The 115343-nt window shown below is 71.9% G+C and carries 94 protein-coding genes, 2 pseudogenes and 1 riboswitch; of the genes and pseudogenes, 74 read left to right on the top strand and 22 right to left on the bottom strand.

The window, feature by feature from the left end; genetic code table 11:
- The first annotated feature begins 378 nt into the window (after positions 1–378).
- From miaA to hflX, 6 genes are all read left to right on the top strand, one after another.
- A complete protein-coding gene (gene miaA / locus ABZU99_RS25855) occupies positions 379–1317 on the top strand; it encodes a tRNA (adenosine(37)-N6)-dimethylallyltransferase MiaA (RefSeq protein WP_356049713.1) in 939 nt (312 codons plus the stop codon).
- A 108-nt stretch (positions 1318–1425) separates the two neighbouring features.
- Positions 1426–1905, top strand: a complete 480-nt coding sequence (locus ABZU99_RS25850; RefSeq protein WP_355952800.1) for a hypothetical protein — start codon at positions 1426–1428, stop codon at positions 1903–1905.
- An 87-nt stretch (positions 1906–1992) separates the two neighbouring features.
- Complete coding sequence (gene dapF / locus ABZU99_RS25845; RefSeq protein ID WP_356049715.1) at positions 1993–2922, top strand: diaminopimelate epimerase; 930 nt, start codon at positions 1993–1995, stop codon at positions 2920–2922.
- 136 nt (positions 2923–3058) lie between these two features.
- Positions 3059–5266, top strand: a complete 2208-nt coding sequence (locus tag ABZU99_RS25840; RefSeq protein ID WP_355952766.1) for an HD domain-containing protein — start codon at positions 3059–3061, stop codon at positions 5264–5266.
- Between the two features lie 104 nt (positions 5267–5370).
- Positions 5371–6966 (top strand): M1 family metallopeptidase, encoded by a 1596-nt coding sequence (locus ABZU99_RS25835; protein ID WP_355952769.1) that lies wholly within the window; start codon positions 5371–5373, stop codon positions 6964–6966.
- A gap of 118 nt (positions 6967–7084) precedes the next feature.
- Complete coding sequence (hflX, locus tag ABZU99_RS25830; RefSeq protein WP_356049718.1) at positions 7085–8584, top strand: GTPase HflX; 1500 nt, start codon at positions 7085–7087, stop codon at positions 8582–8584.
- A gap of 208 nt (positions 8585–8792) precedes the next feature.
- Here hflX and ABZU99_RS25825 read toward each other — a convergent pair whose 3' ends face one another.
- Positions 8793–9968, bottom strand: coding sequence for a hypothetical protein (locus tag ABZU99_RS25825; RefSeq protein WP_355952774.1), 1176 nt, complete (start codon positions 9966–9968; stop codon positions 8793–8795).
- A 261-nt stretch (positions 9969–10229) separates the two neighbouring features.
- On the opposite strand from ABZU99_RS25825, the gene ABZU99_RS25820 reads away from it, so the two are divergent.
- The 4 genes from ABZU99_RS25820 to ABZU99_RS25805 all read left to right on the top strand — a co-directional run bounded on the left by ABZU99_RS25820 (position 10230) and on the right by ABZU99_RS25805 (position 17181).
- Complete coding sequence (locus tag ABZU99_RS25820; RefSeq protein WP_355952802.1) at positions 10230–11813, top strand: diaminobutyrate--2-oxoglutarate transaminase family protein; 1584 nt, start codon at positions 10230–10232, stop codon at positions 11811–11813.
- A gap of 505 nt (positions 11814–12318) precedes the next feature.
- Positions 12319–14193 (top strand): IucA/IucC family protein, encoded by a 1875-nt coding sequence (locus ABZU99_RS25815; protein ID WP_355952804.1) that lies wholly within the window; start codon positions 12319–12321, stop codon positions 14191–14193.
- 107 nt (positions 14194–14300) lie between these two features.
- On the top strand, positions 14301–14999 hold the full coding sequence (locus ABZU99_RS25810; RefSeq protein ID WP_355952777.1) for a GNAT family N-acetyltransferase: 699 nt from the start codon (positions 14301–14303) through the stop codon (positions 14997–14999).
- Between the two features lie 181 nt (positions 15000–15180).
- Entirely contained in the window at positions 15181–17181 is a 2001-nt protein-coding gene (locus tag ABZU99_RS25805; RefSeq protein ID WP_355952780.1) for an ATP-dependent DNA helicase, read from the top strand.
- Positions 17182–17280: 99 nt separating this feature from the next.
- Here the strand turns inward: ABZU99_RS25805 and lexA are convergent, their stop codons facing one another.
- A complete protein-coding gene (lexA, locus tag ABZU99_RS25800) occupies positions 17281–18084 on the bottom strand; it encodes a transcriptional repressor LexA (RefSeq protein ID WP_355952783.1) in 804 nt (267 codons plus the stop codon).
- 440 nt (positions 18085–18524) lie between these two features.
- On the opposite strand from lexA, the gene nrdR reads away from it, so the two are divergent.
- The 4 genes and pseudogenes from nrdR to ABZU99_RS25780 all read left to right on the top strand — a co-directional run bounded on the left by nrdR (position 18525) and on the right by ABZU99_RS25780 (position 24185).
- Positions 18525–19046, top strand: coding sequence for a transcriptional regulator NrdR (gene nrdR / locus ABZU99_RS25795; protein ID WP_355952786.1), 522 nt, complete (start codon positions 18525–18527; stop codon positions 19044–19046).
- Between the two features lie 115 nt (positions 19047–19161).
- Complete coding sequence (locus tag ABZU99_RS25790; RefSeq protein ID WP_356228010.1) at positions 19162–22029, top strand: vitamin B12-dependent ribonucleotide reductase; 2868 nt, start codon at positions 19162–19164, stop codon at positions 22027–22029.
- Positions 22030–22431: 402 nt separating this feature from the next.
- A pseudogene (locus tag ABZU99_RS25785) lies at positions 22432–23496 on the top strand (histidinol-phosphate transaminase); the annotation flags it as partial.
- Positions 23497–23579: 83 nt separating this feature from the next.
- The gene (locus ABZU99_RS25780) at positions 23580–24185 is read left to right on the top strand and encodes a YdbC family protein (RefSeq protein ID WP_355949213.1); all 606 of its coding nucleotides are present in this window, start codon (positions 23580–23582) and stop codon (positions 24183–24185) included.
- Between the two features lie 39 nt (positions 24186–24224).
- Here the strand turns inward: ABZU99_RS25780 and ABZU99_RS25775 are convergent, their stop codons facing one another.
- Positions 24225–24875: a TetR/AcrR family transcriptional regulator gene (locus tag ABZU99_RS25775; protein WP_356048862.1), complete on the bottom strand. Its 651-nt coding sequence runs from the start codon at positions 24873–24875 to the stop codon at positions 24225–24227.
- Between the two features lie 135 nt (positions 24876–25010).
- Between ABZU99_RS25775 and abc-f the strand changes: the two genes are divergently transcribed.
- The 5 genes from abc-f to ABZU99_RS25750 all read left to right on the top strand — a co-directional run bounded on the left by abc-f (position 25011) and on the right by ABZU99_RS25750 (position 29853).
- Entirely contained in the window at positions 25011–26657 is a 1647-nt protein-coding gene (gene abc-f, locus ABZU99_RS25770) for a ribosomal protection-like ABC-F family protein (RefSeq protein ID WP_355949209.1), read from the top strand.
- Positions 26658–26666: 9 nt separating this feature from the next.
- Complete coding sequence (locus ABZU99_RS25765) at positions 26667–27326, top strand: histidine phosphatase family protein (RefSeq protein ID WP_355949206.1); 660 nt, start codon at positions 26667–26669, stop codon at positions 27324–27326.
- 11 nt (positions 27327–27337) lie between these two features.
- A complete protein-coding gene (locus ABZU99_RS25760) occupies positions 27338–28231 on the top strand; it encodes an ADP-ribosylglycohydrolase family protein (RefSeq protein ID WP_355949204.1) in 894 nt (297 codons plus the stop codon).
- Between the two features lie 180 nt (positions 28232–28411).
- Entirely contained in the window at positions 28412–29113 is a 702-nt protein-coding gene (locus ABZU99_RS25755) for a ribonuclease HII (RefSeq protein WP_355949202.1), read from the top strand.
- A gap of 68 nt (positions 29114–29181) precedes the next feature.
- The gene (locus tag ABZU99_RS25750; protein ID WP_355949200.1) at positions 29182–29853 is read left to right on the top strand and encodes a hypothetical protein; all 672 of its coding nucleotides are present in this window, start codon (positions 29182–29184) and stop codon (positions 29851–29853) included.
- A gap of 91 nt (positions 29854–29944) precedes the next feature.
- Here the strand turns inward: ABZU99_RS25750 and ABZU99_RS25745 are convergent, their stop codons facing one another.
- Positions 29945–30565 (bottom strand): hypothetical protein, encoded by a 621-nt coding sequence (locus tag ABZU99_RS25745; protein ID WP_355949197.1) that lies wholly within the window; start codon positions 30563–30565, stop codon positions 29945–29947.
- 227 nt (positions 30566–30792) lie between these two features.
- Positions 30793–32955, bottom strand: a complete 2163-nt coding sequence (locus ABZU99_RS25740; protein WP_356048858.1) for a RecQ family ATP-dependent DNA helicase — start codon at positions 32953–32955, stop codon at positions 30793–30795.
- Positions 32956–33066: 111 nt separating this feature from the next.
- Between ABZU99_RS25740 and ABZU99_RS25735 the strand changes: the two genes are divergently transcribed.
- From ABZU99_RS25735 to ABZU99_RS25710, 6 genes are all read left to right on the top strand, one after another.
- Positions 33067–34521, top strand: a complete 1455-nt coding sequence (locus ABZU99_RS25735) for a DUF4192 domain-containing protein (RefSeq protein ID WP_356048856.1) — start codon at positions 33067–33069, stop codon at positions 34519–34521.
- A gap of 187 nt (positions 34522–34708) precedes the next feature.
- On the top strand, positions 34709–35470 hold the full coding sequence (locus ABZU99_RS25730) for an NUDIX domain-containing protein (protein ID WP_355949188.1): 762 nt from the start codon (positions 34709–34711) through the stop codon (positions 35468–35470).
- A gap of 130 nt (positions 35471–35600) precedes the next feature.
- The gene (locus tag ABZU99_RS25725) at positions 35601–37673 is read left to right on the top strand and encodes an ABC transporter ATP-binding protein (RefSeq protein ID WP_356048854.1); all 2073 of its coding nucleotides are present in this window, start codon (positions 35601–35603) and stop codon (positions 37671–37673) included.
- A 188-nt stretch (positions 37674–37861) separates the two neighbouring features.
- A complete protein-coding gene (locus ABZU99_RS25720; protein ID WP_355949182.1) occupies positions 37862–38812 on the top strand; it encodes an FCD domain-containing protein in 951 nt (316 codons plus the stop codon).
- Positions 38813–39279: 467 nt separating this feature from the next.
- Entirely contained in the window at positions 39280–40845 is a 1566-nt protein-coding gene (locus tag ABZU99_RS25715; protein ID WP_355949179.1) for an RNA polymerase sigma factor, read from the top strand.
- A gap of 280 nt (positions 40846–41125) precedes the next feature.
- Positions 41126–41956, top strand: a complete 831-nt coding sequence (locus tag ABZU99_RS25710; protein WP_356048851.1) for a serine protease — start codon at positions 41126–41128, stop codon at positions 41954–41956.
- 141 nt (positions 41957–42097) lie between these two features.
- On the opposite strand, the gene ABZU99_RS25705 is transcribed toward ABZU99_RS25710, so the two are convergent.
- A complete protein-coding gene (locus ABZU99_RS25705) occupies positions 42098–42328 on the bottom strand; it encodes a hypothetical protein (RefSeq protein ID WP_060948171.1) in 231 nt (76 codons plus the stop codon).
- Between the two features lie 442 nt (positions 42329–42770).
- Between ABZU99_RS25705 and ABZU99_RS25700 the strand changes: the two genes are divergently transcribed.
- The 5 genes from ABZU99_RS25700 to ABZU99_RS25680 all read left to right on the top strand — a co-directional run bounded on the left by ABZU99_RS25700 (position 42771) and on the right by ABZU99_RS25680 (position 49111).
- A complete protein-coding gene (locus ABZU99_RS25700) occupies positions 42771–44888 on the top strand; it encodes a DNA topoisomerase IV subunit B (RefSeq protein WP_355949173.1) in 2118 nt (705 codons plus the stop codon).
- A 168-nt stretch (positions 44889–45056) separates the two neighbouring features.
- The gene (locus ABZU99_RS25695; RefSeq protein ID WP_356048848.1) at positions 45057–46211 is read left to right on the top strand and encodes a histidine kinase; all 1155 of its coding nucleotides are present in this window, start codon (positions 45057–45059) and stop codon (positions 46209–46211) included.
- 31 nt (positions 46212–46242) lie between these two features.
- Entirely contained in the window at positions 46243–46950 is a 708-nt protein-coding gene (locus ABZU99_RS25690; protein WP_355949167.1) for a response regulator transcription factor, read from the top strand.
- Positions 46951–47060: 110 nt separating this feature from the next.
- Positions 47061–47507 (top strand): DUF485 domain-containing protein, encoded by a 447-nt coding sequence (locus tag ABZU99_RS25685; protein ID WP_355949228.1) that lies wholly within the window; start codon positions 47061–47063, stop codon positions 47505–47507.
- On the top strand, positions 47504–49111 hold the full coding sequence (locus ABZU99_RS25680) for a cation acetate symporter (RefSeq protein WP_356048846.1): 1608 nt from the start codon (positions 47504–47506) through the stop codon (positions 49109–49111). Before ABZU99_RS25685 ends, ABZU99_RS25680 begins: the two co-directional genes overlap by 4 nt.
- A 118-nt stretch (positions 49112–49229) precedes the next feature.
- Here the strand turns inward: ABZU99_RS25680 and ABZU99_RS25675 are convergent, their stop codons facing one another.
- Genes ABZU99_RS25675 through ABZU99_RS25665 form a run of 3 tightly spaced genes read right to left on the bottom strand, consistent with a single transcriptional unit; the run spans position 49230 to position 52645 of the window.
- A complete protein-coding gene (locus ABZU99_RS25675) occupies positions 49230–49931 on the bottom strand; it encodes a response regulator (RefSeq protein ID WP_355949162.1) in 702 nt (233 codons plus the stop codon).
- Complete coding sequence (locus ABZU99_RS25670; protein WP_356048844.1) at positions 49928–51610, bottom strand: sensor histidine kinase; 1683 nt, start codon at positions 51608–51610, stop codon at positions 49928–49930. The genes ABZU99_RS25675 and ABZU99_RS25670 overlap by 4 nt, the downstream gene beginning before the upstream one ends.
- A gap of 57 nt (positions 51611–51667) precedes the next feature.
- A complete protein-coding gene (locus ABZU99_RS25665) occupies positions 51668–52645 on the bottom strand; it encodes a sucrase ferredoxin (protein WP_356048842.1) in 978 nt (325 codons plus the stop codon).
- A gap of 266 nt (positions 52646–52911) precedes the next feature.
- Between ABZU99_RS25665 and ABZU99_RS25660 the strand changes: the two genes are divergently transcribed.
- A complete protein-coding gene (locus tag ABZU99_RS25660; protein ID WP_356048840.1) occupies positions 52912–53238 on the top strand; it encodes a tetratricopeptide repeat protein in 327 nt (108 codons plus the stop codon).
- A 101-nt stretch (positions 53239–53339) separates the two neighbouring features.
- On the opposite strand, the gene ABZU99_RS25655 is transcribed toward ABZU99_RS25660, so the two are convergent.
- Complete coding sequence (locus tag ABZU99_RS25655; RefSeq protein ID WP_356048838.1) at positions 53340–55790, bottom strand: DNA topoisomerase IV subunit A; 2451 nt, start codon at positions 55788–55790, stop codon at positions 53340–53342.
- 264 nt (positions 55791–56054) lie between these two features.
- Between ABZU99_RS25655 and ABZU99_RS25650 the strand changes: the two genes are divergently transcribed.
- From ABZU99_RS25650 to ABZU99_RS25635, 4 genes are all read left to right on the top strand, one after another.
- The gene (locus ABZU99_RS25650) at positions 56055–57419 is read left to right on the top strand and encodes a pitrilysin family protein (protein WP_356048836.1); all 1365 of its coding nucleotides are present in this window, start codon (positions 56055–56057) and stop codon (positions 57417–57419) included.
- Positions 57420–57439: 20 nt separating this feature from the next.
- Positions 57440–58822: a pitrilysin family protein gene (locus ABZU99_RS25645; RefSeq protein WP_355949223.1), complete on the top strand. Its 1383-nt coding sequence runs from the start codon at positions 57440–57442 to the stop codon at positions 58820–58822.
- Between the two features lie 219 nt (positions 58823–59041).
- Positions 59042–59237, top strand: a riboswitch (cyclic di-AMP (ydaO/yuaA leader).
- A 14-nt stretch (positions 59238–59251) separates the two neighbouring features.
- Positions 59252–60046, top strand: a complete 795-nt coding sequence (locus tag ABZU99_RS25640; RefSeq protein WP_355949149.1) for a M23 family metallopeptidase — start codon at positions 59252–59254, stop codon at positions 60044–60046.
- A gap of 197 nt (positions 60047–60243) precedes the next feature.
- Complete coding sequence (locus tag ABZU99_RS25635) at positions 60244–61005, top strand: GntR family transcriptional regulator (RefSeq protein WP_356048834.1); 762 nt, start codon at positions 60244–60246, stop codon at positions 61003–61005.
- Positions 61006–61161: 156 nt separating this feature from the next.
- Here ABZU99_RS25635 and ABZU99_RS25630 read toward each other — a convergent pair whose 3' ends face one another.
- Positions 61162–61443 (bottom strand): HPr family phosphocarrier protein, encoded by a 282-nt coding sequence (locus ABZU99_RS25630; protein WP_356048832.1) that lies wholly within the window; start codon positions 61441–61443, stop codon positions 61162–61164.
- A gap of 195 nt (positions 61444–61638) precedes the next feature.
- Between ABZU99_RS25630 and ABZU99_RS25625 the strand changes: the two genes are divergently transcribed.
- The 4 genes from ABZU99_RS25625 to ABZU99_RS25610 all read left to right on the top strand — a co-directional run bounded on the left by ABZU99_RS25625 (position 61639) and on the right by ABZU99_RS25610 (position 67180).
- Positions 61639–64467: a GNAT family N-acetyltransferase gene (locus ABZU99_RS25625; RefSeq protein WP_356048830.1), complete on the top strand. Its 2829-nt coding sequence runs from the start codon at positions 61639–61641 to the stop codon at positions 64465–64467.
- A gap of 160 nt (positions 64468–64627) precedes the next feature.
- Positions 64628–65224, top strand: coding sequence for a DUF5998 family protein (locus tag ABZU99_RS25620; protein ID WP_355949141.1), 597 nt, complete (start codon positions 64628–64630; stop codon positions 65222–65224).
- Positions 65224–66465: a nucleotide pyrophosphatase/phosphodiesterase family protein gene (locus ABZU99_RS25615; RefSeq protein WP_356048827.1), complete on the top strand. Its 1242-nt coding sequence runs from the start codon at positions 65224–65226 to the stop codon at positions 66463–66465. The genes ABZU99_RS25620 and ABZU99_RS25615 overlap by 1 nt, the downstream gene beginning before the upstream one ends.
- A 46-nt stretch (positions 66466–66511) precedes the next feature.
- Positions 66512–67180, top strand: coding sequence for a thymidine kinase (locus ABZU99_RS25610; RefSeq protein ID WP_355949136.1), 669 nt, complete (start codon positions 66512–66514; stop codon positions 67178–67180).
- A gap of 19 nt (positions 67181–67199) precedes the next feature.
- Here ABZU99_RS25610 and ABZU99_RS25605 read toward each other — a convergent pair whose 3' ends face one another.
- The gene (locus ABZU99_RS25605) at positions 67200–67976 is read right to left on the bottom strand and encodes a VOC family protein (protein WP_355949134.1); all 777 of its coding nucleotides are present in this window, start codon (positions 67974–67976) and stop codon (positions 67200–67202) included.
- Positions 67977–68265: 289 nt separating this feature from the next.
- Here ABZU99_RS25605 and ABZU99_RS25600 point away from each other — a divergent pair, with 289 nt between their 5' ends.
- On the top strand, positions 68266–69102 hold the full coding sequence (locus ABZU99_RS25600) for a sulfurtransferase (RefSeq protein ID WP_356048825.1): 837 nt from the start codon (positions 68266–68268) through the stop codon (positions 69100–69102).
- Positions 69103–69182: 80 nt separating this feature from the next.
- Here the strand turns inward: ABZU99_RS25600 and sepH are convergent, their stop codons facing one another.
- A complete protein-coding gene (gene sepH, locus ABZU99_RS25595; protein ID WP_355949128.1) occupies positions 69183–70250 on the bottom strand; it encodes a septation protein SepH in 1068 nt (355 codons plus the stop codon).
- 393 nt (positions 70251–70643) lie between these two features.
- Between sepH and ABZU99_RS25590 the strand changes: the two genes are divergently transcribed.
- Positions 70644–71480 carry a hypothetical protein gene (locus ABZU99_RS25590; RefSeq protein ID WP_355949125.1) on the top strand — a complete coding sequence of 279 codons (837 nt, stop codon included), beginning with the start codon at positions 70644–70646 and terminating at the stop codon, positions 71478–71480.
- A gap of 6 nt (positions 71481–71486) precedes the next feature.
- Here the strand turns inward: ABZU99_RS25590 and ABZU99_RS25585 are convergent, their stop codons facing one another.
- Entirely contained in the window at positions 71487–72812 is a 1326-nt protein-coding gene (locus ABZU99_RS25585; protein ID WP_356048822.1) for a D-arabinono-1,4-lactone oxidase, read from the bottom strand.
- On the bottom strand, positions 72766–74022 hold the full coding sequence (locus ABZU99_RS25580; RefSeq protein ID WP_356048820.1) for an MFS transporter: 1257 nt from the start codon (positions 74020–74022) through the stop codon (positions 72766–72768). Before ABZU99_RS25580 ends, ABZU99_RS25585 begins: the two co-directional genes overlap by 47 nt.
- 119 nt (positions 74023–74141) lie before the next feature.
- Here ABZU99_RS25580 and ABZU99_RS25575 point away from each other — a divergent pair, with 119 nt between their 5' ends.
- Together ABZU99_RS25575 and ABZU99_RS25570 are read left to right on the top strand one after the other, a co-directional pair.
- Complete coding sequence (locus ABZU99_RS25575; RefSeq protein WP_356048818.1) at positions 74142–75284, top strand: ferrochelatase; 1143 nt, start codon at positions 74142–74144, stop codon at positions 75282–75284.
- A 78-nt stretch (positions 75285–75362) separates the two neighbouring features.
- Positions 75363–76163, top strand: coding sequence for an inositol monophosphatase family protein (locus ABZU99_RS25570; protein ID WP_355949115.1), 801 nt, complete (start codon positions 75363–75365; stop codon positions 76161–76163).
- Between the two features lie 207 nt (positions 76164–76370).
- On the opposite strand, the gene ABZU99_RS25565 is transcribed toward ABZU99_RS25570, so the two are convergent.
- Positions 76371–76538 carry a hypothetical protein gene (locus tag ABZU99_RS25565; RefSeq protein WP_167542486.1) on the bottom strand — a complete coding sequence of 56 codons (168 nt, stop codon included), beginning with the start codon at positions 76536–76538 and terminating at the stop codon, positions 76371–76373.
- Positions 76539–76877: 339 nt separating this feature from the next.
- Between ABZU99_RS25565 and ABZU99_RS25560 the strand changes: the two genes are divergently transcribed.
- The 4 genes from ABZU99_RS25560 to ABZU99_RS25545 all read left to right on the top strand — a co-directional run bounded on the left by ABZU99_RS25560 (position 76878) and on the right by ABZU99_RS25545 (position 80248).
- Positions 76878–77531: a response regulator transcription factor gene (locus ABZU99_RS25560; RefSeq protein WP_355949112.1), complete on the top strand. Its 654-nt coding sequence runs from the start codon at positions 76878–76880 to the stop codon at positions 77529–77531.
- Between the two features lie 6 nt (positions 77532–77537).
- A complete protein-coding gene (locus ABZU99_RS25555; RefSeq protein WP_355949109.1) occupies positions 77538–78773 on the top strand; it encodes a HAMP domain-containing sensor histidine kinase in 1236 nt (411 codons plus the stop codon).
- Between the two features lie 441 nt (positions 78774–79214).
- Positions 79215–79517, top strand: coding sequence for a DUF4193 domain-containing protein (locus ABZU99_RS25550; protein WP_009714537.1), 303 nt, complete (start codon positions 79215–79217; stop codon positions 79515–79517).
- On the top strand, positions 79427–80248 hold the full coding sequence (locus tag ABZU99_RS25545) for a hypothetical protein (RefSeq protein ID WP_355949220.1): 822 nt from the start codon (positions 79427–79429) through the stop codon (positions 80246–80248). Before ABZU99_RS25550 ends, ABZU99_RS25545 begins: the two co-directional genes overlap by 91 nt.
- A gap of 19 nt (positions 80249–80267) precedes the next feature.
- Here the strand turns inward: ABZU99_RS25545 and ABZU99_RS25540 are convergent, their stop codons facing one another.
- Positions 80268–80711 (bottom strand): DUF3093 domain-containing protein, encoded by a 444-nt coding sequence (locus ABZU99_RS25540; protein WP_355949106.1) that lies wholly within the window; start codon positions 80709–80711, stop codon positions 80268–80270.
- 59 nt (positions 80712–80770) lie between these two features.
- On the opposite strand from ABZU99_RS25540, the gene ABZU99_RS25535 reads away from it, so the two are divergent.
- The 6 genes and pseudogenes from ABZU99_RS25535 (at position 80771) to ABZU99_RS25510 (ending at position 84856) form a co-directional block, all read left to right on the top strand.
- The gene (locus tag ABZU99_RS25535) at positions 80771–81355 is read left to right on the top strand and encodes a PaaI family thioesterase (RefSeq protein ID WP_355949103.1); all 585 of its coding nucleotides are present in this window, start codon (positions 80771–80773) and stop codon (positions 81353–81355) included.
- A complete protein-coding gene (gene dut, locus ABZU99_RS25530) occupies positions 81352–81867 on the top strand; it encodes a dUTP diphosphatase (protein WP_355949100.1) in 516 nt (171 codons plus the stop codon). Before ABZU99_RS25535 ends, dut begins: the two co-directional genes overlap by 4 nt.
- A gap of 1 nt (position 81868) precedes the next feature.
- Complete coding sequence (locus tag ABZU99_RS25525) at positions 81869–82642, top strand: DUF3710 domain-containing protein (RefSeq protein ID WP_356048814.1); 774 nt, start codon at positions 81869–81871, stop codon at positions 82640–82642.
- Between the two features lie 620 nt (positions 82643–83262).
- A pseudogene (locus ABZU99_RS25520) lies at positions 83263–83540 on the top strand (winged helix-turn-helix domain-containing protein); the annotation flags it as partial.
- Positions 83541–83587: 47 nt separating this feature from the next.
- On the top strand, positions 83588–83998 hold the full coding sequence (locus ABZU99_RS25515; protein WP_355949094.1) for an OB-fold nucleic acid binding domain-containing protein: 411 nt from the start codon (positions 83588–83590) through the stop codon (positions 83996–83998).
- 3 nt (positions 83999–84001) lie between these two features.
- On the top strand, positions 84002–84856 hold the full coding sequence (locus ABZU99_RS25510; protein ID WP_356048812.1) for a DUF3159 domain-containing protein: 855 nt from the start codon (positions 84002–84004) through the stop codon (positions 84854–84856).
- Between the two features lie 103 nt (positions 84857–84959).
- On the opposite strand, the gene ABZU99_RS25505 is transcribed toward ABZU99_RS25510, so the two are convergent.
- Entirely contained in the window at positions 84960–85637 is a 678-nt protein-coding gene (locus ABZU99_RS25505) for a TrkA family potassium uptake protein (protein WP_355949088.1), read from the bottom strand.
- Positions 85634–86299, bottom strand: a complete 666-nt coding sequence (locus ABZU99_RS25500; protein WP_355949085.1) for a TrkA family potassium uptake protein — start codon at positions 86297–86299, stop codon at positions 85634–85636. Before ABZU99_RS25500 ends, ABZU99_RS25505 begins: the two co-directional genes overlap by 4 nt.
- A 581-nt stretch (positions 86300–86880) precedes the next feature.
- On the opposite strand from ABZU99_RS25500, the gene ABZU99_RS25495 reads away from it, so the two are divergent.
- The 7 genes from ABZU99_RS25495 to ABZU99_RS25465 all read left to right on the top strand — a co-directional run bounded on the left by ABZU99_RS25495 (position 86881) and on the right by ABZU99_RS25465 (position 94993).
- Positions 86881–88467 carry an ATP-binding protein gene (locus tag ABZU99_RS25495; protein ID WP_355949082.1) on the top strand — a complete coding sequence of 529 codons (1587 nt, stop codon included), beginning with the start codon at positions 86881–86883 and terminating at the stop codon, positions 88465–88467.
- Positions 88464–88904 carry a roadblock/LC7 domain-containing protein gene (locus tag ABZU99_RS25490; protein WP_355949080.1) on the top strand — a complete coding sequence of 147 codons (441 nt, stop codon included), beginning with the start codon at positions 88464–88466 and terminating at the stop codon, positions 88902–88904. Before ABZU99_RS25495 ends, ABZU99_RS25490 begins: the two co-directional genes overlap by 4 nt.
- Positions 88901–89257 carry a DUF742 domain-containing protein gene (locus tag ABZU99_RS25485; protein WP_355949077.1) on the top strand — a complete coding sequence of 119 codons (357 nt, stop codon included), beginning with the start codon at positions 88901–88903 and terminating at the stop codon, positions 89255–89257. Before ABZU99_RS25490 ends, ABZU99_RS25485 begins: the two co-directional genes overlap by 4 nt.
- A complete protein-coding gene (locus ABZU99_RS25480) occupies positions 89235–89846 on the top strand; it encodes an ATP/GTP-binding protein (RefSeq protein ID WP_355949075.1) in 612 nt (203 codons plus the stop codon). Before ABZU99_RS25485 ends, ABZU99_RS25480 begins: the two co-directional genes overlap by 23 nt.
- The gene (locus ABZU99_RS25475; RefSeq protein ID WP_356048808.1) at positions 89843–91321 is read left to right on the top strand and encodes a cytochrome P450; all 1479 of its coding nucleotides are present in this window, start codon (positions 89843–89845) and stop codon (positions 91319–91321) included. The genes ABZU99_RS25480 and ABZU99_RS25475 overlap by 4 nt, the downstream gene beginning before the upstream one ends.
- Positions 91322–91423: 102 nt before the next feature.
- Positions 91424–93493 carry an APC family permease gene (locus ABZU99_RS25470; RefSeq protein ID WP_355949069.1) on the top strand — a complete coding sequence of 690 codons (2070 nt, stop codon included), beginning with the start codon at positions 91424–91426 and terminating at the stop codon, positions 93491–93493.
- Between the two features lie 156 nt (positions 93494–93649).
- Positions 93650–94993, top strand: a complete 1344-nt coding sequence (locus ABZU99_RS25465) for a TRAM domain-containing protein (RefSeq protein ID WP_356048806.1) — start codon at positions 93650–93652, stop codon at positions 94991–94993.
- Between the two features lie 303 nt (positions 94994–95296).
- On the opposite strand, the gene ABZU99_RS25460 is transcribed toward ABZU99_RS25465, so the two are convergent.
- Together ABZU99_RS25460 and ABZU99_RS25455 are read right to left on the bottom strand one after the other, a co-directional pair.
- Positions 95297–95821: a hypothetical protein gene (locus tag ABZU99_RS25460; RefSeq protein ID WP_355949064.1), complete on the bottom strand. Its 525-nt coding sequence runs from the start codon at positions 95819–95821 to the stop codon at positions 95297–95299.
- A complete protein-coding gene (locus ABZU99_RS25455; protein ID WP_356048804.1) occupies positions 95814–96356 on the bottom strand; it encodes a DUF402 domain-containing protein in 543 nt (180 codons plus the stop codon). The genes ABZU99_RS25460 and ABZU99_RS25455 overlap by 8 nt, the downstream gene beginning before the upstream one ends.
- A gap of 212 nt (positions 96357–96568) precedes the next feature.
- On the opposite strand from ABZU99_RS25455, the gene ABZU99_RS25450 reads away from it, so the two are divergent.
- From ABZU99_RS25450 to argF, 12 genes are all read left to right on the top strand, one after another.
- Positions 96569–97714 carry an ATP-binding protein gene (locus ABZU99_RS25450; protein WP_355949060.1) on the top strand — a complete coding sequence of 382 codons (1146 nt, stop codon included), beginning with the start codon at positions 96569–96571 and terminating at the stop codon, positions 97712–97714.
- Positions 97711–98070: a nucleotide pyrophosphohydrolase gene (locus ABZU99_RS25445; RefSeq protein ID WP_356048802.1), complete on the top strand. Its 360-nt coding sequence runs from the start codon at positions 97711–97713 to the stop codon at positions 98068–98070. The genes ABZU99_RS25450 and ABZU99_RS25445 overlap by 4 nt, the downstream gene beginning before the upstream one ends.
- A 156-nt stretch (positions 98071–98226) precedes the next feature.
- Positions 98227–98718, top strand: a complete 492-nt coding sequence (locus ABZU99_RS25440) for a DUF6099 family protein (RefSeq protein ID WP_355949056.1) — start codon at positions 98227–98229, stop codon at positions 98716–98718.
- A gap of 18 nt (positions 98719–98736) precedes the next feature.
- Positions 98737–99660 carry an LLM class F420-dependent oxidoreductase gene (locus ABZU99_RS25435; protein ID WP_355949054.1) on the top strand — a complete coding sequence of 308 codons (924 nt, stop codon included), beginning with the start codon at positions 98737–98739 and terminating at the stop codon, positions 99658–99660.
- A 31-nt stretch (positions 99661–99691) separates the two neighbouring features.
- Positions 99692–100618, top strand: a complete 927-nt coding sequence (mmuM, locus tag ABZU99_RS25430; RefSeq protein WP_355949051.1) for a homocysteine S-methyltransferase — start codon at positions 99692–99694, stop codon at positions 100616–100618.
- A gap of 33 nt (positions 100619–100651) precedes the next feature.
- Complete coding sequence (locus ABZU99_RS25425) at positions 100652–102220, top strand: 3' terminal RNA ribose 2'-O-methyltransferase Hen1 (protein ID WP_356048799.1); 1569 nt, start codon at positions 100652–100654, stop codon at positions 102218–102220.
- A complete protein-coding gene (locus ABZU99_RS25420; protein WP_356048797.1) occupies positions 102217–104817 on the top strand; it encodes a polynucleotide kinase-phosphatase in 2601 nt (866 codons plus the stop codon). The genes ABZU99_RS25425 and ABZU99_RS25420 overlap by 4 nt, the downstream gene beginning before the upstream one ends.
- A 328-nt stretch (positions 104818–105145) precedes the next feature.
- Positions 105146–105865, top strand: coding sequence for a Crp/Fnr family transcriptional regulator (locus ABZU99_RS25415; RefSeq protein WP_355949042.1), 720 nt, complete (start codon positions 105146–105148; stop codon positions 105863–105865).
- A 294-nt stretch (positions 105866–106159) separates the two neighbouring features.
- Positions 106160–108244: a hypothetical protein gene (locus tag ABZU99_RS25410; protein WP_356048795.1), complete on the top strand. Its 2085-nt coding sequence runs from the start codon at positions 106160–106162 to the stop codon at positions 108242–108244.
- A 14-nt stretch (positions 108245–108258) separates the two neighbouring features.
- Entirely contained in the window at positions 108259–109113 is an 855-nt protein-coding gene (locus ABZU99_RS25405) for a hypothetical protein (protein ID WP_356228006.1), read from the top strand.
- A 111-nt stretch (positions 109114–109224) separates the two neighbouring features.
- Complete coding sequence (locus ABZU99_RS25400) at positions 109225–110454, top strand: arginine deiminase (RefSeq protein ID WP_355949034.1); 1230 nt, start codon at positions 109225–109227, stop codon at positions 110452–110454.
- A 130-nt stretch (positions 110455–110584) separates the two neighbouring features.
- Positions 110585–111625 (top strand): ornithine carbamoyltransferase, encoded by a 1041-nt coding sequence (argF, locus tag ABZU99_RS25395; RefSeq protein ID WP_355949031.1) that lies wholly within the window; start codon positions 110585–110587, stop codon positions 111623–111625.
- Here the strand turns inward: argF and ABZU99_RS25390 are convergent.
- Positions 111600–112034 carry an ATP-binding protein gene (locus ABZU99_RS25390; protein WP_355949028.1) on the bottom strand — a complete coding sequence of 145 codons (435 nt, stop codon included), beginning with the start codon at positions 112032–112034 and terminating at the stop codon, positions 111600–111602. The two genes, argF and ABZU99_RS25390, sit on opposite strands and share 26 nt — an antisense overlap.
- A gap of 237 nt (positions 112035–112271) precedes the next feature.
- Between ABZU99_RS25390 and ABZU99_RS25385 the strand changes: the two genes are divergently transcribed.
- Both ABZU99_RS25385 and ABZU99_RS25380 read left to right on the top strand, forming a co-directional pair.
- Positions 112272–113099, top strand: a complete 828-nt coding sequence (locus ABZU99_RS25385; RefSeq protein WP_355949025.1) for an enoyl-CoA hydratase family protein — start codon at positions 112272–112274, stop codon at positions 113097–113099.
- A partial coding sequence (locus ABZU99_RS25380; protein ID WP_356048790.1) for a bifunctional salicylyl-CoA 5-hydroxylase/oxidoreductase occupies positions 113096–115343 on the top strand: 2248 nt, incomplete at its 3' end. The genes ABZU99_RS25385 and ABZU99_RS25380, both read left to right, overlap by 4 nt.

Below are 115343 nucleotides of genomic sequence, written 5' to 3'. Positions count from 1 at the left end.
CGCTGTCGGCCGCCTCGGCCGCGGACCGCTGCCCCGCCGGGGTCTCCTTCTCACCCCGTGTCGCCTCCGGCTCGTCAGCGGTCCCGGGCTCCGGCTCCGCCGTCACCGCGATGGCCTCGGCTTCAGCAGCCCGTGCCTCTTCGGACGAACGGCTCGCCTCCCTCGAAGCACGACGAAACCTGGCAAACACGCCCATAACTACTCCATACCCTACTCGTGTGGGCGAAATCCCGTACCGCTCGGAGCGTCCCATTGCGCCGCTCGCGGAGACCGGTTCCCCGAACCGGTCCTCGGAACCTCGCAACAGGCAACGAACCCGGCGGTGTCCCGTCACGTCGCTCATTCGAGGAGGCCCCCAGGGTTTGCGAGACTGGTCCGGTGAATACTGCAGGCCATCCGCCGCGAGTCATCGCCGTCGTCGGCCCCACCGCGGCCGGGAAGTCCGATCTGGGCGTCGCACTCGCCCGACATCTCGACGGCGAGGTCGTCAACGCCGACTCCATGCAGCTCTACCGGGGCATGGACATCGGCACCGCCAAGCTGACGGACGATGAGCGGCACGGAGTGCCGCACCGGCTGCTGGACATCTGGGATGTGACCCAGACCGCCAGCGTCGCCGAATACCAGCGATTGGCCCGCGCCGAGATGGACCGGCTGCTCGCCGAGGGGCGCACGCCCGTCCTCGTCGGCGGCTCCGGCCTGTACATCCGCGGCGCCATCGACGCGCTGGAGTTCCCGGGCACCGACCCCGCCGTCCGGGCCAGGCTCGAGGCCGAGCTGGCGGAGCACGGCCCGGGCGTTCTGCACGCCCGGCTCGCGGCCGCCGACCCCGAGGCGGCGCGGGCGATCCTGCCCAGTAACGGCCGCCGGGTGGTGCGGGCGCTGGAGGTGATCGAGATCACCGGGCGTCCCTTCACAGCCAATCTCCCGGGCCATGAGGCCATCTACGACACCCTCCAGATCGGCGTCGACGTCGAGCGACCCGAGCTGGACGAGCGGATCGCCCTGCGGGTGGACCGGATGTGGGACGCGGGGCTGGTCGAGGAGGTCCGCCGGCTTGAGCGCGCCGGCCTGCGCTCCGGCCGCACGGCCTCCCGGGCGCTCGGCTATCAGCAGGTGCTCGCCGCGCTCGCCGGGGAGTGCACCGAGGACGAGGCGCGGGCCGAGACCGTGCGTGCCACCAAGCGGTTCGCGCGCCGCCAGGACTCCTGGTTCCGCCGCGATCCGCGGGTCCACTGGCTCAACGGCGCCGCCGCCCACCGCGGGGAACTCCTGGCACACGCGCTCGCGTTGGTTGAACGGCCGGTCACAGCCTGATCACGTGATGGCATCGGGACGCTCCGCTCGTCATGAGGGCCCCCACGGGCATGCCATCATCAAGCTCCGATCGTGCCGTGGTGTCTGGAGTTGGGAGGGCGTGTGGCGATGGAGGCCGGCCCTCGTGACGCATCGCAGCAATCGCCGCACGGCGATCCCGAGCCGCTGACCCCGGACGGCCCCGATGAGGCCGGAGCGGTCCACGAGCCCGGCGCTCCGGTCCTGGAGGACGGCTCCGAACCGGTCTCCGAGGAGTCCTTCCGCGAGCTGCGCCCGCCGCGTCGGCTGCGGATCTGGCAGATCGCGCCCATCGTGGGCCTGGCCATCCTCGGCTCGCTGATGTTCGCCTTCCCGCTCGCCTTCGAGTTCGGGGACGGCGGGGCGGTCGTGGCCATGCTCGGCTTGCTGCTCAGCTGCTGTGCGGCGGGCTGGGGGCTGATGGCCGCCCGCCGGGTGGGCTACACCTGGCCCGGACTGCCGCCCCGGGGCTCGGGCCGCCGCCCGGACTGGCGCTTCGTGGTGCTCTATGTGGTGATCGTGGCGCTGCTCGCGGCGCTCACCTTCTGGCGCGTGGCCCGCCTCCGCTGACGGGTGTCCGGCGGCCGCCCCGCAGGGGCCCGGGCCGGTGCCCCGGCACGGAGCGACGGCATGCGGGGCGCCCCGTAGGATCGAGGGATGAGCACCGCGCCCCGGCCGGCCTTTCTCAAGGGCCACGGCACCGAGAACGACTTCGTCATCGTCCCCGACCTGGACGGCAGTCTCGACCTGTCCGCGGAGGCCGTCGCCCGGATCTGCGACCGCCGGGCCGGTATCGGCGGCGACGGGCTGATCCGCGTCGTACGGTCCTCGGCGCACTCCGAGGCCCGGGGCATGGCCGACGAGGCCGAGTGGTTCATGGACTACCGCAACAGCGACGGCAGCATCGCCGAGATGTGCGGCAACGGTGTGCGGGTCTTCGCCCGCTACCTCCAGCGGGCCGGGCTGGTCGAGGCGGGTGATCTCGCGGTCGCGACCCGAGCCGGACTGCGCCACGTCCACATCGCCAAGGACGCCGGGAACACCGGTGGCACCGCGGGCACCCCGGACCGACTCGGCGCGATCACGGTCGTCATGGGCAAGGCCCTGCTGCCCGAGCCCGGCCCCGAGGGCCCGATCACGGTCACGGTCGGCGAGCACAGCTGGCCCGCCCGCCATGTGAACATGGGCAACCCGCACGCGGTCGCCTTCGTCGACGACCTCGGCCAGGCCGGCGATCTTTTCGCGGCCCCCGCCGTCCACCCCGCGTCCGTGTATCCGCACGGGACCAATGTCGAGTTCGTGGTCGACCGCGGTCCGCGCCATGTCGCGATGCGCGTGCACGAGCGCGGCTCCGGCGAGACCCGCTCCTGCGGCACCGGCGCCTGCGCCGTCATGGTGGCCGCCGCACGCCGCGACGGAGCCGACCCGGCGGTCACCGGCCGGCCCGTCACCTACACCGTGGACGTCCCCGGAGGGCGGCTTGTCATAAGCGAGCGGCCGGACGGTACGGTGGAGATGAGCGGCCCTGCCGTGATCGTGGCCGAGGGGGAGTTGGATCCCTCGTGGCTGGACACAGCGCTTGGCTGACACCTCCCTCGAATGGGTGATCCGTTTCACTCTGGGCGAGAGCCGGTCGGCCGTGCGTGATGGGCTCGATAGCATCAAGCACCGGCCCCGGGGGAGTGCCCACGCCGGTTGACGCTCGACGCCGCCGGAGGTGCCCATGAGCGCAGAGGCCACAGACCATGCCGCTCTCGGCCGCAGGCGCGGCCTCCCCCGTATCGACCTGCGCAATATCCGCAGGTTCAGCCGGGCCGCCCTGCTCGGTCCGGCGTCCCGCGGCCGGCTGCCGGACGCGATCGAGCATGTGGCGAAGGTCCACCGGGCGCACCACCCCGGCGCCGACCTGGATGTGCTGCGCCAGGCGTACGTCCTCGCCGAGTCCTCGCACCGCGGCCAGATGCGCAAGAGCGGTGAGCCGTACATCACCCATCCGCTGGCCGTCACGCTGATCCTCGCCGAACTGGGCGCCGAGACCACGACATTGACGGCCTCGCTGCTCCACGACACGGTCGAGGACACCGACGTGACCCTCGATCAGGTCGGGGAGCAGTTCGGCGAGGAGGTGCGCTATCTCGTCGACGGCGTCACCAAGTTGGAGAAGGTCGATTACGGGGCGGCCGCTGAGCCCGAGACGTTCCGCAAGATGCTCGTCGCCACCGGCAACGACGTCCGGGTCATGTCGATCAAGCTGGCCGACCGGCTGCACAATATGCGCACCCTGGGGGTGATGCGCCCCGAGAAACAGGCCCGCATCGCCAAGGTCACCCGCGATGTGCTGATCCCGCTCGCCGAGCGGCTCGGGGTGCAGGCGCTCAAGACCGAGCTGGAGGACCTGGTCTTCGCCATCCTCCACCCCGAGGAGTACGCCCGCACCCGCGACCTCCTGCTGGCCCACGCCCGCCGCCCCGACCCGCTCGCCCGCGCCGCCAAGGACGTACGCAAGGTGCTGCACGAGGCGGGCATCGCCGCAGAAGTCCTGGTCAGGCCACGGCACTTCGTGTCCGTCCACCGTGTCGGGCTCAAGCGCGGCGAGCTGACCGGCTCCGACCTCGGCCGGCTGCTCGTGCTCGTCGGCGAGGACGCCGACTGCTATGCCGTCCTCGGCGAGCTGCACACCTGTTTCACGCCGGTCATCTCGGAGTTCAAGGACTTCATCGCCGTCCCCAAGTTCAACCTCTACCAGTCGCTGCACACGGCGGTGGCGGGGCGCGGCGGCGAGGTCGCCGAAGTCCTCATCCGTACGCACCAGATGCACCGGGTGGCGGAGGCCGGGGTGATCGCGCTCGGCAATCCGTACGCCCCCACCGAGACCGCCGACGCCACCGACGGCGAGCGGTCCGACCCCACCCGCCCCGGCTGGCTGTCCCGGCTGCTCGAATGGCAGAGCGCCACCCCGGACCCCGACATCTTCTGGACCTCGCTCCGCGACGATCTCGCCCAGGACCGCGAGATCACGGTCTTCCGGTCCGACGGCGGCACGCTCGGCCTGCCCGCGGGCGCAAGCTGTGTCGACGCCGCGTACGCCCAGTACGGCGAGGACGCCCACTCCTGCATCGGGGCCCGGGTCAACGGCCGGATCGCGACGCTGAGCACGGTGCTGCACGACGGCGACACCCTGCAGCTGCTGATGGCCGGCGACGCCCGGGACACCGCATCGCACGGGCCCTCGCCCGAGTGGCTGGACCACGCCCGTACCCCCGCCGCCCGCATCGCCATCAACCGCTGGCTGGCCTCCCACCCCGGGCAGCAGCCGCAGCAGCAACAGCACCCCCAGGACGACCCTGCCGCGGATCCCGCCGCCCCGGCTCCCGAGCCCGCCTCGCACGGCGAGGGCTCCGCGCCGCCCCCCGCCGTCGCCCCCACCACCCCGGCGGCCGGGACGGGGCGCCCCGAAGCGGGCATCGTGGTCGACCTGCCCGGCGCGATCGTACGGCTCGCCCGATGCTGCACCCCTGTGCCGCCGGACGCGATCACCGGCTTCGCGGTCCGCGGTGGAGCCGTCACCGTGCACCGGGAGCAGTGTCCCGGCGTGGCGCGGATGACCGCGGCCGGGCGCGGCACGGTCCCGGTCCGCTGGGCGGACGAGGACGACGGCGACGGAGGCGGCGACTACCGCGTGACTCTCTTCGCCGAGGCGTTCAGCAGACCGCATCTCCTCGCGGATCTCACCGAGGCCATCGCCGCCGAGGGCGCGGAGGTGGTGGCCGCCGCCGTCGAGCCGCCGCGCGAGCAGCGGGTCCGCCATACGTACACGCTCCAGCTGCCCGACGCGGGCCGGCTGCCGACGCTGATGCGGGCCATGCGCAACGTGCCCGGCGTCTACGACGTGACGCGCGAGGGCCGCCGGATGGCGGCGGCGCGCTCCTGACCCCCTCGGCCGCCGACGGCTTCGGCCGGCTGACCGGAACTCCTTCGGGTGGATCGGGGCCCGGTGGGCCTGCGCCCGCCCCGGGCCGCTGGTAGCGGTAGGTCATGACGCATTCTTCGGAGCGCCGTCCCTGGACTCCGCCACGCACCGGGCGCCGCAGGACCGCTCTCGTGGCCGCCGCCATGGCGACCGTCTTCGCCGCGGTCGGCCCGTCCTCCGCCGCGGGGCCGGTGGACGCCACGGGCCCGCGCCCGCTCGGTATCGGCGACCCCCTCTACCCGCGGCTCGGCAACCCCGGGTACGACGTCAGGGCGTACGCCATCGCCCTGGACTACCGCCGCCAGGACCAGCCGCTCGGCGCCGTAACCACCATCGACGCCCGTGCCACCGCCTCCCTGCGCTCCGTGAACCTCGACTTCACCCAGGGCAGCGTGCGATCCGTGCAGGTCGACGGCGCGCGGGCCGGGTTCGTCACCACCGGTGAGGACCTGGTGATCATCCCTGCCGGACGTATCCGCCGGGGCGCCGCGTTCACGATCACCGTCCACCACACCAGCGATCCGCGCGACGGCTCGGGGGGCGGCTGGGTCCGTACCCGCGACGGACTGGCCATGGCCAATCAGGCCGACGCCGCCCACCGGGTCTTCCCCTGCAATGACCACCCCTCCGACAAGGCGCGCTTCTCCTTCCGGATCACTGCCCCGAAGGCCCTCACGGTCGTCGCGGGCGGGCTTTTGGGCAAGCGCGTCCGCAAGGGGGCGCGGACCACCTGGACGTACCGCCTCGCCCACCCCATGGCCACCGAGCTGGCCCAGCTCTCCATCGGCCGCTCCGCCGTGCTGCACCGCACCGGGCCGCATCGGCTGCCGGTGCGCGACGTCGTGCCGGCGGCGGACCGCGCCCGGCTGGGGAAGTGGCTCGCACGCACCCCCGGACAGCTGGCCTGGATGGAGAAGAAGGCCGGGAGATACCCCTTCGAGAACTACGGTCTGCTGATCTCCCACGCCACCACCGGTTTCGAGCTGGAGACCCAGACGCTCTCGCTCTTCGAACGGGGTCTGTTCACCGGCCATGAGCTGCCGCGGTGGTACGTCGAATCGATCATGGTGCATGAGCTGGCGCACCAGTGGTTCGGCGACAGCGTCAGCCCGCGCCGCTGGTCCGATCTCTGGCTCAACGAGGGCCACGCCACCTGGTACGAGGCGTTGTATGCCGACGAGCGCGGCAAGGCGAGTCTGGGGCGGCGGATGCGCCTGGCGTACGGGCAGTCCGATGCCTGGCGGGCCGACGGAGGCCCGCCCGCCGCGCCGAGGCCCGCCGAGCCCGGACAGCAGATCGGCATCTTCCGCCCGGTCGTCTACGACGGCAGCGCCCTGGTGCTCTACGCGCTGCGCCAGCGGATCGGGCGCGCCGCCTTCGAACGGCTGGAACGGCAGTGGGTGCTCCGCCACCGCGACGGCGTGGCCTCGACCACGGACTTCATCCGGCTCGCCTCCGAGGTGTCGGGCCGTGACCAGGCCGGATTCCTGCGTCCCTGGCTGTACGGGACGAAGACACCGCCCATGCCCGGACACCCCCGCTGGAAGTCCGATGAGAACGACGAAAAGCCGAGCGCGAAGGGTGCCCCGTTGCCATCGGTACGGCGCGCGATGCGCCAGGCGCCCCATGCCGCCGTACAGCACGCCGCGAAACCCCGGTGACGGCCCGGCCGCCGCATGCGACCATCAACGAGTCGGCATCACGGCCGTCCCGGGGGGAATCCCACGGGCCTGTCGCGCGTTGACGACTAAGACGATGTTCCACGACGTAAGGATTCCTTTGACCCACTCCTCTTCCCTTCCGCAGGACCGGCAGCGCCTCGCCGAGAGCCTTCGGGCCGACGCCCTGATGGAAGAGGACGTCGCCTGGAGTCACGAGATCGACGAGGAGCGTGACGGCGACCAGTACGACCGCTCCGACCGTGCCGCGCTGCGGCGGGTCGTGGGGCTGTCCACCGAGCTTGAGGACGTCACCGAGGTCGAGTACCGGCAGCTGCGCCTGGAGCGCGTGGTGCTGGTCGGCGTCTGGACCTCCGGCACCATGCAGGACGCGGAGAACTCCCTGGCGGAGCTCGCCGCGCTCGCGGAGACCGCGGGCGCGCTGGTGCTCGACGGCGTCATCCAGCGCCGCGGCAAGCCGGACCCCGCCACGTACATCGGCTCCGGCAAGGCCGAGGAACTGCGCGACATCGTGGTGGAGTCCGGCGCCGACACCGTCGTCTGCGACGGTGAGCTCAGCCCCGGCCAGCTGATCCACCTTGAGGACGTCGTCAAGGTGAAGGTCGTCGACCGCACCGCGCTGATCCTCGACATCTTCGCTCAGCACGCCAAGTCCCGAGAGGGCAAGGCGCAGGTCTCGCTCGCCCAGATGCAGTACATGCTGCCGAGGCTGCGCGGCTGGGGTCAGTCACTGTCCCGGCAGATGGGTGGCGGTGGCTCCGGTTCCTCGGGCGGCGGCATGGCCACCCGTGGTCCCGGTGAGACCAAGATCGAGACGGACCGGCGGCGCATCCGCGAGAAGATGGCCAAGATGCGTCGTGAGATCGCCGAGATGAAGACCGGCCGCGACATCAAGCGGCAGGAGCGCCGGCGCAACAAGGTCCCCTCGGTCGCCATCGCCGGATACACCAACGCGGGCAAGTCCTCGCTGCTCAACCGGCTCACGGGCGCGGGCGTCCTGGTGGAGAACGCACTGTTCGCCACCCTGGACCCGACCGTGCGCCGGGCCGAGACGCCGAGCGGGCGGCTGTACACCCTGGCGGACACCGTCGGGTTTGTGCGCCATCTGCCGCATCACCTCGTGGAGGCGTTCCGCTCGACCATGGAGGAGGTCGGCGACGCCGATCTGATCCTCCATGTGGTGGACGGGTCGCATCCGGCGCCGGAGGAGCAGCTGGCCGCGGTCCGCGAAGTGATCCGCGATGTGGGCGCGGTCGATGTGCCCGAGATCGTCGTGATCAACAAGGCGGATCTGGCCGATCCGCTCGTCCTGCAGCGGCTGCTGCGCATGGAGCGGCGGGCCATGGCGGTGTCGGCCCGCAACGGGCAGGGCATCGACGAGCTGCTCGCGGTGATCGACGAGGAGCTGCCGCGGCCCCAGGTCGAGATCGAGGCACTGGTGCCGTACACCCACGGCAAGCTGGTCTCGCGGACCCATGCCGACGGTGAGGTGATCTCCGAGGAGCACACCCCGGAGGGCACGCTGCTCAAGGCACGGGTGCACGAGGAGCTGGCCGCCGAGCTGCGGCGGTTCGTCCCGGCTGCCGCCGCGCGGCACTAAGCGGATGCGGTGAAGTTCGCCGCTGATCCCTCGCCGTTCGGCCTGGCCGAGGGCTTGGACGCCGAGAAGGATCAGCACTTGACTTCGCCGTAACCGCTTAGGCCCGGTCCGGGCGCCCCGCGCACCCGGTGACATACGGCAAGGGCCCGCCCCCGGAATCCGGGGGCGGGCCCTTGAGCGTGTGGCCTGTCGGCTGGCTCGAGCGGCTCTACTGGTTCGCGAACTTCTTGCTGACCGCGTTGTAGACGCCCTTGGCCTCCGGGCCGAGGTGCGGGCCGGCCAGCCAGGTCGCGTTGGACGGGCCGATCGAGGTGTTGGACACCAGCGCCGGCTTGCCGTCCGAGCCGTTGGCGACCCAACCGCCGCCGGAGGAACCGGCGGTCATCGTGCAGCCTATTCGGTACATGGTCGGCTGCTCGGCGTCCAGCGAGAGCCGGCCCGGCTTGTCCGCGCACTGGTTCATCTTCTGACCGTCGAACGGCCGGGCGGCCGGGTATCCGGTGGCCGTGATCCGGTCGATGGACTTCACCGCGGGGGCGTTGAAGTCGACCGGCAGCGCGCCGCCGACCGTCTCCTCCAGCGACTTGCCGCCGCTGACCTCCGGCTTCACATGCATCACCGCGAAGTCGTACGGGGCGCCCTTGCCGCCGGTGGCCGCGCCGCTGTCGATCCACTGCGAGGAGGTCTGCGCCCAGTCGGCCCACCACACGCCCTTGGGGGCCAACTGCTCCTTGGTGGCGTTCTTCAGCTCGGCCTCGGACTTGCCGGCGTCGTTGTACGAGGGGACGAACATCAGGTTCTTGTACCAGCCGCCGCCCTTGCCCGCGTGGACACAGTGGCCCGCCGTCCAGACCAGGTTGGACTTGCCGGGGTGCGCGGGGTCCTGGACCACGGTCGCCGAGCAGACCATCGAGCCCTCGGGGCCGTCGAAGAAGACCTTGCCCGCGTAGGGGACCTTGCCGCTGTACGGGCTGGTGACCTCCTTGGCCGCGACAGGCTGCGGGTCGGGGTCGGTCACGCCCTGGTCGTCCGCGATGTCACTGTCGTCGACCGGCTTGTCGGGCTCCTGCGCGTCCCGCATCCGGTCCGGCTTCCACAGGCCCTTGATGATCGGGTTGATGAAGTCACCGGCCTCGCGCAGCCAGTCGTCCCTGCCCCACTTGTTCCAGGCACCGTTCTTCCACTTGTCCGGATCGATGCCGAGGTTCTTCATCTTGTCGTTGAGGTTGTCGGGCAGCTTGATGTCGCCCGTGCCCTGCTGGTCCGACGGCGCGGTCGACTTGGCCTCGGTCGTGTCGTCCGACGAGCCGCACCCGGTGGCGGTGAGCGCCAGGACGGCGGCGACGGCGGCCGCGGCCAGCGTGGGTCGGCGTTTGGATGGCATGGGCGGAACTCCCCCTGAGGTTCTGAGCTGCTCTACGGCCTGCGTGGAATTGTCATGCACCGCCCCGGCGATGGGGTGGAATCCCACTATGCCGGTGCCGCCTACGACGGCTGCAGCCGGGTCCTTGGTTCCCGGCGGGCAAGGATCTTCGGGCAGCCCGTGATCTCGGGGCTGACGCGTCGTTGGTACGTACGGGGGACAGCCGGAGGGTGTTCAGCAGCAGGAGGACCGAGAGTCATGGCCGTGACCCAGCTCCCGCCGATGCCCCTGTCCGCCGTGTCCGACGACGGCGGGGCCACCCGGGGCATCCTGCGGCGCCAGGCGCTGCGCGAGTCGTCGGCCCGCACCTATGCGCGGGCGCTGCCCATCGTCCCCGTGCGCGCCCGGGGGCTGACGATCGAGGGGGCCGACGGCCGCCGCTATCTCGACTGTCTCTCCGGGGCCGGGACGCTGGCGCTGGGGCACAACCACCCGGTGGTGCTGGAGGCCGTCCGGGCGGTCCTGGACTCGGGGGCGCCTCTGCAGGTCCTGGATCTGGCCACACCGGTCAAGGACGCCTTCACCGATGAGCTGTTCGCGACCCTCCCGTCCGAACTCGCCTCCCGCGCACGGGTGCAGTTCTGCGGCCCGGCGGGCACGGACGCGGTCGAGGCGGCGCTCAAGCTGGTGCGGACCGCCACCGGGCGCGACGATCTGTTCGCCTTCTCCGGGGCGTACCACGGGATGACGGCCGGGGCGCTGGCCGCCTCCGGTGGCGCCCCGTCGCCCGGCGTGACCCGGCTGCCCTTCCCGTACGACTATCGCTGCCCATTCGGCGTGGGCGGGCGGCGCGGCGCGGAGCTCTCGGCGCGCTGGACCGAGAGCCTCCTCGACGATCCCAAGTCCGGGGTGCCGACCCCGGCGGGGATGATCCTCGAACCGGTCCAGGGCGAGGGCGGGGTGATCCCCGCACCGGACGGCTGGCTGTGCCGGATGCGCGAGATCACCGCGGCCCGCTCCATCCCGCTGATCGTGGACGAGGTGCAGACGGGCGTCGGGCGCACCGGGGCCTTCTGGGCGGTTGAGCACAGCGGTGTGGTGCCCGATGTGATGGTGCTGTCGAAGGCCATCGGTGGCAGCCTCCCGCTGGCCGTCGTGGTCTACCGCGAGGAGCTCGACGTCTGGCCCCCCGGCGCCCATGCGGGCACCTTCCGCGGCAATCAGCTGGCCATGGCGGCGGGTGCGGCGACCCTCGCCTACGTGCGCCGGAACCGGCTCGCCGAGCGGGCGGCGACCGTCGGCGAGCGGATGCTGGCGCGCTTGCGTGAACTCGCCGCTCGGTGGCCTCACATCGGGGATGTACGCGGCCGGGGCCTCATGATCGGCCTGGAACTCATCGACCCGGAGGGCGAGCCCGAACCGGCCCGGGGCGAGCCGGACTCGGGCGAATCGGCCCGGGGCGAGCCGGACTTGGGCGAATCGGCCCGGGGCGAGCCGGACTCGGGCGAACCGGTCCGGGGCGAGCGGGCCAAGGAGGCGGGACCCATGCACGAGGACGGCGAGCCCGGGACCGCCGAGGGCGCCGGTCCGTCGGGCGGGCCCCGGCCTGCCGCACCGGAGCTCGCGGCGGCCGTCCAGCGGGAGTGCCTGCACCGCGGCCTCATCGTCGAACTCGGCGGCCGCCACGCCGCGGTGATCCGTCTCCTTCCGCCGCTGACCATCACCGACGAACAGGCCGAGGCCGTCCTCGACCGGCTCGCCGACGCCCTTGACGCGGCGATCCGCGCCGCCGGGTCCCGCGCGCTCGCAGCCCCAGCCCACGAACTCCCGACGACCGCGGCGCCGTTCGCCGGAGGCCACCGGTGACGCGCCCCGCTGCCGTACGACCGCACCACCACCGCACCACCGAAGGAGGCAGGCGCCAGGCTCACGGCGTGATTGCCGGGACGCCCGCGCCGCACCTACCATGCCGCACTCCCCTGAGGGAGCCCCCTTGTCCCCCCAGCCGGAACCAGAGGCCGGTGCCATGACGGACCGCGACGCCCCCGACCGCGGCCCCGGTCTCCCGCCGAGCCTCTCCCCGTCACCCCCTGCGCCGCCGCCCACGGCGACGGAGCGGCCCGCGGTGGTGCCCACGGAGTCCCCTGCGGAGGTGGCGACGGAGCCGCCCGCGGTGGTGGTGCCGACGGTGGTGGTGCCGTCCACGGTCATGAGGCCCGCGGGGGAGCGGGCCGCCCAACCCCCGTCGGCGGCTCCACCCCTGGCCGCTCCACCCCCAGCGGCGCCGCCCGCGGTACCGCCGCCCGATGGGGTGCCGCTCGTGGACGCAGGGGGAGCGGCCGAGCCGTCCTCATCCGAGCCCCCCGTCGTCATGGCGGCGGTTCCCCGGCAGGACCGCTGCCGCCCCGAAACCCCCGGCGACCGCGCACCGGCGGATGGCCCGGACCCGCTCGACGATCCGGATCCGCAGGTCGCCGCCGACGCCGCGGCCGTCGAGAACCTGCTGCGCTGCTGGGTCCGGGAGAGCGACATCGCGCGCCCCGACGGAGACTCGCTGCGCATCCCCCTCGCCGCGAGCGGAACCGTCCTTCTCGTCCCCGTGCGGTACTGGTCGCCCACCGGCTGGCACCGCTTCGGTCCCCCGCTGCTGGAGCACGGCCCCCATGACGCCCCCGCCGTCGGCGCGGTCACCCTTGCGGCCCTGCTCACCCGCGAGGCGGCGTACAGCACGCGGCAGGACGACCCCGTCCCGGACGCCACCGACCTCGTCGGCCGGGTCGCCGACTCCGTAGGACGCACCGCCCTCTTCCTCACCCATCGACGAGCCGCCCCCGCCGACCCGGGATCGGGCACCCCGTTTCTCAGCGCGGAACAGTCTCTAGTCCTCGGCCACCCCCTTCACCCCACGCCGAAGAGCCGTGAGGGTCTCTCCGACACCGAGGCATCCGTCTTCTCACCGGAATCGCGCGGCTCCTTCCCTCTGCACTGGATCGCCGTCGACCCGTCCGTACTGGCCTGCGAGTCGGCCTGGACCGAGCGCGGCCGGACAGTGCCCGCCGAGCGGCTCGCCCTCTCGCTGGCGGGCAGCGGCCTCCAACTTCCCCCCGGATTCGTGCCCTTGCCCTTGCACCCCTGGCAGGCCCGTGAGATCCGGCACCGACCGGCGGTCGCCGGGCTCTTCGACGCGGGTCTGCTGCACGATCTGGGACCGTCCGGCGGACCCTGGCACCCCACCTCCTCCGTGCGCACCGTGTACCGGCCCGGCGCGCCCGCGATGCTGAAGCTCTCCCTCGGTCTACGGATCACCAACTCCTGTCGTGAGAACCTCCGTAAGGAGCTCCGCCGCGGCGTCGAGGTGCACCGGCTGCTCCGCAGCGGCCTGGCGGAGCAGTGGCGGGCGGCCTTCCCCGGATTTCCGGGCTTCGACATCGTCCGGGACCCGGCCTGGCTCGCCGTCGACGGACCCGACGGCGAACCCCTGACCGGAATCGACGTCGTCATCCGGCACAACCCTTTCGGTCCGGGCGACGACGCCGTGTGCGTCGCCGGACTCATCTCGCTGCGCCCCTGGCCGGGGCAGCCGGTGATGCGCTCGCGCCTCGCCCATCTCGTCGCTCGTCTCGCCGCCCGCACCGGCCGCTCCCCGGCCGCCGTGGGCGCCGAGTGGTTCCTGCGCTATCTGCACACGGTCGTTCGGCCCGTGCTCTGGCTGGACGGGGAGGCCGGGATCGCGCTCGAGGCGCACCAGCAGAACACCCTGGTGCTGCTGGATCCGGACGGCTGGCCGGTCGGCGGCCGCTACCGGGACAACCAGGGCTACTACTTCCGTGCGTCCCGGCACGCCGAGCTCCAGCGCCGACTGCCCGGCATCGGTGCCCGCAGCGACACCTTCGTGTCCGATGAGGTCACCGACGAGCGGTTTGCCTACTACCTGGGCATCAACCACGTCCTCGGCCTGATCGGTGCGTTCGGGTCCCAGCGGCTCGTGGACGAGCGAGTGCTGCTGGCCGCCTTCCGCCGCTTTCTCACCGACGCCGCGTCCGGCCGCGGCAGGACCCGCTCACCGCTCCCCGCCCGGCTGCTGGACTCTCCCACCCTGCGCTGCAAGGCCAACCTGCTCACCCGGCTGCACGGCCTGGACGAACTCGTGGGGCCGGTGGACACCCAGTCCGTCTACGTCACCATCGCCAACCCCCTTGCCGCGTGTGCCACGTCCGTCATTGCTCCTGCCGCCCCGCCGGAATGACTCCAGCTCCCCGCCATCAGGACACCACCGTCACGCCCCTCACATCACGCACTTCACCCTCACGCTCCTCACGACATGCCTGAGACCCATGAGAGGAGAGCGTCGCCGTGCCGCACACCGACTCCAGTACGAGCTCCAGCACCGACGACACCATCGACCTGCGGCTGCGCCAGGAAGAAGACGCCGCACACCTCACCGACACACACGTCCCGGGCCCAGGAACCGGCGATCGACCGGATCTGCTCGACCACATCGCCGAGTGGGGCCCCACCAGCACCACGGCGGGCGCTTTCCAGCTCGTCCCGGTCCGCATCGGGCGCGATCTGCGGCTCATCGCCCAATGGATGAACGACCCGGCCGTCGCCGCCTTCTGGGAGCTCGACGGTCCCGACGAGGCCACCGCCGGCCACCTGGGCGGCCAGCTCGACGGCGACGGCCGGAGCGTGCCGTGCCTGGGCGTCCTGGACGGCGTGCCCATGAGCTACTGGGAGGTGTACCGCGCCGATCTCGACGCGCTCGCCCGGTACTACCCCGCCCGCCCGCATGACACCGGTATCCATCTGCTCATCGGCCGGGTCAGCGATCGCGGCCGGGGGCTGGGCACGACCCTGCTCCGCGCCGCCGCCGACCTCGTCCTCGAACACCGTCCGTCCTGCCACCGTGTGGTGGCCGAACCCGATCTGCGCAACACCCCCTCCATCGCGGCCTTCCTCGGTGCGGGCTTCCGCTTCTCCGCCGAGGTCGAACTCCCCGGCAAACGCGCGGCGCTGATGCTGCGCGATCGCGCACTGCGCCACCTTCTGTGATGCTCCGTGATCATCCGTGCCCCCATGGTGATGCGCCGGCCCGGATGCGCGGCGCTACTTTTCCTACACCGCTCGTCCGGTCCGGGTTCCCGGTCAAGGAGTTCCGCCCATGGCCGAAGCCGTCCGTCACCGACCAGCCGAGGAGAGTGATGTCGGTGCCGCCCCGTAGGCTGGCAGCCCTATGACTGAATCGTCCTCGCCTCCACTCGCCGACCTGCTGCACGCCGCCGTCACCGCTGTCGGCGGCACCGAGCGTCCTGGCCAGACCGCCATGGCCGAGGCGGTAGCCGAGGCGATCGACGACACCTCCCATCTGCTGGTCCAGGCCGGCACCGGCACCGGAAAGTCCCTCGGCTATCTGGTGCCCGCCCTCGCCCACGGCGAGCGCGTCGTCGTCGCCACGGCGACCCTTGCCCTGCAGCGGCAGCTCGTCGAGCGCGATCTGCCCCGCACGGTGGACGCGCTGCATCCGCTGCTGCGCCGCCGCCCCGAGTTCGCCATGCTCAAGGGCCGTTCCAACTATCTGTGCCTGCACCGGCTGCACGAGGGCGCGCCGCAGGAGGACGCCGACGAATCCGGTCTGTTCGACCCCTTCGAGGCCGCCGCGCCCACCAGCAGGCTCGGCAAGGATCTGCTGCGGCTGCGCGACTGGGCCGATGACACCGAGACGGGCGACCGGGACGATATGACCCCCGGCGTCTCCGACCGGGCCTGGTCCCAGGTGTCCGTGACCTCCCGGGAGTGCCTCGGCGCGTCCAAGTGCGCCTACGGTGCGGAGTGCTTCGCCGAGGCCGCCCGTGAGCGGGCCAAGCTCGCCGAGGTCGTCGTCACCAACCATGCGCTGCTCGCCATCGACGCCATCGAGGGCGCCCCCGTGCTGCCCAGCCATGAGGTGTTGATCGTCGACGAGGCCCATGAGCTGGTCTCCCGCGTCACCGGTGTCGCCAGCGGTGAGCTCACCCCGGGCCAGGTCAACCGGGCCGTGCGCCGGGCCGCGAAGCTGGTCAACGAGAAGGCGGCGGACGGTCTGCAGACCGCCGCGGAGAGCTTCGAGCGGGTCATGGAGCTCGCCCTTCCCGGACGCCTGGAGAAGATCCCCGAGGACCTCGGCTATGCCCTGATGGCGCTGCGCGACGCGGCCCGCACGGTCATCTCGGCGCTCGGTTCCACCCGTGACGCCTCGGTCCAGGACGAGGACGCGGTCCGTAAGCAGGCCCTTGGCTCCGTGGAGAACATCCACCAAGTGGCCGAGCGGATCGTCGAGGGCTCCGAGTACGACGTGGTCTGGTACGAGCGCCACGACCGCTTCGGCGCCTCGCTGCGCGTCGCTCCGCTCTCCGTGTCGGGGCTGCTGCGCGAGAAGCTGTTCGAGGACCGCTCGGTCATTCTCACCTCCGCCACCCTCAAGCTCGGCGGGGACTTCAACGGGGTGGCGGCATCGCTGGGCCTCGCTCCCGAGAGCCCTCAGGACCCCGAGGGCGGTGAGGACACGGCGCCGCGCTGGCAAGGGCTCGACGTCGGCTCCCCCTTCGACTACTCGAAGCAGGGCATTCTCTACGTCGCCAAGCATCTCGCCCAGCCCGGCCGCGAGGGCAGCCGCAGCGACATGCTCGATGAGCTCGCCGAGCTGGTCGAGGCCGCGGGGGGCCGCACGCTCGGGCTGTTCTCGTCCATGCGCGGCGCGCAGGCGGCTGCCGAGGAGCTGCGTGGGCGCCTCGACATGCCCATCCTGCTGCAGGGCGAGGAGACCCTCGGTGAGCTGATCCGCGCCTTCGCGGCCGATGCCAGGACGTGTCTGTTCGGCACGCTCTCGCTCTGGCAGGGCGTCGATGTGCCCGGTCCGAGCTGTCAGTTGGTGGTCATGGACCGGGTGCCCTTCCCACGCCCCGACGATCCGCTGATGAGCGCCCGCCAGAAGGCCGTGGAGGAGGCCGGGGGCAACGGCTTCATGGCCGTCGCCGCGACGCATGCCGCCCTGCTCATGGCGCAGGGCGCGGGCCGGCTCGTCCGGGCCTCGGGTGACCGTGGCGTCGTCGCCGTTCTGGATCCGCGCGTCGAGCGGGCGCGCTACGGCTCATTCCTGCGGAAGTCCATGCCCGACTTCTGGTACACGACCGACCGCAATCAGGTGCGTCGCTCCCTGGCCGCCATTGACGCCGCCGCCAAGGCCGAGGGGGCGTAGCGGAGGCGTCGTCGCGCACAGCAGGGCCCCGGAACCGGCGCAGTGGTCCCGGGGCCCGGTCGATTGGGCACGCCAGGGGCGCACCTCGATCCGTCGCGCTCAGACGCGCCGCAGCACCGCCACCACCTTGCCCAGAATAGTGGCCTCGTCGCCGGGGATCGGCTGGTACGCGGCGTTGTGCGGGAGCAGCCATACATGGCCGTCCTCCCGCTTGAAGCGCTTCACCGTGGCCTCTCCGTCGAGCATCGCGGCGACGATGTCACCGTTCTCGGCGACGGGCTGGCGGCGGACCGTGACCCAGTCGCCGTCGCAGATGGCGGCCTCGATCATGGAGTCGCCGACGACCTTCAGAACGAAGAGCTCACCGTCGCCGACCAGCTGCCGGGGGAGCGGGAAGACATCCTCGACCGACTCCTCGGCGAGGATCGGGCCGCCGGCCGCGATTCGGCCAACCAGCGGAACATAGGACGCGGCGGGCTTGCCGGTGGTGTCCGTCGGCTGGGCGCTGGGCTGGTCGGAGCCGCGGACCTCGTACGCCCGGGGCCGGTGGGGGTCGCGCCGCAGGAAGCCCTTCCGCTCCAGAGCCATCAGCTGGTGGGCGACGGAGGAGGTGCTGGAGAGGCCCACCGCCTGGCCGATCTCCCGCATGGACGGCGGGTAACCACGCCGCTGCACAGAGTCGCGGATGACCTCGATGACGCGGCGCTGCCGGTCGGTCAGCCCTGAGCTGTCCGCCCGGATTCCTGGAGGTCGGCCGGGTAGTGCGCGCGTGGGCTTCTGCCCCTCCGGGTTCGTGTCGGCGTCATTCATCGCGTGGGTCTGGTTCATCGCGTGCGTCTGTTCGAGTCGGCTCTGGGAGCGCTCCTGGGCGGTAACGGTGGTGCTCTCTGCGGTGGTGGTCACGACGGCCCCTCTCGAGATGTTCTCCCTAGTTGGACAACGGTAGTTGCTTTCGAAAGGTTGCGCCAAACACACGTTCGAGTGAAATTTCGCAGATGGGCTGACGTGATCACAGGATTGGGTGTATAGGCCGGTTTCTGTTGCCGACGTCGGGCGGGTCCAGTGTTGCATCCCCACCCCCGCGAATCGGGGACCGGTGGGGTTCGCGTAGGCTCGTGCCTGCTCCCGAGCCGTGACACGCCACCCGGTACGGTTGAGTGCCAGACACCAGATCTAGTGGTTTGATGAATGCAAGCCACCTACAGGTTGTGGTTACTGGTCATTGGTTGCCACGGTTTTCGCCTATGCTTGTGGCCGCTTCGCCGGGCTCTCGCGGCCGGGTCGAGGCTTGTCAGCCATGTCAGCCATGCGCCGTTCTTGAGGGTGAGGGAGGGTACGGAGTCATGCACTGCCCCTTCTGCAGGCACCCCGACAGCCGTGTCGTCGACAGCCGAACCACGGATGATGGCTGCTCCATCCGCAGGCGCCGCCAGTGCCCGGACTGCTCGCGCCGCTTCACGACCGTGGAGACCGCGTCACTCATGGTGATCAAGCGGAGCGGGGTCACCGAGCCCTTCAGCCGCGACAAGGTCATTTCCGGGGTGCGCAAGGCATGCCAGGGCCGTCCGGTCACCGAGGACGCTCTCGCCAAGCTCGGCCAGCAGGTGGAGGAGGCGGTCCGGGCCACCGGCAGCGCCGAGCTGTCCACCCATGACGTGGGGCTCGCCATACTCGGCCCGCTCCAGGAGCTCGACCTCGTCGCCTATCTCCGCTTCGCCTCCGTCTACCGCGCCTTCGACTCGCTGGAGGACTTCGAGGCCGCGGTCGCGGAGCTGCGTAATCGGCGGCGGCCTTCCGCGGGCGACCGCGGATCCGGTGCCGACGGGGCCGCACAGGACCCCGCGTCGGCCATCGCCGCCGACTGACCGGCGGCCCAGACACCTGCCCGGGGCGCAACGCGCGGCCGGGTGAACGACAGACACCGTGCCTCGGGAAGAAACTGGGCACATCAGGGCGTTTTCGCCCGTAATGGGAGGCGGAATGACAGAGACGACGAGCGGCCCGGCACGAGGCTCCCGCTCCAAGGGAAGCAAGGCGAGCAAGGGCCTGCGTATCGAGCGCGTCCACACCACTCCTGGGGTGCATCCGTACGACGAGGTGGTCTGGGAGCGCCGTGACGTCGTCATGACCAACTGGCGCGACGGTTCGGTCAACTTCGAGCAGCGCGGCGTGGAGTTCCCCGACTTCTGGTCGGTGAACGCGGTCAACATCGTCACGAGCAAGTACTTCCGTGGCGCGGTGGGCTCCCCGGACCGCGAGGCGAGCCTGAAGCAGCTCATCGACCGCGTGGTGCGCACCTACCGCAAGGCCGGTGAGGAACACGGCTACTTCGCCTCGCCCGCGGACGCCGAGATCTTCGACCACGAGCTCACCTACGCGCTGCTGCACCAGGTGTTCAGCTTCAACTCGCCCGTGTGGTTCAACGTCGGCACCAAGCAGCCGCAACAGGTCAGCGCCTGCTTCATTCTCTCTGTGGACGACTCCATGGAGTCGATCCTGGACTGGTACAAGGAAGAGGGGATGATCTTCAAGGGCGGCTCCGGCGCCGGCCTGAACCTCTCCCGCATCCGCTCCTCCAAGGAGCTCCTCTCCTCCGGCGGCAACGCCTCCGGTCCTGTCTCCTTCATGCGCGGCGCCGATGCCTCGGCCGGAACGATCAAGTCGGGCGGCGCGACCCGCCGGGCCGCCAAGATGGTCGTCCTCGACGTCGACCACCCGGACGTCGAGGCCTTCATCGAGACCAAGGTCAAGGAGGAGGAGAAGATCCGCGCCCTGCGTGACGCGGGCTTCGACATGGACCTGGGCGGCGACGACATCACGTCCGTCCAGTACCAGAACGCCAACAACTCCGTCCGGGTGAACGACGCGTTCATGCGCGCCGTGGAGTCCGGCTCGGCCTTCGATCTGCGCAGCCGGCTGACCGGCGAGGCCATCGAAGAGGTGGACGCCAAGTCCCTCTTCCGCAAGATGGCCGAGGCGGCCTGGGCCTGTGCCGACCCGGGCATCCAGTACGACGACACCATCAACCACTGGCACACCTCGCCGGAGACGGGCCGGATCACCGCCTCCAACCCGTGCAGCGAGTACATGCACCTGGACAACTCCTCGTGCAACCTGGCCTCGCTGAACCTCATGAAGTTCCTGCAGGACGACGGCGCGGGCAACCAGCGCTTCGACGCGGAGCGCTTCGCCAAGGTCGTCGAGCTGGTCATCACCGCGATGGACATCTCCATCTGCTTCGCGGACTTTCCGACCGAGAAGATCGGCGAGACGACCCGCGCCTTCCGCCAGCTGGGCATCGGCTACGCCAACCTGGGCGCCCTGCTGATGGCCACCGGCCACGCCTACGACAGCGACGGCGGCCGCGCCCTGGCCGGGGCGATCACCTCCCTGATGACGGGCAGGTCGTACAAGCGCTCCGCGGAGCTCGCGGCGGTCGTCGGCCCGTACGAGGGCTACGCCCGTAACGCGGACGCCCACAGGCGCGTCATGAAGCAGCACTCGGACGCCAACGCCATCGCCAAGCGCATGGACGACCTGGACACCCCGGTCTGGGCCGCGGCCACCGAGGCATGGCAGGACGTGCTCCGCCTCGGCGAGAAGAGCGGCTTCCGCAACGCCCAGGCGTCGGTGCTCGCGCCGACCGGCACCATCGGCCTGATGATGGACTGCGACACCACGGGCGTCGAGCCGGACCTGGCCCTGGTCAAGTTCAAGAAGCTGGTCGGCGGCGGCTCCATGCAGATCGTGAACAACACGGTCCCCAAGGCGCTCAAGCGGCTCGGCTACCAGCCGGAGCAGGTCGAGGCGATCGTCGCCCACATCGCCGAGCACGGCAATGTGATCGACGCGCCGGGGCTGAAGCTCGAGCACTACGAGGTCTTCGACTGCGCCATGGGCGAGCGCTCCATCTCGCCGATGGGCCACGTGCGGATGATGGCCGCTGCCCAGCCGTTCCTGTCCGGCGCGATCTCCAAGACGGTCAACATGCCCGAGTCGGCCACCGTCGAGGAGATCGAGGAGATCTACTTCGAGGGCTGGAAGCTCGGCCTCAAGGCGCTGGCGATCTACCGTGACAACTGCAAGGTCGGCCAGCCGCTCTCCGCCAAGAAGAAGGAGAAGAAGGCGGCGGAGCAGGCCGAGCCGGAGGTCGAGAAGGTCGTCGAGTACCGCCCGGTCCGCAAGCGCCTCCCCAAGGGCCGTCCCGGCATCACCACCTCCTTCACGGTGGGCGGCGCCGAGGGCTACATGACCGCCAACTCCTACCCGGACGACGGTCTGGGCGAGGTCTTCCTGAAGATGTCCAAGCAGGGCTCGACCCTCGCGGGCATGATGGACGCCTTCTCGATCGCGGTCTCGGTCGGTCTGCAGTACGGCGTGCCGTTGGAGACATACGTCTCGAAGTTCACCAACATGCGCTTCGAGCCGGCCGGCATGACGGACGACCCGGACGTGCGGATGGCCCAGTCGATCGTCGACTACATCTTCCGTCGGCTGGCGCTGGACTTCCTGCCCTTCGAGACGCGCTCGGCGCTCGGCATCCACTCCGCCGAGGAGCGTCAGCGCCACCTGGAGACGGGCTCGTACGAGGCCGCCGAGGACGAGGTGGACGTCGAGGGCCTGGCCCAGTCGGCGCCGCGCCGTGTGGACGTCCCGAAGAACACCACGTCCCAGCCGCAGGCCGCGGCCCCGGCGCCCAAGGAGGCGCACAGCTCCACGGAGCTGGTCGAGATTCAGCTGGGGCTGAACGCCGACGCACCGCTGTGCTTCTCCTGCGGCACGAAGATGCGCCGCGCGGGCAGCTGCTACCTGTGCGAGGGGTGCGGCTCGACCAGCGGCTGCAGCTGATCGACCGCCCCAGGGGCGATGTCCGATCCGGGGTGCGGGCCTTCGGGCCCGCACCCCGCTTTGGTGGTCGGTGGCATCCGGCGCCCGGCCTTGGGGATGGGCTCACGCGCGTGGCGGACGGGCACGGCCCGCGCGGATCCGGGACGTTCGTCGCGGAGGCAAAACCGGGACTTTAGCGGACCATGCAACCGCTGTCACTCCAGTTCTCACACGACTCATGAAACTCCTCAACCGGCCGACAGGCAGGGGAGTATGCGCCACCCTCAGCACGAGGCCGGCCGCAGCGCGTGCCGGCACGGCCCATGTGACCGAGGAGGTCTTGCCGTGACCGTCGCCGCAATCGGCACCACAGGTAATGCCGCACAGCTTTTCCGGGGCACCAACCACAGTCCGTCGTACTTCATGCTGAACCGGGCGGGGGTCTCGGGCGGCGGGCAGGACATCGTGGATTTCTGCATCCCCTGCAACCCGTATTTCCCGACCCCCGCCATGTTCGATGAGCTCTCCTCGAGGCTGCGGGACATCCTGACCTACTATCCGAGCTCCGCCGACACGATCACAGCGGAACTGGCGGGTCTGCTCGACCTCCAGCCGCAGACCATGGCGATGGGCAACGGATCGACGGAACTCATCACCTGGATCGACCACTTGCTGGTGAAGGACAGTCTGGCCGTGCCGATACCCACCTTCGGCCGGTGGACCGACCAGCCGGAGGAGACCGGCAAGCGAGTGGACATGTTCCGGCTTCCGGAGGCGCAGGGCTTCGCCCTCGATCCCGCGGCGTTCGTGTCCTTCGTACGGCAGCGGGGCTCACGCACGGCCGTCATCTGCAACCCCAACAACCCCGATGGCGGCCTCCTTTCCTATGACGCCGTGTTATCGATCATGGATGCCCTGTGCGACCTCGATCTGGTCGTCATCGACGAGTCCTTTCTGGAATTCACGGACCCCGATATCGGTCGGTGGCCCAGCGTCGTGGAGGAGGCCGTGGTGCGCCCCAATGTCATCGTGCTGCGCAGCCTGGGCAAGAATTTCGGCCTGCACGGGGTGCGCTTCGGCTATCTGGTCGCGAATCCGGCGCTCGCCCGCAAGGTCCGCTCCAGGCTGCCGAAGTGGAACCTCAACTCCTTCGCGGAGATCATCGTTTTCATGCTCAAGGACTACCAGCAGGACTACCGAATGAGCCTGAGGATGCTCGCCCGCGACCGGCAGGTGATGACCTCGCAGCTGTCCTGTCTGCCCGGCATGACCGTCTTCCCCTCCCAGGGCAACTTCGTGTTCGCCAAGCTGCCCGAGGGGGCGAACGGCGCGCAGGTCCGGGACCGCCTGCTGGCCGAACACGGGGTACTGGTGCGTGAGTGCGGCAACAAACTGGGCAGCAGCAGCCGGTTCATGCGGCTGGTGGTCCGGTCGGAGCCGGATGTGCAGCGCTTGCTGACCGGGCTGAGCGCGGTGCTGTACGGCAGTTCCTGGTACGCGCCCCTGCCCGGAGCCTGAGGCGGACCCTCCGGTATGTGATGCGGGCCACCGTGGGGCCGTACGATAGCGCGGTGCTGGTCAAGTGGATACGCTGCACCGTCGTGGACCGTCCGGGTTTCGAGCGGGGGCAGCGGAAGTGGGCGGGGTTGCCCGGCGAACCGGGATTCCGGGGGCAGGGCGGTGGCTGGAGCCGGGGGCGTCCGAACGTGGCGCATGTCTTCGCGTTCTGGGAGAGCCGGGTGTTCTACGACTCCTTCATGGCGCGGTCGCACGACCGGCTGGCGGCCGCCCAGTCGGGCACGTACACAGACATGCAGGTCCGGCTGTTCGAGCACCGCTTCGATGTGAAGGTCGGCTTCGAGCCGCGATTCACGGACACGGACGTGGTGCGGGTCGCGCACTGCCGGGTGCACGCGGACCGGGTGGACCACTTCACTCTGGTGCAGGAGAAGGTGTGGAATCCGGCCATGGCCGGATCGCCCGGGATGCTGCGCGGGGTGTTCGGCGAGGCGCCGGGGAACGAGTTCCTCGTGCTGTCCATGTGGGATTCGGCGGCCGAGCACGGGAAGTACCGCGTGGAGCGGGTGGAACGGCTTGGGCTGCGCTCGCAGATAGAGGCGGATGTTGCCGCGATCGCCGGTGACGTCGTGGGTGTCGAGTCCGCCTGGACGGTGTGAGGGCCTTCATCGCCGCCGCTGCCCCGGTCGCCGGCCTGATCATCCCTGGGCCTGGGCCTGGGCCTGGGCCTGGGCCCGGGAATATGCCCCGGCCCGGACGGCGGCGGCGACGGCTGCCGCCGTCTGGTCGGCGAGCGGTGCGTCGAGGGGCTCACGGGTGATGAACGCCCGGAGGAACAGCGGGGCGGAGACGGCCCGTACGACCGCCGCGGCGTCGGTGCCGGGCGGGGCCTCGCCGCGGTCGACGGCCTGCCGGACGACGGATTCGCAGCGCGTGAACCGCTCCGCGTAGAAGCCGCGCAGCGCTTCCGCCGCGAGCTCCGACTGGAACGCCGCCGCGATGAAGGCTGTCGGTGCGGCCGCGGCCGAGTCGTCTCCGAAGGTCTCGATCACCTCGCGGGCGAGGGCGCGCAGATCGCCGTCGAGGCTGCCGGTGTCGGGGGGCGTCCAGGCGTCCTCGCCCGCGAGCTCGAGTGCGTCCGCCACCAGCCCCTCGACGCTGCCCCAGCGCCGGTAGACCGTCGTCTTGTGGACGCCGGAGTGCTCGGCGACGTACTCGACCGTCAGCCCCGGATAGCCGTGCTCGGCGAGGCCGGACAGCACGGCGTCGCGGACGGCGGCGCGGGTGCGCGCGGTGCGCCCGCCGGGACGGACGGTGCCCGGTGTCCAGGTGGCGCCCTCTGCAGGCAATTGCAACTCCAGTTGTGTTAGCCGGTTACCTGTGTCAGGGTGAGGGTAATGCAACAGTGGTTGTGTTTGGAGGGGTGGTTCGGAATCGGCCTCCATGATCCCGTCCGCCCATCTCTCGTGCTCGGAGGTTCCCCCTTGCCCACTCAGATCTCACTGCGCGGCGTGACGCTGTCCCGGGGTGACCGGCTGCTGCTCGACGACGTGTCCTTCTCGGTGCGGCCCGGTGAGCGAGTGGGCATCGTCGGGGAGAACGGTGCGGGCAAGTCCACGCTGTTACGGATGGTGGCCAGGGCGGAGCCGCCGGACGAGGGCTCCGTGGTGGCCGTGGCCGACGGCGGCCTGGGCCATCTCGGCCAGACGCCTGAGCTGCCCCAGGACCACACGGTCCACGATGCCATCGACGCCGCACTGGCCGAGGTGCGCGCCATGGAGCGCAGGCTGCGCGAGCTGGAAGCGGACCTCGGCGGCTGCGCCCCCGACGCCCTTGCCGAGTACGGCGATCTGCTCACCGCCTTCGAGACGCGCGGTGGTTATGAGGCCGACGCCCGGGTGGACAAGGCCCTGCACGGTCTGGGCCTGGGTGGCCTCGGGCGCCACCGGCGGCTCGGCAGCCTGTCCGGCGGTGAGCAGGCCCGGCTCGGGCTGGCCTGCCTGATCGCCGCGGCGCCCGAGGTGATGCTGCTCGACGAGCCGACGAACCACCTCGACGGCGCGGCGCTCACCTGGCTCGAGGACGCCTTGCGGGCGCATCCGGGCACAGTCCTCGCGGTCTCCCACGACCGGGTGTTCCTGGAGCGGGTGGCGACCGCGATCGTCGAGGTGGACGCCGACCGGCGCACCCTGGTGCGGTACGGCGGGGGGTACGGGGGATTCGTCGCCGAGCAGACCGCCGCCCGCCGCCGGTGGGAGCAGGCGTACGAGCAGTGGTGTGCCGAAACGGCCACGCTGGCCGAGGCCGCCTCGACCGTCACGCGGCGGGTCGCTCCGGGCCGCGGCATGAAGGACGGCAACAAGATGGCCTACGACCGGGACAGGGGCCGGGTGCAGGCCTCGGTTTCCAGCCGGGTGCGTAACGCCCAGGAGCGGCTGCGCAGACTCCGGGAGGATCCGGTGCCCCGCCCGCCGGAGCCGCTGCGGTTCGCGGCGCGGCCCGCGGCGGGCACCGCGAAGGGCGCTCTCGTCGGTCTCCACGGCGTCCGGGTGGGCGACCGGCTGGCGGTGGACGGGCTCACCGTCGAGACGGGGGAGAGACTGCTGATCCAGGGCGCCAATGGCGCGGGGAAGTCCACCCTGCTGCGGGTCATGGCCGGGGTCGAGAGGCCGGACGAAGGCAGCGTGGTGCGCCGGGGCCGGATCGGCTATCTCGCCCAGGAAATTCCGGCCGCCCGCCCGAAGGAGCGGCTGCTGTCGGCCTTCGGCCGTGGACTGCCGGGGACACCGGAGGAGCACACCGCCCTCCTTCTCTCCTACGGCCTGTTCCGGCCGAGCGATCTCCACGTCCCGGTGGGATCGCTCTCCGCCGGCCAGCGCCGTCGGCTCGCCCTCGCCCGGCTGCTGGCGCGCCCCGCGGATCTGCTGCTGCTCGACGAGCCGGCCAACCATCTGGCCCTCGGCCTTGTGGAGCAGCTGGAGGAGGCGCTGGCCCAGTGGACCGGCGCGCTGGTGGTGGTCTCGCACGACCGGCTGCTGCGCAGCAGGTTCACCGGTCGGGTATACGAGATGCACGGCGGTCGGCCCATGGCCGGAGACGGGAGCGAGGCGGGTGCCGCACGCTCGATCTAGGGTGGCGGCATGGCACGACCTCGGCGCATCGTCCTCATACGGCACGGAGAATCGGAGGGGAATGTCGATGACACGGTGTATGAACGAGTGCCCGACCATGCCCTGAGGCTGACCGAGACCGGACGCTGCCAGGCGCAGGAGGCAGGCAAGCGGCTGCGCGCCACCTTCGCCGACGAGCGCATATCGGTGTATGTGTCGCCGTACCGACGCACCCACCAGACCTTGAAGCTGCTCGGCCTGGACCCGTCCCTGACCCGGGTCAGGGAGGAGCCGCGGCTGCGTGAGCAGGACTGGGGCAACTGGCAGGACCGCGATGACGTGCGGAAACAGAAGGCATACCGCGACGCCTACGGCCACTTCTTCTACCGCTTCGCCCAGGGCGAATCCGGCGCGGATGTCTACGACCGGGTGGACGCGTTCCTGGAGAGCCTGTGGCGCAGCTTCCAGGACCCCGCCCATCCGCCGAACGTCCTGCTGGTCACCCATGGGCTGACGATGCGGCTGTTCTGCATGCGCTGGCTCCACTGGAGCGTCGCGGAATTCGAGTCGCTGTCGAACCCCGGCAACGGCGAGACCCGGGCCCTGCTGCTCGGGCCCGACGGCCGCTACCACCTCGACCGGCCGTTTGAGCGCTGGTGCACCCCCGAGCCCTACGGCCTCACCGGTTAGAGTGCGCAGCGATGACCGCTGACCGTTTCCACCGGGCCCTCGGGAGCCTGCACGGACTGGCCGTGGGCGATGCCCTCGGTTCCCAGTTCTTCGTCCCGGCCAACTATCCGTTCCTCAAGCGCCGCGAACTGCCGCCCGGCCCGTGGCAGTGGACCGACGACACCGAAATGGCCTGCTCCGTGCTGGCCGTCCTGGCCGCACACGGCAGGATCGACCAGGACGATCTCGCCCGGTCCTTCGCCGAACACCATGACTTCGACCGGGGCTACGGGCCCACCGTGAACCGGATGCTCCGGTTGGTCCGGGAGGGCGGCGACTGGCGTGATCTGGCCGCCGGCCTGTTCAAGGGGCAGGGATCCTGGGGCAATGGCGCCGCCATGCGGATCGCCCCGCTGGGCGCCTGGTACGCGGGCGACGTCGAGCAGGCCACCCACCAGGCGGAGATCTCGGCGTACACCACGCATCAGCACCGGGAGGCCGTGGCCGGGGCGATGGCGGTGGCCGCCGCCGCGGCGCTGGTGGCCGACCCCGAGGGCCACGGCGGGCCCGAGGGCCTGCTGGACCGGGTCGTGGAGGCCGTGCCGCGCAGCGCCGTCCAGGCGGGGCTGCGCCGCGCCCGGGACATGCTCGACTACGCGGATGCCGGCACCGTCGCCGCGGTACTCGGCTGCGGCCGCCGCACCAGCGCCCATGACACCGTGCCGTTCGCGCTGTGGGCGGCGGCCCGGCACCTGGGCTCCTTCGAGGAGGCGTTCTGGCGGACCGCCCAGGCGGGCGGTGACGTGGACACCACCTGTGCCATCGCCGGGGGAGTGGTCGCGGCCGGGGCCGCGGGTGCGCCACCCCGTGAGTGGCAGGACCGCACCGAGGCGCTTCCGGGGTGGCTTCCGGCATCGGCCGGATGACGGCCGGTTGCCGGGCGGCGGCCGGTCCGCCGCCCGGCGTGAACCGGCCGTCCGTCGCGTCGGGTTGAGCGGAGCGGCCGCCGGATCGGTCCGGGAGGCGCCCGGCGCCACCGGCCCGAGGCCGTGGCAGCTGGTCCGGGTTCCGAACGCCTGAAGGAGCGGCGTAATGTTGTCCTCGTCATGGCCTATGAACCGCCCACCCACAGTGTCGAGCGCTCGCTCCGCGCCACCACAGGAGCAAAGATCGTCGTCGGCGTCGACGAGGTCGGGCGCGGGGCCTGGGCCGGTCCGGTGACGGTCTGCGCGGCGGTCACCGGTCTGCGTCGTCCGCCGACCGGGCTCACCGACTCCAAGCTGCTCAGCCCCAAGAAGCGCACGGCGCTGGCACAAGAGTTGGAGACCTGGGTCACCGCGCACGCCCTGGGTCACTCCTCGCCCGAGGAGATCGACGACCTGGGGATGACGGCCGCCCTCCGGCTCGCCGCGACGCGTGCGCTCGACGCACTCCCGGTCCGTCCGGACGCGGTGATCCTGGACGGCAAGTACGACTACCTCGGCGCTCCCTGGACCGTCCGTACGGTGATCAAGGGCGATCAGTCCTGTGTCTCCGTCGCCGCCGCCTCGGTGCTCGCCAAGGTCCGGCGGGACGCGATGATGGGCGAACTGGGAGCCGCCCACGCGGACTTCTGCTTCGCCGACAACGCCGGATATCCGTCCCCCGTGCACCGCGCCGCCCTGCAGGAGCTGGGGCCCACCCCCTACCACCGGCTGTCCTGGGCCTACCTGGACGGGCTGCCCCGGTGGAAGCACCTCAAGCGGGTCCGCAGCACACCTGAACCGGTCGAGCTGGAGGGCGAAGGCCAACTCGGCTTCGATTTCTGACCAGACCAAGCGGTCGAAACCGCCACCCGCCGATGCGACTCGCACCGGCGTTTGATAGACATCAGCCCATGCCTCTCATCCCCGAGGAGCCTCAGATTCACGAGAGTGTCCCGGGTCCTCGCGCGACACCGGCCGCAGGCCGCACCGCGCCGACCCCTCGTCCTGTCCCTGGTCCCGGCCCCCGGCCCGCCCCGCGGCGGCCCGGAAGCCCCGGTCCCAACCGCGGCCACGCCGGGACCTCGTCGGCTCCGTCACAGCGCACCACGAGCGATGCGACGAAGCCCGCGCCGACCGCGCCGACCGCTCCAGCGGCTTCGGCTGCCAAGGCCACCCCATCCGCCGCCGCGACGGCCGCTCCCCAGATCCAGCTGATTCCCGCCTCGGTGGACGGCGCTCTGGACGCGGCGGACGAGGCGGTCGACCTGCTGCTGGACTCCGGTCGAGCGCCCGGTGAGGTCCTGGTGCTGACCACCGGCGACCAGCACCCGTGGGCGGCTCACGAGTTGTCCTTCGGTGAGGCGTCCTACTGGGCGCAGCACGACGCCGGTGACGACGTCTTCTACGCCGCCGCGGGCGCCGACCGTAGCAAGAGCCGCCCGGTCGTGGTCGTCGCCGTCAACGGCGGAGCGGACGACGCAGTCGCCCGTGCGCTGCCCGAAGCGATGAGCCGAGCCGGGGCGCTGCTGATCGTCTGCGGCGATCCGCAGCGCATCAACTCCCTCATCACCGCGGGCGTCTGATTCCGCACGACCCCGTACGCCCGGTGGCCGGCAGCCCCCGTCCCAGGGGTGGAGGTGTCCGGCGCCCGGACGGCCGGTGGTCGTGCGGCAGTCAAACGGCCGCGGAGTGGCTCAGCGCCTTGTGCGCTCCGGCCCGGGGCTGCGGCAGGGCCTGCGCATCATCGTCGCCCCGGGCGGCGACGTTCAGCGCGGTACGGAGCGAAGCGGCGTTCGGCCGACGGCCGCCCCGCCCCTCGCCGAGGACCTGCCACCCCCCGCGGGTCAGGGTGATGTACGCGCCGCAGCGCAGCCCATGCAGGGTGCAGGCATCGCGCAGACCCCACATCCAGGCACCGTCCTCCTCCGTCCACCGGCTCTCGCCCTCGCGGCAGTAGAGCAGCACGGCGGTGCGGACCGGTGTGCGGCGCCGCAGATCGTGCGGGATGACCCGGCGCAGCTGCGCCAGGAGTGCGTTACGGAATTGCCAGCCGTCGGCGGCGGCAGCGGCGTGCCGGGGGAACGACGCGCTCGCCGTGAGCCGTTCCTCCGGGTCGAGCACCGCCACGACGGCCGTCGAGGGCTTTGGAAGATGGCGGCTGTGCAGCCCGGTGACGACCTCGCGCGGATTGCGCAGCAGCGGGATGCCCGCCGCCGCCCACTCGGCGGGTTCGAGCATCCGGCCCAGCCGGGAAGTGGGATCGGCGGACGGGGGCGGAGCGAAGCCGAAGGTCACGGTCCTCCCTTCGTCTGCGCGCCCACGGTCCGGCGACGGGTCGGGCACGGGCGCAGGCCACGACACGGCCCCAACGGGACCACGGGTGGGCCGGGCGGGGAGCTCCTGACAATTCTTGCGGTCGCGCCCCTGTGCGGCAATGAGCAGTTGGCGCAGCCGACCGGTTTGCGACGGTGCGTCGTCTATATTCCGAAGCGGCCCGCTGTCCGCCCCGGCCCGGCAGCGGTTTATCCCTGCACGGCCAGGACCAGGGGAAACACATCCGCAGCGCCGGCCCGGCGGAGCAATCGGGCGGCGACGGCCAAGGTCCAGCCGGTGTCCGCCATGTCGTCCACCAGCAGCACCGGTCCGCCGGTCTCGGACAGGGCCGCCGCCAGCGTGGGCGGCACGGTGAGCGCACCGTGCAGCGCCCGCAGTCGCCGGGCGCTGTTGGTGCGCGGCACCCGGGTGTCCACCTCGGCGTCGTGGTAGGCGATGGTGCCGAGCAACGGCATCCGGCCGACGGCGGCGATCCGCTCGCCAAGCGTCTCGATCAGCCGCGGCCGGGTGTGGGAGGCAATGGTGACGACGCCCACCGGGCGGGCGGGGGCGTCCGGGGCGCCCGAGGCCCAGCCGCCGGGGCCCTTGGCCCAGTCGGCGAGTACGGTCACCACCGCGTCGGCCACATCGTCGGGCACCGGAGCGTCCGGGCTCTGCGGGGCCAGCAGCGGGCGCAGCCGGTTTCCCCAGCCGATGTCGGAGAGACGGCCCAGCGCCCGGCCGGGAGCGGCCTGCTCTCCCGCCGGGATACGGCCCTTGAGCTCGACACCCACCGCGGGCAGCCCGGTCGGCCACATACGGCGCGGCTCCACTTCGACACCGGGCCGGCCCAGCTCGCCACGCGCCGCGTCCAGCGAGGCGGCGGACACCTCGGCGGTGAACCGGGGCCCCGCGCAGTTGTCACAGCGACCGCAGGGCGCCGCCTTCTCGTCGTCCAGCTGCCGCCGCAGGAACTCCATCCGGCAGTCGGCCGTCGCCGCGTAGTCGCGCATGGCCTGCTGCTCCGCCTCCCGCTGCCGCGCCACCCAGGCATACCGCTCCGCGTCATACGTCCAGGGCTGCCCCGTGGCGGTCCAGCCGCCGCGCACGCGCCGCACCGCGCCGTCCACATCGAGCACCTTGAGCATGGTCTCCAGGCGCGACCGCCGCAGCTCCACCTGCGGCTCGAGCGCGGGCAGTGACACCGGCCGTTCCGCCGCCGCCAGCACATCGAGCGTGCGGCGCACCTGCTCCTCGGGCGGGAAGGCGAGGGAGGCGAAATAGCGCCAGATCGCCTCGTCCTCACGGCCGGGCAGCAGCAGCACCTCGGCGTGCTCCACACCGCGCCCGGCGCGCCCGACCTGCTGGTAGTAGGCGATGGGGGAGGAGGGGGAGCCCAGGTGCACCACGAAGCCGAGGTCCGGCTTGTCGAAACCCATGCCCAGAGCGGAGGTGGCGACCAGGGCCTTGACCCGGTTGGCCAGCAGATCCTCCTCGGCCTGCTGACGGTCCGCGTTCTCGGTCTTGCCGGTGTACGAGGCGACGGTGTGGCCGCGCTGCCGCAAGAAGGCGGTCACCTCCTCGGCTGCGGCGACCGTCAGGGTGTAGATGATTCCGGAGCCCGGCAGCTCATGGAGGTGGTCGGCCAACCAGGCCAGCCGGTGCGCGGCGTCCGGCAGCGGCAGCACGCCCAGGCTCAGGCTCTCCCGGTCCAGCGGGCCACGCAGCACCAGCGCCCGCTCTCCCTCGCCGGTGCCCAGCTGCTCGGCCACATCCGCCGTGACCCGCGCGTTCGCGGTCGCCGTCGTGGCGAGCACGGGCACACCCTGGGGCAGATCGGCGAGCATGGTACGGAGCCTGCGGTAGTCGGGCCGGAAGTCATGGCCCCAGTCGGAGATGCAATGGGCCTCGTCGACGACCAGCAGGCCGGTTGTGGCGGAGAGCCGGGGCAGCACCTGATCACGGAAGTCTGGGTTGTTCAACCGCTCCGGGCTCACCAGCAGCACATCCACCTCGCCCGCGGACACTTCCGTCTGGATGGTGTCCCACTCCTCGGTATTGGCCGAATTGATGGTGCGGGCGTGGATACCGGCCCGCGCCGCGGCCTCGACCTGGTTGCGCATCAGGGCGAGCAGGGGGGAGACGATCACGGTCGGACCGCTGCCCCGCTCGCGCAGCAGCGCGGTGGCGACAAAATACACCGCCGACTTGCCCCAGCCGGTGCGCTGGACCACCAGCGCCCTGCGGCGGCCGGCGACCAGCGCCTCGACAGCCCGCCATTGATCCTCCCGGAGCCGGGCGGAGTCGGTGGTGTCCCCGACGAGGCGGGCCAGGACGGTGTCGGCCGAGGTGCGCAGGTCTTCGTCGCTCATGCCTCCATGCAACCCGATCCCACCGACATCGCGCGAGCGGGCCCGGTGACCTGTGGATAACGTTATCCACAGGGGTGGCGGGGGTCGCCGGAGCTGAGGGACCGTCGAGCCATGACTCGACACAACGAACCGGCCGGCCTGTCCGGCGAAGAGCAGGTCACCCTCCGCAGCCCGGCCGAGCTCGCCGATGCTCTGCCGTATGTTCTGGGCTTTCATCCGGACGACAGCGTCGTGATGATCGCGCTGCACGGCCCCCGCGGCCGGTTCGGCGGCAGGCTGAGGCTTGGCATTCCCGGCGTCCGGGAGGAGTGGCCGGAGGTCTGCGACCAGCTGGCCGAGTGCCTGATCAGCGGTAGTGAACGGCGTGGCGAGCGGCCCGACGGGATCGTGCTTTTCCTGTGTCAGGAGCCTGCGGAGGGCGCATCGGGTCAGGAGGTGATGGAGCGGCTGCGGCCCCTCGCTCAGCGCCTGCGCATCGCGTGCGGCCGGCTTGAGGTGCCGGTCTTCGAGGCGCTGTGCGTCTCCGAGGGCCGGTTCTGGTCGTATGTCTGCCCCGACCGGCGCTGCTGCCCGCCGGAAGGAGTTCCGCTCACCCTGCCCGGCACCTCGGTGATGGCCGCGGCGGCGACCTTCGCGGGTGTTCAGGTGCGTGGTTCGCTGCGCGAGATGGAGGCGAGGCTCGCGCCGCTCGGCGCGCCCCGGGCCGAGGAGCAGGAGCGCGCGCTGGACGCGGCCGGGTGCGAGCTGGTGCCGAGGATTCTGGGCGGTGTGGACAGTGCGGCGGTGCGCGCCCAGACCCTCGTCCTCGTCGGCCGGATGCTGAAGCGCTTCGGGGCCGCGCCGCCGATCGCCGATCCGTGCGCGGCGGACGCCCGCGATGACGATCTCCTCGACGACAAGGAGGCGGCCGCGATGATCATCGGGTTGCAGGACCGGCTGGCGCGGGACCGGGCCGCCGCATGGATGGAGGGGCCGGACGCCGAGACGGCGCAGCGGCTGTGGCGCGCGCTGGCCCGCCGCTGCGTCGGCTCGTACGGGGAGCACGCCGCGGCGCCGCTCACCCTGGCGGGCTGGGTCGCCTGGTCGGCCGGTGACGAGCCCGCGGCACGGGTCGCGCTCGGCCGAGCGCTGCAGGTCGATCCCGACTATCTCTTCGCCAGGCTGCTGCACCAGGCGTGCAACGAGGGGCTCGACCCGGAGCTGCTGCGTGACTGCCTTCGGCAGGAAGGGGTGGACCGCGCGGTGCACGCCGCGCTGCACAAGGGGCCGGAGCCGGGTGCCGATGCCGCCCGGCCGGCCGAGCAGGCCGAGCAGGCCGAGCCGACGGAGCCGACGGAGCCGACGGAGCCCGCGGAAGCGGCGCCGTCAGCGGAGGGGGGAGACGATGGGGAGCGGCAGCGTGAGGAACGGTCGCCGGGAGGTGCGGCAGCCCCGGGTGGCCCGGGCGCGTCGCGCGGCCCGGGCGGACCGACGGGGGCAGGTGTGCCGGGCGGCAGGCGCCGCCCCGAGGGCAAGCAGCGCACGCGGCGCCGGAGCGGGGGACGGGGGACGCGCAGCCGCCGCTGACCCCCGCAGGGCGCCGACTGCCCGGGGACCGGCCGGGGATGGCGGACGGACCGTCAGGGGATGTCGGTGCCCTTCGGAAAGAGGTGCGGGAGTCGTACGGGGAAGCCCCTGGTAGAGCGATGCCACGAACACCGAAGATCATGCTCAAGGGCCTGATTATCGTCAGGAAGACGACTATGATCGCGTTATGCCCTACGACCCGTCGGCCTTTCCGGCGTTCGCCGTCACCGTGGATCTGGTCGTGCTCACCGTACGGCGGCATGCGCTGTGTGCGCTGGCCGTCCGTCGCGGAGAGCCGCCCTTCCAAGGGCGATGGGCGCTGCCGGGCGGGTTCGTACGGGCCGATGAGGACCTGGCCGCCGCCGCTGCCAGGGAACTGGCGGAGGAGACCGGGCTGCTCGCCCATGACCCGGCGCTTCCGGCCCCGCCGAACGCCGCCCATCTCGAACAGCTGGCCACCTACGGCGATCCGAAGCGGGACCCCAGGATGAGGGTGGTGAGCGTCGCGCACCTGGCGCTCGCGCCCGATCTGCCGGCGCCCCGCGCCGGTGGTGACGCGCACAGTGTGCGCTGGGCCCCGGTCGAATCGCTGCTCGACCAGGACGGAGCGTTCGGGCGCGACGCCGAGCTGGCCGCCCCGCTCGCCTTCGATCACGCCCGCATCCTCGCGGACGGAGTCGAGCGCGCCCGCTCCAAGATCGAGTATTCCTCGCTGGCCACCGCCTTCTGCCCCCAGGAGTTCACGGTCGGCGAGCTGCGCCGGGTGTACGAGGCGGTGTGGGGTGTGGCCCTGGACCCGCGCAACTTCCACCGCAAGGTCACCGGCACCCCCGGATTCCTGGTGCCCACCGGGGGTACGACGACCCGTCAGGGCGGCCGTCCCGCCCAGTTGTTCCGGGCCGGGGGTGCCACGGTGCTCAATCCGCCCATGCTGCGTCCCGAGGTGTGACGGTCCATGACACGACGACCCATCAAAGGGGTTATGTGCTGACGAAATAGGACATAGCGGGTTACCGTGCTCCGGTACGTCACCAGTCCCCACGTGCCATCGAGCGGTTCCATGCCCCGCGGGAGAAGCCATGATCCAGGCCACCGGACTGACCAGCACCCCCCGCCGCGACCATCCGCCGGTGATCGATGACCTCACCTTCGAGGCTCCACCGGGTCGTGTCACCGCCCTGCTCGGTGGCCCCGGTGCGGGGAAGACCAGCGCCCTGCGGCTTCTGCTGCAGCTCGACCGGGGGCATGGCTCCGCCTTCTTTCGAGGCCGCCCGCTGCACCGCATCCGGCGTCCGGCGCGAGAGATCGGCGTGCTTCTCGAGGACATCCCCGGCCACCCGGGCCGTACGGTGCGGGGCCATCTGAGGATGCTCGGTGCCGCGGCCGGGGTGCCCGCTGCCCGCGCCGACGTCGTGCTCGACGTGGTCGGCCTCACCGATCTGGCGGACGAGCGGCTCGGTGATCTGGCGACCGGCCCGGAGCGCCGTCTCGGCCTTGCCATCGCACTTCTCGGGGACCCGCACACCCTCATCCTCGATGAGCCCGCACGGGGACTCTCGGTCCGCGAGACCGCCTGGCTCAACGGGCTGCTGCGCGGATTCGCCGATCAGGGCGGCGCCGTCCTCGTCACCTCCGCCGACCCCGAGGGCGTCATCCGTCTCGCCGACCAGGTCCTCACCCTGGAGGAGGGCCGGCTGGTGGCGGAGCAGCCGGTGGACGAGTTCGCCCGCACCCGGCTGCGCCCGCGTGTCGTGGTCCGCTCACCCGTGGCCGGCCGGCTCGCCGCCGTGCTGGAGGAGGAGGCCGGAGCCGCCCGGCAGGCCGCCGAGGCCGAGGCTCGGGCGGTAGCCCGGGCCGAGGCCAAGGCTCAGGCCCGGGCCGAGGCGCAGGCGGCGGCGGAGATGGCGGCCGAGGCCGAGGCCGGGGCCGAGGAGGCCGGTGGCACGAGCGGGAAGACCAGGGTCAAGCTCTGGGGCCCCAGGACCAAGTCCGAAGCCACGTCCGGAATGAAGGACGGAGCCGAGGGCAAGGCCGGGACCGCCACCGGAAAGGGCGGCGGGTCCGGTGCCCCGGCCGAGGCCGGTTCCGGTGCCCCGGCCGAGGCCGGGGAAGCCGAGGAAGCCGGGGAAGCCGAGGAAGCGGACGAGGGCGCGGTGGTCGCGGCCGCCGAGCCGTTCTCGGTGGTGCGGGACGACGAGACCCGTATCTCCGTCTACGGGCTCCCTCCCGCCTTCGTCGGGGAGGCCGCCTACCGTCACGGCATCGTGGTCCACCGGCTGGTCGAGGAGACCGCCGACCTGGGCCCGGCGACCTTGGCCGGCGCCCGCGCCCGCGACCAGCAGGCATCGCTGCCCCGGCTGCTCCCAAGGCTCCGGTTCCCGGGCCCCGCCTGGCCGCTGCGCTACGAGGTGCGCCGCGCCACCGGGGTGCGGACCGGCTGGCTGATCGCCGTCGCGGCCCTCGTCGCCTCGTTCGTCGCCTCCGTACTGCTGGCCCGCGGGGGCGGCGCCGGGGAGCTGCACCGGCTCACCGGCTGGCCGGCCGACCTTCCGCTGCCCCCCGTCGCGATCGCCTCCGGGCTGCTGGGGGCCCTCGCCTTCGGCGAGGAGTTCCGCTATCCCGCGCTCGCCGCCGCCCGGGACGCCGTGCCCCACCGCCTTGGACTGCTCGCCGCCAAACTGGTCGTCTGCGCGGCCGGCGCGATCCTGCTGTCGCTCGTGATCATCGTCCTCGACAGCGCGGCGCTTCTGCTGCTCGTCGGCGGCAACGCGGTGCCTCTGCCGGGCGACTGGCCCGAGCTCGTGGCGAGCGTCGTCGGTCTCAGCGTCGGCTCGTCATGGGCCGGGCTGCTCGCCGCCGGTGTTTTCCGGTCCACCGCGTTCGGACTGGCCACCCTGCTCGCGGTGCCGATCGTGGCGGTGCCCGTCGTCCAGCGCGCGATGGCGGACCCCGCGCTGCGCTCGCTGGTCATGCTGCCGCACCGGATGCGCGCGGCGGTGCTGGACCGTCCGCCGTCCATGCTCGACCGGGCGTTCGCGGTCCTCCTGCGGCTGGCGGGCCAGCCCGTCGGTCAGGCCCTGATGCTGTCGGTGGCGGCCCTGCTGTGTGCGTACGCCCTCACGGGCCTGCGCGGCAGAAGGACGCGTCAGTAGTGCGGGCGGGGGCGCAGCGGGCCGGGCGTGCGCGGCGGGACGGCCGCCCCGCAAAACGGTGCCCTGGGGAACCAGGTCGGGAGCGGTTTCGCAGGCCCATCGCATGAAGTGGTCGCAACTCCTCGGAGGGTGCTGCTTTCTGTCCGATTGAGCGTCAATTATGAGGTAATGGGCGATCACCCTTTCGTGTGCTTTTCACCAAAGACCTCAAGGGGTTCCGGGGCGTCGCCGACAAAGGATGCGTGAGTACCCTTGCGCACACCACCATGACCGCGGCTCGTTCCGCCGACTCCGGCCTGGCCGGCTCGGGCGAGCTTGACCGCTACTCCTACGCCGACGCCCCCGGCGCCGACCGCGGCAGCGCCCCCTCCTGGGACGGCGCGGACGCGGAGATCGGCCGGGTGGGCCGACGCGCGGCCGGCAACCGCGGCCGCGGGCTGCACGGCCAACTCGTCCAGCAGCTGGGACAGATGATCGTCTCCGGTGACCTGGGCGCGGACCGACCGCTCGTCCCCGAGGAGATCGGGCAGCGCTTCGAGGTCTCCCGCACCGTCGTACGGGAGTCGCTGCGCGTCCTCGAGGCCAAGGGCCTGGTCAGCGCCCGCCCCAATGTCGGCACCCGGGTCCGCCCGGTCAGCGACTGGAACCTGCTCGACCCCGACATCATCGAGTGGCGCGCCTTCGGCCCCCAGCGCGATGACCAGCGCCGCGAGCTGTGCGAGCTGCGCTGGACCATCGAGCCGCTGGCCGCCCGCCTGGCCACGGGCCACGGCCGCGAGGAGGTGCAGCAGCGGCTGGCCGACATGGTCGAGATCATGAGCCACGCGCTGGGGCAGGGCGACACCCTCACCTTCTCGCGCGCCGACGCCGAGTTCCACGGGCTGCTGCTGCAGGTCGGGGGCAACCGGATGCTGGAGCACCTGGCGGGCATCGTCTCCGGCGCCCTCCATGTCTCCGGCGCCCCGGTCACCGGCTGCGACCGGCTCACCGAGGCGAGCGTCGGCCACCACCGCCGGATCGTCGAGGCGATCGCCGCGGGCGACGCCGGGGCGGCCGAGGCGGCGATGCGCCAGCTGCTGACCGTGCACCCGGACCTCGATCACGCCGAGGTCGGCGTGCCCGCGCCGCGCGAGCACTGATCCGCGGCGCGTTCGGCGTCCGGAGCGTAGGGCGTCCGGAGCGCGCGGCGTATGACGTACGGCGAGCGGCGGGCCGCGAGCCCGGGCGATGGCCCGGTGGGCGCTGTACGGCGCACGAGAGCGGCGTCGCCGGATCCCGCCCCGCGGGTTCGGCGGCGCGGCGCGATCCGCCGGTCGGCGCCGCGCGATGCCCGAACATGATCAACTCGGAGTTTTCTGTCCCGTTGGATGGGTATCAAGACCGTTATGGGGTGTGACTCGGGCCACGACGATTGGGCGTAACGCTCTTTGGGGCAGCGCGATGATTAAAGAGGTGGCAGCCGCGGAGGGAATACGGAGGTCGCTCGCAGACGCTGTACTCCTCCGCAGTCCGCCCGCGCCGTCGGTTCATCCCTGCCGGCGGTCGTCGGCTCCGGTCCCCAACGGACTGAGCCGGAAGCCGTTTCCAACGTTCCGAGAGGTTGTTCGTGTCGGCCAGCACATCCCGTACGCTCCCGCCGGAGATCGCCGAGTCCGAGTCTGTCATGGCGCTCATCGAGCGGGGAAAGGCTGAGGGGCAGATCGCCGGCGATGACGTGCGTCGGGCCTTCGAGGCTGACCAGATTCCGCCAACCCAGTGGAAGAACGTTCTGCGCAGCCTCAACCAGGTCCTCGACGAGGAGGGTGTGACGCTGATGGTCAGTGCCGCAGAGGCGCCCAAGCGCACCCGCAAGAGCGTCGCAGCGAAGAGCCCGGCGAAGCGCACCGCCACCAAGACCGTCGCGGCCAAGACGGTGACCGCCAAGAAGGCTGCCGCCGCCCAGGCCACCCCCGCGGCCGATGCCGAAGGCGCCTCGGCGGACGAGGCCACGGCAGCGCCCGCGAAGAAGGCCGCCGCCAAGAAGACCGCGGCCAAGAAGACCGCGGCCAAGAAGACCACCGCCGCCAAGAAGACGGCCGCCAAGAAGACCACCGCCAAGAAGGACGCCACCGACGAGCTCCTTGAGGGCGAGGACGTCATCGAGGAGGCACCGGCGGGCAAGCCCGGTGCCGAGACTGCCGAGGGCGAGCCGGAGAACGCGGGCTTCGTGCTCTCCGACGAGGACGAGGACGACGCCCCGGCGCAGCAGGTTGCCGCGGCCGGCGCCACCGCGGACCCGGTCAAGGACTACCTCAAGCAGATCGGCAAGGTCCCGCTGCTCAACGCCGAGCAGGAGGTCGAGCTCGCCAAGCGCATCGAGGCCGGTCTGTTCGCCGAGGACAAGCTCGCCAACTCCGACAAGCTGGCCCCCAAGCTCAAGCGCGAGCTGGAGATCATCGCCGAGGACGGCCGCCGGGCCAAGAACCACCTTCTGGAGGCCAACCTCCGTCTGGTGGTCTCCCTGGCCAAGCGCTACACCGGCCGCGGCATGCTCTTCCTGGACCTCATCCAGGAAGGCAACCTCGGTCTGATCCGCGCCGTCGAGAAGTTCGACTACACCAAGGGCTACAAGTTCTCCACGTATGCCACCTGGTGGATCCGTCAGGCGATCACCCGGGCGATGGCCGACCAGGCCCGCACCATCCGTATTCCGGTGCACATGGTCGAGGTCATCAACAAGCTCGCGCGGGTGCAGCGCCAGATGCTCCAGGACCTGGGCCGTGAGCCCACCCCGGAGGAGCTGGCCAAGGAGCTCGACATGACCCCCGAGAAGGTCATCGAGGTCCAGAAGTACGGCCGTGAGCCGATCTCCCTGCACACCCCGCTCGGCGAGGACGGCGACAGCGAGTTCGGTGACCTCATCGAGGACTCCGAGGCCGTCGTCCCGGCCGACGCCGTCAGCTTCACGCTGCTCCAGGAGCAGCTGCACTCGGTGCTCGACACGCTCAGCGAGCGCGAGGCGGGCGTGGTCTCCATGCGCTTCGGTCTCACCGACGGCCAGCCGAAGACGCTGGACGAGATCGGCAAGGTCTACGGCGTGACGCGTGAGCGTATCCGCCAGATCGAGTCCAAGACGATGTCGAAGCTGCGGCACCCGTCCCGCTCCCAGGTCCTCCGCGACTACCTGGACTGACAGCAGCATCCCCAAGCGCCCCTGACCATTGCGTTTCCCGGTCAGGGGCGCTTTGCTGTCTTAGCACAGCGCAGCTAACCCAGATATACCTCTACTACCTGGACTGACGGGCCGCCGCCTGAAGCGAGCGGCGCAGCGTGAAGGCCGGGCCTCTTTGGAGGACCCGGCCTTCACGCTGTTTGCCGACGGCTCCTGACCCGCTTGGGCCACCCGGGATGCGGCGCGCGTCGATCGGGGTGACGATGGGTGCGCGACACGCTCCGTACGGTCAGGAGGCTGCATGCGTAGGTCGCCCCGTCCGCTCCTCGCCGCCCTTGCGGTTCCGCTGGCCGCCGCGCTCGCGCTGTTACTTCTCGCGCCCGCGCCCGCGACGGCCGACCGCGTCGTGGTGGGCGGGCACCCGGTCCGTACGGTCGAGGCGCCCTGGGCGGTGGCTTTGGCCAGCCGTGAGCTGTTCGGGAAGAAGCGGTCGGGCCAGTTCTGCGGCGGGGCGGTGGTGGGTCCGACCATAGTCCTCACGGCGGCGCACTGCCTGAGTCGTGGGGTGCTCGGCGTGAACTGGTGGGAGGCGCGGGACCTCCGGGTGATCATCGGCCGCAATGATCTGCGGGCGAGCGACGGCGTGGAGTACCCGCCGGCGAAGGTGTGGGTCAATCCGGCCTACGAGGGCGACAACAGGGCCGGGGACATCGCGGTGATCACCCTGGGCTATCCGCTGCCGTCGGCCTACATCGTTCCGATGGCGGGCAGTGGCGACCGGGCGTACCAGCCGGGGGAGCGGGCCGCGGTGTACGGCTGGGGCGATACGGAGGGTAACGGCAGCTATGCGTCGGCCCTGCGCACGACGACCGTACGGGTGCTGGCGGACGCGACCTGCGAGGCGGCCTACCCGGGCAATGCGGAGGGGGACTACGCCGCTGACTCCATGGTCTGCGCGGGGGTGCCGAAGGGCGGGCGGGACGCCTGCCAGGGGGACAGCGGGGGGCCGCTGGTCGCCCAGGGGCGCCTGGTGGGCCTGGTGTCCTGGGGGAGCGGCTGCGCGGTGGCGGGCCGCCCCGGTGTCTATACGCGGATCTCGGCGGTGGCGCGCCTGGTGGCAGCCCATGGCTGACACGGCGCCCATGATCAGGGGCCTGGGGTCCGGGGCCGATGTGGTCCACGACACGAGCGCGGGCGGCCGCCCCACACAGGGGGCAGACCGCCCGGGATCCGGCCCTGGGCCGGCGTCGCTCGTCGTCGTGGGTGCGAGGCGTCAGCGTTCGTCGTCGGACGCGGACGCAGGAGCGGCGGTCAGCCGCTCGGTCTCGTCCTGTATTTCCGCGGCGATCTTCTTGAGTTCCGGCTCGAACTTGCGTCCGTGGTGGGCGCAGAAGAGCAGTTCACCGCCGCTCGTCAGGACGACGCGCAGGTAAGCCTGGGCGCCGCAGCGGTCGCAGCGGTCAGCGGCCGTCAGCGGGCTCGCGGGGGTCAGAACAGTAGTCACGTCGCCTCTTCTCTAGCTCGACGAGCTGTCGTACCAGGGTCAACATCCAACCAGCCCGATATCGTTCCCGCTCGTGGCTTTTTCTCAAAAGTTGGATCTGAGTAGGCCGGATGATGACGGTTGGCGGCGAATGAGCCGTATTGCGTTGGTTTACGGATTCACGTCGCTTGTCGGGTTTGTCCCCCCGGCCGGGTTGCCGGTTGTGAATGAGGACGTGCCCGGAGCCTAAATGGTTCATGCCTCGAAGGGAACGTGATGTGTGCTTCACGCCAAACGGACTATCGAACGCATGAGCGAAGCGGGCGTGGCCTCGACTAGCATGGACGTTTCACGGGTGGTGGCACAAAGGCTCTATCAGGCCTCGGTACGCTCTGTCGGGCGACCGTGCCACCATCGTGCCCACCAGCTGGGCCCATCAGAAATTCAGCGAGGAGCGAACCGCGTGACCGCCGACACGTCCGTGCCGTCCACTGCGCTGCTGACCGGAGCAGACCGGGGCGGCTCCAACTACACCGCGCGGCACCTTCTCGTCCTCGAGGGTCTCGAGGCAGTGCGCAAGCGCCCCGGTATGTACATCGGGTCGACCGACAGCCGGGGCCTGATGCACTGCCTCTGGGAGATCATCGACAACTCGGTCGACGAGGCCCTGGGCGGCTATTGTGACCGCATCGAGGTGATCCTGCACGACGACGGTTCCGTGGAGGTGCGGGACAACGGCCGCGGGATCCCCGTCGACGTCGAGCCCAAGACCGGGCTGTCCGGCGTCGAGGTCGTGATGACCAAGCTGCACGCCGGCGGAAAGTTCGGCGGCGGCTCGTACGCGGCCTCCGGCGGTCTGCACGGCGTCGGCGCCTCCGTGGTGAACGCGCTCTCCGCCCGTCTCGACGTGGAGGTGGACCGCGACGCCAAGACCCACGCGATCAGCTTCCGGCGCGGCGTTCCCGGGATCTTCACCGAATCGGGCCCCGACGCCCCGTTCGACCCTTCCAGCGGCCTCCTCAAGGGCAAGAGGGTTCCCAAGACCCGCACCGGCACCCGCGTCCGCTACTGGGCGGACCGGCAGATCTTCCTCAAGGACGCCAAGCTCTCCCTGGACACGCTGTACGCCCGGGCCCGCCAGACCGCCTTCCTGGTGCCGGGCCTGACGCTGGTCGTCCGGGACGAGCGGACCTCCGAGGGCGGACCCACCGAGGAGACCTTCCGCTACGACGGCGGCATCAGCGAGTTCTGTGAGTACCTCGCCCAGGACAAGGCCGTCTGCGATGTGCTGCGGCTGTCCGGGCAGGGCACCTTCAAGGAGACCGTCCCGGTCCTCGACGAGCGCGGCCATATGACGCCGACCGAGGTCACCCGTGAGCTCGGCGTGGACATCGCGCTGCGCTGGGGCACCGGCTACGACGCCACCGTCAAGTCCTTCGTCAACATCATCGCGACCCCCAAGGGGGGCACTCACGTCGCCGGCTTCGAGCGCTCGGTGGCCAAGACCGTCAACGAGGCGCTGCGCGCCACCAAGCTGCTGCGGGTCGCCGAGGACGACGTCGTCAAGGACGACGCCATGGAGGGTCTCACCGCGGTGGTGACCGTCCGGCTGGCGGAGCCGCAGTTCGAGGGCCAGACCAAGGAGGTGCTGGGCACCTCGGCGGCGTCCCGGATTGTGGCCAACGTGGTCTCCAAGGAGCTCAAGGCGTTCCTGACCTCCTCCAAGCGGGACGCCAAGCAGCAGGCCCGCGCCGTCCTGGAGAAGGTCGTGGCCGCGGCCCGCACGCGCATCGCGGCCCGCCAGCACAAGGAGGCCCAGCGCCGTAAGACCGCGCTGGAGTCGTCCTCGCTGCCCGCGAAGCTGGCCGACTGCCGCAGCGATGACGTGGACCGCAGCGAGCTGTTCATCGTCGAGGGAGACTCGGCGCTCGGTACGGCCAAGCTCGCGCGGAACTCCGAGTTCCAGGCGCTGCTGCCGATCCGCGGCAAGATCCTGAACGTCCAGAAGGCGTCGATCTCCGACATGCTCAAGAACGCCGAGTGCGGCTCGATCATCCAGGTCATAGGGGCGGGATCGGGCCGGACCTTCGACATCGACCAGGCACGCTACGGCAAGGTGATCTTCCTGGCCGACGCCGATGTCGACGGCGCCCACATCCGCATTCTGCTGCTCACCCTCTTTCAGCGCTATATGCGGCCGATGGTCGAGCAGGGGCGGGTCTTCTCGGCCGTACCGCCGCTGCACCGGGTCGAGCTGGTGAACCCCAAGCGGGGGCAGGCGAAGTACATCTACACCTACTCCGACAACGAGCTCCAGGAGACGCTGCTGGACCTCCAGCGCCGCGGCGTCCGCTACAAGGACGGCATCCAGCGCTACAAGGGTCTCGGCGAGATGGACGCCGACCAGCTCGCGGAGACCACGATGGACCCGCGCCACCGCACGCTGCGGCGCATCAACATCAGCGACCTGGAGGCGGCCGAGCAGGTCTTCGACCTGCTCATGGGCAATGAGGTCGCGCCCCGTAAGGAGTTCATCACCAACTCGGCGGCGACCTTGGACCGCTCGCGCATCGACGCCTGACACGCGCCGCGTGCCGAGAGCAAGCTTCGGTGGGCGTCCGTCCACCCAGGGGTGGAGGGGCGCCCGCCGGCGTTTCCACCCGGGATCAAGCCTGGCTCCGATCCCCGTGGCGGGGCCCGTCCGTAGTGTCGGGGCGATGTCGTATCCCGTCGTACGGAGGCTCGGCCGATGAGCCGATGGACACAGTGGCCCTCGCGGCAGGCGCTCTCCCGCCAGGGCGTCCCCCGGGTCCGGCTGGTGATCAACACGTGTCTGTGGATCGGCGGGACCGGCTGGCTGGTCTGGCGTGTCTTCCGGGACGACACCATCCACGGGCGGGGACGGGCGGTGCTGATCGTCGCCCTTGTCGGATGCGTGGCCATGATGGTCGCGCTGCGCCGCGTCACCGTGGACCACCGGCTCGTGCCCGCCCTGACGCTGGTCGTCCTGCTGATCGGTGTGGGCGCGGCCCTACGGGTGGCCGGGGCGCGGCCGGTGGCGGACGTGGTGTGGATCGTGACCGCGATCCTCGCGATGGAGCGGCTGCCGCTGCTGAGCGCGGTGGGGTGCTCGGCAGCGGCATCGGCCTGCTATGTGCTCGGCCGCGGAGAAACCCCGCTGACCGGCGCGGCCACCGCAGGCGGCCTGATGCTCATCGGCTATACGCTCCGGCTGGACGAGGAGGCCCGCGGCACCGGTTACCGGCTGCTGGAGCAGGAGCGGGCGGCCCGGCGGGCGGAGGCGGAGACCGCGGCGCTCGCCGAGCGGGCGCGGATCGCCCGGGAGATCCATGACGTGCTGGCGCACAGCCTGTCCGCGCAACTCGTCCATCTGGAGGCGGCGCGGCTGCTGATCGAGCGCGGGGAGGATTCCACGAGGGTGCTGGAGCGGGTGGTGGCCGCCCGGGGGATGGCGCGCGAGGGGCTCGCGGAGACCCGCCAGGCGCTGTCGGCCCTGCGCGGTGAGATGGCGCCGGTCGAGGACTTCCTGCGGGAGGCGGCCCAGGCCGAGGGGGCCCGGTTCGAGACGGAGGGGGAGCCGAGGCGGTTGACCGCCGAGGCGGGGCTCGCGGTACGCCGGGTCGCCCAGGAGGCCCTGACGAATGTCCGCAAGCATGCCCCGGGCGCCCAGGTGTGGCTGCGGCTGGCCTACCGGGAGCACGAGGTGGCGCTCGAGGTCCGCGACGGCGGAGCCCGCGGGGCGCCGCCCGGTGCCGGTCTGACCGCGACCGGCGCCGGGTACGGTCTGCTGGGGATGCGGGAGCGCGCGGAACTCCTCGGCGGCACGCTGGAGGCCGGACCGGAGAAGGAGGGGTTCGTGGTGCGACTGAGGGTGCCGTTGTGAGGATTGCCGTGGTGAGAGGGGCGGGGTGCGGGTGAGCGCGCGGGTGGTGGTGGCCGACGATCAGACCGTGGTGCGCGAGGGCATCGTGATGCTGCTGGGGCTGCTGCCCGGGATCGAGGTCGTCGGCTCGGCGGGCGACGGCGAGGAGGCCCTGCGGCTCGTGGCCGAACTCGCCCCCGACGTCGTGCTGATGGATCTGCGGATGCCGCGGTGCGACGGCGTCGAGGCCACCCGGCGCGTACGCACCGAGCATCCGGGTACTCAGGTCGTCGTGCTGACGACCTACGCTGACGACGACTCGCTCTTCCCCGCGCTGCGGGCCGGCGCCCGCGGCTATCTGACCAAGGACGCCGACGCGGACGAGCTCCTCCGGGCCATCGAGGACGTGATGTCCGGGGACGCCGGGCTGTCCCCGAAGGCGCAACGGCTGCTGCTGGACCGGTTCGCGGCACGGGAGGAGCCCGCCCCGGCGGGATCAGCCTCAACCGCCTATGCCCGCGCACCGCTGCCCGACGGGCTCACGCCCCGCGAGGCGGAGGTGCTGGCGCTGGTCGCGGAGGGACTTTCCAACGCCGAGATCGCGCGCGGGCTGCGGGTCGCCCCCGCGACCGTGAAGACCCATATCAACAACCTCTTCGCCAAGGCCGGTGTGCGCGACCGCGCCCAGGCCGTGCGCTACGCCTACCGCCACGGCATCGCCCGTCCACCCGGCGCCGCTTCCGGGCTGTTCATCACCTGAGTCACCTGATGGGGTGAACGTCCGGTATTGGTGGGTCCCGGGCCTTCCTGATCTGCCCATCCTTGGGCACGCGGCCAACGCGGCAGTGAACAAGGAGTTTTCGGGTGGACATGCACAACGCGCGCGCTACGGGAGCGGCCCGGCTGGACGATCCCTGGTACGACGCGCTCGCGTCCGGCTGGGGCGAGCCGGACGACACGGACAGCAGACCTCGGTGCGCGAGCCCGCGCGCCACGGAGGAGGTCTACACGCAGGTGCACGGCAGCGCCGCCTTCCAGGAAGTGCGCAGGCGCTACCGCAGGTTCGTGTTCCCGGCCGCGGCCGCGTTTCTCCTCTGGTACCTGGTCTATGTCGTCGCGGCGACCACCGCCCCCGAGCTCATGGCCCGCCCCGTCGTCGGCGTGCTCAATGTCGCGATGCTCGCGGGGCTGGCCCAGTTCGCCACCACCTTCCTGCTGACCTGGGCGTACGCCCGCCATGCCCGGCTGCGCCGGGACCGGGCCGCGCTGGAACTCCGCTGGGTGACGCAGGAGATGATGCGGGGGCAGGGTCGGTGACAGGAAATCAGCAGAGCCTGGCGCTGCTGCTCTTCGGCGTCTTCGTGGCGGCCACGCTCGCCATCACCACCTGGGCGGGACGCAGACGCCACGGCTCCCCGGAGGAGTTCTACGCGGGCGGGCGGCTGTTCTCCCCGATGGAGAACGGCTTCGCCATCGCGGGTGACTACATGTCCGCCGCCTCCTTCCTCGGCATCTCCGGCCTCATCGCGCTCTTCGGCTATGACGGAGTGCTCTACTGCGTCGGCTTCTTCGTCGCCTGGCTGCTGGTCCTGCTGCTGGTCGCCGAACTCGTGCGCAACTGCGGCCGGTTCACCCTCGCCGACGTGCTGGCCGCCCGGATGCGGGAGCGTCCGGTCCGGATCGCCGCGGGCCTCTCGTCGGTCACGGTCTGTGTGCTGTATCTCGTCGCCCAGATGGTCGGAGCGGGCAGTCTGGTCTCGCTGCTGATCGGTGAGACGGGTGGCCGGGCCCGCGCCTGGACGGTGATCGGCGTCGGCACCCTGATGGTGGTCTTCGTGGCGCTGGGCGGGATGCGCGCCACGACGTGGATCCAGATCGTGAAGGCCGTCCTCCTGATGGGCGGCGCGATCGCGCTGACCGTCCTGGTCCTGCTGCGCTTCAACGGCGACATCGACAGTCTGCTCAGCACGGCGGCGCGCCACAGCGGACACGGAGCGGACTTCCTCGCCCCGGGCCTGAAGTACGGCGGTGACTGGACCGCCCGGCTGGACTTCGTCAGCCTCGGGCTCGCCCTGGTGCTGGGCACCGCCGGGCTGCCGCACATCCTCTCGCGCTTCTACACGGTGCCCACGGCCCGCGCCGCCCGCCGCTCGGTCATCTGGTCCATCGGGCTGATCGGCGGCTTCTACCTGATGACGATCGTGCTCGGTTTCGGCGCGGCCGCGGTGCTGGGCACCGATGCCGTACGGAGCTCCAACGCCGCCGGGAACACGGCCGTGCCCCTGCTCGCCCTCGACCTCGGCGGCGGCGCCGGATCGACCGGGGGGACGGTGCTGTTCGCGATCGTCGCCGCCGTCGCCTTCGCCACCATCCTCGCCGTCGTCGCCGGGATCACCCTCGCCTCCTCGGCCTCCGTCGCCCACGACCTGTACGCCTCGCTGAGCCGCCGCGCGGACCGCACGCCGCGCAGCGAGGTCGCGGTGGCACGGGTCGCGGCGGTCGGGATCGGAGCGGCCGCGATCGGTCTCGGGCTGCTCGCCGAGGATCTCAATGTGGCGTTCCTGGTGGGGCTGGCGTTCGCCGCCGCCGCGTCCGCGAACCTCCCGGTCCTGCTCTACTCGCTGTTCTGGCGGCGGTTCACCACCCGCGGCGCTGTGTGGTCGGTCTACGGTGGGCTGGTTCCGGCGGTCGCGCTGGTGGTGCTGTCCCCGGTGGTCTCCGGCGGTCCGGACGCGATCTTCCCCGGGGCGGACTTCCATGTCTTCCCGCTGCAGAACCCGGGCCTGGTCTCCGTGCCCCTCGGCTTCTTCGCGGGCTGGCTCGGCACCGTCACCTCACCCGCCGTCGTGGACGCCCGCGGCCATGCCGCCAAGCACGCGGAGACGGAGGTGCGGGCCCTCACCGGCGCGGGAGCGGTCTAAGCGGATGCGGTGAAGTTCGCCGCTGATCCCTCGCCGTTCGGCCTGGCCGAGGGCTTGGACGCCGAGAAGGATCAGCACTTGACTTCGCCGTAACCGCTTGGACAGCCCTGGCCCTGGCTCAGACCCAGACATAGCGATGTTCGGGGCGGCCGGTCTCGCCGTACTTGAGACTGAGCCGCACCCGGCCCGTGCGCTCCAGCAACTTCAGATAGCGCTGGGCGGTCTGTCTGCTGAGCGAGGAGCGTTCGGCGACCTCCTGCGCCGACAGCGGCCCCACGGCGCCACGCAGCACCTCCCGTACGAGATCGGCGGTGAGCGCGGAGTGGCCCTTGGGCAGCTCCGCGGGGCCGGCCGAGGCGCCGCCCAGGGCGCCGAAGATCCGGTCCACCTGGTCCTGGCCGGCCTCGCCGCCGCCTGCCAGAGCACGGCGCAGCGCCGCGTACCCCTCCAACTTGGCGCGCAGCCCCGCGAAGGTGAACGGCTTGACCAGGTACTGCAGGGCGCCGTGGCGCATCGCCGACTGGACGGTGGCGATATCGCGGGCGGCGGTCACCATGATGACGTCGGTGTGATGGCCGAGCTGCCGCAGCCGCCGCACCAGCGCGAGCCCCGTCTCGTCGGGCAGATAGTGATCCAGCAGCACCAGGTCCACCTCGGCGCGCTCCAGGAAGGCCAGCGCCCCGGCCGCCGTGTGCGCCTGTCCGGCGACGCGGAAGCCGGCCACCTTTCCGACGTAGGCCGCGTTGACCCGGGCCACGCGCGGATCGTCGTCCACGACCAGCACCTCGAGGGGGCCGCCCGGTCCGGTTCCAGCGGTCATCGCGGCTCTCCTGTCGCGGTCAGCGGCGCCCCGGCCGGCTCCTCGGCCGGCTCCTCGGCCAGCGCCTCGGGGAGGACGACGGTGAACTCCGCGCCTCCGCCGTCGCGGTCGGACACCCGTGCGCTGCCCCCCTGGCGCTCGGCGAGGCGGCGCACCAGTGCCAGCCCGATACCGCGCTTCCCGTGGGCGGGCGGCTCCTTGGTGGACCAGCCCTCGGTGAAGACCACCTCGCGGCGGTCGGCGGGGATTCCGGGGCCGGTGTCGGAGACCCGCAGCAGCACCGTTCGGCCGTCGGCGCACAGCTCCACCTCGACCCGGGGCTCTGGCGAATCGACGGCCGCGTCCAGCGCGTTGTCGAGGAGATTACCGACGATCGTCACCAGACCCGGCGGGTCCACCAGCCGGTCGGGGAGCAGGGTGTCCTCGGCGATGCTCAGACCGACGCCGCGCTCGGTGGCGACCGTGGCCTTGCCGACCAGCAGGGCGGCGAGCAGCGGATCGTGGACCCGCTCGGTGACCTGTTCGGCGGTGGCGCGGTGCACGCCGACCGCCTCGGTGATGAACTCGACCGCCTCCTCGTGCAGTTCGAGTTCGAGCAGTCCGAGGAGGGTGTGCAGCCGGTTGGCGTGCTCATGGTCCTGGGCGCGCAGGGCGTCGATCAGCCCGCGGGTGCCGTCCAGCTCGCGGCCCAGCCGCTCCAGCTCGGTGCGGTCGCGCAGCGTGGCCACCGCGCCGCCGTCGTCCGTCGGCATGCGGTTGGCGACGAGCACCCGGCCGCCGCTGACGGTCAGCAGATCGGCGCCGGTGACCCGTCCGGCGAGCACATCGGTCGTACGGCCCGGCGGCAGTACGGCCTCCAGCGGTCGCCCGGTGTCCTCGGCGCGCAGATCCAGCAGCCGCTGCGCCTCGTCGTTCATCAGCCGGATCCGGCCGTGCGCGTCGAGGGCGACGACGCCCTCGCGGATGCCGTGCAGCATTGCCTCGCGTTCGGCGAGCAGCGCGGAGATGTCGGAGAAGGCCAGGTCATGGGTGCGCCACTGGAGCCTGCGGGCGACCGCATACGCCGCCAGGGCGCCGACGGCGAGGGCCCCGCCCGCGTACGCGAGCATCCCCGGCACCGCCCCGACGAGCCGGCCGCGCACGCTCTCGTACGCGATGCCGACCGACACGGCTCCCACGATGCTGCCGTGCTGGTCGCGCAGGGGAACCTTGCCGCGGGCCGACCGGCCGAGGGTGCCGTCGTCGATCTGCATGATCTCCCGGCCCGCGAGGGCATCGCTGGGGTCGGTGGAGACATGCTCGCCGATCTCCTCGCGGGACGGGTGCGACCAGCGCACCCCGCGCCGGTCCATGATCACCACATACTCGGCGCCGGTCGCGCGACGGATGCGCTCCGCCTCGGTCTGCACCGGCCCGTCCGCGGTGGGCCGGGTGTGCTGGAGCCCCTCGGCCAGCCGCGGCTCGGCGGCCGTGGTCTGCGCGATGGCAAGGGCGCGGCGCATGGCCTGGTCGTCGAGCTGGGAGCTGAGCGGGGCGAGAAAGAGCCCGGTCGCGAGCACGGTGACGCCCGTGGCGATGGTCAGCTGCATCAGCAGCACCTGGGAGAAGACGCGGCGGGGCCGGCCGATGCGCCACCGTGGGGCCTCGGGGCCTGGTCCCGGCGGTATCGCGGCGCTCATGCCACCGAAGGGTAACCAAGGGGCCGGAGGGACGGCGCCAGGCCCTCGAGGCCCGGCTCAGGGGCGGCCCGCGGCGAGGGCGCGGACGCGGTGTGCGGGCAGCCGCAGCGGCCGGATCCCGACGACGTCCGTCCGGGCCGGGGAGCCCAGCGCGGACCCGCAGCTCTCGGGCCGCGGCGGCGCCGCGGCGACCTGCGCGACGCTGACCTGCCAGGCCCGGCCGTCGGTGTGCGCGAGGGTCACGGACCACGCGGGAGCGGCGCCCTGGGTCCCCGCGACGGTCAGCGCGTCGGCCCCGTCCTCGCCGGTGAGCTCGCGGACGGCCAGCTCCGCCGCCTGGCCCGGACGCTCCCAGGACGAGCGGCCGCGGCAGCCGGCGGTGACGACACGGCCATCCCGCACCGCATCCAGCACGTCTTTCACGCCCTGCGCGGTGGCGCGGCCGTAGGTGTACCCGTACGGCAGCACGACGAGGGTCGGTGCGAAGCGGTGGCCGCCGATATGGGTGACCTCCCAGGTGCCGTGGACGCCGGAGGCGGTGAGATCGGCGGCCAGCGGACGGCCGAGGAGGGCGCAGCAGCGGTCGCGCTTGCCGTTGGTGCACACCAGGACCAGCGGATCGCCGGTGTACTTAGCCCACTGGGCGGGGGCGTCGCCCGGCTCGAGAGCCAGGCCGCCGGGGTCGCCCGCGCCCAGCGCGGCGAAGTCGAGGGCGAGCAGCCGTCCGGGGTCGTCGAGGGCGATCGTGCGGATCCAGGAGCGGCCGGGACGGGTGTGGGCGACGAACACCCGGTGCCGTGCGCCGGTGTGCAGATCGGCGTGGCGGCCCGGGCGGCGGATCAGCGCGACCCGGACGCCGGTGTTCTTGGCAGCGCGCTCCAGGGCGCGTCCCACGGCGGGGTCGAGATGGCTGGCGGTGAGGGCGTCGGTGCCCCAGGGGCCGGGCTGTTCGACAAGCAGCCAGGTGGGGGCGGTGGCCGCCGTCCCGGCGAGCGGCTCGGACAGGTCGCGGGAGGCGGTCGCGCACATGCTCACGAAGGTAAGCCTAACCTCTGTCGATCGTCTTGGCGCGCCGTTGCCCGGGCAGGAGGTGACGTATGAGTCACACCTTCTCTCCGGTGATCCCTGGCGGAGCCCCGCGATCCGCATGCGGGGCGGTGGATACGGTTCCGTGATGCGGGAGCACGCGGGAGAATGGCGCTCCGCGGGCGGAGGGGGGCCGGATGGGCGGATTGTGGGCGCGGTGGCGAGGGCGCCGGGGGAAACGCAGGGCGCGGCCGCTGGACCCCGCGGTGAAGGCCATGGTGAGGGCGGCCTACGACGAGGGGCGGCCGATCCCCGAAGCGCTCGCCCGTGAGGCGGCGCGCGCCGGTGATCCGCAGGGCATGACGGTCTACGGCATCGGCCTGGGAAACCGGGGCGTGTATGACGAGGCGGTGCACTGGCTCACCAAGGCGGTCGCCGCGGGGGACCTGTCGGCGTTGGTGGTGCTCGGCACCCTGCACATGGATCTCGGCAATCCGGCCGAGGCCGAGCGCCACTTCCGGCGGGCGGCGGAGCGGGGCCACTCCGGCGCCCGGGTCGCCCTGCGGCAGCTGCGCGCCCGGGGCAACGGCAGCGGCGTCTGAGGCTGCCGCCAGGCTCGTTCACGGTCCGGCGACGCACAGGGGCGCGGCACTCTCTGATGCCGCGCCCCTGGTCCGTCTGGTCCGTCCGTAACCGGCCGCCGCTACACCGGCCCGGCCACCACTGCCACCGCCTTGGCGAGCGGCACGCCCGAGCCGTCACGACGCGGGTCGAGGTCCGGCAGCGACGACGGGGCGCCGCTCGCCGCCGCCGCGCGGGCGGGGGTCGTGCCCGCCCAGGCCAGGACCAGGCAGTCCTCGCCCTTCAGGAACCGCTGGCAGCGCACGCCGCCCGTCGCCCGGCCCTTGCGCGGGTACTGGTCGAAGGGGGTGAGCTTGGCCGTCTGCTGCACCGAGTCGTCGAGCGTGCCCCGCGCGCCCGCGACCGTGAACACCACCGCGTCGGCCGCCGGGTCGACGGCCGTGAACGAGATCACCTTGGCGCCGGAGCCGAGCTTGATGCCCGCCATACCGCCCGCCGCTCGGCCCTGGGGCCGCACCTGGCCGGCCTGGTAGCGCAGCAGCTGTGCGTCGTCGGTGATGAAGACCAGGTCCTCCTCACCCGTGCGCAGCTCCACCGCGCCCACGATCCGGTCGCCCTCCTTGAGGGAGATGACCTCCAGCTCGTCCTTGTTGGCCGGGTAGTCGGGGACCACGCGCTTGACGACGCCCTGCTCCGTGCCGATCGCGAGCCCCGGCGACGACTCGTCCAAAGTGGTGAGGCAGATCAGCTCCTCGCCCTCGTCCAGCGAGAGGAACTCGGCGATCGGCGCCCCGCCCGCCAGGTTGGGGGGCCCGGCCTTCTCCGGGAGCATCGGCAGATCGATCACCGAGAGCCGCAGCAGCCGCCCGGTGGAGGTCACCGCCCCCACATCCGCGCGGGCCGTCGCCGGGACGGCGGAGACGATCACATCGTGCTTGGCCCGCTTGACCTTCTCCTCGCCCGCCAACGGCTCCCCGTTGGCCGTACGGGCCAGCAGCCCGGTGGAGGACAGCAGTACCCGGCACGGGTCGTCCGCGACCTCCAGCGGCACCGCGGTCACCGGAGCGTTGGACGACTCCAGCAGCGACGTGCGGCGCGGGGTGCCGAACTGTTTGGCCACCGCGGCCAGTTCGGAGGAGACCAGCTTGCGCAGCTCGGTGTCCGAGTCGAGGATCCGGGTGAGCTCCTCGATCTCCGTCTTGAGCTTGTCGCGCTCCGCCTCCAGCTCCAGCCGGTCGAACTTGGTCAGCCGGCGCAGCGGAGTGTCCAGGATGTACTGCGTCTGGACATCGGAGAGGTCGAAGCGCTCGATGAGCGACTGCTTCGCCTCCGCCGCGTTATCGCTCTGCCGGATGATGCGGATGACCTCGTCGATGTCGAGGAGGGCGACCAGCAGCCCCTCGACTAGGTGCAGCCGGTTGCGCCGCTTGCCGCGCCGGAACTCGCTGCGCCGCCGGACCACGTCGAAGCGGTGGTCGAGATAGACCTCCAGCAGCTCCTTCAGCCCCAGCGTGAGCGGCTGACCGTCCACCAGCGCCACATTGTTGATGCCGAAGGACTCCTCCATCGGCGTGAGCTTGTAGAGCTGCTCCAGTACGGCCTCGGGGTTGAAGCCGTTCTTGACCTCGATCACCAGTCGCAGACCGTGCTCGCGGTCGGTCAGGTCCTTCACGTCCGCGATGCCCTGGAGCCTCTTCGCGCCGACCAGGTCCTTGATCTTCGAGATGACCTTCTCGGGGCCCACGGCGAAGGGCAGCTCGGTGACAACCAGGCCCTTGCGGCGGGCCGTCACGTCCTCCACCGACACCGTGGCGCGGATCTTGAAGCTGCCGCGTCCGGTCTCGTACGCGTCCCGGACGCCGCCGAGGCCCACGATCCGGCCGCCGGTCGGCAGGTCCGGGCCCGGCACGAACCGCATCAGCGTCTCGAGATCCGCGCCCGGGTGCTTGATCAGATGGCGGGCGGCCGCGATCACCTCGCCCAGGTTGTGCGGGGGCATGTTCGTCGCCATCCCGACCGCGATCCCGGAGGTGCCGTTGACCAGCAGGTTCGGATAAGCGGCGGGGAGGGTGACGGGCTCTTGCTCACTCCCGTCGTAGTTCGGGGAGAAGTCGACCGTGTCCTCGTCGATCGACTCGGTCATCAGTGAGGTGGCCGAGGCCATCCGGCACTCGGTGTACCGCATGGCCGCCGGCGGGTCGTCGTTCCCCAGCGAGCCGAAGTTCCCGTGGCCGTCGACCATCGGCAGCCGCATCGAGAACGGCTGGGCCATGCGCACCAGCGCGTCGTAGATCGACGCGTCGCCGTGCGGGTGGAGCTTTCCCATCACCTCGCCGACGACGCGGGCGCACTTCACGAAGCCGCGCTCGGGGCGCAGCCCCATCTCGTTCATCTGGAAGAGGATGCGGCGGTGCACCGGCTTCAGCCCGTCCCGGGCGTCGGGCAGCGCGCGGGAGTAGATGACCGAGTAGGCGTACTCGAGGAAGGAGCCCTGCATCTCATCGACGACGTCGATGTCGAGGATGCGCTCCTCGAAGTCGTCCGGCGGGGTCTTCGTGCTGCGGCGGGCCATCGCGCTTGCGGCTCCTTCAACTGCCGATGCGGGATCCTGACGCCGACCATTGTGGCCCCGTCCACCGACAACTGTGGAACGGGCCGGGGGCAAGGGGGGCCGCCGGGGCCCGGAAACCGTCCCCGCACGGCGCCGAAACGGTCCGCCGGATCTCCGGGAGACGGGAACTTCGCCAGATGTCCTTGCGCTTGCATACAGTGACAGAAGCGCTCAGCACGCGGTTCGCACGCGCTCCATCACGCGATCGAAGGGACGTACATGCCCATGGGTCACACGGCCACGCAACAGGCCGGTTCCGGCGGCCTGAAAGCGACCGAGCACCGCCTGGCCAACGGCTTGCGCGTGGTGCTCTCCGAGGACCATCTGACCCCGGTCGCCGCGGTCTGCCTCTGGTACGACGTCGGCTCGCGCCACGAAGTCGAGGGGCGCACGGGGCTGGCCCACCTCTTCGAGCACTTGATGTTCCAGGGTTCGGCGCAGGTGACGGGCAACGGCCACTTCGAGCTGGTGCAGGGGGCCGGCGGCTCGCTCAACGGCACCACCAGCTTCGAGCGCACCAACTACTTCGAGACCATGCCCGCCCACCAGGTGGAGCTCGCCCTGTGGCTGGAGGCGGACCGGATGGGGTCCCTCCTGACCGCGCTGGACGAGGAGAGCCTGGAGAACCAGCGGGACGTCGTCAAGAACGAGCGCCGCCAGCGGTACGACAACGTCCCGTACGGCACGGCCTTCGAGAAGCTCGTCGCCATGGCCTACCCCGAGGGCCACCCGTACCACCACACCCCGATCGGCTCGATGGCCGACCTCGACGCCGCCTCGCTGGAGGACGCGCGGGAGTTCTTCCGCACCTACTACGCGCCGAACAACGCCGTCCTGTCGATCGTCGGCGACATCGACCCCGAGCAGACGCTCGCCTGGGTCGAGAAGTACTTCGGCTCCATCCCCGCCCACGACGCAAAGCGGCCGCCCCGTGACGGCACGCTGCCTGAGGTGATCGGCGGGCAGCTGCGCGAGGTCTTGGAGGAGGAGGTCCCGGCCCGCGCCCTGATGGCCGCCTACCGGCTGCCGCATGACGGCACCCGGGAGGCCGACGCCGCCGACCTGGCGCTGACCGTCCTCGGCGGCGGGGAGTCCTCCCGGCTGCACAACCGCCTGGTGCGCCACGACCGCACCGCCGTGGCCGCCGGATTCGGGCTGCTGCGGCTGGCGGGCGCGCCCTCGCTCGGCTGGCTGGACGTGAAGACCTCCGGCGGCGTCGAGGTGCCCGCCATCGAGGCCGCCGTCGACGAGGAGCTGGCCCGCTTCGCCGAGGAGGGCCCGACCCCGCAGGAGATGGAGCGCGCCCAGGCCCAGGTCGAGCGCGAATGGCTGGATCGGCTGGCCACGGTCGGCGGCCGGGCCGACGAGCTGTGCCGGTTCGCCGTGCTGTTCGGCGACCCCCAGCTGGCCCTGACCGCCGTGGAGCGAGTGCTCGACATCACCTCCGAGGAGGTGCGGGCCGTGGCCGCGGCGCGGCTGCGCCCCGACAACCGCGCCGTCCTGGTCTACGAGCCCGTGCAAGGCGCCGAGGACGCCGACGACGCCGCCGAAGCCGACGACACCGACGCAGAAGGGGAGGCGGCCCAGTGAGCGACGCCGTCACCGCGACCATGACGTTCCACCCCCAGCCGCAGGGTGGTGCCCCCAAGCCGTGGGCCTTCCCGGCCCCCGAGCGCGGTGAGCTGTCCAACGGCCTCACCGTGCTGCGCTGCCACCGCCCCGGCCAGCAGGTCGTCGCCGTCGAGATCAATCTGGACGCCCCGCTCGACGCCGAGCCGGACGGGCTCGACGGCGTCGCCACGATCATGGCGCGTGCCCTGTCCGAGGGCACCGACAAGCACACCGCCGAGGAATTCGCCGCCGAGCTCGAGCGCTGCGGCGCCACGGTGGACGCACACGCCGACCACCCCGGCGTCCGCGTCTCGCTGGAGGTCCCGGCCTCCCGGCTGCGGAAGGCGCTCGGCCTGCTCGCCGACGCGCTGCGCGCCCCCGCCTTCCCCGAGGGCGAGGTCGAGCGGCTGGTGCGCAACCGGCTGGACGAGATCCCGCACGAGCTGGCCAACCCGGCCCGCCGCGCCTCGATGGCCCTGGCCAAGGAGCTGTTCCCGGCCGAGTCCCGGATGTCCCGGCCGCGCCAGGGCACCCAGGAGACCATCGAGCGCATCGACGCCGCGGCCGTACGGGCCTTCTACGACGCGCATTTCCGGCCCTCGACGGCGACCGCCGTCGTGGTCGGCGACCTCAGCGGCGTGGACCTCGACAAGGCGCTCGCCGACACCCTCGGCGCCTGGAAGGGCGGCACGGCCGCGCCACGCCCCATGCCCCCGATCATCGCCGACGACACCGGCCGTGTGGTGATCGTCGACCGGCCGGGCGCGGTGCAGACCCAACTGCTCATCGGCCGTATCGGCGCCGACCGCCACGACCGGATCTGGCCGGCGCAGGTGCTGGGCACGTACTGCCTGGGCGGCACCCTCACCTCCCGGCTCGACCGGGTGCTGCGCGAGGAGAAGGGCTACACCTACGGGGTGCGCGCCTTCGGCCAGGTGCTGCGCTCCTCGCCCCCGTCGCCCACCGGCGGGTCCACGGGCGCCGCGATGCTGGCGATCAGCGGCTCGGTGGCCACCGAGGTCACCGGACCCGCGCTGGACGACCTCTGGAAGGTGCTGCGCACGCTGAAGGAGGAGGGTCTGACCGACGCCGAGCGCGATGTCGCCGTGCAGAACCTCGTCGGTGTCGCCCCGCTGAAGTACGAGACGGCCGCGGCCGTCGCGGGCACCCTCGCCGATCAGGTCGAGCAGCACCTTCCGGACGACTTCCAGGCGCAGTTGTACGCCCGCCTGGCGGAGGCCGGGACGGTGGAGGCGACCGCGGCGGTGGTGAGCGCCTTCCCCGCGGACCGGTTGGTCACGGTGCTGGTCGGGGACGCCTCGGTGATCGCGGAGCCGGTCAAGGCGCTGGGCATCGGCGAGGTGCGCGTCATCTCCGGCTGAGCCGCGCGGAGTTGGCCGACAGGTCCGACGAGCCACCAGGGGGAAGGGCCCTGGCGTCGTGTGCGGCGCCAGGGCCCTTTCGCATGCCCGTTTCATGGCGAGGTTATGTGTTTGGTTTGTGGTGAGAGCAACAAAAACCCGGATCTGTTTGGTGATCGAATCACGGCCCGTCTAGCGTCAGTGCGGCTGTTCGCCAGTTGCACGCCGCACCCGCGGCACGGACAGTCATCGCCGAGTCCCCGTACGGCGCGAGCCAGGGGAGCCGGGGACCCGTCTTCCTGCGCCGACTTCGTCGCAGGAGGGGCCCGATCCCCAGGGGTGAATCGGACGCCTTCCCCGGCCGGGGGAGGGGCCCGTAGGAGACCTTCCTGCTCCGAACCCGTCAGCTAACCCGGTAGGCGAGAAGGAAGGAAAGGAGTACGCCTGACCATGGCGTCCACCAGTGCCACCGGGAGGCACCGCCGCTCCCACAGGGCCACCGTCCGCACCGGAGCGAACTTCCTGGGTATCACGACGGTCGCCTCGGGCGTCGTCGCCGGGATAGCCGGACCGGCCTTCGCCGCGTCCGACGAGGGCCCCGCTCCCCAGGACACCGGTCTGCGCCAGGCGATCGTGATCGGCGACGGGCTCGCCGACGACATCGAGGACCAGGCGCAGGCCCAGGAGACCGCGGCCCAGCAGGCCGCGGCCAAGGCGCGGGCCGAGGCCATCGCGCGCCAGGAGGCCACCAGGAAGGCGGAGGCGGCGGCGAAGAAGGCCAAGGTGGAGCGCGAGGCCAAGGTGCGCGCGGCCCGCGAGGCCGAGCGCAAGCGCCTCAACACCTTCATGGCGCCGATCTCGGGCTCCTACGTCTCCACCGCCTACCAGGCGTCCAGCGGGCTGTGGTCCTCCGGCAGCCACACCGGCATCGACTTCCACGCCGCTTCCGGCACCTCGGTGCACGCCGTCGGCTCCGGCGAGGTCGTCGAGGCGGGCTGGGGCGGCAGCTACGGCAACAACATCGTCATCAAGATGAACGACGGCACGTACACCCAGTACGGCCACCTCTCGTCGATCGGCGTCTCGGTCGGCCAGAAGGTCACCCCCGGGCAGCAGATCGGCCTGTCGGGCGCCACCGGCAACGTCACCGGCCCGCATCTGCACTTCGAGGCCCGCACCAGCCCGGACTACGGCTCGGACATGGACCCCGTGGCGTATCTGCGCTCGCACGGCGTCAGCGTCTGACCGTCGACATCGCGTGAAGGCCCCGTCCGGCCCGGACGGGGCCTTCGGCATGCCTGCCGCGCGCTGACCAAAAAATATCCATGAAATGCCTTCTGCCATCGGCAATTCTGGCAGCTTGGAATAGAGTCGTCGAACGAGCGTCAATCAGGTGCGTTTCGCGGGCATTAAGGCGGAGGTGCGACAATGCGGGTCGTCACGTGAGCGGGGATACGACCGCGATCCAGGGCGGCCGGCGGATTTCGGCGCACGCGGTGTGCACGGCGATCCGCGACGACATCGTCTCCGGAACGTACCCGCCCGGAAGCCGACTCACGGAGGAACTTCTCGCCCGGCGCTACGGCGTCTCGCGGGTGCCCGTCCGCGAGGCGCTGCGCACCCTGGAGTCCGAGGGCTTTGTGACGACCCGGCGCCACGCGGGCGCGTGCGTCGCGCAGCCCTCGGAGCGCGAGGCGGCCGATCTGCTGGACATCCGCGCGCTGCTGGAGCCGCTGGGCGCCGCCCGCGCCGCCCAGCGCCGCACCGAGGCCCATCTGAGGGTGTTGCGCGGTCTGGTCCGGCTCGGCCAGGAGCGGGCCCGGCTCGGCCAGTTCAGCGAGGTGCGGCCGCTGGGTGACTGGTTCCACGAGACGCTCGCCCAGGCGTCCGGCAACCCGAGCCTGGCCGCGCTGCTGGTCCAGCTGCGGCGCAAGACCGCGTGGGTGTACGCGGTCGATCCGGCCCGGCAGACCGTGCCGCCCCCGGCGCCGGGCGGCGCCGGGCGCCCCGATCCGCGGGCGCGGGCCATCGAGTCCTGGGCGGAGCGCGGCGCGCTGGTGGACGCGGTCGCGCGGGGCGACGCGGAGCGGGCCCGGGCGCTCGCCACGGCGCACACCGAGCGCGCGCTGTCGGAATTCCGGCGCCGCCCGGTTCCGGTGAGCACTTCGAAACATTCCGTCAACACGGGAAGCGGCCGGAATTAACAGCGGTCCCGTATACAACGGTGGGGGGAATTCCCGGCGCGTTATCGCGGCTTCGGTCTCCGTCGCCGGGTCCGTCCGGAATGAGAAAAGCGACGGGGCCGCGGTGACCGGAATGGTCACCGCGGCCCCGTCGCCCCGAATGCGGATTCGGGGAAATCAGACGGTCTCGGGAAGCTCCTCCAGACCCTCCGCCACCAGCTTCGCCAGACGGTCGAGCGCGACCTCGGCGTCCTCGGCCTCGGACGTGAGGACGACCTCCTCACCGCCCTGAGCGCCCAGGCCGAGCACGGCCAGCATGGAGGCGGCGTTGACCGGGGTGCCGTCGGCCTTGGCGATCGTGATGGGGATGCCCGCGGCGGTGGCAGCCCGGACGAAGATCGACGCAGGGCGGGCGTGCAGGCCCTCGGCCCAGCCGATGGTGACGCGGCGCTCAGCCATGGTGATGCCCTTCAGGTGTGACGGGTGCTGTTGTCTAGACCAAAATCATACGGTGTCCGTATGCATCCGGTCCATGTCCGAGTGGGCCCGGGCATGCCCGGGCCGGCCCGATACGGACCTTCCCCCGACAGCCGCGCCCAACGCAAGGGTGTCCACCATTCGGACCTCCTGTACCAGGCCCGTACGCTGGGCCGCATGCGGACCCAGGACCACCACGCCTACCCGACCCACTGGGAAGCCGACGTGGTGCTCAGGGACGGCGGCACCGCCCAGATCCGGCCCATCACCCCCGAGGACGCGCAGCGGCTGGTCAGCTTCTACGAACACGTCTCGGACGAGTCGAAGTACTACCGCTTCTTCGCGCCCTACCCCCGCCTCTCCGACCGGGATGTGCACCGCTTCACTCACCACGACTACGTCGACCGGGTGGGCCTGGCGGCCATCGTGGGGGACGAGTTCATCGCGACCGTCCGCTACGACCGCATCGACGGCAACGGCCGGTCGGCCACGGCACCCGCCGACGAGGCCGAGGTCGCCTTTCTCGTCCAGGACGACCATCAGGGCCGCGGCGTCGCCTCCGCCCTCCTCGAACACGTCGCCGCCGTCGCCCGCGAGCGCGACATCCGCCGTTTCGCCGCCGAGGTGCTGCCCGCCAACACCAAAATGATCAAGGTGTTCACGGACGCGGGCTACACCCAGCAGCGCAGCTTCGAGGACGGGGTCGTCCGCCTCGAATTCGACCTGGAACCCACCGACCGCTCCCTGGCCGTCATGCGCGCCCGCGAGCAGCGGGCCGAGGCCCGGTCCGTCCAGCGGCTGCTGGCCCCCGGCTCCGTCGCCGTCATCGGCGCCGGCCGCGCCCCGGGCGGCGTCGGCCGCACCGTGCTGCGCAACCTTCTCGACGGCGGCTTCACGGGGCGTACGTACGCCGTCAACCACGCCTTCCCCGAGGGCCGTACGCTGCTGGAGCCCGAGGGCGTCCCGGCCCACCGCTCCCTGGACACGGTCGAGGAACCCGTCGACCTGGCCGTCGTCGCCGTCCCCGCCGGGCAGGTCCCCGCCGTCGTCGCCGACTGCGGTGAGCACGGCGTCCAGGGGCTCGTCGTCCTCTCCGCCGGGTACGCCGAGAGCGGGCCGGGCGGCCGCGCCCGCCAGCGCGACCTCGTCCGTCAGGCGCGGACCTACGGCATGCGCGTCATCGGGCCCAATGCCTTCGGCGTCATCAACACCGCCGAGGGCGTCCGGCTGAACGCCTCCCTCTCGCCCCAGCTGCCGAACCCCGGCCGGCTCGGCCTGTTCACCCAGTCCGGGGCCATCGGCATCGCGCTGCTGTCCGGGCTGAACCGGGGCGGCGCGGGGCTGTCGAGCCTCGCCGGAATCGCGGGGATCTCCACCTTCGTCTCGGTCGGGAACCGCGCCGACGTCTCCGGGAACGACCTTCTGCAGTACTGGTACGACGATCCGCAGACCGATGTCGCCCTCATGTACCTCGAATCCATCGGCAACCCCCGGAAGTTCACCCGGCTCGCCAAGCGCACCGCCGCCGTCAAACCGGTGGTCGTCGTCAAGGGCGGCCGCCACCGCGGCAGTGCCCCGCCCGGCCACGCCGTGCCCACCACCCGGATCCCCGATGCCACCGTCTCCGACCTGCTGCGACAGGCGGGCGTCATCCGCGTCGACACCGTCACCGAGCTGGCCGACGCCGGGGTCCTGCTCGCCTCCCAGCCGCTCCCGGCCGGCTCGCGCGTCGCCGTACTCGGCAACTCCGAGTCCCTCTGCCTGCTCACCTACGACGCCTGTCTCACCGAGGGACTGCGCCCGCTGCCGCCCCGCGACCTCACCACGGCCGCCACGCCCGGGGACTTCCGGGGTGCCCTCACCGAAGCACTCGCCGACGAGGCGTGCGACGCCGTCATCGTGACCGCCATCCCCTGGGTCGGCGACACCCGCGCGGCCGACCTCGCCGCGGCGGTGCGAGAGGCGGCGGCCGAGGCCCCCGTGCCGGGTGCGGCCAAGCCGGTGGCGGTGGTCCATCTGGAAATACCGGAGCTCGCGGCGGCCCTGGCCGGCCCGCGCGATGAGGTCGCCCCGGGGACCCCTCGCATTCCCGCGTACCCCGCCGCCGAGCGGGCCGTACGGGCTCTCGCCGAGGCCGTGCGGTACGCGCGCTGGCGGCGGGAGGCGGCCGAGCCCGGACGGGTGCCGGAGTACGACGACATCGACGAGGCCGGGGCCGCCGCCGATATCGAGGTGCTGCTCGCCCCGGCCGACGGCGTCCCGCGCCCGGAGCCCACGGCCCCGGACGGGATCCCCGGCGAGGCCGGGGTGGAGGAGGCCGGCGTCGAGCTCTCGGCCGCCGACACCCAGCGCCTCCTCGCCCGCTACGGCGTCGATGTGCTGCCCGCTCTCCCGGCGCCCGACCCGGACACCGCCGTGCGGGCCGCCGGGCGGCTCGGCTTCCCGGTCGCGCTCAAGCCCACCGCCCCCCATCTGCGCCACCGCACCGACCTGGGCGGCGTACGGCTCGACCTCGGCGGCGAGGCGGAACTGCGCCGCGCCCATGCCGAGTTGACGGACTACCTCGGCCCGCCCGAGGAGCTGGGGCTCGTCGTGCAGCGGATGGCGCCGCGCGGCATCGACACCGTCGTACGGGCCGCCATAGACCCCGCCGCCGGGGCCGTGCTCTCCTTCGGGCTGGCCGGCGCCCCCTCCGAGCTGCTCGGTGACACCGCCCATCGCCTCGTTCCCGCCACCGACCGCGACGCCGCCGGGCTGATCCGGTCCATCCGGACCGCGCCGCTCCTCTTCGGCTGGCGGGGCTCCAAGCCCGTCGACACCGCGGCCCTCGAAGAGCTGCTGCTGAGGGTGTCCCGGCTGGTGGACGACCATCCCGAGGTGGTCGCCATCGACCTCGAACCGGTCGTCGTCGCCCAGCGCGGCCTGTCCGTGCTCGGCGCGTCCGCGCGCCTCGCGCCGCCGCCCGTGCGCACCGACCTGGGCCCGCGCCACTTGCCCGCCTACTGAGGGCGTCCGCCGGCCCGTCCGGACCGTGGTGGGCATGGGCGCCCGTGCGCACCGACCTGGGCCCGCGCCACTTGCCCGCCTACTGAGGGCGTCCGCCGGCCCGTCCGGACCGTGGTGGGCATGGGCGCCCGTGTCGGTACGGGCCCGTAGGATGGTGCACATGGCGAAGACCGGTACGACGACCCAGGGGCTGCGCGCGGCGATCGAGCGCAGCGGCTATTACCCGGCACTCGTTGCCGAGGCGGTGGAGGCCGCCGTGGGCGGTGAGCCCATCGTGTCGTACCTGGTCCACCAGGAGACCACCTTCGACGCCAATGAGGTCCGCCGCCATGTCACGGTCCTCGTCCTCACCGGCAATCGCTTCATCGTCAGCCACACCGACGAGCAGGCCGCGGACGGTACCTCCCCGTCGCCGTACGCCACCACCTCCACCGAGTCGGTGAAGCTCCAGCGGATCTCCTCGGTCGTGCTCAGCCGGGTCGTCGCCAACCCCGAGTCGTACACCCCGGGCACCCTGCCCCGCGAGGTCGTGCTCACCATCGGCTGGGGCGCGGTCAACCGCCTCGACCTGGAGCCCGCCGCCTGCGGCGACCCCAACTGCGAGGCCGACCACGGATACACCGGGTCCTCCACCGCCGACGACCTGAGCCTGCGCGTCAGCGAGGCGGGCGACGGACCCGACAGCGTCCGCCAGACCCTCGCCTTCGCCCAGGCGCTCTCCGAGGCCACCGTGGCCACGCCGGACACCGGCCGCTGATGTCCGGCTCCACCACCGGCCCCATCGCAGCCGCCGGCTCGCTCTGGCCCGAGCCCACCCCGCTCGACCCCCGCTCCGCCCCCGTGCCGCGCTACGGCACCGGGTCGCTCGCCGATCTGCTGCCCGCCGTCGCCGCGGGCCAGGAGGTCCCGGGGCTCTCCTCCGGGCTGGCCCTCGCGCCCGCCGACCGGGTCTGCGTCTTCCTGGTCGACGGCCTCGGCTGGGAGCTGCTGCGCGCCCACCCCGCCGAGGCGCCCTTTCTCACCTCGCTGCTGTCCAGCTCGCTGAACGGCACGGGGGCGCCGCTGACCGCGGGCTTCCCGTCCACCACCGCGACCTCGCTCGCCTCTGTCGGCACGGGCCTGCCGCCCGGAGCCCACGGCCTGCCCGGCTATACGGTGATCGATCCCGCCACCGGTGCGCTGATGAACCAGCTGCGCTGGCAGCCCTGGACGGATCCGCACGCCTGGCAGCCGTATCCGACCGTCTTCCAGCGGGCGGATGCCGCGGGCGTGCACACCTGCCAGGTCTCCGCCCCCACCTTCGAGGAGACCCCGCTCACCAAGATCGCGCTGAGCGGTGGCACCTTCCACGGCAGGCTCTCCGGCGAGGAGCGGATGGATCTCGCGGCCGAGCAGCTCGGCGCCGCGGACCGCTCGCTCGTCTACACGTACTACAGCGAAGTGGACGGCAAGGGTCATCGCTTCGGCGTGGACTCCGAGGAGTGGCGTGACCAACTGCGCTACGTCGACCGGCTGGCCCAGCGGCTCGCCGAGCAACTCCCGCCCCGCGCCGCGCTCTACGTCACCGCCGACCACGGCATGATCGACATTCCCTTCGACCCCGAGTCGCGCATCGACTTCGACGAGGACTGGGAGCTGCGGGCGGGCGTCAGGCTGCTGGGCGGCGAGGGCCGCGCCCGGCATGTGTACGCGGTCCCCGGTGCCGCCGGCGATGTGCTGGCCGTATGGCGTGAGGTGCTGGGGGAGCGGATGTGGGTGGCGAGCCGTGACGAGGCCATCGAGGCGGGCTGGTTCGGGCCGCCCGGAGGGGGCGACGGTGGCGGCAAGGGCGTGGACGACCGGGTGTACGGGCGGATCGGCGATGTGGTGGCCGCCGCGTGCCAGGATGTCGCGATCGTCGCCTCGGAGACCGAGCCGAAGGAGTCCACGATGGTCGGGCTGCACGGTTCGATGACCCCGGTCGAGCAGCTGGTGCCGCTCCTCGAAGTACGCTCCTGAGCCCTCGCTCCCACGCTCCCGCCGTCCGAAAGGTCCTGCCCTCCCCATGCCCGAGCTGGTGTTCTTCTCCGGAACCATGGACTGCGGAAAGAGCACCCTCGCTCTGCAGATCGAGCACAACCGCTCGGCGCGCGGGCTCCAGGGGATGATCTACACCCGGAACGACCGGGCGGGGGAGGGCAAGCTCTCCTCGCGGCTCGGGCTGGTCACCGAGGCGGTCGAGGTGGCCGAGGACCTCGACTTCTACGCCTATGTGGTCGCGACGCTGACGGCCGGGGGCCGCGCCGACTACGTGATCGTGGACGAGGCGCAGTTCCTCTCCCCGCTCCAGATCGACCAACTCGCCCGCGTCGTGGACGACCTGGGCGTGGACGTCTTCGCCTTCGGCATCACCACCGACTTCCGCAGCAAGCTCTTCCCGGGCTCACAGCGCCTGGTCGAGCTCGCCGACCGGGTGGAGGTGCTGCAGGTCGAGGCGTTGTGCTGGTGCGGCGCGCGGGCGACGCACAACGCCCGTACCGTCGGCGGCCGGATGGTCGTCGAGGGCGCCCAGGTCGTCGTCGGGGATGTCAACCAGGCGGAGGGGGAGGTCGGTTACGAGGTGCTGTGCCGCCGCCACCACCGGCGCCGGATGACCGCTGCCGGAGCGCACGCCGCCGCCCTGTCACCCGACGTACTGCCGGTCGACTCGCCCTCCGGTCCGCCGGCTTCCTAGGCCGTGCCCGGCCGCGCCGTCATCGGCCACCGGTCTGGACGACGGTGAAGGCGGCCCCCTCCGGGTCGGCCACCGTGGCCGTGCGCCCGGCGCTGCTGTCCGACGGCGGCCGCACCACCCGGCCGCCCGACGAGGTCACCCGGCGCATCGCCTCGTCCACGTCCGCCACCGCGAAGTGCGTCATCCAGTACGGTCCGCGGCCACGTGGCAGGGCGTCGCCCACGCTCTGGATCGCGCACGCCGGCCGGCCGTCCAGACGCAGCGTCCGGCAGCCGGAGCCGGGCGAGGCCGCCGGCTCCGGCTGGTAGCCGAAGACCATCTGGTAGAACTTCGTGACCCCGGTGGAGTCACGGGTCATCAATTCGTGCCACACCGGGGTGCCGGGGGCCCCGGACTCGCTCGTCTCGGCGTACCCGCCCTCCTGCCACACCCCGAACACCGCGCCCTCCGGATCGGCGGCGATCAGCATCCGGCCGGACTCGTCCGCGTCCAGCGGGCCCACCGCCACGGTGCCGCCGCAGGCGCGGATCATCTCCGCGGTCTCATCGGCGTCGCCGGACGCCAGATAGGTCATCCAGGCCACCGGCAGGTGGCGTTCCGGAGGCAGCTCGCTCAACCCGGCGACCGGCCGTCCGCCCTGGACCGCCCGGACGTATGCGCCCAGCTGTTGTGGGCCGGGTGTGAACTCCCAGCCGAACAGGGCGTGATAGAAGTCCTGTGTCGCGGCAAGGCCGTGCACCATGAGACTCGTCCAGCAGGGCGTGCCCGGTGTGTGCCGAGTCGCTGCCTCGGTCATACGTCAATCTCTCCTCGGACCATCATCGTCGTGGCCGTGCTGCCCCGGGCCGGTCGGCGGCGCGAGGCGGTCGTACGGAGGTGCTACTGAGGGGGCCCGACAGATGGTCGCACCACCTGTCGCACGGCGCGCCCCGGCGGCACCGGAATTCGCTGCCTCCCACAGGGAGAATGCCCGATTTACCACTGCACATCCGTTTCGGCTTCATTGCGCTCGGGTGGCCATCAGCTGCACGTGGGCTGATCGGGTCATCCGAATATCGCAGGCTATCTACGTAAGGATGGTTCCCATGAACGCCATCATCACCGCATCCGAACTCATGAGCGAGTTGGCGGGGGACCAGCCCCCGCTCCTGCTTGACGTGCGCTGGCAGCTCGGCGGCCCACCCGGCCGCCCCGCATACGAGGCAGGGCATCTGCCTGGTGCCGTCTACGTCGACCTCGACACCGAGCTCGCGGGCCCGGCCGGAGCGGCGGGCCGTCATCCGCTGCCCGATCTTTCCGCGTTCGCAGCCGCGATGCGTCGAGCCGGGGTCCGCCGCGACCAGCGCGTGGTGGCGTACGACGGCGGACAGGGGTGGGCGGCGGCGCGCGCATGGTGGCTGCTGCGCTGGGCCGGGCATCCGTCCGTACGCGTACTCGACGGAGGTCTGCCCGCCTGGACGGCGAACGGCGGCTCCCTGACCACGGACGCCCCCGCCCAGCCCGAGGGCGACTTCGTCCCGGAGCCCGGGGCCCTTCCGCTGCTGGAGGCGGACGACGCGGCGGCGCTCGCGCGGCGCGGGGTGCTGCTGGACGCACGGGCGGCCGAGCGCTACCGGGGCGAGGTCGAGCCGATCGACCGCGTCGCCGGCCATATTCCGGGCGCGGTCTCCGCCCCCACCGTGGACAACGTGACCGCCGACGGCCACTTCCTGCCCGCCGACCGGCTCGCCGAGCGCTTCGCGGCTGTGGGCGTCGCCCCGGACGCCGAGGTGGGGGTCTACTGCGGCTCGGGCGTCTCCGCCGCACATCAGGTCCTGGCGCTGGCCGTCGCGGGCATTCCGGCGGCGCTGTACGTCGGTTCCTGGAGCGAGTGGTCCGCGGCCGAGGGCCGTCCGGTGGCCACGGGCCCCCAGCCGGGCTGAGCGCGTCTGTGGGCCCTGCCGCCTGGCGGCAGGGCCCACACACACGGGACACGGCGAGCGGAAGCGCGCCCGGGCGGCTCCTACTCCTGCTTCTTGCGGCGCGTGCCGAAGACGATCTCGTCCCAGCTCGGCACCGCCGCCCGGCGGCCCGGACGGACGCCGTCCGCCTCCGCCTGGCGGTCGGTCGTACCGGTCAGCCGGTCGCGGTGGCCCGCGACCGAACGCGGCATCAGCACATCGGCGTAGGCCGAACCCGCACTCGCCGCCGGGGCGGGCGGCTCGACGGCCTCGGGCTCCTCGGCGGGCTCGTCCGGCGAAGGCGCCGGTGCGACCGGCGCCTCGGGCACGACCATGTCCCCCCGGAAGTTGGGCACGGCCTCCAGCAGACTGGTCAGCGAGTCACGCTCGCCGCCGAAACCGTCCTCCACCGCGGCGGACGCCGACACCGGCTCGTCATCGTCGCCGATGTGCTCGGGCGACGCGCGATCGCGGTCTCTTTCTCTGTCCCGGTCGCGGTCCCGGTCGCGCGGCAGCCGGGCGATGCGCGGGACGAACGGGAAGCTCGGCTCGGGCGTGTCATCGGCTTCGCCGATCAGCGCCCGTGCCTCGTCGTCCACCGCCTGGACCAGCCGCCGGGGCGGGTCGTAGGTCCAGCTCGCCGAGTGGGGCTCACCGGCGACCCGGTAGACCAGCAGCACCTCCCAGGTGCCGTCGTCGCGCCGCCAGGAGTCCCACTGCGCGGTGTCCTTCTCGGCGCCGCGCAGCAGCAGCCGCTCCGCGACGGCCTCGCCGAGCTGCGGTCCGGTGTTCTCGCCGGGGCGGCGCACGGGGGTCTTGCGGGCGCGCTCGGCCATGAAGGCGCGCTCCGCCAGCACCGGGCCCTCGAAGCGGCGCACGCGGTCGACGGGGATGCCCGCCATCTGCGCGACCTCTTCGGCCGTGGCGCCGGCGCGTATACGGGCCTGGATGTCACGGGGCCGCAGATGGCTCTCGACCTCGATCTCGATCTGGCCGAGCCGAGCGCGGTCATTGCGCACCGCGGCGCGCAGTCGCTCGTCGATGGGAAGTGTGTACTCCGTGCTGTCCGCAGCCTTGAGCACCAGCCGTGTGCCGTCGTTGCTGACGGCCACGACACGCAGTTCGGGCATGGGGACCTCCCGGGTGGTGCCTGCCGACGTCACGGTTGCGTCGCTGCTCTCCCGCTAGACGAGTGTGGCCTGCCCGGGTGCAGCCTGCCACAACTTTGCCGAGTTGCCCGGGCCGGTCGAATTGCCGCGATTTCGGCCCCTCCCGCTGGGTCCGGGCGGCCGGACGGGAAAGCGGGGCCAGGGCTCGCCACAGTACTCCATTCGGGCCGCTCGGGTGGAGCGGCGCGCCAGCCGAGTTCCGGGGCCGCCCGGTGATCGGATGCCCAATCCTTCGAAGTAGACCGCGATGTGGGTGGGAAGTTTCACAGAAACGTCAGAATCGGAACGATCTGCTTCGCTTATGGGTCACTTCCCCCTGCAGGGTGGAACGAATGTCCAGAGCGAGGGCGGGAGATGTACGGCAAGTCCGAGAGCGACGGGCAACACAAGAACAGGCGGCTGGAGCTGAGCGTCCCCCAGGTCGCCGGGAGCGCCCTGGCGGCCGTGGCCGCCGCGGTGCTCGCCTCCAAGCTCGGCGTCTACGGGACGATCCTGGGCGCGGGCGTGGTGAGCGTGGTGGCGACCGCGGGCGGCACCCTCTTCCAGCATCTGTTCCACCGCACCGGTGAGCAGATCAAGGAGGTACGGGTCCAGACGCGGCCGAAGCGGGGCCGCGGCGCCGCGGCGCCCGGTCGCGGCACGAAACCCGCCGCGCCCGGCGAGTACGGCGAGCCGACCACGCACGGCACCCGGCTGCGCGGCGCCAAGCGTCCCCTCCTCGCCACGCTCGCCGCCTTCTCCGTCGCGATGGGCACGATCACGGGGATCGAGTGGTTCTCGGGCGGTCCGGTCTCCAATGTCTGGGGCGGCGACCGGGGCGGTACGACCGTCAGCGAAAGCGTGACCGGTTCGGGGTCGTCAGGGTCGTCGGGTTCGAAGCCCGCACCCTCGCGCCGCAACTCGACGACGCCGTCCACGGACCCGTCCCGGGGCGGTGACCTCCCGGCCTCGCGCGCCACCCGAGGCGGCGGCGCGTCCGGCACCGTGACCCCGACACCGAGCCCCTCCGGGTCGTCCGGCACCGGCACGTCGTCCGGCGGGGGAAGCGGTGCCACGGGCCGGAGCACGCCCGGCACCTCCGTGCCCGCCACCCCGGCCCCGTCCCGGACCCCGTCGGGCGGCGCCACGGACAGTGGTACGGCCGGTACGGCCGGCACCACGCCGTCGCCGAGCGCCACCGCCGGGCCGTGAGCTCCCTCAGTCGCCGAGCACCCGGCGCAGATAGTCATTGGCGAACAGCCGGTCCGGGTCGAGCCGGTCGCGTACCGCCGTGAACTCGCCGAACCGCGGATAGACCCCGGCCAGATAGGCCGCGTCGCGGCTGTGCAGCTTGCCCCAGTGCGGGCGGCCGCCGTGCGCGGTCATGATCTGCTCGGCCACGGTGAAGTACTCCCGGTGCGGAGTGCCCCGGTACAGATGGACGGCGACGTACGCGGTGTCGCGGCCGGAGGCGGTGGACAGCGGGATGTCGTCGGCGGGCGCGGTGCGCACCTCCACCGGGAAGCCGACCCGCAGCCCGGAGCGCTCGACGGTCGCCTTGAGCTCGCGCAGCGCCGTGACCGCGGCCTCGCGCGGCACCGCGTACTCCATTTCCAGGAATCGGACCCGGCGCGGATTGGTGAAGACCTTGTACGGGATGTCCGTATAGGTCCGGGCGGACAGGGCGCGGCTGGAGATCTTGGCGATACCGGGAATGGTGGCCGGGACAGCCCGGCCCACCGAACAGGCCACTTGGAAGATGCCGTTGGAAAGCAGTTCGTCGTCGACCCAGCCGCTGATGCGGCCGACCGGGGCGGCGGGGCCCGTACTGCGGTTGTTGCGCTTGGTGTTGCAGTTGCCGGTGTGCGGGAACCAGTAGAACTCGAAGTGCTCGTTCCCGGCCACGAGTTGCTCGAAGTCCGCCATCACCCGGTCGAAGGACATGGGCTCCTCGCGCGCCGTGAGCAGGAACTCCCGCTCCACGCCGAAGGTGATCGTGCTGACCACGCCGAGCGCGCCCAGCCCGACCCGGGCGGCGGCGAAGATCTCCGGGTTCTCCCGGGCCGAGCAGCGCAGTACCGAGCCGTCCGCCGTCACCAGCTCCAGGCCCCTGATCTGGGCGGCGATCGAGGCGCTGTCGCGGCCGGTGCCATGGGTGCCCGTGGCGGTGGCCCCGGCCACGGTCTGCTCCATGATGTCGCCCATATTGGTCAGCGACAGACCATGGGCCGACAGCGTCTCGTTGAGCTGCTTGAGCGGGGTGCCCGCCGCGACGGTCACGGTACCGGCCTCGCGGTCCAGCTCACGGACGCCCACCAGGCGGTCGGGGCGTATCAGCAGGCCGTCGGTGGCCGCCGCGGTGGTGAAGGAGTGGCCGGAGCCGACCGGCTTCACCTTCAGCCCGTCCGCCGCCGCCCGGCGCACCGCCTCGGCCAGCTCCTCGGTGGACGAGGGGGCCATGCTCCGTACCGGCCGGGCGGTCACATTCCCCGCCCAGTTACGCCATACGCCGCTCCGCACGGTCTTCACGGTCCTGACGGCCATCCGCACCCGACCCCTCCCGCTGTGGCGCCGGCCGGAGCCGGCGGTACCCGAGGAACGCCACCGCCGCCGCGAGCGTCCCGGCCCCGGCCGGCACCACGTACCCCGCGCGGGATCCGGCGGCGTCGACCACCCAGCCGGCGGCCGACGAACCGAGCGCCACCCCGACCGCGAGCCCGGTTCCCACCCAGGTCATGCCTTCGGTCAGATGCGCGCGTGGTACATGCCGTTCGACGAGGGCCATGGTGGTGACCATCGTCGGTGCGACGGACAGGCCCGCGACAAAGAGCGCCACGGCCAGGAACGGCAGATTCCCGACCAGTTGGAGGGGGATCATACTCACGGCGATCGCACAAATACCCAGTAACCATCGACGGGACACCGACCCCCTGAGGCGCAACAGCCCGAAGACCGCGCCCGCCAGACACGAGCCCAGCGCGTACACCGCGAGCACCAGGCTCGCCGCGGCCTTGCGGCCCTCGTCCTCCGCGAAGGCGACCGTCACCACGTCCACCGACCCGAAGACCGCGCCGATCGCCACACAGGTGGCCACCAGCACTTGGAGCACGCGCGAGCGCAGCGCCGAGCCGGGGGTGTGGTGCTCACGCGGATGCGGCACCGGCTCGGTGGCGCGCTGCGCGGTGAGCGAGAAGACCCCGACGGCCAGGAAGCAGCCGGCCAGCAGCGGGCCCGCCTCCGGGAACCAGGCCGTGGACAGGCCGATCGAGATGACCGGGCCGAGGATGAAGCACGCCTCGTCGACGATGGACTCCCAGGCGTACGCGGCGTGCAGCTCACGCGGCGCGTCCTGGTGGATGGCCGCCCAGCGGGCCCGCACCATGGAGCCCACGCTCGGCACACAGCCCGCCGAGGCGGCGAGGACGAACAGCGTCCAGTCCGGCCAGTCCCGCTGCGCGCTCAGCAGCAGCCCGGCGAGGGCGGCGAGCGCCACCAGCGTCGCCGGGCGCAGTACCCGGCGCTGGCCGTGCCGGTCCACGAGGCGGGATATCTGCGGGCCGACGGCGGCCGCGGACAGCGCGAGCGTGGCCGACAGCGCGCCCGCGAGCCCGTACCGGCCGGTCAGCTCGGAGACCATCGTGACCACGCCGATGCCCGTCATCGACAGGGTCATCCGCCCCACGAACCCGGCCGCGGAGAAGGCCTTGGCGCCGGGGGTGGCCAAGATCGCGCGGTACGGGCCGGGAGTGGACACAGCAGGGCTCCACCGGTGAGCAGGGTAAGGATCGTAAAAGCTGAAACAGCTTACGGGTGTCCCGCGGGCCGCGTGGGGTCATTTTCCGCCTGTCAGAGGCTGGTGGCAGGATCGGGTGCATGCCGGATCAGCCAGTACAGCCATCTCCCGCTCCCTATGACGCCCTGCTGCTGCTCTCCTTCGGCGGGCCGGAGGGGCCGGAGGACGTCGTGCCGTTCCTGGAGAACGTGACGCGCGGGCGGGGCATCCCCCGCGAGCGGCTGAAGGAGGTCGGGCAGCACTACTTCCTCTTCGGCGGAGTCAGCCCGATCAACGCCCAGAACCGGGAGCTGCTGCAGGCGCTGCGCAAGGACTTCGCAGAGCACGGCCTGGAGCTGCCGGTCTACTGGGGCAACCGCAACTGGGCGCCGTATCTGACCGACACCCTGCGCGAGATGGTCACCGACGGTCACCGGCGCATCCTCGTGCTGGCCACCAGCGCGTACGCCTCGTACTCCGGCTGCCGCCAGTACCGCGAGAACCTCGCGGACGCGCTGGCCGCCCTGGAGGGCGAGGGCCTCGAGCCGCCGCGCGTGGACAAGTTGCGGCACTACTTCAACCACCCCGGCTTCGTTCAGCCCATGGTCGACGCGACGCTCGCCGCCCTCGCCGAGCTGCCCGAGGGGCTGCGCGCCGGGGCGCACCTCGCCTTCACCACGCACTCGGTCCCGACCGCCGCCGCCGACACCTCCGGCCCGGTGGAGTCCCACGGGGACGGCGGCGCGTATGTGGCCCAGCACCTCGACGTCGCCCGGCTGATCGCCGACGCGGTGCGCGAGCGGACCGGCGCCGACCACCCCTGGCGCCTGGTCTACCAGTCGCGCAGCGGCGCCCCGCACATCCCGTGGCTGGAGCCGGACATCTGCGATCACCTCGAAGAGCTGCACGGCGAGGGCGCGCCCGCCGCCGTCATGATCCCGATCGGCTTCGTCTCGGACCACATGGAGGTCAAGTACGACCTCGACACCGAGGCCACGGCCAAGGCCGCCGAGCTCGGGCTGCCGGTCGCCCGCGCCTCGACCGTCGGCGCCGATCCGCGGTTCGCGGCGGCGGTGCGCGATCTGGTGCTGGAGCGCGCGGCCACCGAGCGTTTCGTCGTGGGCCGGGCGGACGCCGCCCCCCAGCGGTGCGCCCTGGGTTCCCTGGGAGCGAGCCACGACCTCTGCCCGGCGGGCTGCTGCCCGGCCCGGTCGCCGCGGCCCGCCGCCGCGGGTGCCGACTGAGCAGGCCCTGTCCCCGTCCGCGGCCCGCCACCGCCGTCGGCGCCGCTCGCACATCCGGGTAATCCGCTAAGGAGCACGATGACCGACCCGCTCACGACCGAACTGCTCGATCTGGCGCTGGAGGCCGCCCGCAGGGCGGGGGACCTGCTGCGCGACGGCCGCCCCGCCGACCTCGACGTGGCGGCCACCAAGACCAGCCCCATCGACGTCGTCACCGAGATGGACATCGCCGCCGAGAAGCTGATCACCGACTTCCTCGCCCAGCACCGCCCGCAGGACGGTCTGCTCGGCGAGGAGGGCTCGGACACCGAAGGCAGCAGCGGCATCCGCTGGGTGATCGACCCGATCGACGGGACGGTGAACTATCTCTACGGCCTGCCGTCCTGGGCGGTCAGCATCGCGGCCGAGAAGGACGGCGAGACGGTCGTCGGGGTCGTGACGGCCCCGATGCGCGGCGAGACCTACCACGCGGTCCTGGGTCAGGGTGCCCACGTCAACGGGGAGCGGGTGTACTGCCGCCCCGCTCCGGCCCTGGAGCAGGCGCTGATCGCCACCGGCTTCGGCTATGTCCGCGAGCGGCGGATCGGCCAGGCCAGGGTCCTCCATGAGCTGCTGCCCCAGGTGCGTGACATCCGGCGCGGCGGGTCGGCCGCCATCGATCTGTGCGATGTGGCCTGCGGCCGGCTGGATGGCTACTACGAGCGTGGGATCAACCCGTGGGACTACGCGGCCGGCGAGCTCATAGCCCGCGAGGCGGGCGCGCTCACCGGCGGACGGCCGGGCGTTCCCGCCTCCGGGGAGCTCACCATCGCCGCACCCCCCGGCCTGTTCGAGCCGCTGCGGCTGCTGCTGGACGACCTGGGCGCGTGGCACGACTGATCCGCTGATCCGCGTCCCGGCGCACGCGAAGCGCCCCGGTACCAGGAAGACACCGGGGCGTTTCGGCGTGGTGTGACTGATCGTTCTTCGGAAGAGCGGTCCGGCTCTGGATCGGAATCCGGACCTGGATCTGGATCAGAGAAGCACATTACTTCTGGATCAAGCAGGTCGAGCTGTTCAAGCGATGAGGCGTGGATCGGCCGTGGATCAGGCGGCGCTTACTTCTACGCCGTGCTCGGCGGCCAGCCGACGGAGGTCTTCCAGCTCCGCCAGCTCCACATCGGCGAGGAACTCGTCGCCGGTCTCGCGGGCGCGAGTGAGATCGGACTGGGTGGTCTCTATACGCTGCAGAATTCCTGCGGTGAACGCGTCCATGGTGCGCCCCCTCGTCGTGGGTCGGTGGCACGGGGGTGTGCCGACGGCGGGAGCGATCACGTGCGTGTCCCTGAGGGTGGCAGCGGCGTCATGGGATGCCACATACAGGGCGTGATCGCGGGGTGTGCAGTCGTCCTCCCCACCCCGTTCGGAGCGGAAACCTCCGAACAAAAAGAATCTTAAGGATCTCGCAGTCGGCCCCCGGGGTGCCTCTTACCGCCGGTTTATGAGACTTCGAGGCAGGATGGAGGCGCGCCGAACACGCTCATCGAGTTTGGCGAGATCACGCCCACTGCGGCACTTCACGCCCACTGCGGCAATGAGGGAAGGACTAACGACGTGCGTGTACTCGTCGTCGAGGACGAGCAACTGCTCGCCGATGCGGTGGCCACCGGATTGCGCCGGGAGGCCATGGCCGTCGACGTCGTGTATGACGGAGCCGCCGCCCTGGAGCGCATCGCCGTCAACGACTATGACGTCGTCGTCCTCGACCGGGACCTGCCCCTCGTTCACGGCGACGACGTCTGCCGCAAGATCGTCGAACTCGGCATCCCCACCCGCGTCCTGATGCTCACCGCCTCCGGCGACGTCAGCGACCGGGTCGAGGGCCTGGAGATCGGCGCGGACGACTATCTGCCCAAGCCCTTCGCCTTCAGCGAGCTGATCGCGCGAGTCAGGGCGCTCGGCCGCCGTAGCACCGTCGCCCTGCCGCCGGTCCTGGAGCGGGCCGGGATCAAGCTGGACCCCAACCGCCGGGAGGTGTTCCGGGACGGCAAGGAGATCCAGCTGGCGCCGAAGGAGTTCGCGGTCCTCGAAGTGCTCATGCGCAGCGAGGGCGCCGTGGTCTCCGCCGAGCAGCTGCTGGAGAAGGCGTGGGACGAGAACACGGACCCGTTCACCAATGTCGTCCGGGTGACGGTGATGACGCTGCGCCGCAAGCTCGGCGAGCCCGCGGTGATCGTCACCGTGCCCGGCTCCGGCTACCGGATCTGATCCGGCATGGCCACGACCCCGCTTCCGCCGGCGGCACCACCCAAGCCCAGCTGGGACCCGCAGCACACCTCGCCGCCCAACCCCCTGCTGCGCCCCACCATCCGGATACGGCTCACCCTGCTGTACGGGGGGATGTTCCTGATCGCCGGGGTGGTGCTGCTGACGATCATCTATCTGCTCGCGGCGGACGCCATCCGCCGGGGCAGCGAGTTCCCGCTGCAGATCGTGCGGATCGACTACAAGCCGACCGACACCTGCCATCTCCCCAGCCAGGGCAACAACGACGCGTTCAACCGGGCGGTGGCCCAGTGCATGCAGCAGCAGCGCGACTACGCCCTGGACGGGCTGCTGCGCCGTTCGCTGCTGGCGCTGCTGGGCCTGGCCGTGGTCGCCTTCGCGTTCGGCTACGCCATGGCCGGGCGGGTGCTCTCGCCACTGGGCCGGATCACCCGTACGGCGCGCCAGGTGGCGGGCTCGGACCTGTCCCGCCGGATCGAGCTGGACGGCCCGGACGACGAGCTCAAGGAGCTGGCGGATACCTTCGACGACATGCTGGAGCGGCTGGACCGGGCGTTCACCGCCCAGCAGCGGTTCGTCGCCAACGCCTCGCACGAGCTGCGCACCCCGCTGGCGATCAATCGCACGCTGCTGGAGGTGCAGCTCTCCGACCCGCAGGCGCCCCCGGAGCTGGTCCAGCTCGGCAAGACGCTGCTGGCCACCAACGAGCGCAGCGAGCAGCTGGTGGAGGGCCTGCTGCTGCTGGCACGCAGCGACAACGAGATCGTCGACCGCAAGACGGTGGACCTCGCCGAGGTGGCCTCCCAGGCGCTGGAGCAGGTGCGCGCGGAGGCGGAGGCCAAGGGCGTGGAGCTACGGGGCGTCCGCGGGCCCGCGGTGGTCCAGGGCAATGGCGTCCTGCTGGAGCGCATCGCGCTGAACCTGGTCCAGAACGCGGTGCGGTACAACATCGCGGACGGCGGCTGGGTGGAGGTCACCACCGAGATTCAGCAGGGTCAGGCGGTGCTCGTGGTCTCGAACACCGGCCCGGTGGTTCCGGCCTACGAGATGGACAACATCTTCGAGCCGTTCCGCAGGCTCCGTACGGAGCGCACCGGCAGCGACAAGGGCGTCGGCCTGGGGCTGTCGATCGCCCGCTCCGTGGCGCGCGCCCACGGCGGCAGGATCGCCGCGGAGCCCCGCGAGGGCGGGGGGCTGGTGATGCGGGTGGTGCTGCCGGTCTGAGGCCGGGGGAGCCGCCGGTCCGGGGCCGGAGCCGAGGCCGGAAGCCGGAAGCTGCGGTACCGTCGGGATGTGTTCGCTTTGGGCGGAATTTTCGTGATCCGCCCACCAGTCGTATCGTGTGTGATCGATCACATGGACGAATTTCCAGCCATATACTCTCCGTGATCGTCACGGCTGACGGAAAGCCGGGAAAATCCGGGTTTTCGGGGGCCGTGATCACGGGAAGTACACGTCATGGCGCGCGCGAGTGCGACATCCGGACCGTGTACGGTCCCGATGGCCATCCAACCCGATCACCTCTTCAGGGGTGCGGTTGGGTGTCGATTGAGTAACAGACCTTGATGTGAGGCAAAATCTCCGCCTCGGGTCGGGCACAAGTCCGGCCTCTCACGCGTTACGTGCGCTGGAGACACCACAGACACCCAGAGGGGGAGAGGCGACATGGCAACGGATTACGACACTCCACGCAAGACCGACGATGACGTCAACGAGGACAGCATCGAGGAACTGAAGGCCCGGCGGAACGACAAGTCCGCGTCGACGGTCGACGTGGATGAGTTCGAGCAGGCCGAGGGCCTGGAGCTGCCCGGCGCGGACCTCTCGAACGAGGAGCTGTCCGTGCGGGTGCTGCCGCGCCAGGCGGACGAGTTCACCTGCATGAGCTGCTTCCTCGTCCACCACCGCAGCCAGCTGGCCGCCGAGACCAAGAACGGCCAGCCGATCTGCCGCGACTGCGCGGCATAAGCCGCGGGGCAGACGTGGAGGCGGAGCACGGCGACGTGAGCGAGGCGCATGTCGAGCGAGGCCGGATGGCCTCGCTCGCAACCGCCGTGGGCCGTGGCGTCCGACGGGGCGGTGAGCGTGCGAGGGCGGGGGTTCACGCGGTCGCCGACCGGATCATCGCGAACGCTCCACGCATTCCGGTCCGCGACCTCGCGAGCCTGCGCAAGCAGTTCCCCGGGCTCGGCCCGGAGCAGATCGCGGACAAGCTGGTGGCCGGTGCCGCCAACGGCACCTCCACCGTGGGCGCGGGCGTCGGTGCCGCGGCGATGCTGCCGGCCCCGCCCGCCATGCCCACCGAGCTGGCCGCCGAGATCGTCGGCGTCGCCACCATAGAGATCAAGCTGATCGCCGAGCTGCACGAGGTCTACGGTCTGCGTGCGCCCGGCACCGTGCGCCAGCGGGCCACCGCCTATCTCGGCGCGTGGGCCCAGGAGCGCGGTATCGACGTGACCGTGCCGGCGACGGTGAACGCCGCCCTGGGCGTCCAGATGAAGCGCGAGCTGCGGCAGCAGGTCCTCAAGCGCAGCTTCCGCAATCTGCCGATCCTGGCGCCCTTCATGGTCGGGGCGGCCGTCGGCGCCGCGATGAACCGGCGCGACACCAGGAAGCTCGCGAGCAAGGTCCGCAAGGATCTGCGCGCCAAGCAGGTCCCCTGGGGCGCCCTGGGCGCCCTGGAGCCCCCGGCCGAGTGAGTCCGGGGTCCAGGCCCCGTCAGGAGCGCACGGCCGTGAGCGCGGCGGCGAGGCGCTCGGGGTACCGCGTCGAGACATAGACATACGGGGTCGGGTCCTCGGGATCGGTGACCTCCACCCGCAGCGCGGTCGGGATGTAGCTGCGCAGCAGCATGAACGCCCGCGGGTCGGCCTTGTGCGTGCGCCAGGCGGCCGCCTCGGCGGCGTCCAGCACCTCGGTGGTCCCCAGCGCCGACACCGGGATCCGGGCTTCCCCGGCCACCAGCGAGCCCGCCACCACCCGCACCCGTGCCGAGCCGTACGAACTCACCGCGACACAGGCCAGCGCCGCACCGCCGATCAGGCCGCCGAGCATCGGCAGAGTGCCGAACGGCAGCATGATCAACCCCATGGCGACCCCGATCAAAACGGCGATGAACCACCACGAACGGGGCGCGGTGAGGCGTTCTTCGTAAGGCTCCATGCGTATCAGCTTGGCACGGCCGCCGACCGGGGCTGTTCGCGCGGGTAAGGTCAGCCGTTGTGAGTGGAACAACGACAGTGCTGACGCCGCCGGACGGTGCCACGGCGCCCGTGCGCCACCCCGCCGCGCCCGCGCCCGGGGAACCCCTCGACAGACACAACGACCAGTGCTTCGGCTGCGGCGACGACCAGCCGAACGGTCTGCGCATGCGGGCGTGGGCCGGCGAGGGCGTGAGCATCACCGCCGAGTTCACGGCTCAGGCCGCCCACCAGGGCGCTCCGGGCTTGGCCCACGGCGGAGTGCTGGCCGCGGCGCTGGACGAGACGCTCGGGGGGCTCAGCTGGCTTCAGCGGGTGATCGCGGTGACCGGGCGGCTGGAGACGGACTACGTCCGGCCGGTGCCCGTCGGCGCGGTGCTGCACCTGGAAGCCCGGGTGACCGCCGTGTACGGCCGCAAGATCTACTGCGTGGCCACGGGCCGGATCGGCGGTCCGGACGGCCCGGTCGCGCTGCGCGCGGAGGCGCTCTTCATAGAGGTGCGGGTCGACCACTTCATCGAGAACGGCCGGCCGGAGGAGATCAACGCGGCGCTCGCCGACCCGGACCAGGTCAGGATCGCGCGCGCTTTCGAGGTGAAGCCATGAGCCACGATCCCGTGAATGTGCTGATCCGCAGGGTGGATCCCGGGGTGCCCGTCCCCGGCTACGCCCACCCCGGTGACGCCGGCGCCGACCTCGTCACCACGCGGGCCGCGGAGCTCGCCCCCGGGGAGCGGGCGGTTCTGCCCACCGGAGTGTCTATCGCGCTCCCCGAGGGGTATGCCGCTTTCGTGCATCCGAGGTCCGGACTCGCCGCCCGCTGCGGAGTAGCCATGGTGAATGCCCCAGGGACCATCGATGCCGGGTACCGTGGAGAGATCAAGGTGATCGTGGTCAATCTCGACCCGCGCGAGAGCGTACGGTTCGAGCGCTTCGACCGCGTCGCCCAATTGGTCGTCCAGCAGGTCGAGAAGGTGCGCTTCCACGAGGTGGCGGAGCTTCCCGGGTCGGCGCGGGCCGAGGGGGGCTTCGGGTCCACCGGCGGTCATGCCGCCGTGGACGGCACAACGGGTGGGAATGGATACGCTTCGGTCGGTTCCGACCGGGAAGGACGATGACGTGTTCGGACGTCGCCGCAAGCGCAGCGAGGAGGATGTCGAGTCGCTCGACGTCACCTCCGAGGAGTTGGCCGAGGACGCGGAAGGCGCGGACACCGCTGAGGAGGCGGACACCGGCCGGGTGAGCCTGCCGCCGGCGCCACGCCCCGATGGCCCATGGGATGTATCCGAGGTGCGCCGGCCCGGCGAGGGCCGGGTCGACCTGGGCGGCCTGTTCGTGCCCGGTGTCGAGGGCATGGAGCTGCGGGTGGAGGTCGCGGGCGACGCGATCGTCGCCGCGACCGTGGTGCTGCGGGACAGCGCCGTGCAGCTCCAGGCGTTCGCCGCGCCCAAGAAGGAAGGCATCTGGGGCGAGGTACGGGACGAGATCGCCACCGGCATCACCCAGCAGGGCGGTGTCGTGGACGAGGTCGAGGGCCCGCTCGGCTGGGAGCTGCGGGCCCAGGTGCCGGTGCAGCTGCCCGACGGCACGAACGGTGTGCAGGTGGTCCGCTTCATCGGCGTCGACGGACCGCGCTGGTTCCTGCGCGGAGTGATCTCCGGGCAGGGCGCCGTGCAGCCCGAGACCGGCAGTCTGCTGGAGGCCATCTTCCAGGACACGGTCGTGGTGCGCGGCGACGGCCCGATGGCCCCGCGCGATCCGATCGTGCTCAAGCTGCCGGACGACGCGCAGATGGTGCCCGACGGGGTTCAGCAGGAGGAGGCGCAGGGCTCGCGGTTCGCGGGCGGCGCCGACCGGCTCCAGCGCGGCCCGGAGATCAGCGAGGTGCGCTGACCGGTTCCGCGAGGAACGACAGCCAAGGCCCGACGGGGCCCGGGGCCTGGCCCCGGGCCCCGTCGGTATTTTCCCGGTCCGCGTTGAACACGCGCCGCACACGAGCCGTACTGATGGGGGCGAGACCTCCAACTCCCGCCAGGGCCCGACCGCCCCCTCGGTCCTGACGCCTTGGCGGGCTGGTCGCTCGCATCCGGCTGAGCCCCGGCGCAGGTCCCGGCCTGGTACGAGCGTTGACCGGTGGGCCGTACTCTTCTCTGCGGAGTACGGCCCACCGCTTTTGCGCGGGGGCGTCGGTGTCAGGGATGCGCCAAGAGAGCGCCCATGGCCGTATGGGAGCCGTCAACGCCAGGCCGCACGCCGCACGCTCGGGGGTTTCCTCCGCACCGAGAAGCCGCTCTTCGCGGGGCTGCTGGTCGGCGCGATCCTGATCACCACCGGTCTGACCTAATTCCCGGCACTGGCCCTTGGCCCGATGGCGGAGGGACTTTCATGAGCACCACCACCACTCCCATACGGACCGCCCGGGAGACGAGCAGCCACCCGGGCCCGAGGGCTCCGGCGGGCGCGTCTCCGGCGGCCTGTTCGACCCCAGGCAGCTGTGAAGTCGCTGCCGGAGGTTCACCGTCGACCTGGCCGCCAAGAAGGCCCGGCGCGACCGCCGCGATGCGCGGCTGACCCCCACCGAATGGCATCTCCTGGAGGTCCTGGTGCGCAACCGGGGCGGCTGGTCAGCCAGAGACAGCTGCTCCAGGAGGTCTGGGGACCCTCGTGCGGGACCGAGACCAACTAGCTGCGGATCTGCATGGCCCAGCCGCGCCGCAAACTGGAGGCCGGCCCCTCCCATCCGCGGCACGTCATCACCGAGCCGGGGATGGGGTACCGGTTCGAGCGATGAGCGGCCAGGCGCGGGTTGCGGCGGGGGCTCACCGGTACGCTGGCCGTATGAGTTCCGTACGCCAACCCTCCGACAAGGGTGACAAGCCGGCCGGCCGCATCAGGCGGATGCTCGACCGGCTGTCGACGTCCCAGGAGGATCTCCACTCCGCCGAACTGCAGCAGGACGCGGAGGCCGCGGGCTGCACGAAGATCGGTGACTGCGGGGACCGCCAGATCGTCAAGGTGACGGGCACGCTGCGCACCGTGACGCTGCGGCCGCGGGCCGGGGTGCCGGCGCTGGAGGCGGAGCTCTTCGACGGCAGCGCCGCGTTGGACGTGGTGTGGCTGGGCCGTCGCTCCATCATCGGGATCGAGCCGGGCCGCAAGCTGATCGCCAGCGGCCGGATCTCCATGAGCCACGGGCGCCGGGTGCTGTTCAATCCGAAGTACGAACTCCGACCGCTCGGACAGGAGTAGCCGGTGACGTCAGACAACACGACGCCCCCGACCGATCATCAGGACGCCGCCGCCCGCGGCAGAGCGGCGGCGGACACCGCCCTCCTGGATGCCTTCGGCGGGGTGCGGGGCATGGTGGACACCACCGTCCCCGGTCTGGTCTTCGTCCTGCTGTACACGATCAAGCGCGACATCCACCTCGCTGCCCTCGCCTCGCTCGGGCTCACCGTGCTGCTGGCGGTCGCCCGGCTGGTGCGCAAGGAGACACTGAAGCACGCCTTCAGCGGGGTCTTCGGGGTCGCGTTCGGCGCGATCTTCGCGATGATGTCCGGCGACGCCAAGAACTTCTATCTGCCGGGCATGCTCTACACCCTGGGCCTGGCGATCGCCTACATCCTCTCGGCGATCTTCCGTTATCCGCTGATCGGTGTGCTGCTCGGGCCGATGCTCAAGGAGAACCTCTCCTGGCGCACCCGCAACCCGGGCCGGTTCCGCGCGTACACCAAGTCGACCTGGGCGTGGGGGCTGATCCTGCTGGCCAAGTCGGCGGTGCTCTTCCCGCTCTACTGGTGGGGGGACGCCACCCAGCTGGGCTGGGTCAAGGTGGCGCTGGGCATTCCGCCGTTCCTGCTCTGCGTCTATCTCACCTGGATCTTCCTCGCCAAGGCCCCGCCGCCGATCGATGTGATCGCGGAGATGGAGGCCGAGGAGAAGGCCGAGCGGGAGCGGGATCGGGAGCGCACCAAGGCCGAGGCCGAGAGGATCGCCGAGCCGGTGATCGCGGAGTGGACGGACCAGATCGTCAGCGAGGCCCAGGCCCAGGCACAGCCCCGGCCCGACGCCGTCGACCGCCGCCGGCCACCGCGGCACCGCCGCTGACCGATACCCGCCTACGCGAGGGCCCCGGTGGACCGAAGTGGTTCCCGGGGCCCTCGCGTCGTACAACGCCGCGGGGCCCTCGCGTCGTACAACGCCGCGGTGCTCAGCCCTCGGCCGGCTCGCGCTTGACGGACAGCAGATCCTCCAGCTGCTCCTCGCGTGCCTGCGCCGCGACGAACAGCAGCTCGTCGCCCGCCTCCAGCACGTCGTCCTTGTTCGGGGTCAGCACACGGGTGCCGCGGATGATGGTGACCAAAGTGGTGTCCTCCGGCCACTCCACATCGCCGACCCGGGTGCCGACCAGCGCCGCCTCCGGCGGCAGCGTCAGCTCCACCAGGTTGGCGTCGCCGTGGCTGAAGCGCAGCAGCCGCACCAGATCGCCGACGCTCACCGCCTCCTCGACCAGCGCCGACATCAGGCGGGGGGTGGAGACGGCGACATCGACGCCCCATGCCTCGTTGAACAGCCACTCGTTCTTGGGGTTGTTGACCCGGGCGACCACCCGGGGCACCCCGTACTCGGTCTTGGCCAGCAGCGAGACGACCAGATTGACCTTGTCGTCACCGGTGGCCGCGATCACCACGTTGCACCGCTGAAGCGCCGCCTCGTCCAGCGAGGTGATCTCGCATGCGTCGGCCAGCAGCCACTCGGCCTGCGGCACCCGCTCCACCGAGATGGCGGTCGGTGCCTTGTCGATGAGGAGCACCTCGTGCCCGTTCTCCAGCAGCTCGCCCGCGATGGAGCGCCCCACGGCGCCCGCTCCGGCAATGGCAACCCTCATCGTGACTCCTCGGGTCCCTTTTCGAACGCCGCCTCGACCTTCTCCACCTCATCGCTGCGCATCATCACGTGCACGAGGTCGCCCTCCTGCAGCACCGTCTGGGAGGTCGGCAGCATCGCCTCGCCGAGCCGGGTCAGGAACGCGACCCGCACCCCGGTCTCCTCCTGGAGCTTGCTGACCTTGTGCCCCACCCACGCGTGGGAGGTGTGCACCTCGGCCAGCTGCACCCCGCCGCTCGGATCCCGCCACAGCGGCTCCGCACCGGACGGCAGCAGCCGCCGCAGCATCTGGTCGGCGGTCCAGCGCACGGTGGCCACGGTGGGGATGCCGAGGCGCTGGTAGACCTCGGCGCGCCGGGGGTCGTAGATACGGGCCGCCACGTTCTCCACGCCGAACATCTCACGGGCCACCCGGGCCGCGATGATGTTGGAGTTGTCGCCGCTGCTCACCGCGGCGAAGGCGCCGGCCTCCTCGATGCCCGCTTCGCGCAGGGTGTCCTGGTCGAAGCCGACACCGGTGACCCGGCGGCCGCCGAAGCCCGCGCCGAGGCGGCGGAAGGCGGTGGGGTCCTGGTCGACCACCGCGACCGTGTGTCCTTGCTGCTCCAGGGTCTGGGCGAGTGCCGCCCCCACCCGGCCACAGCCCATGATCACGATATGCATGCGTCCTACCCCGCACTCCTGATGACAGTGCTGAACTGCACAAACACCCTGCTCACATCTTCCTTCCAGGACCTACGGGGCGACAGCGGGGGGCACGACCCCGGTGCCGGTACCGGCGGGGACGCCGAGTCGTCCGCCCGGTGTCTGCCCCCACCGTATCCGTACCCATGACGCGGGCCCGCGCCCGTGCACGGCACTCCCGAATGATGGGGGTGACGTATGACATACCGGCAAAGTTCCCGAGATGATCGGAGAGGTGGAGCAGGTGGTGCAAGACTGATCATTTCCGAATGAGGACGAGACGCGAAAATGCTGTGGACGATCGGCTTGGGCCACTACCGTGGGGGCCGGACAATGGCGGTTCATTCGGGGCCTCGCCCCGTCATCTTCGCCCGGCATCCAGGACCTTTACTCATTCATCACGGGAACTGGCCCTGGCCTCACGTGAGTTCGAACTCGGTTACGGTCGTCGGACACTCGGTCACGGCGTGGTTAAGATGATCGATGTCTTCCGTTTTGGACGGGACATCAGGCACTGAACCGTTCCTTCCGCGCCCGCGTTCTCCTGCACGAGGATCCTGATGACTGATCACATATCGGAGGCGGTGAGCTGGTGTCTGGCCGTCGTCCTCCTCGTCGTATCGGTGCTTCTGATGCGTCAGCGGCAGATCACCGCCGGCGTGCGCAGGCGCAATGCCACGCTCGAGGACAGCCTGCGGGCCCGTGACGAGGAGGCGAAGCATCTTGTCGAGGTGCGCCTTCCGGCGATCGCGGACGCGCTGAGCCAGCCCGCCCCGCTGCCGGGACTGCGCGACGAGAAGCTGGCCGGTACGGCCTTCGCGCAGAGCCTGCACGCCGTCATGGAGCAGTTCACGCGGGCGGTGGACAAGGCCCAGGCGAGGGCCGACGCGTCCGCCAAGGCGGCGCTCAAGGCGTCGATGCGTGCCGTCCAGGGGCTCGCCAACGAGCAGCAGGTGTCCATTTCCCGGATGCAGGACCGGCACGACAACCCCGATGTGCTGCGGGACCTCCTGGAGATCGACCACGCCAATGCGCAGTTCGGCCGCCGTGCCCAGGCCATCGCCGTGCTCTGCGGATCCTGGCCGGGACGCCAGCGGATGGCCTCCTCGCTGACCGATGTCGTCCGCGGGTCGAAGTCGCGCATCCGCGACTACCAGCGGGTCCAGGTGCACAGCCTGATCGACGTCGCCGTGGTGAGCCGGGCCGTCGAGCCCGTCGTGCTCGCGGTCGCGGAGCTGCTGGACAACGCCGCCCGCCACTCACAGCCCAACACCAGCGTCGAGGTCAGCCTGCAGCCGGTGCACAACGGCGCCTGCATCGTGATCGACGACGCCGGGGTCGGCATGGACGGCCTGGAGGTCCAGCGGGCCGCCACCCTGCTGTCCGGGCAGCGCGCCGTGGACGTCTCCCGGCTCGGCGACCCGCCGCAGTTCGGCTTCGCCCTCGTGGGCCTGCTCACCGCGCGGTACGGCTTCAGCGTCTCGGTGGACACCAGGTCCCCGTACGGCGGTGTGCGCGCCGTGCTGTTCCTGCCCGCCGCGCTGCTCACCCAGATCGATCCCCAGTCGCCGGGGACCGCCGCCACCGCCCAGGACGGCCAGGGAGCCGCCCCGCTGCGCACCCTCCCCTCCCGGCAGACCCGCGCCCGCCGCGCCGGGCCCCAGGCCCAGGCCCAGGCCGGGCTCCAGGCCCAGGCGCCGGACCCGGCCCCGGACCCGGCTCCTGCTCCGGCCCAGTCGGAGGCACGGGTTCCGGCCCAGGCGCCGGCGCCGGACCCGGATCCGGCTTCGGCTCCTGCTCCGGCCCATGCGGAGGCACAGGTTCCGGCCCAGGCGCCGGACCCGGCCCCCGCCCAGCCCGCCCAGCCGGCCGCCGACGAGGACGCCACCCGCGTCTACGGCTCGACGGCGGGCGGTCTGCCCAAGCGCCGCCGCCGACAGCCCACCGTGGCCCGGCCGGCCGACGACTGGCCCACCGCGCCCGGATCCCCGTCCGGTGCCCCCGAACCCGACACGGGCTCGCACCGTGTCCGATCGGCCGAGGAAACCGCCCAGCGGATGGGCGCGTTCGCGCGCGGCACGCGCTCCGGACGCGCCCGGAGGCAGGACGCCGCCCCCCACAACGAAGAAGGGAATCGCCAGGCATGAACGACCACATGAACAACGAGCTCGGCTGGATGCTCGACGAGGTCGTCAAGATGCCGGAGGCACGGCACGCGATCCTGCTCTCCGCGGACGGGATGCTGCGGGCACACTCCCAGGGCATCCCCCGTGACGAGGCTGAACGCCAGGCCGCCGCGCTCTCCGGGCTTCAGTCGATCAGCCGCAGCACCTCCGAGTTCTGCGACGACGAGGAAACGCCGTGGCAGCAGACCCTCGTGGAGTTCGTCGGAGGCTATGTCTTCCTGATCGCCGCCGGCCCCGGCGCGTATCTCGCGGTCTCCGCCACTGAGGCGGTGGACATGGAGGGGGTCAGCTACCGGATGCAGAAGCTGGTCGACAGGCTCGGCAAGGAGCTCACCAGCCCGCCGCGGCAGGGCATCGCACCACACGGCATCGGACAGGGCATCGGCAGCCTCGCATGAGTCCGGGGAGGCACGAACGAGGGCTGGTACGGCCGTATGTCGTGACCGACGGCCGTGCCTACCCGACCCGGAACACCTTCGACCTGGTGACGCTGGTCATGCCCCACACCGACCGGCCGCTGACCGGGCTCAGCCCGGAGAAGCGGCGGGTCATGGAGCTCTGCCTCGGCGGGGCGCTCTCGGTCGCCGAGGTCGCCGGATACCTGGAGCTCCCCGTCAGCGTCACCAAGGTCCTGCTCGGCGATCTCGTGGACAGCGGCCACATCACCACCCGGTCCCCGATCCCCCCGGCCGAACTGCCCGACACCCAGCTGCTGCAGGAGGTGTTGGATGGACTCCGCGCTCGCCTCTGAGAACGCGGTCTATCTGCCCCGGACAGTGAGGGTGGCGGCGAAGCTGCTGGTCGTCGGACACTTCGCCGTCGGCAAGACGACGTTCGTCGGCTCGCTGTCCGAGATCCGTCCCCTGCGCACCGAGGAGACGATGACGCAGGCCGGTGCCGGCATCGACGATCTCGAGGGTACGGAGGGGAAGACGACCACCACGGTCGCCATGGACTTCGGCCGGCTGAGCCTCAGCGAATCCCTGGTCCTGTATCTGTTCGGCACCCCCGGGCAGCAGCGCTTCACCCCGCTGTGGCACGACATGACGCGCGGGGCGCTGGGCGCGCTCGTCCTGGCCGACACCCGGCGGCTGGAGCAGTCCTTCCCCGTGATGGCCGTCCTGGAGGAGCACGGACTGCCGTACGCGGTCGCCGTCAACCACTTCGAGGGCACGCCCCGGTTCGCCGAGGCCGAAGTCAGGGAGGCCCTGGATCTGCTCCCGGAGACCCCGCTGGTGACCTGCGACGCCCGCGACCCGATTTCCTCGACCCACGCCCTGATCGCCCTCGTCCAGTATCTGCAGGCCCTGCAGGCCCGCACCGCCCAGGAGAACGTGTGAGCCACCACCCAGTCACCGACACGACCGACCTCGCCCCGCCACCGGGCTGCCCCGCACACGCGGGCCCCTCCGGTGGCACAGGTGGCGCCGGTCCGGGTGCGAGCGTGCCGATCTACGGAACCGACTTCTCTGACGACCCGCACACCGTCTACGAGCGCCTGCGCACCCTCTACGGGCCGATCGCGCCGGTCGAGCTCTCGCCCGGAGTGTTCGCCTCGCTCGTCACCAGCTACCCGCTCGGGCTGGAGATCCTCCGCGACACCGAGCGGTTCGCCAAGGACCCCCGCGGCTGGCGGGCGGTGCACGACGGGACCGTCGGGCCGGACAGCCCGGTGGCCCCCCTGATGATGTACCGGCCCAACGCACTGTTCTGCGACGGCGAGGCGCACGCCCGGCTGCGCGGGGCGATCACCGACAGCCTGGACCGGGTGGACCCGCACGCGCTCAGCGACTACGTCGAGCGCAGCGCTGAGACCCTCATCGACGCCTTCGCCTCCACGGGCGAGGCCGACCTGATCAGCGAGTACGCCGCGGTCATCCCGTTGCTCGTCTTCAACCAGCTCTTCGGCGCGCTCGCCGCGGACGGCCCCAAGCTGGTCGAGACCATGGGGAAGCTCTTCAACAGCGACGAGGACGCCGCGCGGGCCAACGACGAGCTGCTCCGCTGGATCTCGGGCCTCGTGGCGAGCAAGCGCCAGCGGCCCTCGGCCGATGTCACCTCCTGGCTGATCGCCCACCCCTCGCGGCTGGCCGACGACGAGCTGATGCAGCAGATCATCCTGCTGATGGCCGCCGGCACCGACCCCCAGCAGAACCTGATCGCCAACGCGTTGCGCCTGCTGCTGTCGGACGATCGTTTCGCCGGTGAGCTGTCCGGGGGCAGCCTGCCCGTACAGGACGCCCTCGACGAGGTCCTGTGGAACGACCCGCCGCTGGCCAACTTCGGCACCCGCTACCCCCGGTACGACGTCGAGATGGCGGGCGTACGGCTGCGCAAGGGCGAACCGGTGGTCATCAGCTACGCCGCGGCCAACAACGACGCCGCCCTCACCTCCGACCGCCGCGCCGGCAACCGGGCCCACCTCGCCTGGAGCGCCGGTGCCCACCGCTGCCCCGCGGAGCGGACGGCACGGGTGATCGCCTCGGTCGCGATCGAGCGGCTCCTGGACCGCCTTCCGGACATGGAGCTGGCCGTCCCCGTCGAGGAGCTGGTCTGGCGGCCCGGCCCCTTCCACCGGGCCCTCGCCGCGCTTCCCGTGCGTTTCCCCGCCCAGGTGGCGAGCTCCGCCGGGTCCCCGGCGTCCGCCCCCGCGCCGGACCGCCCGGCCGGGACCGTGGGAGACGGCCAGGGGAATCTGCCCGTCCCGTCGTCCTCGGCCCCCCTGGCCGGGATATCGGCGCCGAGCCGCCCCGACGGGAGCCCGGGGAGGCGACGCGTGTGGAGTTCCTTCACGGCGTGGTGGCGCGGGCAGTGAGCCGCCGGCGCCCCGGCTGAGCCGACCGTTTCCCCGCCTCGCCGCCGTACCTTGGGGTAGGCGGCTGGGCGGGGGCGGGGCCTACCGCTTACGATCCTCTGCGTGTCCAAACTGACCGACCTCCCGAAACGGATCCTCATCGGGCGGGCGCTGCGCAGCGACAAGCTGGGGGAGACCCTCCTGCCGAAGCGCATCGCGCTCCCCGTCTTCGCATCCGACCCGCTGTCCTCCGTCGCGTACGCGCCGGGGCAGGTGATGATCGTTCTGTCCGTGGCGGGTGCGTCGGCCTACCACTACAGCCCATGGATCACTGTCGCGATCATCGTGCTGATGTTCACGGTGGTCGCCTCGTACCGCCAGAACGTGCACGCCTATCCCAGCGGAGGCGGTGACTACGAGGTCGCCACCACCAACCTCGGCGCCAAGGCGGGCCTCACCGTCGCCAGCGCGCTGCTGGTGGACTACGTCCTGACGGTCGCCGTGTCCATCTCCTCCGGTGTGGAGAACCTCGGTTCGGCCATCCCCTTCTTCGTCCAGCACAAGACACTGTGCGCGGTCGGCATCATTCTGCTGCTGACCCTGATGAACCTGCGGGGCGTACGGGAGTCCGGCAAGCTCTTCGCGATCCCCACCTACGTCTTCGTCACCGGCGTCTTCCTGATGATCCTGTGGGGCGCCTACCGCGGGCTCGTCCTGGGCGACGACATGAAGGCCCCCACCGCCGGCTACGAGGTTCACGCCGAGCACACCGGGCTGGCCGGTTTCGCCCTTGTCTTCCTGCTGCTGCGCGCCTTCTCCGACGGCTGCGCCGCGCTGACCGGCGTCGAGGCGATCAGCAACGGCGTGCCCGCCTTCCGCAAGCCCAAGAGCCGGAACGCCGCCAGCACGCTGGCGCTGATGGGCGGCCTCGCCGTCGCCATGTTCTGCGGCATCATCGCGCTCGCCCTCACCACCGACGTGAAGATGGCCGAGAACCCGGCGAAGGATCTGCTGGACAAGGGTGTCGCGGTCGGCTCCGACTACACCCAGAACCCGGTGATCTCACAGGTCGCGGCCGCGGTCTTCGGCGACGGCTCGTTCATGTTCGTGGTGCTCGCCGCGGCCACCGCGCTGGTCCTCTTCCTGGCCGCCAACACCGCGTACAACGGCTTCCCGCTGCTCGGCTCGATCCTCGCCCAGGACCGCTATCTGCCCCGGCAGCTGCACACCCGCGGCGACCGCCTCGCCTTCTCCAACGGCATCGTGCTGCTCGCCTCGGCCGCCGCCGTCCTCGTCTACCTCTACGGCGCGGACTCGACCCGGCTGATCCAGCTCTACATCGTCGGCGTCTTCGTCTCCTTCACCCTCAGCCAGACCGGCATGGTGCGGCACTGGAACCGCCATCTGGCCACCGAGCGCGACCCGGCCGTGCGCCGCCGCATGGTCCGCTCCCGCGCCATCAACGCCTTCGGTGCCTTCTTCACCGGTCTGGTGCTGGTCGTGGTACTGCTCACCAAGTTCACCCACGGTGCCTGGGTGGCCCTGCTCGGCATGGTCATCTTCTACGCCACCATGACGGCCATCCGGCGCCACTACGACGGCGTCTCCGAGGAGCTGGCGGCGGCCACCGAGGAGCCCGACGAGGAGGAGGTGCGCCCCTCCCGGGTGCACTCCATCGTCCTGGTCTCCAAAATCCACAAACCCACGCTGCGGGCCCTGGCCTACGCCAAGTTGATGCGGTCCCACCGGCTGGAGGCGCTGAGCATCAGCGTCGACCCCGCCGAGACCAAGGCGCTGCGGGAGGAGTGGACCGAGCGCGGCATCGACGTCCCCCTGAAGATCCTCGACTCGCCCTACCGCGAGATCACCCGGCCGGTCATCGACTACGTCAAGGGGCTGCGCCGGGACAGCCCGCGCGATGTGGTCTCCGTCTACATCCCCGAGTATGTGGTCGGCCACTGGTACGAGCAGCTGCTGCACAACCAGAGCGCGCTGCGGCTCAAGGGCCGGCTGCTGTTCACCCCGGGCGTGATGGTCACGTCCGTGCCCTGGCAGCTGGACTCCTCGGAGCTGGCCCGGAAGCGGGCGCGCAAGCGGGCCGAGTGGAACGCGCCGGGCTCGGTGCGGCGCGGCCCGGTGGCCCCGGCGAAGCGCGAGAAGCCGGGCGTGAAGTCGCAGGTTCCGGGCCGGTAGGCCGCTCGCGGGTTCCGGGCCGGTAGGGCCCCGGAACCCGTCCGGGACGGAGTGAGGGGCGGGCCACGTAGACTGGTGGGCTGTTGTCCACGGGGCTGTCGTCCCGCTGGGCCGCAGCCCCACCGCCCCCTCACCCCTTCTGGAGCCGAGCCCGCCATGCACAATGAATCCAAGGCGTCGCTGGTCGGCGAGGAGTACGAGGTCGAGGTCGGCCCGGTGGCGCACGGCGGCCACTGCATCGCCCGTACCGCCGAGGGCCAGGTGCTGTTCGTACGGCACGCGCTGCCCGGGGAGCGGGTCGTCGCCAAGGTGACCGAGGGCGAGGAGGGCGCGCGCTTCCTGCGCGCCGACGCCGTGCGGGTGCTGGAGGCGTCCAAGGACCGGGTCGAGGCCCCGTGCCCGTTCGCCGGGCCGGGCAAATGCGGCGGCTGTGACTGGCAGCACGCCGCCCCGGGCGCACAGCGCAGGCTCAAGGCCGATGTGATCACCGAGCAGCTCAGCCGCCTCGCCGGACTCACCCCCGAGGCGGCGGGCTGGGACGGCACCGTCGAGCCCGCACCCGGCGACAAGGTCTCCCGGGGCGAGGTCCCGGCCTGGCGCACCCGGGTGCAGTACGCGGTGGACGAGCAGGGGCGGCCGGGACTGCGCCGCCACCGCTCGCACGAGGTCGAACCGGTCGACCACTGCCTGATCGCCGCCCCCGGCGTCACCGAACTCGGCATCGAGAAGCGCGAATGGCCGCAGATCGCCACGGTCGAGGCCATCGCCGCCACCGGCTCCTCGGACCGGCAGGTCGTCCTCACCCCGCGGCCCGGTGGCCGGCTGCCCATCGTGGAGCTGGACCGGCCGGTCTCCGTCCTGCGGATCGGCGAATCGCGCGGCCGGGAGCGCACCCGCACCGTGCACCGCGTCCACGGCCGCCCCTTCGTCCGCGAGCGCGCCGCGGGCCGCACCTGGCGGGTCGGCGAGGGCGGCTTCTGGCAGGTCCACCACAAGGCGGCGGATCTGCTCGTCGAAGCCGTCATGCAGGGCCTGATGCCCCGCAAGGGCGAGACCGCCCTCGATCTGTACTGCGGCGTCGGACTCTTCGCGGGCGCCCTCGGCGAGCGGGTCGGCGAGCGCGGCGCGGTGCTGGGCATCGAGTCCTCCAAGCGCGCCGTCGAGGACGCCCGGCACAACCTCCAGGACCTCGACCGCGTCCGGATCGAACACGGCAAGGTCGAGCAGGTGCTGCCCCGCACCGGCATCACCGAGGCCGACCTCATCGTCCTCGACCCGCCCCGCGCGGGCGCCGGCAAGGAGATGGTCACCCGCCTCGCCTCCCTCGGCGCCCGCCGCATCGCCTACGTCGCCTGCGACCCGGCGGCGCTCGCCCGCGACCTGGCGTACTTCCGGGAGGCGGGCTACTCCCCGCGACGGCTGCGCGCCTTCGACCTCTTCCCGGTGACGCATCACGTGGAGTGCGTTGCCATCCTCGAACCGGCCCGCGAGGGAAGCTGAGGCCCTCCAAGGCAGAGCGGCCGGCCCACGCTGTCAGAGCGTGTGCCAGCGCCGTTCACGGTCACCCTCTCGCAGAGACTCCCGTAGGAGCTCCGTGTCCGGGCGAGAAGGAAGTCCGGCGGAGCCGCACGCGGCAAGCATGGCCCGCCGTGCGGTGTGCTCGGTCAACCCTTCATAGGCTTCATGGGAGGCCATCCCCGTCAGCCTTCCGAGGCGGCTGATGGGCTGTCAAGGAGTCACGCTCGGGTCCCTTGCGGCGCCCGGTGCCGCCAGGCGCCGTCGGCGCGGCACGGAGATCGGCACCTACGCCTCGTGGAGCGCTTCCCGCGCGGCGTCCACGAAGTCCGTCAGGGCGGCCCAGAACGGGCTGTAGGCGTCGTGGAAACGTTGCCACGCCTCCGGCTCGTCGGCGCGCATCGCGCCGAGGGCCCGGTGGAAGGGTCCGGTCGACCTCTGCAGGGCGTTCGCCGCGTCGGCCGCGGCGGGTGGTCCCTCCAACTCGACGACGCGCACGCAGCGGCGGACCTTGCCGTACTCGTCGCGTTCGCGTTCGGCCAGCTCGTCCAGGGCGGCGGGGCGGCGCCGGGCATCGCCGGTGCGCTGGCCGGCGTCGACTTCCCAATACAACTCGGCGATGGAGTGGGCCTGTTCGATCAGGTCCAGGTACGCCATGCGCCTTCTCTCGCGCAGCCGCTCCGTGCGCTGGGTGCGCGCGGCGGTGTCCGCCTGTATGAGGGCGGCGCGGGTGTTGCCGCGGCTGGTGACCCAGCCGGCCAGGACCGCGGTGCCGCCGGTGAGGGCGGCGATCCAGAAGGTGTTGTCAGCCATGGCCGCCCGTGGTCCCGCCGGAGGCGAGGAGGGCGTCGAAGCCGCCGCCGCGGGCGAGCCGTTCGAGCTCGTCGAGGGCGCGGCGGGCCCGGTCGGCGGCGGCGGGGTCGCGGTCGGCGAGGCCGCTCTCCAGGAACTCGTCCTCGTCGAGGCGCAGCACCGTCTCCCGGTCGGCCGAGAGCCACAGGTCGAGGTCCAGGTCCGTGACGGTGAGCATGCCCGCTGCCACGACGACGGGCCGGGTCACATCGCAGTACCAGCCCTTGAGCGCACCGGAGGCCGTACGAACCTCCTTGACCGCGTACCAGCGGTCGCGCCAGAAGTGCTCGGTGAAGACGTCACCGTGCTCGAAGCGGACGAACCCGAAGTCGCGGACCGCCGCTCCGGCCCAGGGCGCGCGCACGGTGACGCGGGTCCCGTCGTCGGCGACGACGGTCGCGGGGTAGCGGACGTCGGGGCGGGGGTGCTTGACAAGCCTGACCGTGACCTCGCCGCCCGGCGCCAGTATGTCCTGCGCCGTGTCCGTCCCGCCCATGCGCTCCCCGCTTCCCGATCGGCTTTGCTCAGCCCGTCGTTCCGGCATTCGTGGGGCGAGCCTTTCGTACCTGCGGTCGCACGGGCCACTCAATTTCCCGAGGGCACCTCCTTGCTCACAGTCATCATCGGCCACCGCGGCTATCCCCCGATGGTAGGAAGATACGGAAGGCGTAACGGTTCGGCGCTATGTCTCACAGATATGTTCCAGGCATGAGCGCATCCGGGCTCCTGCCCGCCAGGACCGAACTTCGGCCCGTGGTCTCCGAGTTGAGGCTGTCGGCCTTCAAGACCCACCGCCGTGCCGCCTTCCCGCTGGGGCCGCTGACCCTGATCTCGGGGCCGAGCGGCAGCGGCAAGTCCGGTGTGCTGGAGGCGTACGCGGCGCTCGCGCGACTCGCGGGCGGCGCCCGGCTCGCGGAGGTGTTCCGCGAGCCTGCCGCGTACATCCCGCGCTGGGCCCGGCCGGACCGGCAGGGGCGGCGCGGCTTCCGCATCGGTTGCACCGTGGACGGCCCGGTAGGGCCGGTACGGCTTGACGTGGCCGTCCAGGCGGAGCCCGAGCTGCGGATCGTGGGCGAGCGGATGACGGGTGCGGGGGAGACCCTGCTGGAGACGGCGCTGCGCGACCCGGGTCGGCGCTGCGTGCAGGCCGCCTGGCATACGGCGGGGGCGGTCGCGGTCACCCGCGCCCCGCTGCCCGACGACCGGCTGGCCACCTCGCTGCTGCCGCTGCGGGTGGCGGGCACGACCGAGGGGCAGCGGCTCGCGCTGGCCGCCGCCGAGCAGGTCGTCATCGCACTGCGCTCGGTATTCCCCTGCGACCCGCGGCCGGACCGCATGCGGGTGCCGGCGGCGCCGCGGGACGGCCGGCTGCGCGGCGGCTGCGAGAACCTGGCGGCAGTGCTGCGGCGCACCAGCCGGGAGTGCGGCACCCGTCACGCGGCGCTGGTCGCGGCGGTCCGGGCGGGATGCGCGGGGCCGGTCGAGGGCCTGGTGACGGAGGGGCGCGCGGACGGGGTGGTGCGCGCCCTGCTGGAGCAGGGGGAGCTCGGGCCGATGCCCGTGGAGCGGCTGGGGGACGGCGAGTTGCGCTACATCGCGCTGGCGCTGGTGCTGCTCACCGGACCGGGGGTGCTGGCGGTGGACCCGGTGGCTGATGTGCTGCCGGCGCGGCAGGTGCTGACGGTGCTGGCCGACGGGTTCGACCGGTGCATGGACCGGCGGCAGGCGCGGGAACTCCTGGGGGTGGCGGCCCGGATGTGCGCACGGGGGCACATCCGGCTCGTCGGGACGGTGGGGGACGTGACGGGGGCGCTCGGGGACGCCCCCGTCACGGTGGTAAACCTGGGGGCGTGACCGAGCCCCATGAGTGCGAGCGACGATCCGACGGCCTCGATGTGGCGGGGCTGCAGCGCCGGCTGGCCGCGTTCGCGGCGGCGCGCGACTGGCAGCGGTACCACACCCCCAAGAACCTCGCGGCGGCGCTGAGCGTCGAGGCGTCGGAGCTGATGGAGATCTTCCAGTGGCTGACGCCGGAGGAGTCGGCGCGGGTGATGGAGGACGCCGGGACGGCGGCGGGGGTCGAGGACGAGGTCGCCGATGTGCTCGCGTATCTGCTGCAGTTCTGTGAAGTTCTGGGGATCGATGCGCTCGCCGCGCTCTCCGCGAAGATCGACCGCAACGAGGGTCGCTTCCCGGAGACGGCGCCTTAAGGCCCTTTGTGTCACTCTCCGTAGTGATGACGTTATCCACAGCGCAACTGTTGTCAACAGATTCCTGAATTCCCCTAGCTTTTCTGCCTGTTAGTCATCACTCTGGGTAGTGGAGGAGTGACGGGTGCGGAAAGTCCGTTGAGAGGGGTACGGGGCATGGACGCGATGCGGCTGATCGGTGTCACCCGGCACGCCCTGGCAAAGGCCGGAAGCGTGCACGACATCGTGGCCGAGGCCTGGCAGGTCCAGGCACTGGCGGAGGCGATCGGCGGATATTTCGTGGTGAGCGGCCCGGCGGCCGCGCGAGCGGAGGCGCGCGGCCTGTGCGAGGCGGGGGGAAGGGCACGCGGCGCCCTGTTCCACCCCGTGCTGCACCATCCCACGCTGCACCGCGGGGGCGACGGCTTACGGGCGGCGCAGCTGTCGGAGCTGCGGGATCCGAGAGGGGTGCTGCTGGCGCTGGGGGATCTGCTCGCGGAGGCGGGGTTCGCTCTGGTCGGCGTCGCCTCCAGCACGGAGGAGGAGGCGCTGTACTGGCAGTGCGTGGAAGCGATCGACGCGGCCGACGAGGCCAGGGACCGGGTCCAGGGGATGCTCAGGCATCTCACCGGGCTGGAGTGGGGTGGGGAGTGGGGTGGTGCGGCATGAGCAGGCAGGATGGAGGCCATGGAGCTGCGCATTTTCACCGAGCCCCAGCAGGGGGCGAGCTACGACACTCTGCTCACCGTGGCCAAGGCGACAGAGGATCTTGGCTTCGACGCCTTCTTCCGGTCGGATCATTACCTTCACATGGGGAGCGTCGACGGGCTTCCGGGCCCGACCGACGCCTGGATCACCCTCGCCGGGCTGGCCCGCGAGACCCGGCGGATCCGGCTGGGCACCTTGATGACCGCCGCCACCTTCAGGCTGCCCGGCGTGCTCGCGATCCAGGTCGCGCAGGTCGACCAGATGTCCGGCGGGCGGGTCGAGCTGGGCCTGGGCGCGGGCTGGTTCGAGGAGGAGCACCGGGCCTATGGGATCCCCTTCCCGAAGGAGAAGTTCGGACGGCTGGAGGAGCAGCTGGCCATCGTCACCGGTCTGTGGGGGACGCCGGTCGGCGAGACCTTCAGCCATGACGGTGCCCACTACCGGCTGACCGACTCGCCGGCGCTGCCCAAGCCCGCGCAGGCCAAGGTGCCGGTGCTGATCGGTGGTCACGGGGCGACCCGGACCCCGCGGCTGGCCGCGCAGTACGCGGACGAGTTCAATATGCCGTTCGCCTCGGTCGAGGACAGCGAGCGCCAGTTCGGCCGGGTCCGGGCGGCGGCCGAGGCCGCCGGCCGCAAGGGCGAGGACCTGGTGTACTCCAACGCCCTGGTCGCCTGTGTGGGCAAGGACGACGCCGAGGTGGCCCGGCGGGCCCAGGCGATCGGCCGGGAGGTCGAGGAGCTGAAGGAGAACGGCCTGGCGGGTTCCCCGGCCGAGGTCGTCGAGAAGATCGGCCGCTATGCGGAGGCCGGCGCCTCCCGGCTCTACTTCCAGATCCTGGACCTCGACGACCTCGACCACCTTGAGCTGATCTCCTCGCAGGTCATGTCCCAGCTGGGCTGACGCGTCGAGCCGACCACCAGGAGCCCCCGTGATGTCCGTCCCCCGCCCGTCACTCGCCGCCGCGCTGGAGGGCGGAGCGCTCGTCCTCGACGGCGGGCTCTCCAACCAGCTGGAGGCACAGGGCTGCGATCTGTCCGACGAGCTGTGGTCGGCCCGGCTGCTCGCCGATGACCCCGGGCAGATCGAGGCGGCGCACACCGCCTATGCGCGGGCGGGCGCACGGGTGCTCATCACCAGCAGCTATCAGGCGACCTATGAGGGTTTCGCCCGCCGGGGCGTGGGGCGCGCCGAGGCGGCGGCGATGCTGCGGCGCAGCGTCGAGCTCGCCCGCACGGCCGCCGAGGCGTCGGAGGCGGGCGGCCGGGCCACGGCGCCGATATGGGTGGCGGCCTCCGTCGGCCCCTATGGGGCGATGCTGGCGGACGGCAGCGAATACCGCGGGCGGTACGGGCTGAGCGGGGCCGAGCTGGAGCGGTTCCACCGGCCGAGAATCGAGGCGCTGGTCGAGGCGGCGCCCGATGTGCTGGCGCTGGAGACGGTACCGGATGCCGATGAGGCGGCGGCGATGCTGCGGGCCGTCGAGGGGTGTGGGCTGCCCGTATGGCTGTCGTACAGCATCGCGGGGGAGGCCACCCGGGCGGGGCAGCCCCTCAGGGATGCCTTCTCTCTCGCGGCGGGGAACGACCAGGTGATCGCCGTCGGGGTCAACTGCTGTGAGCCGGGCGACGCCGACCGGGCCGTGGAGATCGCGGCCGACACCGCCGGAAAGCCGGTGGTGGTCTATCCCAACAGTGGGGAGGCGTGGGATGCGAAGGCGCGCAGCTGGCGCGGACGGGCGACCTTCGACCCGGCGCGGGTGAAGGCATGGCAGGACGCGGGGGCGCGGCTCATCGGCGGCTGCTGCCGTGTGGGGCCGGACCGGATCGCCGAGCTGGCGGCGGTGGTGACAAATCATTAGGTGACCGGCCACCACCCGGCGATACTCGGACGGGTGTTCTTGACGATAACCACCACCGGCACCGCCGACCGCCCCGCGACCGACCTCGGGTTTCTGCTGCACAAGCACCCCGACAAGGCGCAGCGGTTCTCGACCTCCCACGGCACCGCGCATGTCCTCTATCCCGAGGCGACCGAGCAGCGCTGCACCGCGGCGCTGCTGCTGGAAGTGGATCCCGTGGCGCTGGTGCGGCGGGGCCGTGGCAAGGGCCGGGGCGGTGCGCCCGACTCCGCGCTCGCGCAGTATGTCAACGACCGTCCCTATGCCGCCTCCTCCCTGCTGGCCGTCGCGCTGAGCGCCGTCTTCTCCAGCGCGCTCCGGGGGCAGTGCAAGGCGCGGCCCGAGCTGCCGGAGCGGCCCCTGCCGCTGCGGATCGAGGTGCCCGCGCTGCCCGCCCGCGGCGGTGCCGAGTTGGTCCAGCGGCTCTTCGGACCGCTGGGCTGGACCGTGACGGCCGAGCCGGTCGCGCTGGACGAGGAGTTTCCGGAGTGGGGCGACTCGCGGTATGTCCGGCTGGTGCTGGACGGCGAGCTGCGGCTGGCCGACGCGCTGCGTCATCTGTATGTGCTGCTGCCGGTGCTCGACGACGCCAAGCACTACTGGGTCGCCGCCGACGAGGTGGACAAGCTGTTGCGCTCCGGCGAGGGCTGGCTGGAGCACCACCCCGAGCAGCGGCTGATCACCAACCGCTATCTGGCCCGCCGCTGGTCGCTGACGCGCAGCGCCATGGAGCGTCTGGAGCTGGCGCGGCTCGCGGAGGCGGACGACACCGAGGTGGAGGATATCGACAACGCCGTCGCCGAGCCGACGGCCGAGGGCATGGAGGAGGAAGCGGGGACAGCGGGCACAGAAGGCGAGGACGGCGGGGAGAAACCGGTGCCGCTGGCCGTGCGGCGACGCGAGGCGATACTCGACGCCCTGCGCGGGGCCGAGGCAGCCAGGGTGCTCGATCTCGGTTGCGGGCAGGGTCAGTTGATCGCGGCGCTCCTCAAGGAGACGAGGTTCACCGAGATCGTCGGTGTCGATGTGTCGATGCGCGCGCTGAACGAGGCGGCGCGGCGGCTGCGGCTGGAGCGGATGCCCGAGCGGCAGTCGGCGCGGCTGAAGCTGATCCAGGGCTCGCTCGCGTACACCGACACCCGGCTGACCGGGTATGACGCGGCGGTGCTCAGCGAGGTGATCGAGCATGTGGATCCGCCGCGGCTGCCCGCGCTGGAGTATGCGGTGTTCGGTGCCGCACGGCCCCGGACCGTCGTGGTGACCACGCCCAACGCGGAGTACAACGTGCGCTGGGAGACCCTGCCCGCCGGGCACTCGCGCCACCCCGACCACCGCTTCGAGTGGACGCGGGAGGAGTTTCGAGGCTGGGCGCGGGAGATTGCCGAGCGGCACGGCTATGCGGTGGAGTTCCGCCCCGTCGGCCCCGAGGACCCCGAGGTCGGGCCGCCCACCCAGCTCGCGCTCTTCCGCATCGGTCCCGACAACGGCACCGACACCACAGATGACCGCACCGGCAACACCGTGCTGACCACCGCCACGACGACGAAGGAGGCCGCCGCATGAGCATCGACACCATCGACAAGCGCAGCCTCGGCGTGCCCGACCTCTCCCTCGTGGTCCTCATCGGCACCACCGGCTCCGGCAAGTCCACCTTCGCCCGGCGCCACTTCCTGCCCACGCAGATCGTCTCCTCCGACGTCTGCCGCGGTCTGGTCTCCGACGACGAGAACGACCAGAGCGCCACGCCCGACGCGTTCGACGTCCTCCACTACATCGCGGGCAAGCGGCTGGCCGCCGGGCGGCTGACCGTCATCGACGCGACCAACGTCCAGTCCGAGGCGCGCCGCAGCCTGATCAAGCTGGCCCGCGAGCACGACGTCCTCCCGGTCGCGATCGTCCTCGACATCCCCGAGGGCGAGTGCGCACGCCGTAACGCCGAGAGCCCCGACCGCGTCGGTATGCCCGCCCATGTCATCCCGCGCCAGCGCCGTGAGCTGCGCCGCTCCCTGAAGTCCCTGGAACGCGAGGGGTTTCGTAAGGTGCATGTGCTGCGCGGCGCCGAGGAGGTGGACGCCGCGCAGATCGTCACCGAGCGCCGTTACAACGATCTGCGCCACCTCACCGGCCCGTTCGACATCATCGGCGACATCCACGGCTGCCGCTCCGAGCTGGAGACCCTGCTGGGCAAGCTCGGTTATGCCCTGCACCGCGACGAGCTCGGCCGCCCGGTCGACGCCGTCCACCCCGAGGGCCGTACGGCCGTCTTCGTCGGCGACCTGGTCGACCGCGGTCCGGACAGCCCGGGTGTGCTGCGGCTGGTGATGGGCATGGTCGCCTCCGGCGCGGCCCTGTGCGTGCCCGGCAACCACGAGAACAAGCTCGGCCGTTACCTCAAGGGCCGCAAGGTCCAAGTCACCCACGGCCTGGCCGAGACCGTCGAGCAGCTGGAGCGCGTGCACACCGAGGACCCGGCCTTCGGCGACCGGGTGCGGGACTTCGTCGAGTCGCTGGTCAGCCACTATGTGCTGGACGGCGGGTCGCTGGTGGTGTGTCACGCCGGGCTGCCCGAGAAGTACCACGGCCGCACCTCCGGCCGGGTCCGCTCGCACGCCCTGTACGGGGACACGACCGGCGAGACCGATGAGTTCGGCCTGCCGGTGCGCTATCCGTGGGCCGAGGACTACCGTGGCCGCGCCGCTGTCGTCTACGGCCACACGCCCACCCCCACCGCCTCATGGCTCAACAACACGCTCTGCCTGGACACCGGCTGTGTCTTCGGCGGCCGGATGACCGCGCTGCGGTGGCCGGAGCGGGAGCTGGTGGACGTTCCGGCCGAGCGGGTCTGGTACGAGCCGGTCAAGCCGCTGTCGAACCAGGCCCCGGGCGGCGCCGAGGGCCGTCCGCTCGACCTGGCCGACGTACGCGGCCGCCGGGTCGTGGAGACCCGCCACATGGGCCGGATCGCGGTCAAGGAGGAGAACGCGGCGGCGGCGCTGGAGGTCATGAGCCGCTTCGCCCTCGGCCCCCGGCTGCTCGGCTACCTCCCGCCCACGATGGCGCCCTGCGCCACCTCGAAGGAGCCCGGATATCTCGAATATCCGGCGGAGGCGTTCGCCGCCTACCGCGCGGACGGGGTACGCCAGGTGATCTGCGAGGAGAAGCACATGGGCTCCCGGGCGGTGGCGCTGGTCTGCCGTGACGCGGGGGTCGCGCAGAAGCGGTTCGGCACGCCCGACGGGGTGTCCGGCGCGGTCTACACGCGCACGGGGCGGCCCTTCCTCGACGATCCGCGGCTCACCGAGGACCTCCTGCGCAGGCTGGCCCACAGCATCGAGGGCGCGGGTCTGTGGCAGGAGCTGGACACCGACTGGCTGCTGCTGGACGCCGAATTGATGCCGTGGTCGCTCAAGGCCGAGGGGCTGCTGCGCAACCAGTACGCGGCGGTGGGTGCGGCTTCCCGCGCCGTCTTCCCGGGTGTGCTCTCGGCGCTGGAAAGCGCGGCGGCGCGCGGCGTCGAGGTGTCCGTCCTGCTCGACAAGGAGCGCGAACGTGCCTCGGACGCGGCGGCGTTCACCGATGCGTACCGGCGCTACTGCTGGCCGGTCGAGGGGGCGGCCGGCATCCGGATGGCGCCGTTCCAGATCCTGGCCGTTCAGGGGCGCAGCCTTGCCGAGGTCCCGCACGACCAGCAACTCGCCATGATCGACCGGATGATCGAGGCCGAGCGGCCGGCCGACGCCGGGCACCGGCTGCTGGCCCCCACCCGCCGTCTCGTCGTCGACGCCGAGGACGACGCGTCGGTGGCCGCGGGCGTGCGGTGGTGGCTGGATCTGACGGCGGTGGGCGGCGAGGGCATGGTCGTCAAACCGCTACAGGGGTTCGTCCGCAAGGGCGACGGGCGACTGGTCCAGCCGGGCATCAAGTGCCGGGGCCGGGAGTATCTGCGGATCATTTACGGACCGGAGTACACCCGCCCGGAGAATCTGGACCGGCTGCGCGTGCGTCATCTGGGCCACAAGCGCTCCCTCGCGCTCCGCGAGTACGCGCTGGGGCTTGAGGCGCTGGACCGGCTGGCGGACGGCGAGCCGCTGTGGCGGGTGCACGAGGCGGTGTTCGCGGTGCTGGCCCTGGAGTCCGAGCCGGTGGACCCTCGGCTGTAGCCGCGGCGGGCCGGCGGCCCGCGATCGGGGCCCCGGCGGGTCGACCCTGGGGGGCGCGGCGCTGGTCGCCCTCACGAGTGGTGCCGCGCGGCCCGGTCTCGGGGCGCTCCGCATGGGCTGGGGCTGTGCGCTGGCGGCCGCTGCGCTCGCCGTGCTCGCGGGGGTCGCCTTCCGCACGGGCGTTCGTCCCGGCGACGCCCCCCGACTCCCGGGGCGCCCGGGCCCGGCGCGCCCCCATTGACGTGCCCGTGCCAGCTGCCTAGCGTGCTGGTCAATCCCGTCGGTTCTCCGCAAAGCCTGACGACGACGAGCAGAGCGGGGAGGGCGGATGAGTCTCTTCGAGGACGGACGGCCCTTTCTCCACGCGCTTCCGGCGGACGACCGGCGCGCGCTGCTCGCCCTCGGCACACCCCGGACGTACGAGCCCTCCCAGGTGGTGCTGCGCGAGCACGACCGTACGACCTTCGTCGTGGCGATCACCTCCGGCTGGGCCACCGTCTCGGTGGAGACCGAGCGTGCCGTCCGGTTGATACTGGCGCTGCGCGGCGCGGGTGAGCTCGTGGGGGACCAGGCCGCGGTGGACCACGGCTCGCGCAGCGCCACGGTGACCGCGCTCGGCCGGATGGGGGCGGTGGTCGTCTCCGGCGACCGGTTCCGCGCCTATCTGGCCGCCCGTCCGGTCGCGACCGTACTGATCATGCGTCAGTTCAGCTCGCGGCTGCGCAGCTCCGATGGCGAGCGGCGCTCACTGGCCTCCGAGAAGGTGCTCCAGCGGCTGTCCGCCCGCCTCGTAGAACTCGCCGAGCGCACCGGCCACCCCGGCCCCGGTGGTGCCATCACCGTCGATCTGCCGCTGCCGCAGCACGACATCGCCGCAGCCGTGGGCTCGACCCGGGAGGCGGTCGCCAAGGCGTTGCGGCTGCTGCGCGCCCAAGGCGTCGTCCGTACCGCCTCACGCCGCTTCGAGGTCGCGGACATCGGACTGCTGCGGCTGCTGGCCGAGGGGCGGGCGACGGGGGAGCGCATCCCGGCGAGCCCCTGCGAATAGCGCGGGCGCCGGGCGCGTACACCTGTGCGCGGGCACCGCGCCCGCACCTCCCCGGCAGCCCCCACTTCGAAGTTTTCCCGACTGTGTAAACGGCTACAGCCGTCGCACCGCTCCCGGGTGACTCTGGAGGCGGCACGGGGAGCGGGACCGTGTGCGACGGGGGTGCACACGGCCCAGCGCCCGAGCACCGGAGAAGGGCGGCGGGGCGGGCAGGGGGAGAGACCCCGCCGCCCGCTTCGGGCATCCCCGGCCACTACGGGAACCACCAGGCCACGGCATGAAGGACGGCGGGCGATGAGCGGACCGGAAGGCGCAGGCGTCGGTGTTTCGGCGGACCCGGGCCTTCGGCGGCTGGACATCCCGAAGGGCAGTCCGCTGGACGGGGCGGGTGAGGCGGGCGGCGCCCGCACGGCGCGCGAGGCGCGCGCACATCTGCACCTCGCCGTCGGCCCGGCCCGGATCTGCGCCGAGCCCGTGCCGCGTCCCCGGCCCGAAGGGCCCGTGTCCCGCGCGGAGTTGGAGCGGCTGCGCGGGATCTACCGGCGGGTCCCCGGCCATTCCGGGATGCGCGAGCATCTGCGGCGCACCCACCTCCTCGCCCTGTGCGGCGAACACGGCACCGGCCGCGCCTGGACCGGGCTCGCGCTCCTCGCCGAGCTCACCGACCTGACCGGCGGCGAGGTCTCCCGGCTCGGCCCCGGCATTCTCCACGGCACCACGGGCGGGGAGAAGATCCAGCGCGGCCACGGCTATCTCCTCGAACTCCCCGCTGAACGCCCTGCCGTGCTCCCGGCCGAGGACACCGCGACGCCGCCGGACCGCCTCCTGGACCGGCTGCGCGCCCAGGTCGCCGAGCGCGAGGCGTTCTGCGTCGTCCTCGTGGCGGGCGGCCCGGCCGCCGACCGGCTGCTGTGCGAGAGGCGCCACGCCATGGCGTACGAGCCCCCGGCCGCCGCCGACGTACTCGACCGCCATCTGACCGAGTTGCTCGGGGACGGACCGGCCGAACTGCTCGAACTGGCCCGCACGACCGCCGTACGGCCAGAGGTGGCCGAGGCGCTCGGCCTGGACGAACCGCGGCCCGCCGAGGCCGCCCGGCTCGCCCGCCATCTCGCCGCGCACGCCGAGGGCGGGCTGTCGGACGAACGGCTGCTGGAGCACTGCCGGTCGTTCGCCCCGCGCCAGGCCCGTGAGTGGTTCGCGGAATCAGGCCGTCCGGACACGCTGCCCGCGGCCCTGCCCGCCCTGCGCGCCGCCGCCCTGCGGATCGCGCTCGCCGTCTTCAACGGTTCGGCCTACAGCCTCACGGCGGAGGCCGCCGAGCTGCTGACCTGGGAGCTGGCCGTCACGCTGGACCCCCACCACGCGCCCGGCCGCCCGCTGTTCGCCGCACGCCCCGGGGCCGCCCTGGCCACGGCACGCGCGACCTGCGGCGATGGGGTGGAGGACCTGGGGGACACATCGGTCCCCATCCGCGCGGTGTGGTTCCGGGGCCGGCGGCTGGCGCTCGCGGTGCTGTACGAGGCGTGGGACGGTCATCACAACCTGCGTGGCCCGATGGCCCGTTGGCTGCGGGCGCTGTGCGACGACCCGCGCCCCCAGGTGTGGGTGCGCGCGGCGATTGCCACGGGGGTGCTGTGCGCCCGCGACTACCTCTACGGCTACGTCGAGCTGCTGCTGCCGCTGGTCCGCACCGACAGCCCGGTGCGGCGGATGGCGGCGGCCACCGCGCTGGCCGAGGCGTCCCGCGCGGCGGACGTCCGCCCCGCCGTGGACGGCCTGTTGCGCGCCTGGGCGCGAGGCGACGACGAGCGGGAGCGCGAGACCGCGGCGCTCGCCCACGGCTACGGCCTGGCGGCGGGCTCGGTCGCGGCGTCCCTGGAGGAGCTGGGCCGGATCGCGTGCGCGGACGGCGGCCGGACCACCTCGTACAGCGCGCTGCGGCTGCTGGCCGGGGCCGAGCCGCAAACCGTGCTGGCCCGCCTCACCCACTGGCTGCGCGACACCCGCCGGGCCCGCCGGGATCTGGCGGTGCTGACGGTGCTGCGCGCGGTGACCACCCGCACCTCCCATCTGTGGGGGCTGGGGGAGGTGCCCGAGCTGGAGCCGTACGCCGCCTGGCCGCTGGCCACCGCGCTGCTGGCCGCCCATCCGGGGTGCGCGCCCCGGCTGGCCGAGCTGTTGCGGGCCGCGCTGACCTGGGCCCGGTCGGCGGCGGCGGCCGAGGACGCGCTGGTCGGCTGGATCCGGCGGGCGGCCGGTGACGAGCGGCAGCTGACGGTGTTGTGCGGCTTTCTGCCCCGGCTGGCGCAGGACGGTGACGAGCCGCTCGACGCGGAGGCGGCAACCCGGATACGGGAGGTGCTGGAGGCGCTGTGAGGAGAGGGACGTCGATGGTGGAAGAAGCAGAGCACACGGAAGCAGAGCACACGGAAGCAGAGCACACGGAAGCAGAGCACACGGAAGCAGAGCACACGGAAGCAGAGCACACGGAAGCAGAGCACACAGAAGCAGAGCACACCCAGGACAGGGAGGACGAGGTGCGCCGCCTCTCGGTGACCGGCGCGCGCACGCTGCGCGAGGCGCTGCGCCATGGCGGGGACGGTCTGTCCGCGGCGCTGCGGGAGGCCGACGACGGTCTGCTGCTGAGCGCGCTCGACGAGGGGCTGCCCGCCGAGCGGGCCACCCGCGTCGTCGTCGAGCTGGTGCGCCGCGCGCCCGAGCGCGGTCCCCGGCTGGCGGACGCGGTGTGCGAGAAGGTGCTGCTCGCCGAGTTGTATCTGGACTCCCCGCCCCGGATCCCGGGCGCCGCGGGCGGATCGGCCCAAGACCCCGGTGCCCGCCGGCTGCGGGTGCGCAACGCGCTGATGCTGTACGAGGGACTGGTGCGCCCGTACGCGGCGCGCGGCGCCGTACCCGAGCTGATGGTGTGCGTCCTGCCCGGGCTGTGGGCCGCGGGCGAGGGGGCGGGCCGCGAGGTGGTGCGCCGGGTGGTGGAGACCCGGCAGACCACCGGGTTCGGCGAGAAGGGCTGGAAGGCGCTGTTCGCCGGGGTGGCCGAGGAGTGCCGGGAGCGCGAGGAGGCGGCGTCCCGGGCCGCCCGCCGCGAGGCGCGGGGCCGCTGGTGGCGCCGGGGCGCGGAGGACGGCGGCCGGATCGATCTGCAGCCCGGCCAGTTATGGGTCTCCGTCCTGCTGGGTTTCATCGCGGTCGCGCTGGTGCTGATCGTCGTCCTCGCCGTCGGATAGCGGGGCGGCCGGGGGCCGGACGGCGCGGCAGCCGGAAAAAGACCCGAACTTCCCGGTGGCACCTGCGTCGCGGGACGTTCATCGCGGGCCTCGAGCGGCGAAGATGGGTTCATGGGATTCCATGTCGACTCCGAGGCCGGGCGGCTGCGCCGCGTCATTGTGCACCGCCCCGATCTGGAGCTGAAGCGGCTCACCCCGTCCAACAAGGACGCTCTCCTCTTCGACGACGTCCTGTGGGTGCGCCGGGCCCGCCAGGAGCACGACGGCTTCGCCGATGTGCTGCGCGACCGCGGCGTCGAGGTCCATCTCTTCGGGGATCTGCTCACCGAGAGCCTGACGCTTCCGGCGGCGCGGGCTCTGGTGCTGGACCGGGTCTTCGACGAGAAGGAGTACGGCCCGCTCGCCACCGACCGGTTGCGCGCCGCCTTCGACGAGCTGACCGCCCCGGAGCTCACCGAGGCGCTGATCGGCGGGATGACCAAGCGCGAGTACGTGGCGCGGTATCCGGAGCCGGTCTCGGTGCGTTTCCACGCCATGGAGCCCGATGACTTCCTGGTCAACCCGCTGCCGAATCATCTCTTCACCCGGGATGCCTCCGCCTGGGTGTACGACGGGGTGTCGATCAACGCGATGCGCTGGCCGGCCCGCTGGCACGAGACGGTGCACTACGAGGCCGTCTACCGCCACCACCCCCTCTTCGCGGGCGGCGGCTTCCACGTCTGGTCGGAGGGTCAGGCGGCGTATCCCTCGACCATCGAGGGCGGGGATGTGCTGGTGCTCGGCAAGGGCGCCGTGCTGATCGGGATGAGCGAGCGGACGACTCCGCAGGCGGTGGAGATGATCGCCCACCGGCTCTTCGCGGCCGGTTCGGCCCGTACGATCGTCGCGCTCGACATGCCCAAGGGGCGGGCCTTCATGCACCTGGACACGGTGATGACGATGGTCGACGGGGACACCTTCACCCAGTACGCGGGGCTGGGGATGCTCCGCTCGTACACCATCGAGCCGGGTTCGGGCAGCCGGGACCTCAAGGTCACCGACCATCCGCCGGAGCATATGCACCGCGCGATAGCCGCCGCCCTGGGCCTGGACGCCATCCGGGTGCTCACCCCCACGCAGGATGTGCACGAGGCGGAGCGGGAGCAGTGGGACGACGGCTGTAACGTGCTTGCGGTCGAACCGGGCGTGGTGGTCGCCTATGAGCGGAACGTGACGACCAATACCTTTCTGCGCAAGCGCGGAATCGAGGTCATCGACATCCCGGGCAGTGAGCTGGGGCGGGGCCGGGGCGGGCCGCGGTGCATGAGCTGCCCGGTCGAGCGGGACGCCGTCGAGGGGTGACCGGCGGGGCCGTCCCGATGCCCTTCTCGGGGCACGATCGCACCCCCCGTATATATACGGCCCTTCGTATATGCTTCCATGGTCTGACCGCTGACACACATGTGACCGCCGTGACCTAGGAGCCCATCCCATGGCGATTGACCTCACCGGCCGCCATTTCCTCAAGGAGCTGGACTTCAGCGCCGAGGAGTTCCGGCGACTGATCGCCCTGGCCGCCGAGCTGAAGGCCGCCAAGCGCGCGGGCGCGGAGGTGCGCCGTCTCCAGGGCAAGAACATCGCCCTGATCTTCGAGAAGACCTCCACCCGCACCCGCTGCGCCTTCGAGGTCGCCGCCGCCGACCAGGGCGCCTCGACGACCTATCTCGATCCGGTCGGCTCGCAGATCGGTCACAAGGAGTCGGTGAAGGACACGGCGCGGGTGCTCGGCCGGATGTTCGACGCCATCGAGTACCGCGGCCATGGCCAGGGGGTCGTGGAGGAGCTCGCGGCCCACGCCGGGGTGCCCGTCTACAACGGTCTGACCGACGAGTGGCACCCCACCCAGATGCTCGCCGACGTGCTGACGATGACCGAGCACAGCGGCAAGCCACTGGACCGGATCGCCTATGCCTACCTCGGCGACGCCCGCTACAACATGGGCAACTCCTACCTCGTCACGGGCGCCCTGCTGGGCATGGACGTCCGTATCGCCGCGCCCAAGCTGCTCTGGCCGGACAGCACGATCGTGGACCTGGCCCGTCAGCTCGCCGCCGTGTCCGGGGCCCGCGTCATCCTCACCGAGGACGTCGAGGAGGGCGTGCGGGGCGCGGACTTCGTCGCCACCGATGTGTGGGTGTCGATGGGGGAGCCCAAGGAGGTGTGGGACGAGCGGATAGCGCTGCTCGGGCCGTACGCGGTGACGATGGACGTGCTGCGCGCGACCGGCAACGACGCCGTGAAGTTCCTGCACTGCCTGCCGGCCTTCCACGACCTCGGCACCGATGTGGGCCGGGAGATCCATGAGCGGCACGGGCTGACCTCGCTGGAGGTCACCGACGAGGTCTTCGAGTCGGACCACTCCGTCGTCTTCGACGAGGCGGAGAACCGGATGCACACGATCAAGGCGGTGATGGTCGCGACGCTCGGCGGCCCGAGCGGGGCGGACGTCAGCGTGAGCGGGGCGGAAGGATGAACCAGACGGCCTTGCCGTAGGGGGTCGGGCGGTAGCCCGCGTCCGCGCTGAGGGCTCGGATCAGCAGCAGCCCGCGCCCGCCTTCGGCCAGGCCGTCGGGTCTCCTGGGGCCCTTGGGTCGGCCGATCGCGTCGAGCCCGCCGGGCGGGGTCGGGTCCTGGTCGTGCACCTCGACCTGCCAGCCGCCGGTCGGCACCAGCTGCACCACGAGCTCAATCGGCTCGTCGCCTTCCGTGTGCTGCACCGCGTTGGCGACCAGCTCGGCCGTGAGCAGCTCCGCCGTGTCGCCGTCCACGGGGGCGCCGATGTCCGCGAGTGTGCCGCGGATCAGCGCACGCGCCAGCGGTACGGCGGCCGTCGTGTGCGGCAGGGTGAACCGCCAGGTGGCGGCGCGGGCGGGAGGGGGCAACGTACGGATCCAGTGCTCGGCGTGGTGTCGGCGTGGTAAGGATGCGGCAGCCCTTGACGGTATGGAGCGGACGATAGTGCCGGAAGGGGCCGTGGACCACTCTTGACGGGACTTACGGCCTTAACAACGCCTCGCCCCGCTCCCCGGTTCTATCGCGCACTCGTGACGACAGTCACGTCACGGTGATAATTTCGAGGGGCAGGCACCAGCCGTTCGGCTGAAGGAGGCCGTGGCTCCATGAGTCCGTTCACCGGATCCGTGTCCCGCACCGAGGACTGGCGCCATCTGCGCCTCACCCTCGACAACGGTGTGGCGACCGTCACCCTCGCCCGCCCCGAGAAGCTCAACGCGCTCACCTTCGGCGCCTACGCCGATCTACGCGACCTCCTCGCCGAGCTCGCCCGCGACGGCTCGGTACGCGCCCTCGTCCTCGGCGGCGAGGGCCGCGGCTTCTGCTCCGGCGGTGACGTGGACGACATCATCGGCGCGACCCTCGCCATGGACACCCGGCAGCTGCTCGACTTCAACCGGATGACCGGTCAGGTGGTGCGCGCCCTGCGGGAGTGCCCCTTCCCGGTGGTGGCCGCGGTGCACGGAGCGGCGGCGGGCGCGGGCGCCGTTCTCGCCCTCGCCGCCGACTTCCGGGTCGCCGATCCGTCCGCACGCTTCTCGTTCCTGTTCACCAAGGTCGGCCTCTCCGGCGGGGACATGGGCGCCGCCTATCTGCTGCCGCGCGTCGTCGGGCTCGGCCACGCCACCCGGCTGCTGATGCTCGGCGAACCGGTCCGCGCCCCCGAGGCCGAGCGGATCGGCCTGATCAGCCTGATGGCGGACGAGGGCGGGGCGGGGGCCGAGGCCATGGCGCTCGCCCGACGGCTCGCCGAAGGGCCCTCGCTCGCCCTCGCGCAGACCAAGGCGCTGCTCACCGCCGAGCTCGATATGCCGCTGCCCGCGGCGATCGAGATGGACGCGGCGACCCAGGCGCTGCTGATGACCGGCGCGGACTACGCCGAGTTCCACGCCGCGTTCACCGCCCGCCGCGCGCCCCAGTGGCAGGGGCGATGAGCACCACCGGCCGCCCGGCCCGTATCGCCGTCGTCGGCGGCGGGCCCGGCGGCCTCTACGCGGCGGCGCTGCTCGCCCGCCTCGACCCCGAGCGCGAGATCACGGTCTGGGAGCGGGGCGCTCCCGATGAGACCTTCGGCTTCGGCGTCGTCCTCTCCGACGAGACCCTCGGCGGTATCGAGCACGCCGACCCCACCGTCCACGCCGCCCTCCGGAACGAGTTCGTCCGCTGGGACGGCATCGACATCGTCCACCGCGGCCGGGTGGAGACCTCCGGGGGGCACGGCTTCGCCGCCCTCGGCCGTCGCCGGCTGCTGGAGATCCTCCATCAACGCTGCCACGCCCTCGGCGTACGGCTCCGCTTCCATGCCCAGGCGCCGCCCGCCGCATGGCTCTCGCGCGCGTACGACCTGGTGATCGCCGCTGACGGGGTCCACAGCGCCACCCGTCAGGCCTACGCCGATGCCGTTCGCCCCCGCGTCACCACCCACCGCTGCCGCTACATCTGGCTCGCCGCCGACTTCGCCCTGGGCGCCTTCCGCTTCGAGACCGCCGAGACCGAGCACGGAGTCCTCCAGCTCCACGGCTACCCGTATGCGCCTGACGCCAGCACCGTCATCGTCGAGGCACGCGAGGAGGTGTGGCGCCGGGCCGGACTGGACGACTGCACCGAGCGGGAGTCCACCGAACGCTGCGCCAAGCTCTTCGCCGACGCCCTCGACGGCCGCCCCCTGCGCTCCAACCGCTCGCAGTGGACCGCCTTCCGCACCGTCGTCAACGAGCGCTGGTCCCACGGCAATACCGTGCTGATCGGCGACGCCGCCCACACCGCCCACTTCTCCATCGGCTCCGGCACCAAGCTCGCCGTCGAGGACGCCCTCGCGCTGGCCGCGTGTCTCCGGGAACACCCCGCCCTCCCCGACGCCCTCGCCGCGTACGAGGCCGAGCGCCGCCCCGTCGTGGAGTCGACGCAGCGCGCCGCCCGGGCCAGCCTGGAGTGGTTCGAGAACCTGGGGCTGTATCTCGACCAGCCGCCCCGGCAGTTCGCCTTCAACCTCCTCACCCGCAGCCGCCGCGTCACCCACGACAACCTGCGGCTGCGCGACGCGGCGTTCGTCACGGCGGTCGAACGCGAGGCGGCCGTCCCGTCCGGTACGCCCCCCATGTTCACCCCCTTCCGGCTGCGTGGTCTCACCCTGCGCAACCGGGTGGTGGTGTCGCCCATGGACATGTACTCCGCCCAGGACGGCATCCCCGGCGACTTCCACCTCGTCCACCTCGGCGCGCGGGCGCTGGGCGGCGCGGGCCTGGTCATGACCGAAATGGTGTGCGTCAGCCCCGGGGGCCGGATCACCCCCGGCTGCGCCGGCCTCTACACCGACGGCCACGAGGCCGCCTGGCGCCGCGTCGTAGACTTCGCGCACGGCCAATCGCCGGGCGTGGCCGTCGGCGTCCAGCTCGGGCACAGCGGCCGCAAGGGCTCCACCCGGCTGATGTGGGAGGGCATCGACGCCCCCCTTCCGCACGGCAACTGGCCCCTCGTCGCCCCCTCGCCCCTCCCGTACCGCCCCGGAGTCAGCCAGACCCCACGCGCCCTCGACACCGCCGGGCTCGCCGCCATCCGCGACCAGTTCGTCCGCGCCGCCGAGCGCGCCGTCCGCGCGGGCTTCGATCTCCTCGAACTCCACTGCGCCCACGGCTATCTGCTCTCCGGCTTCCTGTCTCCCCTGACGAACCACCGCACCGATGCCTATGGTGGCTCGCTGGAGGCGCGCCTGCGCTACCCCCTGGAGGTCTTCGACGCGATCCGGGCCGTCTGGCCCGGGCGGCGGCCCATGGCGGTCCGCATCTCCGCGACGGACTGGGCCGACGGCGGGACGACCGCCGACGACGCGGTCGCCATCGCGGCCGCCTTCGCCGCTCACGGCGCCGACGCCGTCGACGTCTCCACCGGCCAGGTCGTCCCCGACGAACGCCCCGACTACGGCCGCTCCTACCAGGCCCCGTACGCCGACCGCATCCGCAACGAGCTCGGCGTCCCCGTCATCGCGGTCGGCGCCATCTCCTCCTGGGACGACGTCAACTCCCTGATCCTCGCCGGCCGCGCCGACCTCTGCGCCCTCGCCCGCCCGCACCTCTACGACCCCCACTGGACCCTGCACGCCGCGGCCGCCCAGAACTACACCGGGCCCGGCGCCTCCTGGCCGCTTCCGTACCAGGCGGGCAGCCGTGAGCCCCCGACGG

This window comes from Streptomyces sp. NPDC005266 (assembly GCF_040607655.1).
In the GTDB taxonomy this organism is placed as follows: Bacteria; Actinomycetota; Actinomycetes; order Streptomycetales; family Streptomycetaceae; genus Streptomyces.
Note: the sequence above shows the minus strand (reverse complement) of the source record. Positions and strands in the feature narration are given on the sequence as shown.

What these genes read in the sequence shown, in the direction of transcription:
- ABZU99_RS25765 (WP_355949206.1), top strand. Translation starts at nt 26,667, where the DNA reads ATGGCACGACCTCGGCGCATCGTCCTCATACGGCACGGAGAATCGGAG.
- ABZU99_RS25485 (WP_355949077.1), top strand. Translation starts at nt 88,901, where the DNA reads ATGAGTCCGGGGAGGCACGAACGAGGGCTGGTACGGCCGTATGTCGTG.
- ABZU99_RS25505 (WP_355949088.1), bottom strand. Translation starts at nt 85,637, where the DNA reads ATGAGGGTTGCCATTGCCGGAGCGGGCGCCGTGGGGCGCTCCATCGCG.
- ABZU99_RS25410 (WP_356048795.1), top strand. Translation starts at nt 106,160, where the DNA reads ATGAGCGGACCGGAAGGCGCAGGCGTCGGTGTTTCGGCGGACCCGGGC.
- ABZU99_RS25480 (WP_355949075.1), top strand. Translation starts at nt 89,235, where the DNA reads ATGGACTCCGCGCTCGCCTCTGAGAACGCGGTCTATCTGCCCCGGACA.
- ABZU99_RS25645 (WP_355949223.1), top strand. Translation starts at nt 57,440, where the DNA reads ATGACGTTCCACCCCCAGCCGCAGGGTGGTGCCCCCAAGCCGTGGGCC.
- ABZU99_RS25820 (WP_355952802.1), top strand. Translation starts at nt 10,230, where the DNA reads ATGCCCCTGTCCGCCGTGTCCGACGACGGCGGGGCCACCCGGGGCATC.
- ABZU99_RS25450 (WP_355949060.1), top strand. Translation starts at nt 96,569, where the DNA reads ATGAGCGCATCCGGGCTCCTGCCCGCCAGGACCGAACTTCGGCCCGTG.
- ABZU99_RS25640 (WP_355949149.1), top strand. Translation starts at nt 59,252, where the DNA reads ATGGCGTCCACCAGTGCCACCGGGAGGCACCGCCGCTCCCACAGGGCC.
- ABZU99_RS25490 (WP_355949080.1), top strand. Translation starts at nt 88,464, where the DNA reads ATGAACGACCACATGAACAACGAGCTCGGCTGGATGCTCGACGAGGTC.
- ABZU99_RS25610 (WP_355949136.1), top strand. Translation starts at nt 66,512, where the DNA reads ATGCCCGAGCTGGTGTTCTTCTCCGGAACCATGGACTGCGGAAAGAGC.
- ABZU99_RS25540 (WP_355949106.1), bottom strand. Translation starts at nt 80,711, where the DNA reads ATGGAGCCTTACGAAGAACGCCTCACCGCGCCCCGTTCGTGGTGGTTC.
- ABZU99_RS25605 (WP_355949134.1), bottom strand. Translation starts at nt 67,976, where the DNA reads ATGACCGAGGCAGCGACTCGGCACACACCGGGCACGCCCTGCTGGACG.
- ABZU99_RS25740 (WP_356048858.1), bottom strand. Translation starts at nt 32,955, where the DNA reads ATGAGCGACGAAGACCTGCGCACCTCGGCCGACACCGTCCTGGCCCGC.
- ABZU99_RS25840 (WP_355952766.1), top strand. Translation starts at nt 3,059, where the DNA reads ATGAGCGCAGAGGCCACAGACCATGCCGCTCTCGGCCGCAGGCGCGGC.
- ABZU99_RS25790 (WP_356228010.1), top strand. Translation starts at nt 19,162, where the DNA reads ATGACAGAGACGACGAGCGGCCCGGCACGAGGCTCCCGCTCCAAGGGA.
- ABZU99_RS25585 (WP_356048822.1), bottom strand. Translation starts at nt 72,812, where the DNA reads ATGGCCGTCAGGACCGTGAAGACCGTGCGGAGCGGCGTATGGCGTAAC.
- ABZU99_RS25590 (WP_355949125.1), top strand. Translation starts at nt 70,644, where the DNA reads ATGTACGGCAAGTCCGAGAGCGACGGGCAACACAAGAACAGGCGGCTG.
- ABZU99_RS25835 (WP_355952769.1), top strand. Translation starts at nt 5,371, where the DNA reads ATGACGCATTCTTCGGAGCGCCGTCCCTGGACTCCGCCACGCACCGGG.
- ABZU99_RS25570 (WP_355949115.1), top strand. Translation starts at nt 75,363, where the DNA reads ATGACCGACCCGCTCACGACCGAACTGCTCGATCTGGCGCTGGAGGCC.
- ABZU99_RS25670 (WP_356048844.1), bottom strand. Translation starts at nt 51,610, where the DNA reads ATGAGCGCCGCGATACCGCCGGGACCAGGCCCCGAGGCCCCACGGTGG.
- ABZU99_RS25710 (WP_356048851.1), top strand. Translation starts at nt 41,126, where the DNA reads ATGCGTAGGTCGCCCCGTCCGCTCCTCGCCGCCCTTGCGGTTCCGCTG.
- ABZU99_RS25435 (WP_355949054.1), top strand. Translation starts at nt 98,737, where the DNA reads ATGGAGCTGCGCATTTTCACCGAGCCCCAGCAGGGGGCGAGCTACGAC.
- ABZU99_RS25405 (WP_356228006.1), top strand. Translation starts at nt 108,259, where the DNA reads ATGGTGGAAGAAGCAGAGCACACGGAAGCAGAGCACACGGAAGCAGAG.
- ABZU99_RS25655 (WP_356048838.1), bottom strand. Translation starts at nt 55,790, where the DNA reads ATGGCCCGCCGCAGCACGAAGACCCCGCCGGACGACTTCGAGGAGCGC.
- argF (WP_355949031.1), top strand. Translation starts at nt 110,585, where the DNA reads ATGGCGATTGACCTCACCGGCCGCCATTTCCTCAAGGAGCTGGACTTC.
- ABZU99_RS25630 (WP_356048832.1), bottom strand. Translation starts at nt 61,443, where the DNA reads ATGGCTGAGCGCCGCGTCACCATCGGCTGGGCCGAGGGCCTGCACGCC.
- nrdR (WP_355952786.1), top strand. Translation starts at nt 18,525, where the DNA reads ATGCACTGCCCCTTCTGCAGGCACCCCGACAGCCGTGTCGTCGACAGC.
- ABZU99_RS25660 (WP_356048840.1), top strand. Translation starts at nt 52,912, where the DNA reads ATGGTGAGGGCGGCCTACGACGAGGGGCGGCCGATCCCCGAAGCGCTC.
- ABZU99_RS25755 (WP_355949202.1), top strand. Translation starts at nt 28,412, where the DNA reads ATGGCCTATGAACCGCCCACCCACAGTGTCGAGCGCTCGCTCCGCGCC.
- ABZU99_RS25420 (WP_356048797.1), top strand. Translation starts at nt 102,217, where the DNA reads ATGAGCATCGACACCATCGACAAGCGCAGCCTCGGCGTGCCCGACCTC.
- ABZU99_RS25555 (WP_355949109.1), top strand. Translation starts at nt 77,538, where the DNA reads ATGGCCACGACCCCGCTTCCGCCGGCGGCACCACCCAAGCCCAGCTGG.
- ABZU99_RS25440 (WP_355949056.1), top strand. Translation starts at nt 98,227, where the DNA reads ATGGACGCGATGCGGCTGATCGGTGTCACCCGGCACGCCCTGGCAAAG.
- ABZU99_RS25750 (WP_355949200.1), top strand. Translation starts at nt 29,182, where the DNA reads ATGCCTCTCATCCCCGAGGAGCCTCAGATTCACGAGAGTGTCCCGGGT.
- ABZU99_RS25550 (WP_009714537.1), top strand. Translation starts at nt 79,215, where the DNA reads ATGGCAACGGATTACGACACTCCACGCAAGACCGACGATGACGTCAAC.
- dut (WP_355949100.1), top strand. Translation starts at nt 81,352, where the DNA reads ATGAGCCACGATCCCGTGAATGTGCTGATCCGCAGGGTGGATCCCGGG.
- ABZU99_RS25625 (WP_356048830.1), top strand. Translation starts at nt 61,639, where the DNA reads ATGCGGACCCAGGACCACCACGCCTACCCGACCCACTGGGAAGCCGAC.
- ABZU99_RS25615 (WP_356048827.1), top strand. Translation starts at nt 65,224, where the DNA reads ATGTCCGGCTCCACCACCGGCCCCATCGCAGCCGCCGGCTCGCTCTGG.
- ABZU99_RS25815 (WP_355952804.1), top strand. Translation starts at nt 12,319, where the DNA reads ATGGCGGCGGTTCCCCGGCAGGACCGCTGCCGCCCCGAAACCCCCGGC.
- ABZU99_RS25460 (WP_355949064.1), bottom strand. Translation starts at nt 95,821, where the DNA reads ATGGCTGACAACACCTTCTGGATCGCCGCCCTCACCGGCGGCACCGCG.
- ABZU99_RS25600 (WP_356048825.1), top strand. Translation starts at nt 68,266, where the DNA reads ATGAACGCCATCATCACCGCATCCGAACTCATGAGCGAGTTGGCGGGG.
- ABZU99_RS25760 (WP_355949204.1), top strand. Translation starts at nt 27,338, where the DNA reads ATGACCGCTGACCGTTTCCACCGGGCCCTCGGGAGCCTGCACGGACTG.
- ABZU99_RS25695 (WP_356048848.1), top strand. Translation starts at nt 45,057, where the DNA reads ATGAGCCGATGGACACAGTGGCCCTCGCGGCAGGCGCTCTCCCGCCAG.
- ABZU99_RS25825 (WP_355952774.1), bottom strand. Translation starts at nt 9,968, where the DNA reads ATGCCATCCAAACGCCGACCCACGCTGGCCGCGGCCGCCGTCGCCGCC.
- ABZU99_RS25385 (WP_355949025.1), top strand. Translation starts at nt 112,272, where the DNA reads ATGAGTCCGTTCACCGGATCCGTGTCCCGCACCGAGGACTGGCGCCAT.
- ABZU99_RS25850 (WP_355952800.1), top strand. Translation starts at nt 1,426, where the DNA reads ATGGAGGCCGGCCCTCGTGACGCATCGCAGCAATCGCCGCACGGCGAT.
- ABZU99_RS25575 (WP_356048818.1), top strand. Translation starts at nt 74,142, where the DNA reads ATGCCGGATCAGCCAGTACAGCCATCTCCCGCTCCCTATGACGCCCTG.
- ABZU99_RS25415 (WP_355949042.1), top strand. Translation starts at nt 105,146, where the DNA reads ATGAGTCTCTTCGAGGACGGACGGCCCTTTCTCCACGCGCTTCCGGCG.
- ABZU99_RS25805 (WP_355952780.1), top strand. Translation starts at nt 15,181, where the DNA reads ATGACTGAATCGTCCTCGCCTCCACTCGCCGACCTGCTGCACGCCGCC.
- ABZU99_RS25400 (WP_355949034.1), top strand. Translation starts at nt 109,225, where the DNA reads ATGGGATTCCATGTCGACTCCGAGGCCGGGCGGCTGCGCCGCGTCATT.
- ABZU99_RS25685 (WP_355949228.1), top strand. Translation starts at nt 47,061, where the DNA reads ATGCACAACGCGCGCGCTACGGGAGCGGCCCGGCTGGACGATCCCTGG.
- mmuM (WP_355949051.1), top strand. Translation starts at nt 99,692, where the DNA reads ATGTCCGTCCCCCGCCCGTCACTCGCCGCCGCGCTGGAGGGCGGAGCG.
- ABZU99_RS25650 (WP_356048836.1), top strand. Translation starts at nt 56,055, where the DNA reads ATGGGTCACACGGCCACGCAACAGGCCGGTTCCGGCGGCCTGAAAGCG.
- ABZU99_RS25455 (WP_356048804.1), bottom strand. Translation starts at nt 96,356, where the DNA reads ATGGGCGGGACGGACACGGCGCAGGACATACTGGCGCCGGGCGGCGAG.
- ABZU99_RS25725 (WP_356048854.1), top strand. Translation starts at nt 35,601, where the DNA reads ATGATCCAGGCCACCGGACTGACCAGCACCCCCCGCCGCGACCATCCG.
- ABZU99_RS25495 (WP_355949082.1), top strand. Translation starts at nt 86,881, where the DNA reads ATGACTGATCACATATCGGAGGCGGTGAGCTGGTGTCTGGCCGTCGTC.
- ABZU99_RS25500 (WP_355949085.1), bottom strand. Translation starts at nt 86,299, where the DNA reads ATGCATATCGTGATCATGGGCTGTGGCCGGGTGGGGGCGGCACTCGCC.
- ABZU99_RS25465 (WP_356048806.1), top strand. Translation starts at nt 93,650, where the DNA reads ATGCACAATGAATCCAAGGCGTCGCTGGTCGGCGAGGAGTACGAGGTC.
- ABZU99_RS25675 (WP_355949162.1), bottom strand. Translation starts at nt 49,931, where the DNA reads ATGACCGCTGGAACCGGACCGGGCGGCCCCCTCGAGGTGCTGGTCGTG.
- ABZU99_RS25565 (WP_167542486.1), bottom strand. Translation starts at nt 76,538, where the DNA reads ATGGACGCGTTCACCGCAGGAATTCTGCAGCGTATAGAGACCACCCAG.
- ABZU99_RS25735 (WP_356048856.1), top strand. Translation starts at nt 33,067, where the DNA reads ATGACTCGACACAACGAACCGGCCGGCCTGTCCGGCGAAGAGCAGGTC.
- ABZU99_RS25515 (WP_355949094.1), top strand. Translation starts at nt 83,588, where the DNA reads ATGAGTTCCGTACGCCAACCCTCCGACAAGGGTGACAAGCCGGCCGGC.
- dapF (WP_356049715.1), top strand. Translation starts at nt 1,993, where the DNA reads ATGAGCACCGCGCCCCGGCCGGCCTTTCTCAAGGGCCACGGCACCGAG.
- sepH (WP_355949128.1), bottom strand. Translation starts at nt 70,250, where the DNA reads ATGCCCGAACTGCGTGTCGTGGCCGTCAGCAACGACGGCACACGGCTG.
- ABZU99_RS25730 (WP_355949188.1), top strand. Translation starts at nt 34,709, where the DNA reads ATGCCCTACGACCCGTCGGCCTTTCCGGCGTTCGCCGTCACCGTGGAT.
- ABZU99_RS25620 (WP_355949141.1), top strand. Translation starts at nt 64,628, where the DNA reads ATGGCGAAGACCGGTACGACGACCCAGGGGCTGCGCGCGGCGATCGAG.